This window comes from Penaeicola halotolerans, from assembly GCF_016464625.1.
Lineage (GTDB): Bacteria > Bacteroidota > Bacteroidia > Cytophagales > Cyclobacteriaceae > Penaeicola > Penaeicola halotolerans.
The window spans coordinates 633323-748665 of sequence record NZ_JAEAGO010000001.1; the positions used below are offsets into that span (position 1 = coordinate 633323).

General features: G+C 39.9%; 112 protein-coding genes and 2 tRNA genes (2 of these 114 running past the window's edge). 54 read left to right on the plus strand and 60 right to left on the minus strand.

The features are described from left to right. The 7 genes from I5349_RS02810 to I5349_RS02840 form a co-directional block, all read right to left on the minus strand. On the minus strand, positions 1-78 hold the 5' end (the start) of the coding sequence (locus I5349_RS02810) for a thioredoxin family protein (protein ID WP_226389208.1). Its footprint begins 366 nt before the window's first position; 78 of the gene's 444 nt are visible here — the first part of the coding sequence; it begins with the start codon at positions 76-78; its stop codon lies off the left edge, out of view. Then, positions 75-950, minus strand: coding sequence for a metal ABC transporter permease (locus I5349_RS02815; RefSeq protein WP_226389209.1), 876 nt, complete (start codon positions 948-950; stop codon positions 75-77). The genes I5349_RS02810 and I5349_RS02815 overlap by 4 nt, the downstream gene beginning before the upstream one ends. Beyond that, positions 950-2236, minus strand: a complete 1287-nt coding sequence (locus I5349_RS02820) for a metal ABC transporter permease (RefSeq protein WP_226389210.1) — start codon at positions 2234-2236, stop codon at positions 950-952. Before I5349_RS02820 ends, I5349_RS02815 begins: the two co-directional genes overlap by 1 nt. Positions 2237-2239: 3 nt before the next feature. Further along, positions 2240-3028, minus strand: a complete 789-nt coding sequence (locus I5349_RS02825) for a metal ABC transporter ATP-binding protein (protein WP_226389211.1) — start codon at positions 3026-3028, stop codon at positions 2240-2242. Next, a complete protein-coding gene (locus tag I5349_RS02830) occupies positions 3025-3942 on the minus strand; it encodes a metal ABC transporter solute-binding protein, Zn/Mn family (protein ID WP_226389212.1) in 918 nt (305 codons plus the stop codon). The genes I5349_RS02825 and I5349_RS02830 overlap by 4 nt, the downstream gene beginning before the upstream one ends. Continuing rightward, positions 3939-4604, minus strand: coding sequence for a metal-dependent transcriptional regulator (locus I5349_RS02835; RefSeq protein WP_226389213.1), 666 nt, complete (start codon positions 4602-4604; stop codon positions 3939-3941). The genes I5349_RS02830 and I5349_RS02835 overlap by 4 nt, the downstream gene beginning before the upstream one ends. A 148-nt stretch (positions 4605-4752) precedes the next feature. After that, on the minus strand, positions 4753-5799 hold the full coding sequence (locus tag I5349_RS02840; RefSeq protein ID WP_226389214.1) for a glycosyltransferase: 1047 nt from the start codon (positions 5797-5799) through the stop codon (positions 4753-4755). Positions 5800-5895: 96 nt separating this feature from the next. Between I5349_RS02840 and I5349_RS02845 the strand changes: the two genes are divergently transcribed. The 3 genes from I5349_RS02845 (at position 5896) to I5349_RS02855 (ending at position 7906) form a co-directional block, all read left to right on the plus strand. Continuing rightward, entirely contained in the window at positions 5896-6711 is an 816-nt protein-coding gene (locus I5349_RS02845; RefSeq protein WP_226389215.1) for a 2,3,4,5-tetrahydropyridine-2,6-dicarboxylate N-succinyltransferase, read from the plus strand. Between the two features lie 17 nt (positions 6712-6728). After that, positions 6729-7337, plus strand: a complete 609-nt coding sequence (locus tag I5349_RS02850) for a tetratricopeptide repeat protein (RefSeq protein WP_226389216.1) — start codon at positions 6729-6731, stop codon at positions 7335-7337. 101 nt (positions 7338-7438) lie between these two features. Further along, positions 7439-7906: a methylated-DNA--[protein]-cysteine S-methyltransferase gene (locus I5349_RS02855; RefSeq protein WP_226389217.1), complete on the plus strand. Its 468-nt coding sequence runs from the start codon at positions 7439-7441 to the stop codon at positions 7904-7906. Here the strand turns inward: I5349_RS02855 and I5349_RS02860 are convergent. Next, entirely contained in the window at positions 7903-8121 is a 219-nt protein-coding gene (locus tag I5349_RS02860) for a hypothetical protein (RefSeq protein WP_226389218.1), read from the minus strand. The two genes, I5349_RS02855 and I5349_RS02860, sit on opposite strands and share 4 nt — an antisense overlap. A gap of 731 nt (positions 8122-8852) precedes the next feature. Here I5349_RS02860 and I5349_RS02865 point away from each other — a divergent pair. Beyond that, the gene (locus I5349_RS02865) at positions 8853-9356 is read left to right on the plus strand and encodes a hypothetical protein (RefSeq protein ID WP_226389219.1); all 504 of its coding nucleotides are present in this window, start codon (positions 8853-8855) and stop codon (positions 9354-9356) included. A gap of 102 nt (positions 9357-9458) precedes the next feature. On the opposite strand, the gene I5349_RS02870 is transcribed toward I5349_RS02865, so the two are convergent. Both I5349_RS02870 and I5349_RS02875 read right to left on the minus strand, forming a co-directional pair. Continuing rightward, positions 9459-10433, minus strand: a complete 975-nt coding sequence (locus I5349_RS02870) for a YpdA family putative bacillithiol disulfide reductase (protein ID WP_226389220.1) — start codon at positions 10431-10433, stop codon at positions 9459-9461. Between the two features lie 32 nt (positions 10434-10465). Beyond that, a complete protein-coding gene (locus I5349_RS02875) occupies positions 10466-11005 on the minus strand; it encodes an inorganic diphosphatase (protein WP_226389221.1) in 540 nt (179 codons plus the stop codon). Positions 11006-11197: 192 nt separating this feature from the next. On the opposite strand from I5349_RS02875, the gene I5349_RS02880 reads away from it, so the two are divergent. Then, positions 11198-12973, plus strand: a complete 1776-nt coding sequence (locus tag I5349_RS02880) for an ATP-binding protein (RefSeq protein WP_226389222.1) — start codon at positions 11198-11200, stop codon at positions 12971-12973. Here the strand turns inward: I5349_RS02880 and I5349_RS02885 are convergent. The 4 genes from I5349_RS02885 to sucC form a co-directional block, all read right to left on the minus strand. Beyond that, on the minus strand, positions 12970-13986 hold the full coding sequence (locus I5349_RS02885; RefSeq protein WP_226389223.1) for a PAS domain S-box protein: 1017 nt from the start codon (positions 13984-13986) through the stop codon (positions 12970-12972). The two genes, I5349_RS02880 and I5349_RS02885, sit on opposite strands and share 4 nt — an antisense overlap. 4 nt (positions 13987-13990) lie before the next feature. Next, positions 13991-14422 carry a response regulator gene (locus I5349_RS02890; protein ID WP_226389224.1) on the minus strand — a complete coding sequence of 144 codons (432 nt, stop codon included), beginning with the start codon at positions 14420-14422 and terminating at the stop codon, positions 13991-13993. A 187-nt stretch (positions 14423-14609) separates the two neighbouring features. Continuing rightward, a tRNA-Arg gene (locus tag I5349_RS02895) sits at positions 14610-14686 on the minus strand. A gap of 56 nt (positions 14687-14742) precedes the next feature. After that, a complete protein-coding gene (gene sucC / locus I5349_RS02900) occupies positions 14743-15963 on the minus strand; it encodes an ADP-forming succinate--CoA ligase subunit beta (protein ID WP_226389225.1) in 1221 nt (406 codons plus the stop codon). Between the two features lie 158 nt (positions 15964-16121). On the opposite strand from sucC, the gene I5349_RS02905 reads away from it, so the two are divergent. Next, positions 16122-16772, plus strand: coding sequence for an ABC transporter ATP-binding protein (locus I5349_RS02905; RefSeq protein WP_226389226.1), 651 nt, complete (start codon positions 16122-16124; stop codon positions 16770-16772). Here I5349_RS02905 and I5349_RS02910 read toward each other — a convergent pair. Genes I5349_RS02910 through I5349_RS02930 form a run of 5 tightly spaced genes read right to left on the minus strand, consistent with a single transcriptional unit; the run spans position 16769 to position 21461 of the window. Then, on the minus strand, positions 16769-17659 hold the full coding sequence (locus I5349_RS02910; RefSeq protein WP_226389227.1) for a 3-hydroxyacyl-CoA dehydrogenase: 891 nt from the start codon (positions 17657-17659) through the stop codon (positions 16769-16771). The two genes, I5349_RS02905 and I5349_RS02910, sit on opposite strands and share 4 nt — an antisense overlap. Then, positions 17656-18735, minus strand: coding sequence for a phosphotransferase family protein (locus I5349_RS02915; protein ID WP_226389228.1), 1080 nt, complete (start codon positions 18733-18735; stop codon positions 17656-17658). The genes I5349_RS02910 and I5349_RS02915 overlap by 4 nt, the downstream gene beginning before the upstream one ends. Beyond that, positions 18736-19932: an acyl-CoA dehydrogenase family protein gene (locus I5349_RS02920; RefSeq protein WP_226389229.1), complete on the minus strand. Its 1197-nt coding sequence runs from the start codon at positions 19930-19932 to the stop codon at positions 18736-18738. 40 nt (positions 19933-19972) lie between these two features. After that, positions 19973-20740, minus strand: coding sequence for a glucose 1-dehydrogenase (locus I5349_RS02925; RefSeq protein WP_226389230.1), 768 nt, complete (start codon positions 20738-20740; stop codon positions 19973-19975). A gap of 16 nt (positions 20741-20756) precedes the next feature. Further along, positions 20757-21461: a TetR/AcrR family transcriptional regulator gene (locus I5349_RS02930; RefSeq protein WP_226389231.1), complete on the minus strand. Its 705-nt coding sequence runs from the start codon at positions 21459-21461 to the stop codon at positions 20757-20759. Positions 21462-21640: 179 nt separating this feature from the next. Between I5349_RS02930 and I5349_RS02935 the strand changes: the two genes are divergently transcribed. Next, complete coding sequence (locus tag I5349_RS02935) at positions 21641-22612, plus strand: zinc-dependent alcohol dehydrogenase family protein (protein ID WP_226389232.1); 972 nt, start codon at positions 21641-21643, stop codon at positions 22610-22612. Positions 22613-22667: 55 nt separating this feature from the next. Beyond that, positions 22668-23225: an outer membrane beta-barrel protein gene (locus I5349_RS02940; protein ID WP_226389233.1), complete on the plus strand. Its 558-nt coding sequence runs from the start codon at positions 22668-22670 to the stop codon at positions 23223-23225. A gap of 54 nt (positions 23226-23279) precedes the next feature. On the opposite strand, the gene tyrS is transcribed toward I5349_RS02940, so the two are convergent. The 4 genes from tyrS to I5349_RS02960 all read right to left on the minus strand — a co-directional run bounded on the left by tyrS (position 23280) and on the right by I5349_RS02960 (position 27132). Then, positions 23280-24572 (minus strand): tyrosine--tRNA ligase, encoded by a 1293-nt coding sequence (gene tyrS, locus I5349_RS02945; protein ID WP_226389234.1) that lies wholly within the window; start codon positions 24570-24572, stop codon positions 23280-23282. 83 nt (positions 24573-24655) lie between these two features. Further along, positions 24656-25147 carry a bactofilin family protein gene (locus I5349_RS02950; protein ID WP_226389235.1) on the minus strand — a complete coding sequence of 164 codons (492 nt, stop codon included), beginning with the start codon at positions 25145-25147 and terminating at the stop codon, positions 24656-24658. A gap of 27 nt (positions 25148-25174) precedes the next feature. Further along, positions 25175-26203, minus strand: a complete 1029-nt coding sequence (locus I5349_RS02955; RefSeq protein WP_226389236.1) for a ParM/StbA family protein — start codon at positions 26201-26203, stop codon at positions 25175-25177. A gap of 41 nt (positions 26204-26244) precedes the next feature. Continuing rightward, positions 26245-27132: a TolB-like translocation protein gene (locus tag I5349_RS02960; RefSeq protein WP_226389237.1), complete on the minus strand. Its 888-nt coding sequence runs from the start codon at positions 27130-27132 to the stop codon at positions 26245-26247. Between the two features lie 91 nt (positions 27133-27223). Between I5349_RS02960 and I5349_RS02965 the strand changes: the two genes are divergently transcribed. The 4 genes from I5349_RS02965 (at position 27224) to I5349_RS02980 (ending at position 30189) form a co-directional block, all read left to right on the plus strand. After that, positions 27224-28309 carry an oxygenase MpaB family protein gene (locus tag I5349_RS02965; RefSeq protein ID WP_226389238.1) on the plus strand — a complete coding sequence of 362 codons (1086 nt, stop codon included), beginning with the start codon at positions 27224-27226 and terminating at the stop codon, positions 28307-28309. Positions 28310-28558: 249 nt separating this feature from the next. Beyond that, a complete protein-coding gene (locus I5349_RS02970) occupies positions 28559-28858 on the plus strand; it encodes a DUF2752 domain-containing protein (RefSeq protein ID WP_226389239.1) in 300 nt (99 codons plus the stop codon). A gap of 4 nt (positions 28859-28862) precedes the next feature. Continuing rightward, positions 28863-29243: a TM2 domain-containing protein gene (locus tag I5349_RS02975; protein ID WP_226389240.1), complete on the plus strand. Its 381-nt coding sequence runs from the start codon at positions 28863-28865 to the stop codon at positions 29241-29243. After that, complete coding sequence (locus tag I5349_RS02980; protein WP_226389241.1) at positions 29236-30189, plus strand: DUF4097 family beta strand repeat-containing protein; 954 nt, start codon at positions 29236-29238, stop codon at positions 30187-30189. Before I5349_RS02975 ends, I5349_RS02980 begins: the two co-directional genes overlap by 8 nt. Positions 30190-30251: 62 nt before the next feature. On the opposite strand, the gene I5349_RS02985 is transcribed toward I5349_RS02980, so the two are convergent. From I5349_RS02985 to I5349_RS03045, 13 genes are all read right to left on the minus strand, one after another. Next, complete coding sequence (locus tag I5349_RS02985; RefSeq protein ID WP_226389242.1) at positions 30252-30650, minus strand: hypothetical protein; 399 nt, start codon at positions 30648-30650, stop codon at positions 30252-30254. Between the two features lie 59 nt (positions 30651-30709). After that, positions 30710-33151, minus strand: coding sequence for a ligase-associated DNA damage response DEXH box helicase (locus tag I5349_RS02990; RefSeq protein WP_226389243.1), 2442 nt, complete (start codon positions 33149-33151; stop codon positions 30710-30712). Beyond that, entirely contained in the window at positions 33144-34733 is a 1590-nt protein-coding gene (locus I5349_RS02995; protein WP_226389244.1) for an ATP-dependent DNA ligase, read from the minus strand. Before I5349_RS02995 ends, I5349_RS02990 begins: the two co-directional genes overlap by 8 nt. 133 nt (positions 34734-34866) lie before the next feature. Further along, on the minus strand, positions 34867-36153 hold the full coding sequence (locus I5349_RS03000) for a citrate synthase (RefSeq protein WP_226389245.1): 1287 nt from the start codon (positions 36151-36153) through the stop codon (positions 34867-34869). Between the two features lie 136 nt (positions 36154-36289). Further along, on the minus strand, positions 36290-36616 hold the full coding sequence (locus I5349_RS03005; protein ID WP_226389246.1) for a hypothetical protein: 327 nt from the start codon (positions 36614-36616) through the stop codon (positions 36290-36292). 117 nt (positions 36617-36733) lie between these two features. Next, a complete protein-coding gene (locus I5349_RS03010) occupies positions 36734-37153 on the minus strand; it encodes a BrxA/BrxB family bacilliredoxin (protein WP_226389247.1) in 420 nt (139 codons plus the stop codon). A gap of 12 nt (positions 37154-37165) precedes the next feature. After that, on the minus strand, positions 37166-37495 hold the full coding sequence (locus I5349_RS03015; protein ID WP_226389248.1) for an SUF system Fe-S cluster assembly protein: 330 nt from the start codon (positions 37493-37495) through the stop codon (positions 37166-37168). Positions 37496-37497: 2 nt separating this feature from the next. Beyond that, positions 37498-37932: a SufE family protein gene (locus I5349_RS03020; protein ID WP_226389249.1), complete on the minus strand. Its 435-nt coding sequence runs from the start codon at positions 37930-37932 to the stop codon at positions 37498-37500. Then, positions 37929-39179, minus strand: a complete 1251-nt coding sequence (locus I5349_RS03025) for an aminotransferase class V-fold PLP-dependent enzyme (protein WP_226389250.1) — start codon at positions 39177-39179, stop codon at positions 37929-37931. The genes I5349_RS03020 and I5349_RS03025 overlap by 4 nt, the downstream gene beginning before the upstream one ends. Beyond that, a complete protein-coding gene (gene sufD / locus I5349_RS03030) occupies positions 39179-40471 on the minus strand; it encodes a Fe-S cluster assembly protein SufD (RefSeq protein WP_226389251.1) in 1293 nt (430 codons plus the stop codon). The genes I5349_RS03025 and sufD overlap by 1 nt, the downstream gene beginning before the upstream one ends. Positions 40472-40500: 29 nt before the next feature. Then, a complete protein-coding gene (gene sufC, locus I5349_RS03035) occupies positions 40501-41262 on the minus strand; it encodes a Fe-S cluster assembly ATPase SufC (protein WP_226389252.1) in 762 nt (253 codons plus the stop codon). Between the two features lie 37 nt (positions 41263-41299). After that, entirely contained in the window at positions 41300-42745 is a 1446-nt protein-coding gene (gene sufB / locus I5349_RS03040) for a Fe-S cluster assembly protein SufB (RefSeq protein ID WP_226389253.1), read from the minus strand. Between the two features lie 282 nt (positions 42746-43027). Then, entirely contained in the window at positions 43028-43507 is a 480-nt protein-coding gene (locus I5349_RS03045) for an Lrp/AsnC ligand binding domain-containing protein (RefSeq protein ID WP_226389254.1), read from the minus strand. Positions 43508-43822: 315 nt separating this feature from the next. Between I5349_RS03045 and I5349_RS03050 the strand changes: the two genes are divergently transcribed. The 8 genes from I5349_RS03050 (at position 43823) to I5349_RS03085 (ending at position 51836) form a co-directional block, all read left to right on the plus strand. Further along, positions 43823-44215: a (deoxy)nucleoside triphosphate pyrophosphohydrolase gene (locus I5349_RS03050; protein ID WP_226389255.1), complete on the plus strand. Its 393-nt coding sequence runs from the start codon at positions 43823-43825 to the stop codon at positions 44213-44215. 44 nt (positions 44216-44259) lie between these two features. Next, positions 44260-44997: an MBL fold metallo-hydrolase gene (locus tag I5349_RS03055; RefSeq protein ID WP_226389256.1), complete on the plus strand. Its 738-nt coding sequence runs from the start codon at positions 44260-44262 to the stop codon at positions 44995-44997. Positions 44998-45176: 179 nt separating this feature from the next. Next, on the plus strand, positions 45177-46058 hold the full coding sequence (locus I5349_RS03060; protein ID WP_226389257.1) for a heme/hemin ABC transporter substrate-binding protein: 882 nt from the start codon (positions 45177-45179) through the stop codon (positions 46056-46058). Then, positions 46042-47094 (plus strand): FecCD family ABC transporter permease, encoded by a 1053-nt coding sequence (locus I5349_RS03065; protein ID WP_226389258.1) that lies wholly within the window; start codon positions 46042-46044, stop codon positions 47092-47094. Before I5349_RS03060 ends, I5349_RS03065 begins: the two co-directional genes overlap by 17 nt. After that, positions 47091-47903: a heme ABC transporter ATP-binding protein gene (locus I5349_RS03070; protein WP_226389259.1), complete on the plus strand. Its 813-nt coding sequence runs from the start codon at positions 47091-47093 to the stop codon at positions 47901-47903. Before I5349_RS03065 ends, I5349_RS03070 begins: the two co-directional genes overlap by 4 nt. Further along, positions 47866-48939: a hemin-degrading factor gene (locus tag I5349_RS03075; protein ID WP_226389260.1), complete on the plus strand. Its 1074-nt coding sequence runs from the start codon at positions 47866-47868 to the stop codon at positions 48937-48939. The genes I5349_RS03070 and I5349_RS03075 overlap by 38 nt, the downstream gene beginning before the upstream one ends. 81 nt (positions 48940-49020) lie before the next feature. Further along, the gene (locus I5349_RS03080; RefSeq protein WP_226389261.1) at positions 49021-51225 is read left to right on the plus strand and encodes a TonB-dependent receptor; all 2205 of its coding nucleotides are present in this window, start codon (positions 49021-49023) and stop codon (positions 51223-51225) included. Between the two features lie 11 nt (positions 51226-51236). After that, positions 51237-51836 (plus strand): HmuY family protein, encoded by a 600-nt coding sequence (locus I5349_RS03085; protein ID WP_226389262.1) that lies wholly within the window; start codon positions 51237-51239, stop codon positions 51834-51836. A 34-nt stretch (positions 51837-51870) separates the two neighbouring features. Here I5349_RS03085 and I5349_RS03090 read toward each other — a convergent pair whose 3' ends face one another. Next, complete coding sequence (locus I5349_RS03090; protein ID WP_226389263.1) at positions 51871-54345, minus strand: zinc-dependent metalloprotease; 2475 nt, start codon at positions 54343-54345, stop codon at positions 51871-51873. A gap of 115 nt (positions 54346-54460) precedes the next feature. Between I5349_RS03090 and I5349_RS03095 the strand changes: the two genes are divergently transcribed. Continuing rightward, a complete protein-coding gene (locus I5349_RS03095) occupies positions 54461-57265 on the plus strand; it encodes an alpha/beta hydrolase family protein (protein ID WP_226389264.1) in 2805 nt (934 codons plus the stop codon). 76 nt (positions 57266-57341) lie between these two features. Here I5349_RS03095 and smc read toward each other — a convergent pair whose 3' ends face one another. Continuing rightward, the gene (gene smc / locus I5349_RS03100; protein WP_226389265.1) at positions 57342-60890 is read right to left on the minus strand and encodes a chromosome segregation protein SMC; all 3549 of its coding nucleotides are present in this window, start codon (positions 60888-60890) and stop codon (positions 57342-57344) included. 103 nt (positions 60891-60993) lie between these two features. On the opposite strand from smc, the gene I5349_RS03105 reads away from it, so the two are divergent. From I5349_RS03105 to I5349_RS03120, 4 genes are all read left to right on the plus strand, one after another. Further along, positions 60994-61491, plus strand: coding sequence for a hypothetical protein (locus I5349_RS03105; RefSeq protein ID WP_226389266.1), 498 nt, complete (start codon positions 60994-60996; stop codon positions 61489-61491). Positions 61492-61613: 122 nt separating this feature from the next. Next, on the plus strand, positions 61614-62090 hold the full coding sequence (locus I5349_RS03110) for a QcrA and Rieske domain-containing protein (protein ID WP_226389267.1): 477 nt from the start codon (positions 61614-61616) through the stop codon (positions 62088-62090). Further along, positions 62071-62631 (plus strand): YceI family protein, encoded by a 561-nt coding sequence (locus tag I5349_RS03115; protein WP_226389268.1) that lies wholly within the window; start codon positions 62071-62073, stop codon positions 62629-62631. Before I5349_RS03110 ends, I5349_RS03115 begins: the two co-directional genes overlap by 20 nt. Then, positions 62631-63515, plus strand: coding sequence for a DUF5777 family beta-barrel protein (locus I5349_RS03120; protein ID WP_226389269.1), 885 nt, complete (start codon positions 62631-62633; stop codon positions 63513-63515). Before I5349_RS03115 ends, I5349_RS03120 begins: the two co-directional genes overlap by 1 nt. Before the next feature lie 45 nt (positions 63516-63560). On the opposite strand, the gene queA is transcribed toward I5349_RS03120, so the two are convergent. Beyond that, a complete protein-coding gene (queA, locus tag I5349_RS03125; RefSeq protein WP_226389270.1) occupies positions 63561-64607 on the minus strand; it encodes a tRNA preQ1(34) S-adenosylmethionine ribosyltransferase-isomerase QueA in 1047 nt (348 codons plus the stop codon). A gap of 113 nt (positions 64608-64720) precedes the next feature. After that, positions 64721-65194: a DUF456 domain-containing protein gene (locus I5349_RS03130; RefSeq protein ID WP_226389271.1), complete on the minus strand. Its 474-nt coding sequence runs from the start codon at positions 65192-65194 to the stop codon at positions 64721-64723. Between the two features lie 197 nt (positions 65195-65391). Here I5349_RS03130 and I5349_RS03135 point away from each other — a divergent pair, with 197 nt between their 5' ends. Beyond that, positions 65392-68205 (plus strand): outer membrane beta-barrel protein, encoded by a 2814-nt coding sequence (locus tag I5349_RS03135; protein WP_226389272.1) that lies wholly within the window; start codon positions 65392-65394, stop codon positions 68203-68205. Between the two features lie 40 nt (positions 68206-68245). Here I5349_RS03135 and I5349_RS03140 read toward each other — a convergent pair whose 3' ends face one another. Next, the gene (locus I5349_RS03140; protein WP_226389273.1) at positions 68246-68464 is read right to left on the minus strand and encodes a DUF3820 family protein; all 219 of its coding nucleotides are present in this window, start codon (positions 68462-68464) and stop codon (positions 68246-68248) included. A gap of 204 nt (positions 68465-68668) precedes the next feature. On the opposite strand from I5349_RS03140, the gene I5349_RS03145 reads away from it, so the two are divergent. The 6 genes from I5349_RS03145 (at position 68669) to I5349_RS03170 (ending at position 73178) form a co-directional block, all read left to right on the plus strand. After that, entirely contained in the window at positions 68669-69472 is an 804-nt protein-coding gene (locus I5349_RS03145) for a metallophosphoesterase family protein (protein ID WP_226389274.1), read from the plus strand. Then, complete coding sequence (locus I5349_RS03150; RefSeq protein WP_226389275.1) at positions 69472-70083, plus strand: hypothetical protein; 612 nt, start codon at positions 69472-69474, stop codon at positions 70081-70083. The genes I5349_RS03145 and I5349_RS03150 overlap by 1 nt, the downstream gene beginning before the upstream one ends. Before the next feature lie 85 nt (positions 70084-70168). Next, entirely contained in the window at positions 70169-72178 is a 2010-nt protein-coding gene (locus tag I5349_RS03155) for a site-specific recombinase (protein ID WP_226389276.1), read from the plus strand. Positions 72179-72210: 32 nt separating this feature from the next. Next, positions 72211-72282: transfer RNA gene (locus I5349_RS03160), tRNA-Arg, on the plus strand. A gap of 168 nt (positions 72283-72450) precedes the next feature. Continuing rightward, entirely contained in the window at positions 72451-72969 is a 519-nt protein-coding gene (locus I5349_RS03165; RefSeq protein ID WP_226389277.1) for a DUF2975 domain-containing protein, read from the plus strand. Between the two features lie 2 nt (positions 72970-72971). Continuing rightward, positions 72972-73178, plus strand: a complete 207-nt coding sequence (locus tag I5349_RS03170; protein WP_226389278.1) for a helix-turn-helix domain-containing protein — start codon at positions 72972-72974, stop codon at positions 73176-73178. Positions 73179-73205: 27 nt separating this feature from the next. Here I5349_RS03170 and I5349_RS03175 read toward each other — a convergent pair whose 3' ends face one another. Both I5349_RS03175 and I5349_RS03180 read right to left on the minus strand, forming a co-directional pair. After that, entirely contained in the window at positions 73206-74105 is a 900-nt protein-coding gene (locus I5349_RS03175; protein WP_226389279.1) for a Ppx/GppA phosphatase family protein, read from the minus strand. 61 nt (positions 74106-74166) lie between these two features. Continuing rightward, on the minus strand, positions 74167-74619 hold the full coding sequence (locus I5349_RS03180) for a peroxiredoxin (RefSeq protein WP_226389280.1): 453 nt from the start codon (positions 74617-74619) through the stop codon (positions 74167-74169). Positions 74620-74688: 69 nt separating this feature from the next. On the opposite strand from I5349_RS03180, the gene I5349_RS03185 reads away from it, so the two are divergent. From I5349_RS03185 to I5349_RS03210, 6 genes are all read left to right on the plus strand, one after another. After that, positions 74689-75516: a DMT family transporter gene (locus I5349_RS03185; RefSeq protein ID WP_226389281.1), complete on the plus strand. Its 828-nt coding sequence runs from the start codon at positions 74689-74691 to the stop codon at positions 75514-75516. A 3-nt stretch (positions 75517-75519) separates the two neighbouring features. Then, positions 75520-77001, plus strand: coding sequence for a nicotinate phosphoribosyltransferase (locus tag I5349_RS03190; protein ID WP_226389282.1), 1482 nt, complete (start codon positions 75520-75522; stop codon positions 76999-77001). Then, positions 76988-77923: a ribose-phosphate diphosphokinase gene (locus I5349_RS03195; protein WP_226389283.1), complete on the plus strand. Its 936-nt coding sequence runs from the start codon at positions 76988-76990 to the stop codon at positions 77921-77923. Before I5349_RS03190 ends, I5349_RS03195 begins: the two co-directional genes overlap by 14 nt. Before the next feature lies 1 nt (position 77924). Then, positions 77925-78542: a bifunctional nicotinamidase/pyrazinamidase gene (gene pncA, locus I5349_RS03200; RefSeq protein WP_226389284.1), complete on the plus strand. Its 618-nt coding sequence runs from the start codon at positions 77925-77927 to the stop codon at positions 78540-78542. 1 nt (position 78543) lies between these two features. After that, on the plus strand, positions 78544-79326 hold the full coding sequence (locus tag I5349_RS03205; RefSeq protein ID WP_226389285.1) for a PhzF family phenazine biosynthesis protein: 783 nt from the start codon (positions 78544-78546) through the stop codon (positions 79324-79326). A gap of 130 nt (positions 79327-79456) precedes the next feature. Next, positions 79457-81472: an alpha-amylase family glycosyl hydrolase gene (locus I5349_RS03210; RefSeq protein WP_226389286.1), complete on the plus strand. Its 2016-nt coding sequence runs from the start codon at positions 79457-79459 to the stop codon at positions 81470-81472. Here I5349_RS03210 and I5349_RS03215 read toward each other — a convergent pair. From I5349_RS03215 to I5349_RS03225, 3 genes are all read right to left on the minus strand, one after another. Continuing rightward, positions 81444-82463, minus strand: coding sequence for a polysaccharide deacetylase family protein (locus I5349_RS03215; protein WP_226389287.1), 1020 nt, complete (start codon positions 82461-82463; stop codon positions 81444-81446). The two genes, I5349_RS03210 and I5349_RS03215, sit on opposite strands and share 29 nt — an antisense overlap. A gap of 6 nt (positions 82464-82469) precedes the next feature. Next, complete coding sequence (locus I5349_RS03220; RefSeq protein ID WP_226389288.1) at positions 82470-83663, minus strand: glycosyltransferase family 4 protein; 1194 nt, start codon at positions 83661-83663, stop codon at positions 82470-82472. 134 nt (positions 83664-83797) lie between these two features. After that, a complete protein-coding gene (locus I5349_RS03225; protein ID WP_226389289.1) occupies positions 83798-86215 on the minus strand; it encodes a glycoside hydrolase family 31 protein in 2418 nt (805 codons plus the stop codon). A gap of 233 nt (positions 86216-86448) precedes the next feature. Between I5349_RS03225 and I5349_RS03230 the strand changes: the two genes are divergently transcribed. After that, positions 86449-88287, plus strand: a complete 1839-nt coding sequence (locus tag I5349_RS03230) for a glycosyltransferase (protein ID WP_226389290.1) — start codon at positions 86449-86451, stop codon at positions 88285-88287. A 12-nt stretch (positions 88288-88299) separates the two neighbouring features. Then, positions 88300-89823: a DUF4301 family protein gene (locus I5349_RS03235; RefSeq protein ID WP_226389291.1), complete on the plus strand. Its 1524-nt coding sequence runs from the start codon at positions 88300-88302 to the stop codon at positions 89821-89823. Between the two features lie 35 nt (positions 89824-89858). Here the strand turns inward: I5349_RS03235 and I5349_RS03240 are convergent, their stop codons facing one another. The 9 genes from I5349_RS03240 to I5349_RS03280 form a co-directional block, all read right to left on the minus strand. Next, positions 89859-90212 carry a DUF805 domain-containing protein gene (locus tag I5349_RS03240; RefSeq protein ID WP_226389292.1) on the minus strand — a complete coding sequence of 118 codons (354 nt, stop codon included), beginning with the start codon at positions 90210-90212 and terminating at the stop codon, positions 89859-89861. A 162-nt stretch (positions 90213-90374) separates the two neighbouring features. Beyond that, positions 90375-90782: a hypothetical protein gene (locus I5349_RS03245; RefSeq protein ID WP_226389293.1), complete on the minus strand. Its 408-nt coding sequence runs from the start codon at positions 90780-90782 to the stop codon at positions 90375-90377. 283 nt (positions 90783-91065) lie between these two features. After that, positions 91066-91512, minus strand: coding sequence for a PH domain-containing protein (locus tag I5349_RS03250; RefSeq protein WP_226389294.1), 447 nt, complete (start codon positions 91510-91512; stop codon positions 91066-91068). 272 nt (positions 91513-91784) lie between these two features. Next, on the minus strand, positions 91785-92360 hold the full coding sequence (locus tag I5349_RS03255) for a hypothetical protein (protein WP_226389295.1): 576 nt from the start codon (positions 92358-92360) through the stop codon (positions 91785-91787). 187 nt (positions 92361-92547) lie between these two features. Continuing rightward, entirely contained in the window at positions 92548-92754 is a 207-nt protein-coding gene (locus I5349_RS03260; RefSeq protein ID WP_226389296.1) for a GDCCVxC domain-containing (seleno)protein, read from the minus strand. Then, entirely contained in the window at positions 92751-93350 is a 600-nt protein-coding gene (gene merTP, locus I5349_RS03265) for a mercuric transport protein MerTP (RefSeq protein WP_013631655.1), read from the minus strand. Before merTP ends, I5349_RS03260 begins: the two co-directional genes overlap by 4 nt. Before the next feature lie 183 nt (positions 93351-93533). Then, a complete protein-coding gene (locus I5349_RS03270; protein WP_226389297.1) occupies positions 93534-94376 on the minus strand; it encodes a hypothetical protein in 843 nt (280 codons plus the stop codon). Between the two features lie 272 nt (positions 94377-94648). Then, positions 94649-95749 carry a hypothetical protein gene (locus tag I5349_RS03275; protein ID WP_226389298.1) on the minus strand — a complete coding sequence of 367 codons (1101 nt, stop codon included), beginning with the start codon at positions 95747-95749 and terminating at the stop codon, positions 94649-94651. 284 nt (positions 95750-96033) lie between these two features. After that, positions 96034-96303: a hypothetical protein gene (locus I5349_RS03280; protein ID WP_226389299.1), complete on the minus strand. Its 270-nt coding sequence runs from the start codon at positions 96301-96303 to the stop codon at positions 96034-96036. Between the two features lie 117 nt (positions 96304-96420). Between I5349_RS03280 and I5349_RS03285 the strand changes: the two genes are divergently transcribed. The 4 genes from I5349_RS03285 (at position 96421) to I5349_RS03300 (ending at position 99378) form a co-directional block, all read left to right on the plus strand. Next, the gene (locus I5349_RS03285; RefSeq protein WP_317194222.1) at positions 96421-96696 is read left to right on the plus strand and encodes a GIY-YIG nuclease family protein; all 276 of its coding nucleotides are present in this window, start codon (positions 96421-96423) and stop codon (positions 96694-96696) included. 350 nt (positions 96697-97046) lie between these two features. Next, on the plus strand, positions 97047-97397 hold the full coding sequence (locus I5349_RS03290) for a DUF2200 domain-containing protein (RefSeq protein WP_226389300.1): 351 nt from the start codon (positions 97047-97049) through the stop codon (positions 97395-97397). Between the two features lie 49 nt (positions 97398-97446). Beyond that, positions 97447-98013: a hypothetical protein gene (locus I5349_RS03295; RefSeq protein ID WP_226389301.1), complete on the plus strand. Its 567-nt coding sequence runs from the start codon at positions 97447-97449 to the stop codon at positions 98011-98013. Positions 98014-98109: 96 nt separating this feature from the next. Further along, positions 98110-99378 carry a chloride channel protein gene (locus I5349_RS03300; protein ID WP_226389302.1) on the plus strand — a complete coding sequence of 423 codons (1269 nt, stop codon included), beginning with the start codon at positions 98110-98112 and terminating at the stop codon, positions 99376-99378. Positions 99379-99389: 11 nt separating this feature from the next. Here I5349_RS03300 and I5349_RS03305 read toward each other — a convergent pair whose 3' ends face one another. Beyond that, the gene (locus I5349_RS03305) at positions 99390-100025 is read right to left on the minus strand and encodes an NAD(P)-dependent oxidoreductase (RefSeq protein WP_226389303.1); all 636 of its coding nucleotides are present in this window, start codon (positions 100023-100025) and stop codon (positions 99390-99392) included. Positions 100026-100112: 87 nt separating this feature from the next. On the opposite strand from I5349_RS03305, the gene I5349_RS03310 reads away from it, so the two are divergent. After that, positions 100113-100448 (plus strand): winged helix-turn-helix transcriptional regulator, encoded by a 336-nt coding sequence (locus I5349_RS03310; protein ID WP_226389304.1) that lies wholly within the window; start codon positions 100113-100115, stop codon positions 100446-100448. A gap of 69 nt (positions 100449-100517) precedes the next feature. Here the strand turns inward: I5349_RS03310 and I5349_RS03315 are convergent, their stop codons facing one another. Genes I5349_RS03315 through I5349_RS03325 form a run of 3 tightly spaced genes read right to left on the minus strand, consistent with a single transcriptional unit; the run spans position 100518 to position 104934 of the window. Beyond that, on the minus strand, positions 100518-101816 hold the full coding sequence (locus tag I5349_RS03315) for an amidohydrolase family protein (RefSeq protein WP_438865885.1): 1299 nt from the start codon (positions 101814-101816) through the stop codon (positions 100518-100520). 14 nt (positions 101817-101830) lie between these two features. Then, positions 101831-103201 carry an amidohydrolase family protein gene (locus I5349_RS03320; RefSeq protein ID WP_226389306.1) on the minus strand — a complete coding sequence of 457 codons (1371 nt, stop codon included), beginning with the start codon at positions 103199-103201 and terminating at the stop codon, positions 101831-101833. A 23-nt stretch (positions 103202-103224) separates the two neighbouring features. Continuing rightward, the gene (locus I5349_RS03325) at positions 103225-104934 is read right to left on the minus strand and encodes an amidohydrolase family protein (RefSeq protein WP_226389307.1); all 1710 of its coding nucleotides are present in this window, start codon (positions 104932-104934) and stop codon (positions 103225-103227) included. 198 nt (positions 104935-105132) lie between these two features. On the opposite strand from I5349_RS03325, the gene I5349_RS03330 reads away from it, so the two are divergent. From I5349_RS03330 to I5349_RS03350, 5 genes are read left to right on the plus strand one after another with little or no spacing between them, the layout of a single operon-like run. Further along, positions 105133-105498, plus strand: coding sequence for a response regulator transcription factor (locus tag I5349_RS03330; RefSeq protein ID WP_226389308.1), 366 nt, complete (start codon positions 105133-105135; stop codon positions 105496-105498). An 18-nt stretch (positions 105499-105516) separates the two neighbouring features. Next, positions 105517-107217, plus strand: coding sequence for a HEAT repeat domain-containing protein (locus I5349_RS03335; protein WP_226389309.1), 1701 nt, complete (start codon positions 105517-105519; stop codon positions 107215-107217). Beyond that, a complete protein-coding gene (locus I5349_RS03340) occupies positions 107214-108665 on the plus strand; it encodes a glycosyltransferase family 2 protein (protein ID WP_226389310.1) in 1452 nt (483 codons plus the stop codon). Before I5349_RS03335 ends, I5349_RS03340 begins: the two co-directional genes overlap by 4 nt. Continuing rightward, the gene (locus I5349_RS03345; RefSeq protein ID WP_226389311.1) at positions 108662-109891 is read left to right on the plus strand and encodes a YaiO family outer membrane beta-barrel protein; all 1230 of its coding nucleotides are present in this window, start codon (positions 108662-108664) and stop codon (positions 109889-109891) included. The genes I5349_RS03340 and I5349_RS03345 overlap by 4 nt, the downstream gene beginning before the upstream one ends. A gap of 4 nt (positions 109892-109895) precedes the next feature. After that, positions 109896-111038, plus strand: a complete 1143-nt coding sequence (locus I5349_RS03350; RefSeq protein ID WP_226389312.1) for a hypothetical protein — start codon at positions 109896-109898, stop codon at positions 111036-111038. Here I5349_RS03350 and I5349_RS03355 read toward each other — a convergent pair whose 3' ends face one another. Further along, positions 111039-113030, minus strand: a complete 1992-nt coding sequence (locus I5349_RS03355) for an LTA synthase family protein (protein ID WP_226389313.1) — start codon at positions 113028-113030, stop codon at positions 111039-111041. It lies immediately after the preceding gene. Positions 113031-113144: 114 nt separating this feature from the next. Here I5349_RS03355 and I5349_RS03360 point away from each other — a divergent pair, with 114 nt between their 5' ends. The 4 genes from I5349_RS03360 to msrA form a co-directional block, all read left to right on the plus strand. Continuing rightward, positions 113145-113696 carry a class I SAM-dependent methyltransferase gene (locus tag I5349_RS03360; RefSeq protein ID WP_226389314.1) on the plus strand — a complete coding sequence of 184 codons (552 nt, stop codon included), beginning with the start codon at positions 113145-113147 and terminating at the stop codon, positions 113694-113696. A 66-nt stretch (positions 113697-113762) separates the two neighbouring features. After that, complete coding sequence (locus tag I5349_RS03365; RefSeq protein WP_226389315.1) at positions 113763-114818, plus strand: PA0069 family radical SAM protein; 1056 nt, start codon at positions 113763-113765, stop codon at positions 114816-114818. A gap of 45 nt (positions 114819-114863) precedes the next feature. Beyond that, positions 114864-115088: a hypothetical protein gene (locus I5349_RS03370; RefSeq protein WP_226389316.1), complete on the plus strand. Its 225-nt coding sequence runs from the start codon at positions 114864-114866 to the stop codon at positions 115086-115088. Positions 115089-115227: 139 nt separating this feature from the next. Then, positions 115228-115343: the start of a peptide-methionine (S)-S-oxide reductase MsrA gene (gene msrA / locus I5349_RS03375; RefSeq protein ID WP_226389317.1), read on the plus strand. It continues 475 nt past the right edge of the window; only the first 116 of its 591 coding nucleotides appear in the window; the start codon lies at positions 115228-115230; its stop codon lies off the right edge, out of view.

Genomic DNA, 115343 nt, shown 5'->3' on the forward strand with positions numbered 1-115343 from the left:
GTTGACCCACTTGATCTGAGCTTGTGATACCAGAGGAGGTAGCATGCCCAAAAGAAGTATGGTAATTAGCTTTTTCATGTAAGACTTTTCTTGCTGTAAGATTTTGCGAAGATACGCTTTGTCCATTGAACGAAAAAAACAAAGGAAAAGATCACTCCAGCTACTGTGGCCATAGCTCCAGCAATAGAACCCTCTATTTGCCAAGCGAGTGCATAACCCAAAATCGCAGTTAGTAAGCCAAATAATAAACTTAGGAGAAGCATATTTTTAAGTGACTTACTTAATAAATAAGCCGTAGCTGGAGGTGCTACAAGTAGGGCTACTACCAAAATAGCACCTACTGCCTCGAAAGAACTCACTGTCGTGTAGGACACCATTCCCATCAGCAGATAGTTCCAAGTAGTGGCACTGATACCAACGATCCCAGCGAACTGTGGATCAAAAGTCGTCAGTTTTAATTCTTTGAAACCCAAAATGATAAAGATGATGACTAAAAGTAAATTGATGGCTGCAATGTAAAGTACGCGAGGGCCCATATTGATCCCCGAATCTGTAATCCAAAGATCTATAGGGACATAAGCGATTTCTCCATATAGTACGCAATCTTGGTCCAGATCAACTTGCCCTGCAAAAACAGAAATTAAGATCACCCCCAAAGCAAATAACCATGTAAAAGTCACACCAATAGAGGCATCTGCTTGAAGTCTTCCTTTCTTGTGCAAAAACTCAATCAAAAGCGTAGTCAATACACCCAATAGTCCCGCACCTAAAACCATAGAGATAGAATCTCGGCTTCCAGAAAATAGAAAAGCCAAGACAATGCCAGGGAGTACCGCATGAGATATGGCGTCTCCAACCATAGCCATTTTGCGGAGGACTAGGAATACTCCCAGTAAGCCACAAGAAGCCGCAACCAAACTAGCGGTGATGATGATCAATAGGTCATTCATTATCTAGGTATTTTAGCGTCATGAGGATCTTTGTCAGGATAGTTGAGCTTCTCTTCCAGTCTGGCTTCTAACTCTGGAGTCAAGATATGCTCTATCTTGTCCGCAGTATCATGTACATGGTCAGGCGCGAGCTTGACGATCTCTGTCAGATAGAGTTCAAATAAGCGATGTAGCTTGACGATTCTTTGTCCTTTTTCACTTCCTGCTGCTGTGAGATATACTTGCTCATTTTTACATTGGACAAAGCCCTTATTTTTAGCCTTTTGCAGGGTGTGTTGAAGCTGTTTGTCTGTAAAGAATCGTTTTCGGATGATTTCTTCAAAACTAAACCACTTATCTGTTCTAGCTTCCTTTTCGGTGAGTTGATAGAGCGTTTTGAGCAAATTGTCTAAGGCAATAGCATGTCTATATTTCCTAATCTGCCACCACCTTGAAATGATGCCTTTTTGAGGTGAAAAGAAAAAGGAGAAAAAAGCTATTAGAGAGATCACCATGACGATCCAAGGACCAGTTGGCATACGAGGCAGGGTGTATGAGATGTATGCGCCTGAGAGTCCTGAAAATGCCGCAAAACAAGCTGCTAATACTAGCATAATAGGCAGTCGATCAGTCCAATACCTCGCGGCAGCTGCGGGAGTAATCAGTATGGCAGCCATAAGCACTACTCCAACAGCTTGTATGCCGGTGACTACGGCCATTACCGACAAGCTAGTTAGCAGTAATTCTAGCAAGTTCACTTTTAAGCCAATACTTCGTGCAAAATCAGGATCAAAAGCCAAAAGCTTGAGTTCTTTGTAAAATAGAAAGACGACAACCAATAGAATGACCGCAATCGTAGCAAAGTTGTAGAGGTCACTTCCAACCAATGCGGCAGCTTTGCCAAAGAGGAATTGATCTAGACCTGATTGAGAAGCATTGCCAGATTTTTGAATGTAAGTCAACAGTAAGATGCCAAAGCCAAAGAAAGTGGATAGGGTTAAAGCAATGGCTGTATCCTCTTTGATTTTGCTTTTACGCACGACTAAATCAATGAATATAGTAGAAATAAAGCCTGTGATGAATGCTCCTATCATAATCCATAGGGGATCTTTTTCTCCTTGAAGTAAAAAAGCCAAGCAAACTCCAGGAAGTACAGCATGCGCTATGGCATCTCCAAGCAACGACTTCTTTTTCAGAAAAGTAAAGGTGCCTACAATGGATGCGCTACTCATCAGCAAGATCGTTCCCAGTACTACGAAGCGTACATTGGCATCTCTTAGGCTTAAAAATTCCAATAGATCAGTCATAGACTAGCGGATATCTTTTGGTAGATTCGTTTTACGCATTTGCTCACCGATCTCTGAAAGCAAGGTGAGTTTTCCTCCATAGGTCTTTTCGAGTAGAGATTCTGTCAGGGCATCTTTGGTAGGACCAGAAGCGACTAAGTGCATATTGAGTAAGACTACCCAGTCAAAGTAGTGTTGAGCGGATTGAAGGTCGTGGTGAACGACTATGATGGTTTTTCCCGCTGTGGACATTTCTCTTAGAAGAGAGATCACTGCACGCTCTGTAGCCGCATCTACACCTGCAAATGGCTCGTCCATGAAGTAAAGATCTGCTTCCTGCGCCAATGCCCTTGCTAAGAAGGCACGCTGCTGCTGTCCTCCAGAGAGTTGAGAGATTTGACGATGGATGTAGTCAGACATCCCTACTTGTTCGATACACTGAAGTGCTACTTCCTTATCATGTTTACTAGGCCTTTTAAATAGTCCTAGCTTACCATATCTACCCATCATCACTACATCTAGTACTGTAGTAGGGAAGTCCCAGTCTACAGATTCCTTTTGCGGTACATAGCTGATGCGCTGACGAATAGTATCAAGAGGCTGCTCAAATAACTTCACATAACCACTGCTTAGGGGGAGTAAACCCATGATCGCCTTGATCAATGTAGATTTACCTGCACCGTTTGGTCCCATGATGCCTACCAGAGCTCCTTCAGGAATGGTCAAATCTACATTCCATAAGACAGGCTTGCTGTCATAGCTGACCGTTAGGTCATGCACTTCAAGTATTGGATTTTCGACTTGCTGGATCATTTGATGCTATTGATAAATGTTCGTACATTATAATTCACCACGCCTATGTAGGTTCCTTCGGGCGTTCCTTTAGCGCCTAGCGCATCTGAGTACAGACTGCCTCCGATGACTACCTGATGACCTTTTTCTCGACATCCAGTAAGTACCGCTTCTATAGCCTTTGGTGATACAGAGCTTTCTACGAAGATAGCTTTTACGTCATTAGATATGATGTAGTCTACTAGACTAGTGATGTCTTTAAGTCCAAATTCCGATAGGGTAGAGATACCTTGTAGTCCTTTGACTTCTAATTGGTAGGACTTTCCAAAGTATGAAAAGGCATCATGAGCAGTGACAAGGATGCGCTTTTCTTTTGGAACAGTATTGATATAGATCCTAATGGCACTGTCTAGAGAGTCAAGTTTGCTTATATAGATGGTGGTATTTGCTTCAATGTAATCTTTGAGCGCTGGCTCTTGAGAGATCAAAGATTTGGCCATACCATCTACTACTTGCTTCCAAAGCTTCACGTCAAACCATACATGTGGATCCTGTGCACTCTCATAATCAGTATTGTTAATCAAGCCTTCTGCAGGAATACTCGCAGCTACTGGAATCGTGGGTTTGATACGATCATATTTTTCCAATACTTCTGTCATTTTACCTTCTAGGTGTAGACCATTGTAATAGATGACATCTGCTGATGAAAGTTTTTCTAGGTCGCTTTGAGTAGCCTTATACAAGTGAGGATCTACACCAGGACCCATCAAGCTTTGAACTTCAGCAGAGTCTCCAACTATATTGATCAGTGCGTCAGCAATCAAACCAGTAGTTGCTACGATCTTGAGTTTTCCTGATCTTTCTTGCGGTTTTGTTTGACAGGAAAAAGTTAAAGCAACACTTATTATAAATAATATTAAATGATTGTATTTCATATATTTGTAATCAATATATTTTTAGACACATCTTTAGATACGAAGAGGTTCTTTTTATTATCCACTAAGATTTCTAATGAGCCATCAAACTCCACTTTATCAATCACTCGAATCTTAGCCCCGATATAAGCCCCTACTTTGTCTAAGTATTGTAGGAATGCAGCACTAGAGTCTTTCACAGCGATGATCTGTCCGCTATCACCAACTTGCAGCTCGTTGAGCGGAGTTTTAGGCTTGAGTTTGTAAGTGCCAGTCTCATCGGGAATAGGATCTCCATGTGGATCATATTTTGGGTAGCCCAAAAACTCATCTAATCGCTGAATGAGTAGGGGTGATTGTATATGCTCTAGTTCTTCTGCGACTTCGTGGACTTCATCCCAGTTGAAGTTCAGCTTGTTGACTAGAAAGACCTCCCAAAGTCGATGCTTTCTGACTATCTGAAGGGCAGCCTCGATACCTGAAGTGGTTATACGAACACCTTGATATTTTTTATGATTGATAACACCTTTGACAGCTAGTTTTTTGATCATATCGCTAACCGAAGCAGGCTTAGTTTTAAGTTCATCTGAGATGCTATTGGTAGATACTTCCTTTTTGCCTTCTTCAGATAGGTGATAGATAGCTTTCAGATAGTTTTCCTCAGCATAAGTAAGACTTTTCATGAGTGTTTAGCTTTGTCTAAAAATATTCCATAAAGATAACTAAAAATTATAGAGATGCGTTCGAACTATATTAAAATAAATTAGAGTACTCATGTACTTAAATTTATGCATATCTAAAAATGAATACAAGTAATTGTTTATTAGGTATTTATGTCAATTTCTCTAGAAGGGTTTTTAATTTTTCTCCTTCGCTTTCCCAGAGTATTTCTGATCCAGGTTTATTCGGATAAAACTTCTTGGCTTGTAGATCTTGTATAAATGAGGCTACATTTTGTGGCGAATTGGGGACTTTTGTCCCAGCTTCATATTGTCTGATGATGCTTTCCCAGAGGCTATTTTCTCTGTATAGGATAGGGATTCCATTTGCGAGATATTCATATAATTTCGTAGGGATACAGTGAGCAGTACTCTCATTGTTTTGATAGAATAAAAGGGCGTAATCTGATGCCCGTATAGCAGAAATAATTTGTTCATGAGGGACAAATGAATCTATCCCTATCAGTTTGATAAAGCTATATTTAGCCCTTAAATCATTGATTTTCAGTTGATCATTGACATTAGGGGCATAGCCTATGATAGTTAGTTTAGTTATGGGATACTGATCATGAATACTTGAAATGAAGTCTATGGCATCATACACACCATAGCTTTCGGATAAGGTTCCTGTAAAAATAAAATGAAGCCCTTTATGCGGTTTTGATTCGCTTTGTATAGTTCCTAAGTATTTGTTCTCGATAAGCGTAGCTCTTTTAGCGAGGTAAGGCATTTCATGGAGATACGTTCGCTCAGCTACGATGAGTTCATCAAAAAAAGGGATGACTAACCTTTCTTTTAGCCGAACGGCTAGTGCTATGAGGTGTGCGATAGGTTTAGGAAAAGTCTTGCTATGATGAATGTTAAGCGCATAGTTTTCTCTCAAATCATAGACTATTCGTGTACCAAATAAAATTTTGAACCATAAGCTAACTATCAGTAATTCAAAGGTATTGACTATGATTACTTTAGGCTTTACTTTAAGTGCCTTTGAAAAAAAAGTAAAAGACGCTAGGACTCTTTTGAGGCTAAGTCTGTTAAAGTCATAGATAGGGTGAAAGTGAATACCATCTACTGCAGTGGTATTTTTTGACGAAAATCCTATGATGTTTAAATTGTATTTATTTGTTTGGCGCAGTGTTTGACCAAATTTGAGGTACATCCTCGGATCATTTACTGGCTTTAGCACCGAAGCAATTACAACAGTAATCTTTTCATTTATCATCAAAAGCAAAATACAAAAACTAATTATTTATTTATGGAATTGAAGCAATTAATAGAGAAAGCTTGGGATAACCGTGAACTTCTCAAAGAAAAAGAAACGGAAATCGCAATAAAGACAATCATAGACGACCTAGACAAAGGCACTATCCGAGTGGCAGAGCCAACTGCGGACGGACAGTGGCAGGTAAACGAATGGGTCAAAAAGGCTGTCATTCTCTATTTTCCTATACAGAAAATGCGCACGATCGAGATTGGTCCTTTTGAGTTTCATGATAAGATGATGCTCAAAAAGGGTTATGAGAAAATGGGTGTGAGAGTAGTTCCTCATGCAGTAGCGAGATATGGTGCCTTTTTAAATCAAGGTGTAATCATGATGCCTAGCTATGTTAATATCGGTGCGTATGTAGATAGTGGTACTATGGTCGATACTTGGGCTACAGTAGGTTCATGTGCGCAGATAGGCAAGAATGTTCACCTATCAGGTGGAGTAGGCATAGGGGGTGTATTAGAGCCAGTACAAGCCGCGCCAGTGATCATCGAAGACAACGCCTTTATTGGTTCACGAGCGATCATCGTTGAAGGGGTGAGAGTAGGTAAAGAAGCTGTAATCGGAGCTGGTGTGACGCTTACAGCAAGTTCTAAAATCATCGATGTCACAGGAAGTGAGCCTGTAGAGTATAAAGGATATGTGCCAGAGCGCTCTGTGGTCATTCCAGGATCGTTGACTAAAAAATTTCCAGCTGGAGAGTTTCAAGTACCATGTGCGCTTATCATCGGCAAGCGTAAGCCAAGTACAGATCTCAAGACATCTCTAAATGATGCGCTGAGAGAGAATAATGTAGCTGTCTAACCTTTAATTTGGAGATAATGAGTTTAGTTAAAAATACTTTCATTTTTGTTTTACTGAGTCTCACCATGATAGCTTGTGGGGGAGATTCGAGTGACTCGAATAATGGTGACCGCCTTTTCAATCAAGGAAAATTCGAGGAGGCAGCAACAGTGTATGAAGCCTCACTTACCAATAATCCGAGAAATGTAAAAACTATCTACAATCTCGGTAGAACATATGAGGAGCTGGGAAGAAATGAGGATGCTATAGCTACTTATGAGAGAGTATTGAAGGAGGATGATAAAAATGCCAATGCTCTTTTGAGTTTATCAAACTTGAATCAAAAACTAGGAAATAATGAACGTGCTTTGCTCTATGCAGAGCGTGCAGTGCAGCTTCCTAATCCTAGTGCGGAGGCTTACTTATTTCAGGGTAGAGCGCTGCATCAATTGGGTAACTCTGATGATGCTATGGAAGCCTATACTAATGCGATCAGCACTAATAGAGAATATGCACAGGCTTACTACTACAGAGGTGCGCTTAAAATTGCTATCAAGAAGCAAAGCAGTGCATGTACTGATTTGAAAAAAGCTGTTGCGCTAGGATATGAATCAGCGACTCCTTTAGTCGAGAAATTCTGTCAATAGACGAATTTTTATAAATCTTTAGTAAACCTCAGTAGTTAAGTCTGCTGAGGTTTTTTACTTGATTAAAACCTTATTTGATGATTTATGAGTAATTTGTCAGAATGGAGATGATTTTTGATAGTCCTATTGGTCACATAAGAATCGCACGTGAAAAAGAGGGGATAAGTCTTTTACAGTTCACTAAGCTAGATACAGTCTCTTCAGACGATCCATTGTTACTGGATTGTCAAAAGCAAGTCTTAGCTTATATGAGAGGTGACCTCCATGTGTTTGATTTACCAGTTGTACTAAAAGGAACAGATTTTCAATATCAAGTATGGAAAGAGGTCAATAAAGTATCTTATGGAGCTCGCCAGACATATCAGAAAATAGCCAATCAACTCGGTGGACCCAAAATGTCACGAGCAATAGGAACAGCAGTTGGGAAGAATCCTGTCTTACTTTTGATCCCATGCCATAGGATAGTAGGGGCAAATGGAGCATTGACTGGCTATGCTGGAGGACTTGACAAAAAGAAAGAGCTCCTAAGGATAGAAGCTCTTCATAGTGGTCAGCAATTTTTATTTTAAGATTTACTTTTAATACCTGAGAGTAAAGTGAAAAGGCCAATCACTGCGATGACGCCTCCAGCTATTGGTGGCCAGTTTAGTTCGTTTTCTTTTTCACGATTGATTTCAATAGGACCTACATCTATTACATTTTCACTCGTGGTAAACGACATTCCAGTGAAAAAAAATGCACCGACTCCAACAAGGATTAAAACAATACCAATGATCTTTTTCATAAGTTTTTCTTATTTGGTTGATTTCAAGTTAGTCAAAAATTATGCTTAATGCTACTTGTTCGAAGAGTAATAGTAAATCTACCAAAAGAGAAGTGTCTGCGAATTGTGCAGATTTCAGCAAATTATTATCCTATTTATATCTTTGAAATAAAATAATTTGTAGTTTTACGTCATTATTAAGGTTTTCATGACTTTAATGGTTTGGTTAACTAGGGGCGGCTTTTTGTCGCCTCTTTAGTTTGAGGCATTTGACATCCTTCTAAAAATATAATTCACATTCTGGTAATTTTAAATTAACAATTTAATAACTATATTCGAGTCCTGATGGCGGGAGACTGTCATTTAGGTTAAATGGTTAATTAGTTAAAAGCAGGGCTTTCGCCCTGCTTTTTCTGTTTTAAGTCTAAGAAAAATGATTTTTTGACTTACAACCATGATGGTTCGTACCATAAAAAATAATCCCTGTCACCAAAGCGGCAAAAAATGAAAGCGTCTTCAGGGGAGGCGCATTAAAAAATTGACTAGTTTGGAGAAGTGGGCCTAAAAAAATATCATGCATGAGATAGACCAAGGTCACTAATACTATGATGAGTAAGGCTATTTGATAAAAAATCTTCATCCTTTAATATCTTTGATAATCCTTTTGCCAAAAGAATGCCTGAATTAAAATCACGTTTTAGTATGATTTAAGGCATGTTTAAAGAAAATAGATGTTCGAAATGGATCAAAATATGTACGCAATCGCACAAATAGTAAGGAGGATAGTTTTTCTTTTGAGTGTATTTTCAGGGGGTATTCTATCTAGTTGTCAGTCTCAAGAAGTGTCACTGCGTTATGATCTGCTTGGAGGGATAGATTGGGAATATTCAGGGGAGATTATTTTTACTGAAAAGCCTGATGGGCTCATAGTGAATGTCAACTTAGCTGGACCAAAAGGAGATGTAATGCATCCGATTCATCTACACTACGGAGCCATATCAGAAGATGGAGAAATTGCACAGGTCTTAGGCTACCTTGAAGGGAGTAGTGGTGAAGGTGTGTTTGATTTAGATACTTTAGCAGATGGTAGGAAGGCAAGTTTAGAATTGATCAAATCTCAGAATCTTAACGTTAGGGTGCATTTCGATAATGGCCGCTATAGCAAAGAAATCATCGCTTATACTAATATCGGGCAGAGTTTTTTAAAGTTTGGTCCTGGTACTGCTGCTGATGTAGCTGTTTGCACATCTTTTTAATTAAAATTTCTAAACCTTTCAGATAACATACTGTTTTAAAACCAATAAGTTTGTTTTGGTTTAGATTTGTAGAAGAGAAGCAGGCCTATAGCCTGCTTTTCTTTATTTATAGAGGTGTATTTTTTCTTTGATATCGCTCAGTATTTTTTGGCTATGTTCTATGGAGTTTTCTATGAAGTATGATCTTGTATTAAGTCCTCCGCAAACTACTCCAGCTAAATACATTCCTTTTCTATTGGTTTCGTGATTTTGCTGATCAAAGCACGGAATTTGATTTTCATCTATTAAGTCTATTTCAAATTTTTTCAACAGGGGGTAATTTGGCTTATAACCTGTCATAGCCAATACGAAGTCATTCTCGATTTCAAAGTCTCCTGATTCATTTTCTAATAAAAGACTTTTAGGATGGATCTCCTTCACTTTAGTGTTGAAGAGAGCTTTGATAGAGCCTTCTTTGATACGATTTTCGATATCTGGCAATACCCAGTATTTGACATTTCTATCTATGGCTTCGTGTTGGATGATCATGGTGACATCTGCACCTTTTCTCCAGCATTCGAGTGCTGCATCTACTGCAGAGTTGCCAGCACCTATGACGACTACTTTCTGACCTACGTAAGGCCATGGTTCCTTGTAATAGTGTGCTACTTTGCTGAGTTCTTCTCCTGGAACATTCAGATAGTTTGGTACATCGTAAAATCCTGTAGCTACGATAACGAACTTAGTATGGTAAGTAGCCTTAGAAGTAGTGACTGTGAATTCTCCAGCTTTTCCAGTTACAGTGGTGGCTTCTTCGTAGTAGTTGATGGGTAGACCATAGGCTTGACTGACCCTTCTATAATACTCTAATGCCTCTGTTCTCCGTGGTTTATTTTCTATAGACATGAAGGGAATATCACCCATCTCGAGTTTTTGTGAAGTCGAGAAGAAGGTCATGTTCACAGGATAGTTGTAGATCGAGTTGGCGAGTGTACCTTTTTCTATGATTAAAAAATCTAAACCAGCTTTTCGTGCTTCTATGCCACATGCTAAACCAATAGGGCCTGCACCTATGATGATCAAGTCGTGTTTTTTCATATCTAAAAAACACGAAAAGCTAGCTAAGGTTCCTACAAAAATGTCTTCTTGTATAGATCGATACTTTCAAGCACAATACGCTGTGCATCTTCTTTACCTAAAAAGTCCTCTACTTTGACCTCTTTATTTTCTAGTTTCTTGTAGTCTTCAAAGAATCGTCTCATCTCAATAGTTGTATGAGGAGGGAGCTCTTCGATATTTTTGATGTGATTCACACTCATATCATTCTTAGCGACTGCGATGATCTTATCATCAGCCTCTCCCTGATCTATCATACGCATCACACCGATGACAGTAGCCTCTATCAGACACATAGGAGGCAGCTCTATCGATGAGATAACCATGATATCTAACGGATCATTATCATCACAGTAGGTCTGGGGAATAAATCCATAGTTGGCAGGGTAGTGTACGGAAGAAAATAGTACGCGATCCAACATGATCAATCCACTATCTTTGTCCAATTCAAATTTGCCTTTTGATCCTTTAGGTATTTCGATGATGGCTTTGACTACTTGAGGAGCATTATCTCCAAAGTGTACCGCATGCCAGGGGTTCGTACTTATCTTCATGATTCTTATATTAGCTCACAAAATTAGGTATAAATGACCAAAGCGCCCAGAGAATGTATCTCTGACTTATCATTACCACTCATTTAATTAATTGATAAAATTCAATCAGTATTCCTTATTTTAGTTTGTCAAAAGATTAAGTTTGTGTTTTTTGAAGGAAGATATTTTCACAAAAGCCAAATCCATATTTAGATGAAGCGTTTTTTTAGAATGTTTGATGAGATGGTCGATAGCCAAACTCAGCAAACGAATCTTCTGGAAAGTTCTCGAAAGCAAATGATATTTTTTGCTTCGATTTTAGCTTTATTGATTTGTCTGTTTCCTCTTAAGGCCATGTATGAATTGGGTCTTTTCATACATTTTTTCAGGGTAATTATCTTGTTACTGGTTTCCACATTTAGTCTTTATTGGATCATCAAGACAGGTCGATATAGGTTACAAGCTCATTTGCTTTTGAGCTATGCGACCTTGTATCTCATATCCAATATGATCGTGGTAGATTCAGATTATCTATTGGTAGGCACCCCTTTGTTGGGCTTATTGGTGATATCCTCGTTTTTTGTTTTGGGGCTAAAGTGGGGGTTATTTTACACCATCATCAATGTAATTCCAGCTATTATTAATAATTATCTGTTATGGAATGATCTCAAGCCAACATTCTCATTTGCTGAAAAACCAATATTAGAAGTCGAAATATTCATTTCTATTGCAGTGTTTGCTGTTTTGATCATCTGTTTAAATCTTTTGCAGAGGGCTTTCTTCAAAACCAATCTGCAGCTGAATGAAGCACTAGAAAATCAAAAGTTGCAAAACAAACTTCTCATTGATGCTAAGAAAAATGCTGAAGCATTGGCAGCTGCTAAGACAAATTTCTTGTCAGTAATGAGTCATGAGATCAGAACTCCACTGAATGCCGTGGTGGGGCTTTCTGGGATACTCCTTGAAAATAGTCAGTCAGAAGAGCAAAAAGAAGACTTAACGATGTTAAAGTTTTCAGCAGAGAATTTACTCTTATTGATCAATAACATTCTGGATTTTAATAAACTAGAGTCTGGAGGATACCATCAGAAACTGAGGTATTTCGACTTGGTCGAAATGGTTAAATCTTTGATTTCTACTCAGGATATCATCAATGAGAAATCTCTAAAGATTAAGCTAGAGGTAGACCCTGAGATCACATATGAGATCTACACAGATCCTATTTTACTCTTGCAAGTCATTCATAATTTGTTGAATAATGCTATTAAGTTCACTGATAATGGTCATGTCAAAGTCATCATCAAAGAAAATTTAAGGAATGAAGAGTCAACCAATCTCTTTATCATGATAGAAGACACTGGCATTGGGATACCAGCTGATAAGATTGAATTGCTTTTTAAAGATTATGCTCAAGTCTATGAAAAGGAAAAACTGCATAAATATGGAGGAACAGGTTTGGGGCTGGCCATAGTTAAAAAGATATTAGATATACTGGGAACAAATATCTATGTCAAAAGTGAAGAGGGGAAAGGCACTATGTTTTTCTTTGAAATGAGCATGCCATATAGATTCCCAGTAGAAAATAAGGAATTGATCAGTGATCAAGTAATCGAAAAGCCCTTGCACGTTTTGATCGCTGAGGATAATCAAATTAATGTTTTAGTTATTAAGAAACATTTAAAATCAATAGAGGCGACTTTTGACATAGCTGAAAATGGCCTAGAGGCACTTGAAATGTCTCAGCGCAAAATCTATGATGTAATACTCATGGATATTCAAATGCCAGAAATGGATGGAATTGAAGCATCTACAATGATCAGAAAAGATCCGCAAAACCCTAACCAAGCTACTCCGATCATCGCCCTAACAGCAGTGATTCTTGATGATCACAGAGATCAGATGTTTGCTGCTGGTATTACAGATATGATGACTAAGCCTTTTAATTTTATAGATCTAAAGAATATGATCTATAAATCACTTAGAGCTTAAGATTTGACTGAATGATGGATATGATCTGCTTTTTTTGCGATTTCATGGATGATTTCATCCATTTCTTTTCCTGATGATTTGATTAGTTGAAGGAGTTCTTTGATAGTATACTCTTCTATTTCGCCTACTTCATCGATCATGTTGATCAAGCCCATGATCCTAGCTAGTGGTGCGCGTACTTTGTGTGACTGTATCCAAGCGATTTCTTGCATTTTGGTGTTCTGAGTTTCGATAGCTCTGATATAATTACGTCTTTCAGTAATGTCATTGGCGAGCACCAGTTCTGCGGGGATGCCGTCAAAGTCTATTTGTGAAGCATGGATACTAACATAGATGATCTCTCCATTTTTCTTTTTATGACGGTAGACGTTTTTAGTTACTTCGTCTTGTATACTGAGGAAGTTTATTCCCCCCTTTGATGGTATGATGTCTTCTTTAGGTCGTATATCTAGGATGGTCATAGAGAGGAACTCTTCATAAGAGTACCCATAATGCTTGATAGCAGCATTATTTACATCTAGAAACTTAAAAGTGCCAATTTCATATACCCACTTAGGAATTGGGCTCAATTGAAAGAGATCTCTGTAGCGCTTTTCTGAATGCTTTACTTGCTTATTGATCCGGGCTCTTTCAAGGTTATAAAGAATACTTTTGGTGAGATAGGAGGGTGTAAGTTCATCTTTGAGCAAGTAGTCAGATACTCCAAGGGATAGTGATTTGATACCAAACTCTTTATCTCCAAAACCCGTCAATACGATCAGAATTGTGTTTTCATTTTTGATATTGAGTACACGAGTGATCATGCTTTCTCCCTGCCCATCTGGGAGACTCAAGTCTAGTAAAATGACATCTATCTTGTTTTTGGCTGTCAGAAATGCTTCGGCTTCTCTCAGACATCTTTGATTATATAACTCATATTGAAAAGAAGACTCCTTTAGATATTCTTCTATGATGACGAAGTCTCCTAAGTTATCTTCTATGACTAGTATAGAAAGCTTGTCTTTTGTACTCATGTTACTAAACTTGGGACGGTAATTTGACTAAAGAAACCCAGAAGTTTTCGATGGAAGTCACTACATCCATGAAGTCCTGTACTTCAATAGGTTTGCTAATATAGCAATTAGCGTAATTTTCATAAGATTTGATGATGTCACTTTCAGAAGATGAGGTGGTCAGCATGATCACAGGGATCGTCTTCAATTTGTCATCTGTTTTGATAGCTTTTAGCACTTCATGACCATTGAGTTTGGGCAGATTGACATCTAAAAGTATCAAATCTGGGAGTGAGGCGTCATTATATTCTGCTTCTTTTTTAAGAAAGCGCAAAGCCTCAGAGCCATCTCTGACGATACTTATCTGATTGGTAATCTTCCCTTCGTTGAGTGCTTCTGTAGTCAAAAGCAGGTCTCCTTCATTATCTTCTACCAGTAGTATGTGTATCGGTTTCATGTATCGACTTTAAAATCACATTAAGGTAGTATAAAATTAAATTCTTTGGAAATAGAATCGTCAACTTAATTCTTTCACATGTGAATTAAATAAATAGAAAATCTATGGGTGAAGTCCAGTATAGAAGTAGACCTTGGTATGGGAGTGAGGTAAAAAAAATAGTCTTTCATAAAGTATGAAAGACTACTGGTGCACTCGGAAGGATTCGAACCCTCAACCCTCGGAGCCGAAATCCGATATTCTATCCAGTTGAACTACGAGTGCTAACAAAAGCAGCGTTATCAAGACGCTGCTTTTTTAATATCAGAAAGAAAAGAAACTTAAGCCTGAGCAGCTAATACTTCTTGTACTTTAAGCGCTGCATCTTTAAGGACTACTGCAGAGAACACCTTGAGACCAGACTCATCGATGATTCTAGCACCTTCTTCCGCATTGGTACCTTGTAGACGAACGATGATAGGAACTTTGATATCACCGATCTTCTTATAAGCTTCTACTACACCATTGGCTATTCTATCGCATCTTACGATACCACCAAATACATTGATAAGGATCGCTTTTACGTTAGGGTCTTTTAAGATAATTCTAAATCCAGCCTCTACAGTCTGAGCATTGGCTCCTCCACCTACGTCAAGGAAGTTGGCAGGTTCACCACCAGAAAGTTTGATGATATCCATCGTAGCCATCGCAAGACCCGCACCATTGACCATGCAGCCTACGTTACCATCTAGTTTTACATAGTTGAGTCCACTTTCACCAGCTTCTACTTCCAATGGATCCTCTTCAGAAAGATCTCTCAGCGCAGCTAGGTCTTTATGTCTATAAAGCGCATTGTCATCAAGATTCACTTTAGCATCTACTGCAAGGATCTTATTATCAGATGTCTTCAATACTGGGTTGATCTCAAACATTGAAGAGTCTGTACCCAAGTATGCATTATAAAGGGCTGTGATGAATTTCACCATTTCTTTAAATGCGTCACCTTCTAGACCTAGTTTGAAAGCTACTTTTCTAGCTTGAAAACCTTGAAGACCTACTTTAGGATCGATCCACTCTTTGAAGATTTTATCTGGCGTATGCTCAGCTACTTCTTCTATATCCATACCACCTTCTGTAGAAGCCATGATGACATTGCATCCTTTAGCTCTGTCTAGTAGGATAGATACATAGTACTCTTTAGGATCTGACTCTCCAGGATAGTACACATCCTGAGCGATCAATACTTTATTCACTTTTTTGCCTTCAGCTCCTGTCTGATGTGTCACCAATGTGCCACCTAGGATGTTGCCAGCTTTAGTAGGTACTTCGTCTAGACTTTTTGCTAGTACGACACCGTTTGAGCCAGTTTCATTGATTTTACCTTTGCCTCGACCACCAGCATGGATTTGAGCTTTGATCACAAACCATGACGTGCCTGTTTCAGCATTCAATTTTTTAGCGGCAGCTGCAGCGGCCTCAGGTGTATCAGCTACGATACCCTCCTGAATCCTCACTCCATAGCCTTTCAGAATCTCTTTAGCTTGGTATTCGTGTATGTTCATCCTATTGAAATTTTTGCCCGAATCTACTGCGGAAAGCCCGAAGTTTCAAGGATTGTCTAGAGCTTTTTTGAAAATACTGATAATTACATGAAATTGAGCTCTTGGTTAGTCTGATTGTCTATATTTACTTTTTGTAAGTCTTAAAACTGAGAGTAGAAGTGCTTAAAACAGAGAATATCCATAAAAATTACGGTGAACTTCACGTATTGAAGGGAATCGATCTGATGATCAAACAAGCAGAAGTAGTTTCTATCGTGGGAGCTTCAGGTGCTGGTAAGAGTACCTTACTTCATATACTAGGAACACTCGACAAGCCTGATGAGGGAAGTGTGTGGCTCCATGATACGGATATCAGCAAGCTTAAAGGAGATAAACTGGCCAAGTATCGAAATGAGCACATGGGTTTTGTATTCCAGTTTCACAACTTACTTCCTGAGTTTACCGCTCAAGAAAATGTGATGATTCCTGGTTTGATCGGTAAGAAAAATGAGAAGGAGCTGTTGAAAAAATCAAAGGAGATGTTTGAGCTTTTGGGAATTAGTGATCGACTGACTCACAAGCCTGCTGAGCTTTCAGGAGGAGAACAACAAAGAGTAGCGGTCGCTCGAGCCTTGATCAATGATCCTGCTATAGTATTTGCCGATGAGCCATCTGGAAATTTAGATTCCAAAAATGCGCAGGAACTGCATCAGCTATTTTTCAAACTCAGAGATGAACTTAAGCAGACTTTTGTGATCGTGACGCACAATCCTGAGTTAGCCGATATGGCTGATCGTAAGCTAACGATCGTAGACGGAAGAGTGCTTTAAGGTTTTAAAAACTCAGGCTCCTTATAAGCTGGTTTTGGATATCTATAGAAGCCTTCTCCTGATTTCTCTCCTAGTTTACCTTGTTCGATGTAAGTTTGGAGCAATTCAGCGAATTTTTGAGATGCAGGATCTTTTTTGTGGCTGACTACATGCCAAGCAGTATCTAATCCTATGCTATCAAGTATGGCAAAAGGGCCCATCGGCATATGAAAGTTTCCCATCCAAGAGCGATCGATGTCTTCGACTGTAGCAATACCACTAGAGAGGAGTTTGCCAGCAGCTCCTAGAAAAGCTAAAAGCATGAAGTTGAATACATAACCTGGAGACTCTCTTTCCATCACGATAGGAATTTGTTCTAGTGTCCGCCCGAAATCAGCCAAAAGAGGGATGATCTTTGGGTCGGTCAAAGGATGCGGCATGACATCGACTACCTTGGCATAAAAGACATCATGAAAATGCAATGCACAGAACTTATCTGGCCTGCCTGTCGCTTCTGCCATCATAGAGGGAAGGAGATAGGAAGTGTTGGTAGTGAATATCGTGTGTTTTGGTGCCAAAGTGCTCATAGATTTCCAGACCTTGAGCTTAATATCCAAATCCTCGGTCACAGATTCACTAATTAGATCCACTTGAGCTACTTCATTGATGTCATTCGTAAAGTGTAATCGGTTTAGTGCCTTATCAGCCGAGTCTTGGGTAATACTTTTAGCCTTTATAAGTTGCTTTAAGATCTTCTCATGCCACTTTTTGGCAGAGTCGATAGCTGTAGGGTTGATTTCGTAGATGATCGTTTCGTATCCGCTAATAGCAGATTGTAATCCTACTCTGAGACCAAGGGTACCTGCACCGAGTATGCCTATTTTTTTGATGTCTACCAGTTGCATCATGATTTATTCAATTGAGAAATTCTGTTGAGTTTGATAGCTTTTGAGGCATTATGGCCACAAGCTTTTACCACATGAATTAAGTCAGCAAAGCGCTTATCTTGTGTTAAACCCATTTTATATCGTGCATAGATTTGTTGGGCGATCACAGCTACTTTAAATGTGCCAAAGACGTAGTAAAAGACAATATTGTCTAACTTGATATTGCTCTTGGTTTGATACCTATCTACTACTTGTTCCCTATTAAGATTGCCAGGGAGCCATGTCAGATTAAAAGGTTTCAGTGCAGGGTGGTCTTCTGTCTCTGCCCAATAGGCTAGGGAAGTACCAAGATCCATCAATGGATCACCTATTGTACACATTTCCCAGTCCAGTACTGCCATGATATCATCAATTTGCTTAGGATTAAGCACCAAATTATCATACTTGTAGTCATTGTGAATAAGTGCAATACCTGTTTCACTTACTATTTGAGATTTCATCCAGTCCATCACCATATTTAATGAATTGATATCATCCGTAGCTGCTTTTTCATATCTTCCAATCCAACCGCTTACTTGTCTAGAGACATAACCTTCAGGTTTGCCGATAGACGCTAAAGGAGTATCTATAACTTGAATTTGATGTAGAGCAGAGAGATTATCTATGCAACTGATTGATAAAGCTTTCAGATCACCTTGATTCAATGCTAATCCGTCTGGTATTTTATTTCTTAAAATAACCCCTTCTACTCTTTGCATGAGGTAAAACTCAGCACCAATGATGGAAGTATCAGCACAATAATGAATGGGTTTGGGAGCTTTTGGATAGACATCATGTAGAAGTTGTAGTATGTCAAACTCCCTCTTCATATCATGAGCAGACTTGATATTGGCTCCTATTGGAGGTCTTCTGAGCACAAAAGAGTCAGTCAGCGTGTTGACTTGATAAGTAAGGTTAGAAAAGCCACCAGGATACTGTAAGATCTCAAGTTGACGCACATCTATCTCCGTATTTTCTGTCAAATACTTTCTTAGCTTATCCTCAGAGATATGCTCACCTTCTCGCACTTTTGTAGCTTGATCGATATTTCCTTGCATTTACTTTTCTTTTGAGATGTATGACTTCAATATCTTTCTTGCCAAAACTGATTTGTGCACCTCATCTGGCCCATCATAGATCCTAGCTCCACGCTCATGTCTGTACCAAAAGGATAGGACGGTATCATCAGTGATACCAAGCGCTCCATGTACTTGTATCGCACGATCTAGTACTTTCATCAAGATATCTGCGACATAGAATTTGATGGTTGAAATTTGCTCTCTAACTGCCTTTGCGCCTTTATCTTGCATATCTTGAGCGGTGTGCAGTACCATGAAGCGAGCAGCATTGATTTCTGCGCGACTTTCTGCGATCCAGTTTTGAATAGTTTGTTGATTAGCGAGTGGCTGTCCAGGCTGCAACATTCTAGTAGCCGCTCTTTGGCACATGAGGTCAAATGCACGCTCGCATATACCTATCCATCGCATGCAGTGATGGATACGCCCAGGACCTAGTCGTTCTTGCGCCAGTGCAAAACCTTCTCCTTCTCTACCAATTAGATTATTTTTCGGAACTCTACAATTTTCATACTTTACTTCTGCATGGCTCATATAATCAGCCCCTTCTTCTCCCATGATAGAGATGTTTCTTACTAGTTTGAAGCCCGGATTATCGGTAGGTACGAGGAGCATACTGGCCTTTTCATAAGGGTTGTCTGCATCAGGGTTGGTGATAGCCATGACTATAGCAAAGGCTGAACCGTCAGCGGATGAGGTGAACCATTTATGACCATTGATGAGATAGTCATCTCCCTCTTTGACAGCTTTAGTAGCCATGAATACAGGATTTGAACCTGCAAAATCAGGCTCTGTCATAGAGAAGCAAGATCTGATGTCTCCTTGCATCAGTGGTTTTAAGTACATTGATTTGATCTCTTCAGAAGCAAATTGATGCAAAAGCTCCATATTGCCTATATCAGGTGCTTGACAGTTGAAAATATAGTGGCCAATAGGAGAGGTGCCTAGCACTTCACTTATCTGAGCGAACTCTACTAGGCTAAGTCCAAGGCCTCCATCCACTTTCTCTAGATGTGGTGCCCATAAGTTTTGAGACTTGACTTCATTTCTAAGCTTGGATAAAAGTGGTAGAGATTTCTTAAAATCCTTCAAAACTTCAAGCTCTATAGGATAGATTTTTTGAATTAAAAATCGCCTATATTGTTCTTTAAGTGACTTGATATGAGGGGTTTCAAACATTATTTTAGAATTATAGTCAAGTAATTTAACTTTTGTTTAATCAAATGGTAAATCCACCATCAGCAGTGAATACTGCACCTGTGCTATAGGCAGAAGCATCAGCTGCTAAGTAAAGACAAAGTGCTGCAACTTCCTCTGGAGTACCGATTCGTTTGATAGGAAGTGCCTTCATCATCATTTGCATTACTTTGTCGTTGGTCCAAAGTGCTTCACTAAATTTCGTTTTGATCAAACCGGGACAGATCGTATTGACGCGAATATTATCATCTCCCCATTCTTTGGCTAGCACTTTGGAAAGTGAGATCAGGGCTGCTTTACTCATGGAGTATATTCCCAAACCATGCTCTGGACTGATCCCACCTACAGAACTGATATTGATAATCGAACCTGACTTTTTAGCTTTTAGTGTAGGATAGGCGGCCTTGGCTATTTCAAATGGACCCTTGACATTGACCGCCATGATTTTATCAAATGCTTCTTCAGATGTGTCGTGGACTGGCCCAAAGACTGGATTTGTAGCGGCATTATTGATGATGATGTCTATCGTACCAAAGTGTGCAATCGTATCAGAGACTAGCTTTCTGGCATCTTCCATATCGCCTACATTACAAGCGATGGCGTATGCCTCTCCACCTGATTGGTTGATTTTTTCGGCTACGGCTTTTACAGCATCGATCTTACGGCTAGACACAACTACTTTGGCGCCAGCTTGTGCTAAAAATAAGGCAGCAGCTTCTCCTATGCCCTTTGATGCTCCTGTGATGAGTGCAACTTTTCCTTTGAGGTCAAATAGTGTCTGAAAATTCATATTGTTTGTTTTTTGATTAAAATAAAGTCGCTTGAAACGCTTGCTGCATTGATTTTTCATTCTTTAGAATAGCCTGAGCAAGTGATAGGATACTATTTTTCCAGTCTTCTATTTTTATTTTATAGAGCGTTTCATTGTTTTGAGGATCGCCAAAGGTGCTCAATTTGTCAAATCCAATAACTAATGCCCATAAAGTAAAATAGGCCATTTCCGGTTCGATACTTTTGTGTATGCTACCGTCTCTTATTCCTTGACTGATCATACTAATGCCCAGCTTAGTAGGTTCATGCTGTAGTTCAAGTACTTTTTGAAAATAGGGACTTTCAAGTATCAATGGGTCGATTCCTTCTTTAGTTTTGGGGTTATTATGTGCTTTCATCAGTCCCAGAAAATGGAATATGGCATCCCTGTAGAGATGGTTCTTCGCATTAAAATCCATGAATACTGAAAGGAAGTCTATGACTATATCAATTCCTTTTTTAGCCTTATTCTTTTGAATACTTTTTTGATAGAGAGAGATGATCTCTTCAAAGGCTTTTTGTGTAATGGCCATGTAGAGATCTTCCTTATTTTTAAAATAAAAATAGATAAGGCCCTTACTCATGTTTGCTCGTTTCGCTACATCATCCATTTTGGTGAGATAGAAGCCCTTTTTGCTAAAGAGTTCTTGAGCTGCTTCCAAGATCTCTTTTTCTTTGATTTGTCTTTCGTAAACTCCCATAACCTTGTTTCTTATTTACAATTTTACTTATATTTGACTAGAGTTCAAAATTATTGTACTGAGTTTAATAGAAATACGTTGTACTGATTACCGACTATATCTATTTGTCTCATATTGAACTTACGCATAGAGTCAATAGATTAGTTTTGAGCGAATTCCATCTAGAAAATATAATATATATGAAGAGTGTCATTTTTGAAAAAGTAGGTAAACCAGAGGAGGTTTTAGAGGTAAAAACATTGAACAAACCAACACCAGCAGCTGGAGAGGTTTGTATCAAAGTCACGGCTTGCAATATTAATCCTTCAGATATCATGTTTGTGCAGGGGATGTATGGTATCACTCCAAAGCTGCCAAGTTCTGCAGGGTTTGAAGGCGCAGGAATCATTGAGAGTTGTGGAGAGGGAGTTTCTATAGAAATAGGGACAAGGGTCATTTTTACTACCGTAGGAGCGTGGCAGGAGTATGTAATCGTGCCTGCTAAAACAGTCATTCCTACACCGCCTCAAATGACTGATGAGGTAGCTTGTCAGGCTTTTGTCAATCCATTTACTGCTTATGGGATGCTCATGCAAGCAGATGTCAAAACTGGAGAGTGGGTGATGCTCACAGCGGGTGCTTCTGCATATGGTAAGCTGGTCATCCAACTAGCCAAGCAAAGAGGCATCAAAACGCTATGTACCGTAAGAAGAGATGAGCAAGTAGAGGAATTGTTAGCACTAGGAGCTACAGCGGTCATCCAGACAGAAAAAGAGAAACTGATCAAGAGAGCCCTAGAAATTACGGATGGTGTGGGCGTCAATTACGTTTTTGATGCTGTAGGAGGTACACTTGGTGCAAAAGCGCTGAGCTGTCTAGCAGTCAATGGTAAAATGCTTGTTTTTGGATTGTTAAGTTTAGAATCAATTCCACTGAATAGCGGTTTGCTGATTTTTAAGAATCTAAAAGTTGAAGGATTTTGGTTGACCACGTGGTTGGAGAGCTTAAGCAAAGAGCAAAAGCAGGTGGTGTTCAGGGATGTGCTAGGTGGATTGGCTACTCAAAGTATGAAAGTAGATGTAGCGGATAAATTTAGATTAGATCAGATAAAAGAGGCCATACGAGCTTATGAAAAACCTGGCAGAACTGGCAAGATTATCCTTATTCCCTAATTTTTAATTTCAAAATTGCTTATTTTTAAAAAGTTGAATTAAAACCATTTTAATCATGAAAAAAATACTTTTACTATGTGCACTGAGCTTTTGCTTAGCAGGTGTGGTGCAAGCGCAGATTTCAGTCGGTGCCAAAGGTGGTCTCAATGTGGCTAAACTTGGTGGCCCTGATGTAGTTAGTGACAATACTACAGGCTGGCATGCAGGACTTTATGCTAAGTTTAAATTGCTCGGCTTAGGTTTACAACCAGAGCTACTCTACAGCCAAGTAGGTGGTGAAAACTTTAATAATAGCGGTACAGATATAGACCTTTCATATATTACGGCTCCGATTCTTTTGGTCTTTAGTCCTATACCAGGTGGATTTGTAGATTTTCAGTTAGGACCTCAATTTGGATATTTAGTTGGAGATCAAGAAAACTTAGGATTGACAAACCTAGAAGATAATTTTAGAAACGGTGAAGTATCAGGTGTAGTGGGTGTCCAAGCTAATCTGAGAGGGATCAATGCTGGTGTGCGTTATGTACACGGTTTCACAGCCGCAAATAGTGAAGCAGATTTTAAAAATAGACTCTTTCAGTTTTATGTAGGTTTTAGACTTTTTGGAAATTAAACTTAATATGCACTAAACAAAGAAAGACTGCTAATTAGGCAGTCTTTCTTTGTTTTAAACAATCTTGAGTAAGAAGTAATTCTTTTTCCCTTTTTGTACCAGTAGGTATTTGCCTTGAAGTAGAGGGTATTGAGCTGCTTCATTTACATCGGCTACCTTTTGCTTGTTGATGCTCACACCGCCACCTTGAATCATCTTGCGTGCTTCACCTTTAGAGCTAAATACTACACCCTGTGCATGCTCGCCCAGTAGGTCTACTACATTTTCTGTAGCCTCATAGACAGCTTTTGAGATTTCTACCTGTGGTACTCCATCAAATACCTCCAGCAGCGTTCTTTCATTTAGAGAAGCTAGATCTTCTGTTGTAGACTTGCCAAATAGTATCTCAGAGGCTTTGACAGCTGCTTCATAGTCTGCTTCTGAGTGTACTCTGATGGTAACCTCTTTCGCTATAGCCTTCTGTAATGCTCTCAAATGTGGTGCTTCTGCATGTTCTTTTTCTAAAGCTTCTACTTGCTCCTTTTCCATCAGTGTGAAGATTCTGATGTATTTACTAGCATCTTCATCCGCGACATTTAGCCAAAACTGATAGAAATGATAAGGAGAAGTTTTTTCTGGATCTAGCCATACACTTCCACCTTCTGTCTTACCAAATTTGGTCCCATCAGATTTAGTAATGAGGGGAACGGTAACCGCATAAGCAGTACCACCTCCCATACGTCTCACGAGTTCTGTTCCTGTGACGATATTGCCCCATTGGTCTGATCCTCCAAGCTGTATACTGCAATTGTTGTTTTTCCAAAGATGGTAAAAATCATAACCTTGGATAAGCTGATAGCTAAACTCCGTAAAAGACATACCTGTACCGCCTTCTAGTCGTTTTTTGACAGAGTCTTTAGACATCATATAGTTGACAGTGATGTGCTTCCCTACCTCACGAATGAACTCTATGAAGGAAAAGTCTTTCATCCAGTCATAGTTATTGACTAGTTCTGCGGCATTATCTGATTTTGCATCAAAATCCAAGAACTTGGCTAGCTGTTTCTGAATGCCCGCTATATTATGATTGATTGTATCTGCATCTAGGAGATTTCTTTCAGCTGATTTGAATGATGGGTCCCCGATCATTCCTGTAGCTCCACCCACGAGGGCAATAGGCTTGTGACCAGCTCTCTGAAAGTGCAAAAGTGTCATCACACCGACCAAATGTCCAATATGCAAGGAATCAGCCGTAGGGTCAAAGCCTAAATAGGCAGATGAAATCCCTTTTTTGAGTTGCTCCTCTATACCTGGCATCATGTCGTGAAGCATGCCTCTCCACTGAAGTTCTGCTATGAAATCTTTCATTGATTATGTTTTTTTGAAAGCAGCAAATATAATAGAAAAAGGGGCTTTTGAGCCCCTTCCTATATGAAATCTAATGTGGAATATTACCAGACCATGACAGCCGTCTCTGCTGAAACAACAGACTCAGCACCCTCATTGATAGGTTTCGTTTCAACTGCAGCCTTTTTAGGCTTCAGTTCCTCTTGGGTATTGATCATCGTGATGATCTCCTCTGGATCGCTGATATCCTCTGAGAATGTATTTAATCTTCCATCCAATGAAGCACCGTTTTCGACAGTGATCAACTTGGTAAAAATACTACCTTGAAACTTGCTAGTATTTTTAAGGACTAGTTCAGAAAGCGCGATTACTTGACCTTTTACATTGCCATGAATGAAGATTTCTTTGGCAGTGAGGTCTCCATTTATCTGAGCATTTTCTCCGATGACTATACGGCCAGTAGTAGTAACTTTTCCATTAATCTGGCCTTCGATTCTTATGTCATTTTCAGAAACAATATCACCAGTCAATACAAATGCATGCTGTAAAATGGTGAAATTAGTAGCAGGATCAAGTCTTTTTGCTTTCTTAAACATTCTTAGTGGTTTGGTTTACTTCTATTATTATACGTAGCTTTCTTTTTCAAAAGTAGCTAGTACAGTATTGGAGTTTCCGATATCTATACCAACTGCTTTACTTTTATCTCCACCGTTGACTAAGTAGCTATTATGACAATAGCCTCTAGCCGCTAGCGATGCAGGATCTTCAGGAACGATCACTTCTACGATTCCTTCAAACTCTTGCTTAAACAATTCAACTAACTCAGGATACATAGCACCGCCTCCAGCTAGGAATAGTTTATTTGATCTACCAAAATCAGCATCTGTGAAAGCTTTTCTCAAAGAAGGAGAGACTACATCATCATAATACTGCTTGATGACCATTTTTTTAAGTTCTGTCAAGTCAATACGCTTTCTATTAAGGAATATAAATCCTTTGCTGAAAGCAACATCTATCTGGTGTTCTGTCTTCAAATCAAGGTAGTGAGTCTTAGAAAGTTCTCTCGTGAGTAGGTTGACGGCATATCTGATGCCGTAAGTGGACACAGCAGAACGCTGAACGATACCACCTTCTGTACTTAGTATAGCCTCAAATGTACCGTAGCCTAAGCTAAGCATGAAGAAATTTCCAGTCTGCTTCTGTTCTGCATGTCTTAGACCAAGTGCACAGCCAACGACTTCTGGCATGACATATACATTATCTACTTCTACAACTACTTTTTTGCGCGATCCACCACCAAATGTACCAGCGTCAAACTCAACTTCGTGCTCACCAGTGATGAGATTTTTAGAGGCATCTCTATACAACTGGAAAGTAGAAAAAGGGAAGCCAGTAGTCACAGTGATAGGATTTCCTAACTTTTGATTAGCGATGAGCAAACTAGATTTTAACAGCAATCTATAGTCTACATCATCAGGTGCACTATTGATGTTTTTGTGTGGAGATACACCCTCAGATAGGGCTAAGTTACCTATGATATATCCTTGGCCTTCGTGGAATATCTTTAAGCCTGTAGATAAGTCCTGAGCTACATTTTTCAGGTCTACATTATTACTTTCTATTACACTCGGGAATTGTACGATTTCTTGCATAGTCAGGGCGGTTAAGTTATTTCTTGTTTTAGGTTCAGTGTTTATTTGTTTTTGGAAACAGTAAAAGCTAAGTTTTTTTTCTTTTCATCTACAGCTATTCTGGTGATGATGGCTGTATTGTCAGTAAATTCGTAACAAATCTCCCAATTACCATCATTCTCAGCGAAGTTTCTACTATAGATCACATTGCCTCTAGCCATCAAGGCTATATTTTCATCTATAAAGTAAAAATCTCTACTTCCTGGAAGTGCTTTCCCTATAGTTTTTTTTACTGGACGCTTAGGGTCAGCTATATTTACCCCACAGATAACAGATTCGTTACCAACTTGTTTACTGTAGCGAATCTCTGTTGTACTACCTTTTACTTTTTGTATTGTTCTGCCGATTTGCTCATCTAGCGTCACGACTTCATCTAAACTATACGCATATTGTAAGGTATTTGGATTGCCTAATATAAATCCAACGACCTTATTATCATACCAATCATAGTAGCCAATGGGCTCAAATCTATGCAATAAAAGATCAGGCTCTCCAAGAGAAAATGGATAGAGCCAAAGTCGCTGCTTCCCATCTTCTTCCACTGTCACTGCAGATACATATTGTTCACAGTCAGTAAGCTTAGGGGAATACTCACTAGTAGGGGTATTAGTGATATTAAAATATGACTTTTCTTTTAGATCATAAATCAAAATATCATTTTGTCCATCGATTTCAGCAGAATAAGCCAACTTATTTTTTCCTACAAAATAGGGTTGATCATTGTATCCAACCTGCTCATTAATTTTTTGCGGCTCATTATTTGGATTGACCTTAATACTATTTTTCGTGCTTTTTATAGCTATTAGATAGATATCTGAATCACTTTGCGCCCACAGAAAACTTGGGAATATGATGAATAGACAAATAAAAATTCCAATAATGTTCTTCATTTCTAGCATAACGTTCCAAAGTACAAAATTAATGTTTAGGTTTTAAAATACTATCACGAAACAGAAAATACTAACTGAGAGTTAGCATAATATGCAAGAAACCTCATTTGCTTCGCTTCAAGATACATTGGCTTTGGCTAGAAAAGTAGGAGATCCACTCGCTGATGAGGCGCTTATGGCTCTAATGGACTCATCAGATAGACAAAGCGTACTAGAATCGATTAATAAAACGGACTTTAATGAGGCTTTTCTAGCATTATCACTGCCTTCAAAGCTTTCTCAAGTCCGAAATCATATCATAAATACGATAGAAAAAGCGGATTCAGATCTCTTGTCAAAAGGTCAAACTTTTTTTTCTCAGTACAGTGGTCAGCTATTGAGTTTATTAGGGCTTTATAGTTTGCCATACTGCTATGCAGGTGCAGATGGTGCTCAGGTACTTTGGCGATCTGAAAAAATCAAGAATATGCCTGGAAAGCGTCTTTTTGAAACTGCCTCCTTTGTGCTGGACATCATGTCTCCTGATGCATTTGAACCTCAAGGAAGTGGTTATTTGGCTTTATTTAAGACGAGACTTATGCATGCTTTTGCTAGGTATTTTTGCTTAAAGTCCAACTGGGATATGAAGCTAGGATTTCCTGTAAATCAGGAGGATATGGCAGGAACAAACCTGGCTTTTAGCTATATCTGCCTGAAGGGTTTGAAAAAGTCCTCTGTAAATTACGATATATCTGATGGAGATGCCTATATGTACTTTTGGCAACAGATTGGTTTGACGTTGGGCGTATCAGAGTCCCTAGTTTGCTCTCATATCAAAGAGGCTATCTATCTAGATAAAGCTATCAGATTACGGAATTTTAGAACAAGCGAAGCAGGGGAAAAATTAACTGATTCTTTGATCACTTACTTCAAACAAACGGCACCTGATGAGACACAGTCAAGAATAGTGGTTTCACTGATGAATTATTTTTTGGGGCAGGAAATAGGGGCATATCTAGGACTAGCTCAATCTAAGCTAGACCAGCAAGTAGCCAAGGCCCTGTATATTTTTAATAATCACCCAGCAAGTCCTAGTGCTAACCGATCTGGATATGCACAAGCCAAGAAGACATTTGAGCAACAGGTTCAGATTTATTTTCCAAATCAACAGATCAGCATTCAACTTCCTGTCTATTAATAAAACTAGGCTTTGACTAAGCTTTGACTAGGAGATAAGTAGAGGATAACTAGGGGATAAGTCAATTTGAAATAGACGGTCATTTAAGATAAACCTAGTTTCAATCGTCAGTTTCATTTCATAGTTATTTTGACCGAAAACGAACACTTTTTAACCTATTTTCGCACATATCTTTTTCATAAACCCTCATTTTTGACCAATTAAAGCACATTTTGGCCACTGGCATGTTAATTGGCTTTTATCCATCAAATGGAGAAATCAGTTGACCAACTTAATCGAAAAGTGTTTCCACTAGAAGCCGTATTTTGGACGATAGCCTTGATAAGCTTGGCGCTTTTTACACCTAGTGAAGCGAGCCACTTTTCACTTTGTCCGATTGACAGACTTGGATTTGATTTTTGTCCAGGATGTGGCTTAGGAAGATCTATGGCTTGGGCATTCAAAGGCGAATTTGCCCGTTCATTTTCACAGCATTGGTTAGGGATCCCAGCTATTTTGCTATTGATTTATCGCATTTTTCAACTTATTGTAAACTATTTAAAAAAGTAAAATTATGGCAAGTGTATTAAAATATCTACCTGAGCTTGAAGGTATGGAAATGATGAATGTATCGAACATTCTCAATGATATGAATGAAGATCAAGCACAGCTTTTTGCTACAGTCTATCGTGCTAGACGAAAAGACAATCAGTTGATTCTGTTGTTGGCGCTTCTAGGTTTTGTTGGGTTTGCTGGTATACACAGGTTTATATTAGGACATATTGGGCTAGGTATCTTATACTTATTGACTGCAGGTCTATGTTTTATCGGAACGATAGTGGATCTAGTCAACTTCAAGAGCTTAGCTGCTGAGTATAACTATAAAATAGCTGTAGAAGTACGTGGCTTGGTGATATCGACTACTAACAGCACAAACGGTGGATCAAATGTATAAGTCAATAAAATTAATCATCGGGACGGTGTTTGCACTTGTCCTGATGATCCACACAGTATCTGCTCAGTCACTTTTAGAAGAGGCTTCTTTTAGAGAAAGTGGCATCAAGCGATTAGAAATCAATAGTAGCTTCATTGAGGTAGATTATCAAGGAGGCATGGGAGAGGAGTTGACCTTTGCTGGTAAGATTTTCGGAAAATCAAAAGATCAAAATCCGTACAAAATACGCTATGAGCGATTAGGGGAAACTATGAAGGTCTGGATCGAGGTATTAGAAAATAATAAATCATGGTTTATGAATAATGCATTAGAAGGAGCCTTCATCTTTACAGGTCCTTCTGATCTTGCGATTGATCTCAAGATATCTAGTGGTAATGCTTTTGTCAGAAATGTAAATCATGATTCACTGAGTTTTAGAGCATCATCAGGATCTATTTCACTTCAGGATGTCCAAGGTCACATTTATGCCGCTACTACTTCAGGAATGCTAAAGCTTCAAAATATAAAAGGAGATATTTCAGGCAAAGTAACTTCAGGAAGTCTCAAAATGAACAATATAACTGGAAATCAAATGGATATCTCTAGTAGTTCTGGAAGTATTGAACTAGTAGAGATCAATATGCAAAGTGTATCACTTTCAACAACTTCCGGTAGTATATCTATGACTGATGTAGCTGGTCTCTCACGTGCAAAAAGCTCTAGTGGTTCTATAAAAGGCAAGAATGTGCTGGCTAGTGAGACGCTCAACTTAAATACTTCGTCAGGATCTATAGCCATAGATTTTAACAATAAACTCAATGAGGGGAAAGTATCCTTAGCAGCCAGCAGTGGTTCACTTTCTATCAACGGAAATAAGTCTTCCAAAAAGCTTGAGATGGGACAGGGGAATAGCTTTCGCATCAATGGAAGAAGCTCTTCAGGAAGTCAGAAATTGACTTTTAGGTAATAAAGATAACTCTCAATTTTTTTAACTACCACCACCTTGATTCACGTCAAGGTGGTTTTTAATTACTTCACAGGCATTTCATTAGCCTCTTTGCCATCTTGGATGTCAAGTACCTCTGTTACCACATAGGTAGAAGCGCCTCTCCAAGGTACTGGAGCGAAGTATTCTTTATATCTAAGCTCTACAAAGCGACCGCTAGCTCGCTCCAATTTGGATGCGATTTCATCACTTTCTACACTAAATCTAAATTCATTGCTCTGTAATCCTCCTGGGGTAGGACTCTGAAACCCGGCTTGGACTAGTCTACCTTCATAGGTTTTAAATACAAAACCTTTCTTCTCAAAATAGTTTAGATCTCCCGCTTTGACACCTTCACTGAATACAAAAAAGTACCGCCACCAAATGATGATAGCAAGCACAACAAGTCCAATAGGTATGGCAATTTTTAAGAATTTTTTCATAGTGTTGTTAGTTGACTATACAAATTACAAAACATAGGCAAGATAAGTTAAAATCAAGATTATTTTAACAATGCTGCCTGCATCTTAGCTATGCGATCTTCTAGCTTTTCAGAGCTTAGCTTAGCACGTAGCCGATCGACCATGATAGGAAAAGCAAAAGGAGTAGGTCTAGCGCATCTTTGTAAATGTATTTTTTGTTGATTGATACGCTGCATGGCTTTGATCAATCGTTCCTTTTCAAGTTGCACGGTCAACACTTCTTCTTTGGCTTGGTATAAAAGTAAATTCTCAGGATCGTATTGTTCAAAGACGCCATAGAGAATTCCCGAAGAAGCTTGTAAGTGTTTTTGAGTGATGCCTTTCCCTGGGAATCCTTGAAAGATCAAACCCGCTATGCTGGCAATATCTCTAAACTTTCTTTTGGCCATTTCTGCTTGGTTGATACTTGCATAGATATCACTCAGTAGATTATTCATCGAAAATAAATCAGTGGATAGCGCTTCTTCTATCGGTATAGGCTCATCAGAAAGAAGTTCAAACCCGTAATCATTCATGGCTATGCTAAAGGATATTGGAGTATCTAAACTGATTCTATAAGCGATCAATGAAGAGAGTACTTCATGTACAAAACGCCCCTCAAATGGATAAATGAATAGATGATGTCCTTCTTTGGTCTCTACATATTCTATCAAAAGTGTATTCAGATCAGGAATGATAGAAAGTCTCTGTTGCGTTTCTAAGATTGGTTGGATAGTCTGTAGCTCTATACTTTCATACCGCCCTAAAGCCGCTTGATGAAGTTCTTCTCTGATCATATTGGAGAGTTGTGAAGAGAGCGGCATCCGACCGCCCATCCAGCGAGGTACGATTCCTGTTTTACGATTGGATCTACGGACGAGTACTTGCATCTCTTTAATCTGGATAAATTCGAGACTTCTTCCAGCAAAGAAAAACACATCTCCTTTTTTGATTTTACTGATAAAACTTTCTTCTACCTGTCCGATATAGCCTCCAGTCATGTACTTCACTTTCAGCATAGGATCACTCACGATCGTACCAATGGATAGTCGATGTCTCAGTGCTATTTTCTTATTTTCAACCTTATATTTCCCATCTATGAGTGATACTTTAGCATATTCATCATAGCCACTTAGACTTTCTCCTCCATCAGTGATGAATTTTAAGACCCATTGCCATTCTTCATCAGTGATCTCTTTAAAGCAAAAGGTGGTTTTGATCTGATCAAGTATTTTGTTTGGCTCAAATCCCTCCCCGACAGCTAAGGTCACCAAGTATTGTATCAGTGTATCGAAACTTTTCTCCAAGGGGATTCTGTCTTCAAAGCGCTTGTTTTTGATGGCCTTTTGTAGTGCAATGCTCTCTATGAGTTCTAGAGAGTTGGTAGGAAGGAAGTATATCATACTTTGAGCTCCTGGTTGATGTCCACTACGACCTGCTCTTTGTGCAAATCTGGCTACACCTTTAGGACCGCCTACTTGTATGACAGTCTCTACAGGTCTAAAATCGACTCCCAGATCTAGACTTGATGTGCAGACTACTAACTTCAGTTTTCCTTGATGTAGCGCTTCCTCTACCCATGCTCTGACGTCATTGTCAAGTGACCCATGGTGCATCGCTATCAGACCAGAGAGTTCTGGAGCAAACTCCAGAATCTTTTGATACCACATCTCTGTCTGAGATCTGGTATTGGTGAATAGGAGTGTGGTCTTACTTTTTTCAATGATGGGCAAGATTTCAGGAAGCATCTTGATACCCAAGTGTCCACCCCAGGGATATTGTTCTACCTTAGGTGGCAAGATTGACTTTACGACTATTTTCTTGTTGATATCAGCGATGACACTTACGCTTTCTGGATAGTTTGAGCCTAGTAAAACCTCCTTAGCTTGCTCTAAATTGCCTATGGTGGCAGATATCCCCCAAATCTTCAGAGGCTTATCAGTTAAAGACTTGATTTTAGACAGTGCTAGCTCTATCTGTACCCCTCGTTTATTGCCCAGTAACTCGTGCCATTCATCTACGACTACTGATTTGAGTGTCGAAAATAGTTTATGAGAGTCTTTTTGACTTAGTAGCAGGTGCAAACTTTCTGGTGTAGTAATGAGACACTCTGGCATATTTCGTTTTTGTTTCTGCCGCTCTGCCGATGTTGTATCTCCGCTTCTTACCGCTACCTGCCATGGGAGTTCAAGAGCCTCACAGACCTGTTCCATAGCCAATTTGATATCCTGTGCGAGCGCTCTCAACGGAGTGATCCAAATGATCTGTAGTCCATTTTTCTTTGGTTTAAGATAGTCTGGATTTTGCTGAATATACTCCATGAGTACAGGTAGCCAAAGGGAATAAGTCTTGCCACTACCAGTAGGTGCGTTGAGTAAGCCACTCTTACCCTCTAGATAAGCTCGCCATACTTCCTCTTGAAATGGAAACGGCTTCCAGCCTTTTTGAGCAAAAAATGTATGACCTATTGAAATATCAGCCATATATGGAAAGTAGCTTTTTGAGATCAGCAAGTGTATTAGCTTCTTTGGCTGTTTTATCTTTTCTCCATCTGAGTATTCTAGGAAATCTCAATGCTATGCCTGACTTGTGTCTTGGGCTTTTTTGGATACCCTCGAAAGCTATTTCAAATACTAATTCTGGAACAACCGTTCTCACGGGGCCAAACTTTTCTTTTGTGTTCTTCTTTACGAAGGCATCTATTTCCTTTAACTCAGCATCTGTCAGACCTGAGTAGGCTTTGGCAAAAGGAACTAAGAGATCTCCGTCCCATACGGCCAAAGTGTAATCTGTAAATAAATCTGCTCGCCTTCCATGACCTTTTTGAGCATAGAGCATCACACCATCTATCGTGAGTGGATCTATCTTCCACTTCCACCAAGAGCCTCGTTTTCGCCCTACTTCGTAAGCAGCATCTTTATGCTTGATCATCATACCTTCAGCGAGCATCTCTCTTGACTTTTCTCTCAGTTGAGTCAAATGATCCCAACTGTCTGCAGAGATTAGAGGAGATAATATAAAAGTTGGGATAGTCGTAAAGCACTCATGCAGTTCCTCCAAAAGTGATCTTCGAACTTCTTGTGGGCTTTCTCTGATATCGCTGCCTTTCCATTCGAGAAGGTCATACGCAATAAATGATATAGGAGCCTCTTGTAAGATCTTTTTGGACAGGACTTTTCGGCCTATTCTTGTTTGAAGCAATGCAAATGATAAAGGTTGTCCATCGGCATAGGGAATGATCTCACCATCTAATACAGTCCCATCAGGCAGTGATTTAAAAGCATGTAGCTCTGGAAATTTGTCTGTTACTAACTCTTCTCCTCTCGACCAGATATACACTTCCCCACCTCTGATGATGATTTGTCCTCTAATGCCATCCCATTTCCATTCTATCTGCCACTGCTTGATAGACCCTAATTCCTTTGGATGATCCTCTATTGGATGGGCTAGGTAAAAAGGGTAAGGTTTAGAGTGATCATCTTGATGTCTTTCCTCCAAGATGAGTTTTTGGAAGCTAATCCTATCAGGATGCCAGTCACCCATTAGTCTATGCGCTATCACAGACTTGTCTATGTCAAATGCCTCTGCAATGGCTCTAGTTACCAGATTTTGAGAAACACCAATTCTAAAACCACCAGTAATGAGCTTGGTAAAAACAAACCGCTCTTTTTGATCTAAACTCTGCCAAGCATTTATTATACGAGCCTTCTTTTCTGACTCTTCTAAATCTTTAAGGTCTTGCAAATAGTTGATCCACCAAGTCAAGCTATGTGATGTATTATTTTCAGTGATAGGAAGTAGGAGGGAGATAGTCTCTGCTAGATCACCCACAGTATGGTAGCTCTCTTCAAAAAGCCAATCTGGAATACCAGCATAGTCAGCTGTCCAGATTCGAAGTAATGTAGTGTTGATTTGCCTTTTTGGTCTTCTATGGGTAAAAAGCGCTAATGCCCAGAGCTTATCCTCATCAGGGGCATCTAAAAAGTAAGTTTTCAGAATCTGAACCTTGTCATTAGTCTTATTGGTCTGGTCCAGTTCTTCAAAGAGTCTTGCAAAGCGCTTCATATATTACTCCTATGGCATTGTGAATTTAACAGTTAACAAGAGTAATTGTTAGTTGCCTGACAGATTATGTCACTAATATTAAATAAAAAATCCTGCCTCTTTAGGAAGCAGGATTTCTCTGATTGATGTAGGATTAACGCTTATTCATTTCTACGTATGGTCTTTGCGTATATCCAGTGTATACTTGTCTTGGTCTACCAATCGGCTCACCATTTTCTCTCATTTCTTTCCACTGCGCTATCCAGCCTGGAAGTCTACCAAGGGCAAACATCACAGTGAACATATCAGTAGGAATACCTAGTGCTCTGTAGATGATACCTGAGTAGAAATCTACGTTTGGATAAAGCTTTCTTTCGATAAAGTACTCATCATTAAGCGCAGCTTCTTCAAGCTTTTTAGCAATCTCTAAGATAGGATCGTTAACTCCCAACTTGCTTAATACATCATCTGCAGCCTTTTTGATGATTCTAGCTCTTGGATCAAAGTTCTTATAAACTCTGTGACCAAAGCCCATCAGTCTGAAAGGATCATTTTTATCTTTTGCTTTGGCTAAGTACTTATCAGCATCTCCACCATCTGCTTTGATCGCTTCAAGCATCTCTATCACTGACTGATTAGCACCTCCGTGAAGTGGTCCCCAAAGGGCATTGATACCAGCAGAAATAGAAGCATATATACTTGCCTGAGAAGATCCTACGATCCTTACTGTAGAAGTAGAGCAGTTTTGCTCGTGATCTGCATGAAGAATGAGCAATTTATCAAGAGCATTAGCTACTACTGGATCTACTTCGTACTTTTCAGCAGGAAGCGCAAACATCATTTTCAAGAAGTTTGAACAGTAGTCTAAGCTATTGTCTGGATAGTTTACCGGGTGACCTACTTTATTCTTGTAAGACCAAGAAGCAAAAGTAGGAAGCTTAGCAAGTAATCTAATAATACTCAAATTGACCTCCTCAGCAGATCTATTGGGATCTAATGACTGAGGATAAAAAGCTGTCAAAGAACAAACCAAAGAAGATAATACGCCCATTGGATGCGCGTTAGAAGGGAAGCCTTCTAGGATCTTTTTGATGTCTTCGTGTACGAGTGTATGTGTAGTGATTTCATTTGAGAACTTAGCATATTGCTCAGCTGTAGGTAGCTCACCATATATGAGTAGATAAGAAACCTCTAAAAAGTTAGACTTATCAGCTAAGTCTTCGATGTTATAACCTCTGTATCTTAAAATACCATTTTCACCATCAAGATAAGTAATAGCACTCGTTGTAGCGCCTGTGTTTTTGTATCCTGGGTCTATGGTGATCAAGCCTGAAGCACCTCTAAGTTTGGCGATATCAATGGCTTTCTCTTGCTCAGTACCTTCTATGACAGGCAGCTCATATTCTTGGCCGTCATACGAAAGTTTTGCTATTTCTGACATATATGTTGGGTTTTTATATAATTGAAATATTAAAATTCACGCCCTAAGATAACTAAAAAGACTTTCATTCTTGGTATCCAATTTAAAAATGAAAAGTACTTCTATCCTTTTGTAAACAAAATGGTATTGTGACTACTCAAGCTTTCACTTTACTGCGAAAACTTAATTTGATGAGACCCGCGGCATAACTCACATAAAAGCTCATCACGGTCATAGTCGTCATCAAAAGTAGTGCTTTAGGAAAATTTGGAATGCCAATATGTATTCCAAATGGCATCATCACTAACCAAACTAGGGTAAGTACAGATCCAAAAACCATAAAAGCCATCAAAGCTGATCCTAAAGCTAAAAATAAAGTTTGAACACCCTTCACATCGACACTTCTCACCCCGTAATAAAATCCAGAAATGATGAAAAATGCTAGTCCCATCATTATTTCTAGTGTCCAATCTATTGTTATCATTTGATTCATGTTTATACATGTATATAATCGTAAACAAATAAAATTTGTTCGGTTCAGATCAAAAAAATAAGGGAAAACTTAGTGCTTTCCCTTAACTATTTTGAATGTCTGTTTCTCTTAGTCACAAAACTCTGCGAAAACATCCACTAAATGGTCACCGATCATCTGTGCGGTACGACCTTCGATATGATGTCTTTCGATGAAATGTACTAGCTCACCGTCCTTGAATAAAGCTACTGCTGGAGAAGATGGTGGATAAGGCGCTGTTAACTGTCTCAGTCTGTCTACAGCTTCTTTATCAACACCTGCAAATACCGTAGCAAGCACGTCTGGCTTTTTAGGTGATTTAGCAATACCGTATTTCACGCCTGGTCTGGCAGCACCCGCAGCACAGCCACACACAGAATTGATAACGATAAGAGAAGTCCCTTTATGATTTGTCAGATGGTTGTCCACATCCGCTTGAGTTTTGAACTCTACGAAACCTGCTTCTGTCAGGTCTGCTCTCATGGGAGCTACAAGTTGTTCTGGATACATATGCTTTACTTTTTATAAAAACCCTAATTCTAATTTAGCTGCTTCAGACATCATATCTTGCGTATAAGGTGGATCAAATGTGATTTCCACTTCTACTTCATTGATGCCTTCGATTTCACTGACTGCTTTTTTGACCTCTCCAGGTATATGCTCAGCTGCTGGGCAAGATGGAGAAGTCAGTGTCATTAAGATGAATACATTATTAACAGGATAGAGATTGATCTCATAGATTAATCCTAGCTCGTAGATATCTACAGGAATCTCAGGATCATATACCGTCTTGAGCGCAGCGACTACGCGCTCTTTCATTTCTTCCTTGTTGATTACACCTTCTTCACTCATAATTATTTCTGCATTTGCAATTTTGCTTGGCAGGCCAAAGCGTACATTTTCATTTGTTTGATCATCGCTGCTAGACCATTAGATCTTTGCGACCCTATGATTGAGCCCATTCCTATTTTTTCTATAAAATATAGGTCAGCTGATAGTATATCTTCAGGCTTTTGCTGATTGAGCACTCGGATCAAGAGACTAATGAGTCCTTTTGTGATATCTGTATTACTATCTGCATTGAAAGAAACTTTGTCAGCATCGGTATCAGCTGTCAACCAGACTTTAGATTGGCATCCTTTGATGATGTTATCTTCTGTCTTGTCACTTTCAGCCATTGCTGGAAGTTTAGCTCCTAGCTCCATGATGTAGAAGATAGTACTCTCTCTGTCATTACCTAAGATAGCAAATTCATCTATGATTTGATCTTGTATGCTATTGATGGTCATACGCTTTGCTTCATTTTGGCTAGTTTAGCTACGCCTTCTAATAGCGTATCAATTTCATTCTTGGTATTGTAAACAGCAAAGGACGCTCTCACAGTTCCTTCAATATTGAATAGCTTCATCAATGGTTGTGTACAGTGGTGCCCAGTTCTAACGGCTATTCCTCTAGCATCAAGCATCATCCCCACATCAAAGGGATGCATACCTTCTATAAGAAAGGAGAGAACACTTACTTTTTTAGCTGCTGTACCAATTAGCCTGACGCCTGGTATAGATTCCATCCCCTCAGTAGCATAGGCTAAGAGCTCATTTTCATGTGACATGATGGCATCTTTACCTAGCTCATTGATAAATTGAATCGCTTCATTGAAAGCTATCACATCGCCAATATTAGGCGTTCCTGCCTCAAATTTAAAAGGGATCGTATTGTAAGTAGTGCCAGCAAAGTCAACTTCTTTGATCATTTCACCACCACCTTGATATGGAGGCATTTCTTCGAGAAGTTCTCTTTTTCCGTAAAGAAAACCTACACCTGTAGGTCCGTACAGCTTGTGAGCAGAGCAAACATAAAAGTCACAGTCTAAGGCATGGACATCTACAAGTAGGTGAGAGGCTGACTGCGCACCGTCTAATAAGACTTTAGCGCCTATTTGATGGGCTTTTTGAATAATCTCCTCTACTGGATTGATCGTTCCTAGTGCATTTGAAGCATGGACAATAGAAACAAGTTTGACAGACTTGTCTAACAACTCATCAAATGAGTTCATATCTAGCTCGCCAGACGCTGTCACTTTGATGACTTTCAATGTAGCACCCGTAGCTTCGCAGAGCATTTGCCAAGGCACTATATTAGAATGGTGCTCCATGTGAGAGATGATGATACTATCACCCTTCTTTATGTTTGCACGACCAAAAGTTGCTGCTACTAGATTAATACCATCAGTAGTTCCTTTAGTAAAAATGATTTGGTCTTCACTAGGGGAGTTGATAAACTGACAAATACTAGCCCTTGTATGCTCAAAATAGCGAGTAGATCTATCTGCCAATGCATGTGCGCCTCTGTGGATATTGGCATTATCTACTTCATAGTACTTATTTAAAGCCTCTATTACTCGCTTTGGCTTTTGAGTGGTTGCAGCATTATCAAAGTACACCAAATCTTTTCCATTGACTTCTTGGTGAAGTATGGGGAATTGATCTCTGATAAGTTTGAGATCAAAAGATGATTTGATGTTTGCGTTTTGTATCATTAATAATGTGCTCCTAATCTTTCTTTGATATTATCGATCATATAGTTTCTGAGACTATCTATACTGACGTTGGCAATGACATCTGCTGCAAATGCTTCTAAAAGCATCGCACGTGCTGATACTTTGCCTACACCGCGCGCTTGTAAGTAAAACAAGGCTTCTTCATCTAATTGGCCAGTCGTACAACCATGTGAACACTTCACATCATCCGCCCAAATTTCCAATTGAGGCTTAGTATTGATGGTAGCATCTTCAGACAGTAGGATATTGTTGTTCTGCTGAAAAGCATTTGTCTTTTGAGCGATCCTTCTTACGTAAATCTTGCCATTGAAAACTCCTCTTGAGCTATCATCTAAGACGCCTTTATAGAGTTCATTAGAATTGCAATGTGGCTCTCTATGATCTACAGATGTATGATTATCTACATGAGATTGACCATTGAGCAAATACAGTCCATTCATATTAGCTTCTCCACCACTACCATTAAGCGTGATATTGAGATTGTTTCTCAGCATACCACCTTGGAGTGAAAGCAGATAGGAGGAAAAAGTAGATGATTTCTCTTGAAAAACTTCAAGCGTATTAACTTCTATCGCTTCTTTACTTTGCTTTTGTACTTTATGGTATTGCAAGTGGGTATTTTCAGCACAATAGATTTCAGTCAAGCCATTGATAAAATATCCGCTTCCTTCTTCTGAGATGATCTGTTCTATAAATGCACCTTCGGCAAATTCCTCTGAAGTGATCAAGACTCTAGGGTAGGAAGTTTCTTGATTGTTTGACTGATAATATCTAAATATAACAGGTTTAGTAAGGACTTCTTTCTTAGCTAGATGAATGTGAACAACCTCTTTTGCATAGACGGTATTGAGCGCTATGAAGGCATCCTTATCAGCTTTAGCGTAAGATCCAAAGTGTTTTTTAAATGATGCTGTCTCAGTAGAACCATCTTCAACATTTACGTTTAGGCTAGGAGAGTAGCTTGATAGATTAGCGTCATATACTCCATTATTAAAAGCAATGATATCAGCATCGAGGTCAGCTATCACTTCTTTTCGAGTCAAAGAAGCACTTATATCAAACTTTTCTGCAGGAAGTAAAGATACTTTTGCTTTGTCCAGCGTTTTAGTGATTGCTGTGAACTTATATTCTTCTTCTTTGAGTTTTGGCAATCCATTTTTTATCAAAGCTTCTTTCGCCTGATTAAAAATATCAAGTCTATTTTGAGCTAGCTTATTAGGATTGAGCCTCTTAAAGAATTCCGCTGTCTGCGCCTGTTGTGTTAATTCCATGATGATTAAATTAAAAGGTGAATCAAAAATCAAACGGTAGCTCCGTCTACTTCTTCCTTGATCCAGTCGTATCCTTTTTCTTCTAATTCTAATGCAAGTTCTTTAGTACCTGACTTGACGATTCGGCCTTTGTAGAGCACGTGAACGTAATCTGGCACGATATAATCTAAGAGTCTTTGATAGTGAGTCACTACAATGGTCGCATTGTCTGCTGATTTCAGTTTATTGACACCATTGGCTACGATGCGGAGTGCATCGATATCAAGACCAGAGTCAGTTTCATCAAGAATGGCAAGTTTCGGCTCTAGCATGGCCATTTGGAAAATTTCATTTCTTTTTTTCTCACCACCAGAAAAACCTTCGTTTAATGATCTGCTGAGTAATTTTTGATCTATCTCTACCAAGCCCATTTTGCTCTTCATCAATGAAAGAAATGAAACAGCATCAAGTGGTTCCTGACCTCTATATTCTCTTACTTGATTGACAGCAGTCTTTAAGAAATTAGTTGAACTAACCCCCGGGATTTCTACAGGATATTGAAAAGCTAAAAAGATACCTTCTCTCGCTCTGTCTTCTGGTGATAAGTCAAGTAAGTCTTTGCCTAGAAAAGAAACTTCTCCTTCAGAAACTTCATACTCTTCTCTACCAGCTAGAACAGAGGCTAAAGTGCTTTTTCCTGAACCATTAGGTCCCATGATCGCGTGAACTTCCCCTGGCTTTACTTCAAGATTGATTCCTCTAAGGATTTCTGTTCCCTCGATGTTAGCATGTAAATTTTTTATAGATAGCATTGTCTTTGTCGATTTTTGGCTTTGTTCTTTATTCTAATTATCCTACTGATCCTTCAAGTGTCAGAGCAAGTAGTTTCTGTGCTTCCACAGCAAACTCCATTGGAAGCTGGTTGAGGACTTCCTTAGCGTATCCATTTACAATCAGTGCCACTGCATCTTCTGTACTGATTCCTCTCTGATTACAATAGAAGATTTGATCTTCTCCGATTTTTGAAGTGGTTGCTTCATGCTCTACTTGAGCAGTGCTGTTATTAATATCTATATAAGGGAATGTATGGGCACCGCAATTGTTTCCCATAAGCAATGAATCACATTGAGAGAAATTTCGAGCATTGGTTGCTCGCTTCATCACTTGTACTTGACCTCTGTAAGAGTTTTGGGACTTTCCAGCAGAGATGCCCTTAGATACAATTCTTGATTTGGTATTTTTACCGATATGGATCATTTTAGTTCCAGTATCTGCTTGCTGATAGTTATTAGTGACAGCTACAGAGTAAAACTCACCAATAGAATAGTCGCCTTTCAATATACAAGAAGGATACTTCCAAGTGACCGCTGATCCTGTTTCTACTTGAGTCCAAGAGATTTTAGCATGGTCACCAGCACAAATTCCTCTTTTGGTTACAAAATTGTAAATACCACCTTTACCATTTTTGTCTCCCGGATACCAGTTTTGTACGGTAGAGTATTTAACTTCAGCTTTGGCGCCTGCATAGATCTCCACTACTGCTGCATGAAGTTGATTTTCATCTCTCATTGGGGCTGTGCATCCTTCTAGGTAACTCACATACGCTCCATCTTCCGCTACGATCAATGTTCTCTCAAACTGTCCTGTATTGGCTGCATTGATACGGAAATAGGTGGAAAGCTCCATAGGGCATCTCACACCTTTTGGGATGTAACAAAATGATCCATCTGAAAAAACAGCCGAGTTTAGCGCAGCATAATAGTTATCTGTAGCAGGAACTACGGATCCCATATACTTTTTGATCAGCTCAGGATGATTATGAACTGCTTCACTAAATGAACAGAAGATAATACCCAGTTCTCCTAACTTTTCTTTATAGGTAGTCGCCACTGATACGGAGTCTATGACAGCATCTACCGCCACTCCAGTCAATCTTTTTTGTTCATTGAGAGAAATACCCAATTTCTCAAAAGTTTTGAGCAATTCAGGATCTACTTCATCAAGATTTTTCGGATTGACTTTTTTCTTTGGAGCAGAATAGTATTTGAGGTCTTGAAAATCAACTTTTGGATAGTTGACATTAGCCCATTCTGGTTCTTCCATTTTAAGCCAAGCACGATAAGCCTTAAGACGCCATTCTAGCATCCACTCTGGCTCTTCTTTTTTGGCTGAGATAAATCTAATGATGTCTTCATTGAGACCTTTTGGAGCTTCATCAGCTTCAAAATCTACGGTCCAACCGTGCTCATATTCACGTGAAGTAAAGTCCTCTAATATTTGGTCGTCTTTGCTCATATTTAGTTATTTAGACTAATTATATTTAGCTACGCAAATATACAACATTTATCTGAAAAGTATTGTTTCAGGCCTTGTTTAAAATAGGGGAGTGAAATCAGAAATTGGCTAAAATGAGCTGAATAATAGCTTTTTAAGCCTCATAGTAAAATATGATTTTTTTATATAAACAATAGACAAGCTCTATAATAATGTGTTTAAAATTATTTAGATTTAATCTTAATAATTTTCATGACTCAAAAAGTGAATAAAAAAAGCCTCTAACATTGGAGAGGCTTAGCTTTATTTTTTGATTTCTTCTAGAAGCTGTATGGGTCTATTGATGCTTTCTTCAAGAGAGATAAATGTCTCTGTGCGATCTATGCCTTCCACCTTTTGAATTTTATCATGAAGTACTGTTCTTAGATGATTGGTGTCTTTACAGATGATCTTTGCAAAAATGCTATAATTACCAGTAGTATAGTATGCGCTGACTATTTCAGGGATGGCTTTGAGTTGCTGTACTACACTTTCATATAAAGAGCTTTTTTCTAGATATATTCCCAAGTATGCCGAGATATCATAACCCAGTTTGGCATAATCGATATTGAGTGATGCACCTTTTACTACACCCATTTCTTCAAGTTTGCGCATGCGCACATGGATAGTACCACTAGAAACGAAGACTTTTTTGGCTATTTCAGTGTAGGGAGTTTTCGCATCCTCATTCAAAAGTGATATTATTTTGAGGTCTATGTTGTCGATTTCGTAATTTTTATCCATGATTTTTTAGCTTTCTTAATGGAAAGATAATCAAAATATCGCTTTTATAAAAAATGTATAAAAAAATTGCTCTATAGGAAATATCCTTTTTATTCATCAAAATTGTTTTTTAGTTTTGAAACTACAATGTTATTTTACTTATTGTCAAAATGTAAGTAGAATCAACTGTTGATTGGATAAGTGATGTTGTTAAATTTCGGTTTGAGCTTTTTTCAAACGTTTGAATGAGCACTCTATATCTATGTTATATTTGGGTTTATTTTCCGGTAAAGATCCCGCCAGCGAGCGGGATTTTTCTTTTTAGTAAATTTCATCATGAAAAAGATTAGAGTTGTCTGTGCAGTTATACAAGATAGAAAGCGATTGCTGACATTTCGAAGAGGTAGTCAAAGCGCTCATGCTGGACTTTGGGAGTTTCCAGGTGGCAAAGTGAAACTTGGCGAGACTTTAGATGAAGCCTTACATCGCGAGATTTGGGAGGAACTCATGATCAAAATTAAAATCTCAAAGCAGCTTCCACCAGTCGTGCATCAATATGACACATTTAGGATTCATCTGTTTCCTTTTTTATGTAGTATAGAAAAAGGTGTTATTCATTTAACAGAACATGACGCGTATCAGTGGGTTGATCTTCAAGAGGCTCAGATGCTTGATTGGTCTGCAGCTGATGTAGCCATCTGGAAAGCATATTTCAAGTCGACTTTTTAACACTTTAGTCTTTGAGCTGGTTATGGGAGAAAACCAATCATACTATGAAAAAATATAGCTTTCTACTTTTACTTCTTCTAGCTGTCACTATATCAGTGGCACAAGATAAGATATCATCTTCTGTAGGTGAAATCACGATCAATCCAGTTACTCATGGTTCATTTGCCATGCAGTGGGATGACCAAAGTATCTTTGTAGATCCTTATGGAGGTCCTGAAGGTTTTGCGAAATTTGGTGCTCCTGCACTTGTCATGATCACAGATATTCACGGAGATCACTTGGATAAGAAAACCCTAGCAGGTATTGATCTTAGCAAAGCTACGCTGGTAGCTCCACAAGCTGTCGTAGATCAACTGGGAGACATTAAATTTTCGCAAATTATCACACTTAATAATGGAGAATCTAAGATGTGGGATAAGTTAGAAGTAGCTGCTATCCCAATGTATAATCTTCCAGAAACAGAAGATTCAAGACATCCAAAAGGTAGGGGCAATGGCTATGTGATCACTTTTGGAGACAAGAAATTCTATATCTCAGGTGACACAGAAGATATCGCTGAGATGCGTGCTTTGAGAGATATCGATGTGGCATTTGTTTGTATGAATGAGCCTTATACTATGAATGTAGATCAAGCAGCAGATGCTGTTATTGATTTTAAACCTAAGGTAGTATATCCTTATCACTACAGAGGATCTGGAGGGTTAAGTGATGTAGATAAGTTTAAATCTTTAGTAGAGGCTGGTGCTACCAATGTTGAAGTAAGATTGAGAAAGTGGTATTAATCTAGACATCAAATTGTAATTCATAAAAAGCTCTTCTTTGCGGAAGGGCTTTTTTTATGCTTTGATAGGTAGTTTCAAAGATTTTTTAAACCTGATAAATTAAATCAATTACTACTTAATTGGATTTAATCTAAATAGCGATTATGTTTGCATCATATTTATATTCAATCTAAATAAAGATGAGAGCAATATCCTATTTATTCTTACTGATACTAGTCATAGCATCCTGTAATAGCAGGCAATCTGATAAAGTTGAGAAGCTTTCGACAGTAGAAACTGATGATAGAATAGTTATCGTAGGGGGAACTACAGCCGAAATAGTATCCGCAGTAGGACTAGAATCTCAGATAGTAGGTGTAGATCGTACAAGTACATATCCAGAGAGACTTCAAGCATTACCATCTGTAGGCTATAGAAATAGCATCAAAGCAGAAGGTATACTTTCCCTTAATCCTACACTCATCTTATTAGAAAATGAGTATGTAGACCAAGTAGTACTGGAACAGCTTAAAAGTAGCGGCATAGAAACAGTCGTACTAGATAAGCCTAATACTACTAAAGAGGCAATAAGCTACATAGAGAAACTAGGCGCACTACTTGACAAGAAAGTTGAGGCCAATCAGCTCATAGAAAAGCTTCAAAGTGATTTGGCAGCAGCTCAAGAGAGCTTAGAAACCTACCAAAATGATTCACTAAGTGCAGCATTTGTGATGGCACGAGGAAAGGACATGATCTTCCTAGCGGGTCAACAGACCTTTGTAGATGAAATGTTCGCACTTGCAGGACTTCAAAAAACTGAGGTAGAATTTCAAGATTTTAAACCTTTAACGCCTGAGGCACTTATCAAGCTCAATCCCGATTATGTAGTTTTCTTCGAAAGCGGCTTACAATCTATCGGAGGAATGGAAGGAGCACTGCAAATAAAAGGCATCTCTGAAACGACTGCTGGCAAAAGAAAGCAGATCATTGCCATAGATGGTCTTAAACTTTCTGGATTTGGCCCCAGAACAGGCGAAGCTATTCTCGAACTTATCCAAGCAACCTATGCTGATTCGAAGTAGTCATAGGATGTCATTGATAGGAGCGATGCTATTGATACTTATAGCTGCCATGATGCTATCTGCTGTAGTAGGTGCCTATCAACTTTCTTTAAATGACATCTTTCATGTGATTTCTTATCAATTGGGTTTCACTAAGGATCAACCAAAACCAGAGCTATTAGCAGTGTTTTGGAACATCAGACTACCGAGGATATTGCTTGGTGCGATGGTTGGTGCTGCATTGGCTATAGCTGGTGCAGCCCTTCAGGGATTATTTAGAAATCCACTAGTAGAGTCCGGTCTCATAGGGGTGAGTAGTGGCGGGGCATTGATGGTGGTTATTTTGATCGTTTTTTCCAACATCATCTCTTTAGAGATTGCACCTATTTTTATACAGCTACTACAGCCTTTGGTGGCTTTTATTGGAGGATTACTTTTGACCATAGCGGCTTATAAATTGAGTAAAGTAGGGTCAAAAGCTGATATCAGTTTACTGATACTATCTGGGGTAGCCATCAATGCACTAGCTGGAGCTTTGATAGGCCTTACATTATATTTTGCGGATGATGCCGCGATTAGAAATTTCACATTTTGGAGTCTGGGGGATTTAGGCGGTGCTAATTGGCTCAAGATCGGCATCTCTGCACCATTGATCTTAGGCTCAATAGGTTATCTGCTGAATACTGCCAAGCCGCTCAATCTTTTATCCCTAGGAGAATCTGAAGCATTTCATATGGGGCTTTCTGTGGAGAAGGTTAAGACAGGTATCATATTAGCTGTAGCGATGGCAGTAGGTGTCAGTGTGGCATTTACGGGTATTATTGGATTTGTCGGGTTGGTGATTCCACACATCATCCGTCTCCTCATCGGTGCGGATCATAAGCTTGTTTTGCCCTTATCAGTTCTTTTAGGAGCTTCCTTTTTAGTACTAGCAGACCTAGCTTCTCGTGTGGTAGTTTCACCTTCTGAGTTACCGATTGGGATTATTACTTCTTTAGCAGGAGCACCATTTTTCATTTGGTTATTGATCAATTTCAAAAAGAAAAGTAGGGTATGATAGAAGTGAGAAATATACACCACTGTCTCAGTGGCAAAATGATCATTGATGAACTCAGCTTTGAGTTAAATACCGGGGAGCTATTGTGTGTCCTAGGTCCAAATGGCGCAGGAAAGTCCACTTTGCTTAAGTTGCTATCAGGCGAGAGCCACTGTAAAAGTGGTCAGGTATTGTACAATAAGCAAGCAATCCATGAACTGAACCCTAAGCAGCTTAGCAAAATACGTGCTGTCATGCCTCAGCACAGTACCGTGAGTTTTCCTTTTTCTGCCAAGGAAATCATCATGATAGGTTCGGATTTAAATAAAAATGAATTAGCCAAAACTTTAGCAGAAGTAACTAAACTCACCAAGGTAGATCAACTTCTGGACAGACCATATCAGCAACTATCCGGGGGAGAGAAGCAGCGTGTCCAACTAGCTCGCGTACTGATGCAGATATGGAAGGACGCTCCCTATCCTAGATTCTTGTTTTTGGATGAGCCTACATCAAGTTTGGATATCGCCCAGCAGTATCAAGTTTTTGAAATCGTCAAATCTCTTAAAAGCAAAAATATTGGCATTCTAGCGGTTGTTCACGACATCAATCTAGCCGCTCAAAGTGCGGACAAGGTACTCCTCCTAAAGTCGGGGAGAGCCATGGCTTTTGGAACCACTGATGAGATCATTACCAAGGAAAATATCTCTAGGACTTTTGACCATCAGGTATTGATACAAGCTCACCCGATCACGCAAAAGCCATTAATCATTAGCAACATTAATCAAAACTATCATGCAAAAACATATGGAAACATCTCTTATGCTAACTGAAGAATTGAAGCAACTAAAATCGACTTGGGAGCAACTGATCAAGGAAAGTCCTCAATTGAGAATACGTGATGCTGCCCAGAAGTTAGGTGTCTCAGAACTTTCTCTATTAATGACTGACATCGGAAATGGGGTCACAAGATTAGAGGGAAATTTGCAAGAGCTATTTAAGGAACTGCCTAAATTGGGTAAAGTGATGGCACTCACTAGAAGTGATGCTTGCGTACTAGAACATAAAGGTAATTTTCAGAAGATAGAAATCAATGGAGAGTTTCCAAATGGTATTGGTACTGTGATAGGCCCCATAGAACAAAGGGTGTTCTTTAGTGCATGGAGGTATGGGTTGGTGGTAGAGAAAGAGACGCCTAGAGGCCCTAGTCGCTCGTTTCAGTTTTTTGATAAGCAAGGTGATGCTATCTTAAAAGTATTTGCACAAAATGATACAGATATGGAAGCTTTTTATCAGATCAAGTCTTTATATGAAGCTGCCTACCAAGATCCATATGTCGCTCTAGAATCATTCGAAACGCCTGAATATGAGACAAATATTGATATAAAAGCTTTTGCCTCCGACTGGGCTAACATGAAAGATACGCATGAGTTTTTTGGAATGATCAGAAAGTACAAACTCCATAGACAAGAAGCACTCAGGCTAATAGGGAAGGAGTATGCCTATCAGATTGCTATTGATAATCTCGAGAAGGTACTCAATCATGCTTCTGAGACTCAAGTTCCTATCATGATATTTGCTGGCAATAGAGGCAATATTCAAATCCATCAGGGTAAGGTAAAAGTCATCAGAATGATGGGCGATTGGCTCAATGTCCTTGACCCTAGGTTTAATATGCATTTGGACCTCGCTCAAATCAAACATGCTTGGGTTGTGAAAAAACCTACTGAAGATGGTATTGTCACTTCTATAGAATTATTTGATCACAATGCACAGCTTGCTGCTCAGTTTTTTGGTTTGAGAAAGCCTGGTTTAAGGGAAAATCAAGATTGGGCTGCTCTAGTCAACTCCTTTGAAAGTATCGTTTAAAATATCAATTAAATGTAGATGATGGTTTTTTTTAAATCATTACTTAGAATTAATCTTAATAAAATAGGGTTCATTCTCTATTTGAGTTTAGTATCTCTTACTGCTCAGGCAGAAGATATCCAACTGATGATCCTCAATCAGGACTCTCTACCCGTACCATATGCACAAGTAAGGCTTGAAAATGGATCAGGTCTAGTGGCGGATATACAAGGTAGAGTGGCTTTACCCCATTCTTTCAAGGAGCAAGTGGTCACTGTTAAAGCTATTGGCTACACTATCACTCAAATCAGATTAGAAAGTAGTCCACAGCAGCGGATCATCTTAAAAGAAGATCCAAAACAACTAGATGAAGTAGTCATCTCTGCTACGAGAACTTCCCGCTTCATCGATGATATCCCTATGCCTGTGACGATCATCAACCAAGAGATGATCAGACAATCTGGAGCTTTGAGACTATCTGATGTACTAAGGGAACAAGCGAGTCTCCAATTGACAGGTGATCACGGAGTTAGTGTACAGATGCAAGGTTTATCCAGTGACTATGTGCTTATCTTGCTGGACGGTGAGCCATTAATAGGAAGGACTGCAGGTACATTTGATCTTGAGAGGATCGCAGTAGCAAATATTGAAAGAATTGAGATCATCAAAGGGCCTTCAAGTTCACTTTATGGAAGCGAGGCCATGGCTGGTGTGATCAATATCATCACTAAAGATCAAAAAGGAAAGCAAATTGGTATTCAATCAAGGTATCGCTCTTTCAATACCTTAGATTTAGGAGCTACTGTTGATCTAAACGGGGAGAAAACTGATCTAAGTGTCTTTCTCAATAGATACAGAACAGATGGTTTTGATCTAAATCCTTCTCTTCCTGGTCAAACAGCTGCTGCTTATAAAGCTTATACTCTACAGACTAAATTTGGTTATAAGTTCTCTGATAAGCTAAGGTTTACTCTAGCACTCCGAGGCTACCAAGAGCGACAGCAAAACGAATTAGCCTCTATCGTCAATGGAGAGGTGATAGGGCTCAGGACTACTGGTAGGCAGACTGATTTTAATATCAATCCTGTCGTGAGTTTCACTCCTTCTTCTGATCTGACGATTACTTACAGAAATTATCTCACCGGTTATGAAACTTTGGTGAAAACTTGGGATGAATTTGACAATGTTTCCTCGGATCCCTTCAATCAGACTTTGAATAGAAATGAAATCCAAACTGATTGGCAGTGGCAAAAAAATCACCTGTCAAGTATTGGTATAGGTTATTTATCAGAATCAGTGGATGCGCTGCGATATGAGGGATTGACTCGATTTGATGCATTTTACTTATTTGGTCAGCATCAGTGGACTCAAGATAGGTCAAGCTTGGTGCTAGGATTTAGGTGGGATCAGCATAGTCAATATGGCCAAAGATTGAGCCCTAAAGCCTCTTATCAGTACAATATCAGCAAAAATCTCAACTACAAAGTATCTATAGGTGGTGGATTTAAAGCACCAGATTTCAGGCAGCTATTGCTCAACTTTAATAATGCAGCTGTAGGATACTATGTATTTGGAAATCAAAGACTACAAGAAGGTGTAGAGATGCTTCAAGATCGAGGATTGATTAGTCAAATATTGATTGATCCGAGCACTTTTGGTCAGCTTGAAGCTGAATCATCTTTGAGTTTGAATACTGGATTTACTTGGCAAAAAGAGAGATTCAAGGTCAGTACAAACTTCTTTTATAATGACATCAATAACTTGATTGAGACACTGCCATTTGCTACGCTTAATAACAGACAGCAAGCGTTTACTTACCGCAATGTATCAAGTGTGTTTACTACAGGGTTGGAGCTTGAAAGTAGCTATCAATGGAGGGCATTTAACTTCAATCTAGGCTACATGTACTTAGAAGCGAAAGATAGAGAAGTACTAAACGCAGTGAGAGAAGGTCAATATTTTAGGGTCAATACCTCTAACTATGGAGGATTATTCAATAGGAGTCGACACAATGCCAATCTGAAAATCTCATATCTGAATAATGCTCATGACTTTGACATTAGTCTGAGAGGATTGTATAGAGGCAGGTTCGGTTTTGCAGATTTGAATGGCAACCTGATTCTAGATATGGATCAAGAGTACGCTCCTGGCTTATTTTCTCTCAATGCGAGTGCCTCAAAAACTTTCAATGATAATCTGAGACTCGAAATAGGGGCTAATAACCTACTCAATCAAGTCATCAGACAAGATCCTACCAATCCCGGTAGATTACTTTATGTTGGAATTTCTTATCAATTAACTAAATAAATCAAACCATTATGAGAAGTATTAAATCAATTTTCTTTTGCTTAGTCATTATGTCCTTTATAGCCTGTTCGGAGGATGAAGCTATCCCATCACAATTAGGAGACGAAGTATTGATCGAGGATATGCATGCGCCAAATGACGTGATCGATAGACAAACAGGAGAAGTGACGGAAGAAAGACCATTTGTTTACTTTAATTTTCAGCTAGGAGAAGTGGTATCCGAAAGTGAAACTTGGGATCTAGCCTTCAAAGGAACTACGATTATATCTAACGGTGGTGTGTCTGGTACTGCTGATGTAGCTGTAGCGATGCTAGAAAATACAGAATTTGAGTCTCTGAATAACATTCCAAGTGAAGCGACTTTTCGAGCTGATACTGAAGAGCGCTTAGCTATCGCAAGTGGTAGTGGCAACGGTTGGTATAACTATAATAGTCAGACAAATTTGATCTCGCCTATTCCAGGACGTGTTTTCATTGTAAGAACGACCTCTGGGGACTTGGTAAAAGTTGAGTTTTTAAGCTACTACCAAGGCAATCCACCGCTAAACGAGGTAAATCCATTTGCTACTCCTAGTGCATATTATACATTCCGATACGTTTCAGGCTTATAAATCAAAAAAGGGGAGTTGTTAGCTCCCCTTTTCATTACCATTCTATATCACATCCTATCCATTGATCTTCCGTCTGGCCGATAGGAGCACCTGGAGGTGTCTCCTGCGTTCTACTTGGACTGATCACTTGAAAATTCGTGTCAAGCGCTGAGTAAATCTGATCTAAAGTATTTTGATGCGCTCTTCCTAGAGCATCAGTGTATCGTAAACTACCCGAAACAATACCTTTCATAGTCTTTGCTTCATCAGCAGCCATTCCTCTTACCGTGAGAGAGGCATTAGGATTTTTAGCTAAATTGATAAGCTCAGTGAAATAAATTTTCTGAACTTGGAGTAATATTAGTCCCCTTAGATTTTCCTCATATCTACTGCTTCTGACTAATTCATCCGTCATTTTATTCAATACATCATCAAATCCAAGATAACTTTTGCCATAGATTGCCTTTTGTTGAATCAGTCTATTGGCACGCTCAGGATGGAGCATCAACTGAATAAAAGGTCTAGAGGCAGATTCTGCTATCGCCACTGGATCTATGGTGATACCGTTTTGGGTAGGAAAAGTTTCTCGTCCTCTACCATATCCTATGGGTCTAGGTGGGATGGTAGACAGGATATTTTCTGGTAAAATCAAAGTATTTGGATCAATCACACGCATCATTGCAGCTAATGAATTATTTTGAAGCTTTGGATCTAGCACGCGCATTTCTGGCTGATTGTCACCTTTGAGTTTGTATCTATAGTCCAAACCTCCGATGAGCTTTACTGCTGCTTCTGCTTGATATCTGTGCATAAGGTATAGTGGCACTAGATATTCCTCCATAGTAGCAAGTGGTTCACCTGACTTGATGACCGAAGGTGAAAATTCAGCCAATTTTTTACTTCTAATATCCATCAGACGATGAAGTTCAGCAACTGGATCTGGACCATTGTCCCACAGGTGTGCACTTGGATGTCCACCACCTGCAGCACGTGAGTCAGCATCTGAGATGAAGTATAACCCTTGCTTTTCTGCTTCTTCTAGGATCTTATTCAAAGCTGCTTTTTCATCTTCTTCTGGACCAAATTCACGGTAGCCGTAGTTGATGGCGACCTTATCCCAAGCCGCTATTTTGTCATCATAACTATTAGAAAAGTCAAGGTTTCCATCCTTATCCATGACGTATTTAGGATGAGGATAGTCCATGACCGAGGCATCATTGGCAGTACTTGCAGCATAATTATGTGCCAGCCCTAGTGTATGTCCGATCTCATGAGCAGAGAGTTGCTTAAGTCTTGCGATAGCCATTTGCTCCATGCGAGGGTCTGCTTTCTCACCTTTGGCATAAGGCATCAAAAGCCCCTGCGCGATAAGAATATCTTGTCTTACTCTCAATGAGCCAAGGGAGACATGGCCTTTGATGATCTCACCAGTTCGTGGATCTACGACTGATGCTCCATATGACCAACCCCTAGTAGAACGGTGTACCCATTGGATGAGATTATACCTGACATCCATTGGATCTGCTCCTTCAGGCAAGAGTTCTACTCTAAAAGCATTGCTAAAACCTGCCGCTTCGAAGGCATCCTTCCACCAATTGCCACCATCTAAGAGCGCAGATCGTACAGGCTCTGGAGCTCCTCTGTCTAAATAGTATACTATTGGTTCTACTGGGTCTGAGATAGCAGCATTTGGATTCTTTTTCTTGAGTCTATGTCTAACGATCATGCGCTTGACAATCGGCTCACCGATAGGTGTAGCATAATCCATGTAGCTTCTACTAAAATATCCCGCACGTGGATCAAAAGCTCTTGTCTCAAATCCAGTATCTGGTAGCTTGACAAATGAGTGGTGCATACGTACACTTACGGCATCAGGACTTGGAGTAACAGATCTAAGGTTGCCACCAGCACCGGTTCCAGTGAATGTGATCGTAGCTTCAAACTCGGTATTTTCTGGAAAATTTTTAGTTTGTGGTAGATAAATGGCAGATCGAGAGGCTTCTACACGATAAGTTCCTTGATTACTTCTTCTCAAAGTCTCCGCTACACCATGTGCATCTTGTAAGAAAAAGTTGGTAGCATCTACTGCATAGCCATCGCCTACTTTTTCAGCTACTTCAAATCCCCAAAGTACTGATTCTGCAAATGCTTCTTTGACTGCACGGATCTCATCTGGATTATCAGAGACGGCTCTGTAGTCTAAGTTAGGCTGTACCAAAAGGATTTTTGAGCCAGACTTACGAAATTCGACCACGCGTGTATCACCCAGCTGTCCACGATCTAGTCCGATATCATTAGATCCGAGACCAGCTGATAAGGAATTTACGTACAAAAATTGCTCGTCTAGTTTATCTATGATGAGCCATATCTTCCCTTTATCATCATCCCAGTAAAAGTTAAAATAACCTTCGTATCTAGTCATTTTGTCCCATTTCTGCTCATTGGATGATTTCTCATTTTGAGCGTGAGTGGTGACTATAGAAGTGATAAATAAAAGAGATAGTAATACTTTAAAACAAAATTGCTTCATGAAAATCGATTTTGGTTGATAGACGAATACAGCCATTAATATAATATTTATAGGGCTATCAATCCTAGTTTTTATATTGTAGGTCGAAATCAGGTGTAAAACTAAATTCAAATCAATGAGCAAACGAATACTAATACTCTGTGCAAGTATGCTTTTGGTAAGCTTTATGGGCTTAGCACAAAAGCGAGCATTGACACATGCAGACTATGATGGATGGAAATCCCTTGGAGGTCAGACTTTGACCAAAGATGGTAATTACCTCATGTATATGATCAGCCCTCAAGAGGGAGACAATATGGTCACCGTGATGCACACTAGCAAAGATCAAAAATGGGCTTACCCAAGACTAAGTCGTGCGAGCTTTACTTTTGATGACAAATGGCTAGTAGCTACGATCAAGCCAGAAGCAGATACTGTGAGAATGCTTAAGTTAAAGAAAACAAAAGCAGATGGTATGCCTAAGGATTCTCTTTTGATATTGAACTTGGCTAACTGGGAAGCTCAGAAAATAGCGCGTGTAAAGTCTTTCAAAACACCTGAGAAGGGTGGGGACTGGTTAGCTTATCTTTTAGAAAAACCAGTGCCTGAGAAAAAGAAAAAAGATGAGGCAGATTCTACGAAAAAGGAAGAAGCTAAACCAGTAAAAACAGATGGTTCGCAACTAGTGCTTAAAAACCTCAACACGGGTGTTGAGCATAAATTTGAAAGTGTATCAGATTACTATTTTTCTGAGAAAGGAAACATGCTTTACTATGTGAAGGCGACAGAAAATACACTTAAAAATGCGGCAATCATAGCATTTGATACAAAGGCGGGCAAAGCTACTACAGTAGATCAAGGAAAGACAGAATACAAAAGACTAGCAATGAATGAGGCTGGAAATCAATTGGCTTTCTTAGCTACGGCTGATTCTGCTAAAGCTAAAAAGAAATACTATAGCCTACATCACTTCGATGCTAAGTCTGGAAAGACGAATGAGCTGGCTGCTATGAAAACAGCGGGAATTCCTGAGGGATGGATGGTTTCAGACAATGCATCTCCAAGATTTGCCAAAAATGACAATAGAATCTTCTTTGGTACTGCTCCAGACTACAAGACTTATGCTTATGAAGATGACACGACTATTCTCAATGAAGAGCGCGTAAGCTTAGATATCTGGGGATGGAAAGACACAGACATACAACCAATGCAGTTGAGAAATAAAAATAGAGAACTCAACAAGTCTTGGATGGCTGTTTATGATATCAAGAATAAAAAAGTGATTCAAATAGCAGATGAAAAAGTAGAAAACATCAACCTGGATAGAGATGCTGCTTTTGATTTTGCGATAGGATCTGATGACTCTAAATATAGATGGGAGTATAGCTGGAATATCCAAACTGGTGCAGACTACTACATGGTAGATCTCAATACAGGCGCTAAATCTATGATCTTTGAAAATCTCAAAGGTAGACCAGCACTTTCACCTGCAGGTAAGTACCTCTATTGGTTTGATCCTATGGATAGTGCTTGGCATGCTTATGATATCGCTGCTAAGATCAAGCTAAACTTGACCAAAGGGATCGATGCCAACTTCTATCAAGAACTACACGACAGCCCATCATATCCAGGTAGCTATGGCATCACTGGCTGGACTGAAAACGATGAAGCTATCTTGATCAACGACAACTTTGATATTTGGAAAGTAGAGTTGCGCAAGAAAATGGCACCAGTCAATCTAACAAATGGCTTTGGTAGAAAAAATGACATCCGTTTCAGAAGAGTCAATCTTGATAGAGAAGAGCGATTTGTAAGCTTGAAAGACCCTATGTATCTATCTGCTTTTCATCTCTACACCAAGCAAGATGGTTTTTATACCTTAGCCAATGGTCAGCTCAATAAACTGGTCATGGATGATGCTTCTTTCAGCAGTTTGGCTAAAGCTGAAAATGCGGATAAGTGGATCGTAAGAAAGAGTACTTACCAAGACAATGAGCTTTATATGACAGATGCTAAGCTATCTTCTATGAAGAAACTCACAGAGACTAATCCACAACAAAAGGATGTCAATTGGGGTACAGTCGAGCTAGTAGAGTGGGAAGCAATGGACGGCACACCACTTCAAGGTTTACTTTTCAAACCAGAAAACTTTGATCCAAATAAGAAATATCCAATGATGGTTTACTTCTATGAAAGGCTATCTGATGGACTTCATAGCTATCGATCACCAGCACCTAGTGCCTCTACGATCAACATACCATACTTTGTGAGTAACGAATACTTGGTATTTGTACCAGATATCAAATATGAGATTGGTTTTGCTGGTAAAAGTGCCTACGACTGCATCGTGCCAGGCGTGCTGAGCTTGACGAAGCGTCCATATGTAGACAAGGAAAATATGGCTATCCAAGGACAAAGCTGGGGTGGATATCAAGTAGCTTATCTAGTAACTAAGACTAATCTATTCAAAGCAGCTGGAGCAGGCGCACCTGTAGCCAATATGACTTCTGCTTATGGTGGTATTCGTTGGGGAACAGGTATGAGCCGTATGTTCCAGTATGAGCAGACGCAGTCTAGAGTAGGTGGTACACTTTGGGAAAAACCAATGCACTACATCGAAAATTCGCCTTTGTTCTTTATAGATAATGTGACTACTCCTGTACTTATCATGCACAATGACGAAGATGGCGCTGTGCCTTGGTATCAAGGTATCGAGTTTTACATGGCGCTGAGAAGAAATGCTGTGCCTTCTTGGTTGCTAGTTTACAATGGCGAAGATCATAACCTCGTACAGCGTAAAAACAGAAAAGACCTTTCTATTCGTTTGTCACAGTTCTTTGATTACTACCTCAAAGGCGCACCAGCACCTAAGTGGATGATGGAAGGACTTCCAGCAGTAGAAAAGGGCAGAACGCTAAAATATGAATTGATGGAAGAGTAGATGCTCTTGATTTCTAATATAAAAAGCCTTGCTCAGATACATTTGAGCAAGGCTTTTTTTTAAGTCTTATATCTCATTAATCTACTTTTTCCTCTAACTCTCTCAAATCTACTGGTACTACTCTCGAAACACCCTGCTCAATCATAGTGATCCCATAAATGATGTCCGTGCTGGCCATTGTACGTTTATTGTGCGTCACGATGATGAACTGAGACTCATCAGCAAACTTCTGAATGATCTGGTTGAATTTGTCAATGTTAGCATCATCCAAAGGTGCATCTACCTCATCGAATATACAGAATGGGGCTGGTTTGAGTAGATAGATCGCAAAGAGGAGTGAAGTCGCAGTGAGTGTTTTCTCGCCTCCCGATAGTTGATTGATTGTCAAAGGTCTCTTACCCTTTGGCTTAGCGATAATCTCTATGCTCGAGTCAAGTGGCTGACTAGGATCTGTTAGTCTCAAGTCGCAATCATCTTCCTCAGTAAAGAGCGAACGAAACACACGGATGAAGTTTTGTTTGATATTATCAAAAGCTTCTAAGAAAGTAGTTTTTGCTACTTCATCGATCTCAGAGATGGTATTCATCAGAGAGTTTTTGGCTGAGATCAGGTCATCTCGCTGCTGAGAGATGAAGTCATGCCTTTCTTTGATCTCCTCATATGCTTCCATCGCCATAGGGTTGATAGGACCGATTTTTTCGATCTTATCACGCATACTGAGGACTTCCTGCTTGAGGGACTCTTCACTCTCCGTACTATCATCGGCTGCTTGTGCCGGATCATCCATGAGGGCCTCCAGATCTATATTAAACTCAACTGATAGGCGCTCTTTCACAGCACTCAGGTTGAGCTTGGCTTCATTGAGCTTATTTTGCAGTTCCATGATGATCGCATCGATGCCTTCCTTACTCTTTTGGAATTCACGGATTTGTTTTTCTAAAATGTCAATCTCTCCACGAGCGGCATAGTAGTCTTTTTCCACTTCATTTACACCGGCTTCTATGCTTTCCTTTTCATCATAAAGCGCGATCAGCTCATCGTCTTTGACTTCATTATTATCAATGAGGTGCTTAATTTCACTATCCGTCTGCTGTAGTTCAAGTTGAGATTTTTCTATGCGTTCTTTGCTACTTTCGTAAGCACTTTGTTTGTAGGAGATCTCTTGCGTTAGGCTATTGACCTTATTGAGGTGCTGGTGGTATTTGATGTTTTCTTGGTTGAAAGCATTAGACTTCACCGTGAGTTTGTCGCTTTCTTCTTGAAGTCTTTCATTTTGCTCGAACATCTGCTCTTCGAGAGCAGCATATTCCGCTTGCTCATTGGCCAGTCTAGGTTGTAATTCTTCCAACGCTGCAGTGAGCTCCTCGATACGAGTGAGCATATCTTCTCTCTTGTTGGCATTGGAAGTTAGCATATGTGCAAGCTGTTCCTTCTTGGTTTTGACTGACACATAGTCTTGGTTGATCATATTGATCTCTTCCTGAAGCGACTCTATAGCAGGGCGGAAGTTATTTTCTTTGAGCTTAGAAAGTTCAGCTTGTTTTTCCTCTAAGCTAGTTTTGATTTGAGAGATACGTTTATTCAGTTCCTTGATCTCTTTTTCAAGCTTTTCTAGATTTTTAGCGCGGCCGATTCTTTTTCCTTCAAAAAGCCCAACAGATCCACCTGATAAACTAAATTGACGTTTAGTAAACTTACCACTTTGAGTAATAAAGATGCTCTCAGAATCATTAGGGATATCCTTAAAATCCCCAGATACGATGTAAACTTTATCTAAAATAAAGCTGATAAGCTTAGTGTATTTTGATTCAAACTCTATGATCTCGGTAGCTGGGATAGCCTGTTCATACAGTTTAGATGGGCTAGGGTGGAAGCTTTCAAACTTATCTAGGATAAAGAAATTAGCTTTCCCTCTAGCAGCATCACTAAGTAAGTTGACTGCCGTGTAAGCTTGTTCCTGAGTGTCCACTACATAGTAGTTCATGTATGGCTCTAGGAAGTTTTCTACAGTGACACGATACTTCTCCTCAGTAGTGAGGATATCCGAAAGCAAAGGAGCATTCTTAGCCCAATCAGAGTTCTTTTTGAGAAATTTGATTGCCTCAGGAAAGCCTTCGAGGTTTTCCACCAATGACTTAGTGAGGCTAAACTCATTTTGCTTAGCATCAAGTTTACGACTGCTTTGCGTGAGTTCTTCCTTGATGAGATCTATGGTACGATTGACTTCTTCGGTTCTTTGAAGGAGGACAGCCTCTTTTGATTTAAGCTGTTGCAGCGCATCTTCTTTTTCAGCTAGCTGGGCACCTACTTCCTGCATTTTGTCTTCAAATCCCGCCAGGGTCGCTGTCTGCTCACTGTCATCAGAGGTAGTTTTTTCCAACTCCTGCTTGAATGTAGACAATTGAATCTGCTTGATCTCAATGTCTTTTTTGAGTTGATAGACAGTATCTTTTAATCGGTTATAATCTCTATTATTGATATTCACACGCTCTTGAAGGCTCGCATGTTGTTGCTTTTGCTCTTCATATTCAGCTTTTAGCTGGTCGACTAGTGCTTCATTTTCTAAGAGTTGTTTTTCAGCGCTTGCTTTCTCTTGCTCAAGGCTAGAAATACTAAAAGCCGCACGTTCATTACTTTTCTTATCTAGGTCTATTTGTTCTCTGAGTTTAGCAGAGCGATCTTCTAAGAAGCGAAGTCTTTCATTTTTGATCTTCTTTTCACTCTCAAAAGTTCGAATTTTATGTACATGCTCATTGAGCGTTTTCTGTCTGGAGGATAGCAGTTTTTCTTGATTGATCAGTCCAGCCTTAGCTTCTTCAAGTCGCGCCTCAGCATTATCTATTTGGGTAGAAAGCCCTATTTTCTTATCGCTTTCAGCAGTGATCTGTTCATTCAGCGTCAAAAATGAAGCTGTATGTTTTTTGACAGTTTTCTTTGCCAGCGCGATGCTGAGAACTTTATATTGCTCCTTTAGCTGAAAATACTTCTCTGTTTGCTTGGCTTGGCGCTCGAGCGTTTTGAGATTTTTCTCTATCTCAAAAAGAAGGTCTTCCACACGGTCTAAATCCGCATCAGTATCCTCTAGTTTTTTGAGTGTTTCTTTTTTACGTTTTTTAAACTTAGAAATACCTGCCGCTTCTTCGAATAGATCCCTTCTAGAGCCTTCTTTGTCATTGAGCAGCTCATCGATCATCTTGAGCTCTATGATAGCATAGCTATTTGAGGCTATACCTGTATCCATGAAGAGATTGGTGATATCTTTGAGTCTACAAGTGATGCCATTGAGCAAATACTCACTATCTCCAGAGCGGTAGTAGCGTCTAGTGATCGTCACAGTGGTGTATTCTGTAGGAAGGAGATTTTTAGTATTCTCAAAGGTTAAAGAGACCTCTGCAAGATTAGTAGGTTTACGGGTTTTAGTGCCATTGAAGATGATGTTTTCCATCTTCTCCGATCGCAGTGCTCTTGTTTTTTGCTCACCGAGTACCCAGCGGATAGCATCTACTACATTTGACTTACCGCAGCCATTGGGACCTACTATCCCAGTGATGCCCTTGTCAAAGTTGATTACTACTTTGTCTCCAAAGCTTTTAAAACCTTTTATCTCAAGTTTGGTCAGTTGCATGGTACTTCTTTCATCAAAACTATTCTAGCAAAATTAAAATTAATTATTAGATTTGCTAGAGTAGGATTTGGCATTTTGCTCAAGCGAATTTTAAGACACGACTATGGATTTTAACCCAGGAACGATCATTTACATTCTAGCTATGCTAGTGTACTTTATTGTGTCTGCTAATCGCAAAAAGAAAAAGCAACAAGCCAATCAATCTCCAAGATCCCAAGGTCAGCCACAGACCAGTTCTAGAAAGCCTACTTTTGAGGAATTATTAGAAGAAATCACAGGACAGAAATTTCAAAAAGAAGAGGAAGTTTATAAACCAGTCTCACAAAAAGAAGAACCTCCTGTTTTTTCATATGAAGATGAAGTAGATGAAGCGCCTGCTGAGAAATCTTACTTTACTTTTGAAGATCAGTCCTCAGACAAATTTAAGACCCTCGATGAACAAATAGTGATAGACGAGGTCAAAACGACTTCTGATCTATCCGTTAAAAAAACAGGCTTGGATATGGAAGAAGAAAATCACTACGGCAAGCTACTCAACAATCCAGGTTCTCTAAGAGATGCTATCATCCTAAAAGAGATTCTTGACCGCAAACACTTCTAGTCAGTAATCTATTTGATCTAGATTCCTCGTATCTGTATTCAGTTGCGATAATAGATTTTTATCAAAGTTTTAAACTCACTGATAAACAATCTGTTTACGCTTTATCTCCAAACTCAGATCCGATGGAAAATAACAAAACACGCAGGGAATTTCTTCAAAAAGCAGGCTCAACAGCCCTTTTTGCTGCACTAGGTATCAGCTTTTTATCATCTTGTGGAAGCAGCATAGATGATGATGCTACTATGCCAGGTGGCATGCCGAATAATACAACAGGCATCAGAGTAGAAGGAAATATCACCAACCTAGACCTCACTCAGGCTAATCTCTCTAACCTCAAAAATCAAGGTGGCTGGCTACTCATCAGACAATCACAACTGCTAGTTGTCAATGTAGATGGCCAGACGATTCGTGCCTTTACAAGTGTTTGTACGCACAGCGGATGTGACAATGCTTGGGCATATTCTAATAGCCAATTCATCTGCAATTGCCATGGGTCTGTTTTCAGCAATGGCGGTCAGAGACTAAGTGGCCCAGCCAATAGGGATTTACAGGAATTTTCAGTTCAAAGAAACGGAGACAATGTTGTCATTACAAAATAGAATACTCGCCACAGCTCTCTTGATCATCTCCATACTAAGTGTGGATACAGCGAGTGCGCAAAAATATCAAGGAGAAAAAGGTAGCGCGAAGTTCATCTCTGAAGCAGCCCTTAATTCATTTGAAGGGGTGTCTTCTGACCTCAATGGCTTAGTGGATTTGAAATCAAATTTCATAGACTTTTACTTAGATCTTAACACGCTAGAAACTGGTATTTCCCTGAGAGATAAACATATGCGTAAAAACTATCTGGAAACAGATAAATATCCCTTTGCAGAGTTTACAGGAAAATTTCAAACATTAAAGACACCAAGTAATACATGGCAAGAGGTGTTGGTAGTGGGGGAGTTTAAAGTCCATGGAGTGACCAAGCAGCTCAGTATCAAGGGTAGAATGAAGCAGGAGGGACAGGATTTGATTATTGAGGCTGCTTGGAAACTCAAATTGTCAGATTACAATATCGAGATTCCTAGTGTAGTCTTTTATGAACTCAATGATGAGCAAAAGATTGAATTGAAAATGACCCTTAAACCAGCCAAATAATGAGAAAATATTTATTATTGATAGCTATATTGAGTTTACCAATGCTTCTGATGGCGCAACTCGAAAGAAAGAAAGCAAATCCAGATGAAAAGGTGGAGCTCACTTTTGAAGCACCTAGACTGATCAATATTTTCACCGTAGAGCCTTTAGAGAAAAAGGGATTTCATTATTCGATCATGCATACATTTGGCGAGGTCAATGGTGGTTTTCAAACGCTCTTTGGTTTGGATAATGGTGCCAATGTGAGATTTAGTTTCGAATATGGTATCTTAGATAATTGGTCAATTTTTGCTGGTAGATCGAGTTTAGATAGAGTAGTAGACTTAGGTACTAGATACCATCTGATTAGACAAACAGTAGATGGGAGAGTGCCATTGTCAGTTTCTTTTGCAGGTAGTATTGGAGCCAATACCTCCGATTATGATTTTGTGACAGAGGGACCTTATACCTTCACTGATAGATTGAGTTATTCTGCGCAAATGATGATCGCTCGTAAGTTTTCGGATAAACTCAGCTTACAAGTCACTCCTATGTATGCGATATTCAATAGAGTAGGGGCTGAAACACGCATTGCTTCAAATGAGACATTTTACTTCTCAACTGCTGTCATGGGTAGATACAAACTGACACCACGAACGGCACTGACTACACAGTATGTACCAAGTTTCAATGAAGATATCCAATCAAACTTTGCCATAGGCGTAGATTTGGAAACAGGCGGGCACGTATTTCAGTTATACTTCACTACCTCTGAAGCGCTCAATGAACCTTATCTCTTAGCAACTCAAAATGGTGATTTTTTCGCACGTGAGTACAGATTCGGATTCAATATCAATAGGATCTTTTCCTTTGACAGGAAAGCGAAAAGAGCAGCAAAACAGTAAAGTAGAAATAACGAAAAAGGTCTCCATTTGGAGACCTTTTGTCATTTATAGGATCAGCATCGCGTCACCGTAGCAGTAGAAGCGATATTTTTCTTTGATGGCTTCTTTGTAAGCTTTCATCAGTAAATCATGTCCTGCAAATGCCGCTGCCATGACCAAAGGTGTGGAGTTTGGCAAATGGAAATTGGTAATCAATGAATTACTGATTTTAAACTGATGCGGTGGAATAAAGAACTTATCTGTCCAGCCTTCACCAGCTTTAAGCATGTTGTTAGCGGTAATAGAAGTCTCTAGCGTTTTCAAGGTAGAAAGTCCCACAGCGCATACTTTCTTTTTCTCAAGTTTAGAAGCATTGACTTGATCTACCACTTTCTGCTCAATGATGTAAGCTTCAGACTCCATTTTATGCTTACTGAGATCCTCGACTTCGATATCTTTGAAAGTAGCTAAGCCTGTATGGCAAGTCACTTCTCCGATTTGAACACCTACAAGCTCTAACCTTTTCAGCAGGATTTTAGTGAAATGAAGTCCAGCAGAAGGGGCTGCCACAGCACCGACATGTTTTGAGTATACTGTTTGATAGCGCTCTCTGTCAGTCTCAGTAGAAGCTCTGTCTAGATACTCTGGTATGGGCGCATGTCCCAAGTGCTCAAGGGTATTATACAGCTCTTCAAGTGTTCCATCATGGATAAATTTGATCGTTCTACCTCTAGTAGTGGTATTATCTTGAACCTCGGCTACAAGCTCTCCATTACCAAAGTAGAGCTTATTACTCACTCTGATTTTACGTGCTTGAGCAGTGACGATTTCCCAGATTTTATCTTCCGCACGCAACTCTCTGACCAGAAGTACCTCTACATCTTGAGAGTCACCCGTCTTTCTAGCGATCAGACGAGCAGGTCTTACTTTGGTATTGTTTAGTACCAAAGTATCCATATCTGTAAAGATGTCTGGAAGGTCTTTGAACTGCCTATGCTCAATCTCTCCAGTAGCTCTATGAAGTACCATCAGTCTAGCATCATCTCTAGAGGGAAGTGGATCTTTGGCAATTAGTTTTTGAGGAAGGTCAAACTTAAAGTCAGATAGTTTCATTTGTGTTTTTAAAACGGAGAAAAATTTATTTTGCTAAAATAGTGTTTTGAAATAGCCTTTGTCAACTACTATTATTTAATGCACTCTATATCAATCAATTAAATTAGTATTCATCACCAAATCGCTAAAATAGCCAAGGTGATAGCCGCTAAAGCATAGCCCAACTTGAGCATCGTGCCTGTCAAAAATCCTAGAAATGCCCCCAAAGCAGATGGCCAAGCTTGCTCTAAATTTTTTCCACTCATGAGCTCACCGATAAGGGCTCCTATGACTGGTCCAAATATAAATCCAATCGGACCAAAGAATAGACCGACCAATAAGCCTAAAGCACAGCCATAAGTTCCCCAACGACTACCATTCATCTTTCTACTGATTTGTATCGGTAGGGTATAGTCTAAGATTGTCAAAAGCAACATGATGATTCCCATGATCCACAGCGTGGACTCACTTAAATCGTAACGCTCTGTAAAATAAAGCAGTACAAGCGCCAAAAAACTCAAAGGAGGTCCTGGAATCAGTGGGAGCAAAGCCCCCAAAAAACCAATGACTAATAATAGCCATGCACTTACGATAAAAAAATACTCCATGCCGGATCTTTAGATTTTGAGATAAAGGTATCAGAAAATTTAAAATGGAGACAAATTTTAATGGCTTCTTTTCGCCACTTATCAGGGTTTATATGCAATCATCACAAAAGATCACATCATCTCATAAAATAGTGTCGATAGACTTAAACCTTCAGTGACATTTGCAGTCTAAGATGGAGTTTAACAAAAATAAAATCGTGAAAAGAAATCTACTCATTGCAGTTTTTTGGTTGTTTGGTTTAGGGATAGCTACAACAACCGCTCAAAGTCAAACAATCACTGGTACGATCTACGACCAGGGCTCGAAGGAATCACTAGTGGGTGCCAACGTGGCCTTTAGAAATGTCGGAGATAGCTCACTTATCGAGGCTATTTCTACAGATATTGAAGGTAAGTTCAGATTAAAAAAGCCTAGCCAAGGACGTTTCATCTTGGTAGTTACTTTTATAGGTTATACGAAGTATACCAAACTCATAGAAAATACACCTTCGCTAACTACGCTAGGAGATATCTTTATTTCAGAGGATAGCAAACTTCTAGGTGAAGTTCAAGTATCAGCTACTGCGCTTACTGCAGAAGTGAAAGGAGATACTGTAGCATTCAATGCTTCAGCTTTCAAGACAAGACCAGACGCAGATGCAGAGGATCTAGTCAAAAAACTCCCAGGTGTGACTGTAGAAAATGGTCAAGTACAAGCGCGTGGTGAACAAGTCAGACAAGTATTGGTAGATGGTAAGCGTTTCTTTGGAGATGATGCCGCTGCGGCACTTAGAAACTTACCTGCGGATGCCGTGGATCGCGTAGAGATATTTGATCAGCAAAACGATCAATCAAGACTGACTGGTGTAGATGATGGTAACTACAACAGAACCATCAATATCATCACGAGATCAGGGGTGAGCAAGGGTGTATTTGGTAAAGTAGCTGCTGGATATGGTACAGATGACAGATACCAAGCAGGAGCTAGCTTAAACTTCTTCAATGGTGATAAAAGATTGACAGTAACAGGTCTTTCTAACAATATCAACCAATCAAGCTTCTCAGCAGATGATCCACTGCAAAACCAAGGTGGTGGTAGAGGTGGTCGATTCTTCGGTCGTCCAGGTGGCGTACCGCAATCAAACGGTATCACTAGTACCAATTCGATTGGGTTTAACTTTTCTAATATCCTAAGCTCAAAAGCTGATAAAGGCGATATTTCTGGTAGCTACTTTTTTACAAATAGAGAGACAGCTTTGACTAATATCTTAAATAGAGAGACAATTCTTTCTGCCGACAGAAGTCAGCTTTATGATGAAAACTCTATCAATACGAGAGAAAACTTTGAGCATAGATTTGACTTGAGACTAGAGTATAAGATCAATGATAGAAACACATTGATCTGGAGACCAAATGTCAGCATCGGGGATAATGGCTCATTCAGTGATATCTTTAGCCAAAACTCATTGCCAAATGGAGATCTACTGAGTTCATCTGCTAATACAACTGATGCATCTGATAATGACTACAATATCAGAAACAACGTGATCTTTACGCATAGATTTGTAAAGCAAGGAAGAACGATCACAGCGAACATCAATACTACACTTTCTAATACAGAAAGCTTGAGTCAATTGGATGCGTTTAACATCAACTTTACAAACAATTCTCAAGATAGTTTGATCCAGAGAACTACACGTGTGAATGATTTCATGAATTACAATATTGGGTTGAACTACACAGAGCCATTGAGTGAAAAGTCAGTGCTTCAGTTAAACTATGAGTATGGTAATAACCTGACAGATTCAGATCAACTCGTATTTGTAAGAGAAAGTCAAGAAATCGAAGAGACGCTAAATCCAGCTTTGAGTAATACTTTTCAAAGTGCATACTTGACGCAAAGAATGGGTGCTGGCTATAGGTATAACAACGGTAAGTTAAATATCTTCACTAACCTCAACTATCAGTATGCACAGTTGGATAATGAGGCTATTTTCCCTTTTGAAACTGAAAACAACCTCACTTTCAACAACCTGCTACCTAATATCAATGCGCAGTATAAGTTGTCTCAGTTCTCAAACTTGAGATTTAACTACAGAACAAATACTAATCAGCCTTCTGTGACGCAATTACAAAATGTGATTGACAACAGCAACCCACTGAGAATATCTTCTGGTAATCCAAACTTGCAGCAGAGTTACACGCACAGAGTGTTTACAAACATCTCGAACTTCAACATGGCAGAGTCTAGAACAATGTTTGCTTTCTTGACAGGTTCGATCACGAAAAATACGATTGGTAATGCCAGCTATATCGCTCAAGCAGATACCCTGATCAATGGTGAAGTAGAGCTACCTGCTGGTGGTCAGTACACTAGAGCTGAGAATATCGGTGATAGCTACAATGTCAGTGCATTCTTCACTTATGGTAAGCCGATTAAAGGTTTGAAAACTAATATCAACTGGAACTCAAGAATAAGCTACAGTGTGACTCCAGGTCGTATCAATAATATCTTGAATAACAACAAGAATACGACTTTGAGCCAAGGGATATCTTTCACCAGTAATATCTCTGAGCGTCTAGACTTCAACATCGGTACTAATGCCAATTACAATATCGTAAGAAGTTCAGTACAGCAGACGCTCAATGGAAATTTCTACACACAGATCACTACAGGTAGAATCTTCTGGAGCTTCACAGAGAAGTGGTTTATCGGTACTACATTTAGTAATTCACTTTACACTGGTCTAGGAGAAGAGTTTAACCAGTCTATCTGGTTGGTTAATGCTGAATTTGGACGTAAACTCTTCAAAAACAACAGAGGCGAGATCAAAGTATCTGGATTCGATATCTTCAAGCAAAACAATGCGATCAGCAGAACGATCACGGATATCGCGATTGAAGACTCATTCACGACTACACTTCAGCAGTACTTCATGATGACTTTCACTTACAACTTGAGAAGCTTCACAGGCAAAGCTCCTGAGCCAAGAGGTGATGACAGAGGTGGTATGATGTGGAGAAGAGATTAATTTTTGTGTAAACTAAACTAAAGAAGCTGGTGAGAAATCATCAGCTTTTTTTCGTTTTAAGCGGGTTTAGAAGATACTCTAAGCCATTTAATCGGATCTCATACATGGTGTGAAGCCACATGCCAAGCTTACCTTCTGGGAAACCTTTTTGATGATACCAAACTAGATAATACTCAGGAATCTCACAGATTAATTTCCCTTTGTACTTACCAAAAGGCATGCGCTGAGACACTAAGTCTTGTAATATTTGTGCATTCACGGGCTTTAATTTTTATGCTTAAGATATTTTGGGAAATATATTTTTCTCCTAATCATCAACTGATTTTTTAACAAATAGCTGTCTATACATCTATTGTTTCCATTTCAATTCAAAATCTGGCTTAGTATAGTTTTAAATTATATTGAAACGAATTTAACTTTTTTAGTACTAAATCAGTTTATGGACATATAAACATATAAAAAGATGGGCAAGCTTGTCAAGCTGATCACTTTATTTAGTACTTTATTTTTGACTGCCTGTGGATTGTTCGAATACCATCCTAATGAAATTCGCTTTGATGAATCACAAAGAAACCTCAATGCAAAGGCATTTGAAGAAATCAGCGCAACAGACGGAGGCAAGGATACGGTGAGATTTATCCTCATGGGTGATACGCAGCGATTTTATGATCAGCTGGAGGATTTTGTACTTAGTGCTAATCAACAAGAGAATATTGATTTTACAGCCATTGCAGGAGACATTACAGACTTTGGATTGGGCAAAGAGTTCATTTGGATCAATGACATACTGACCAGATTAGACAAACCTTATTTTGCAGTTGTAGGAAATCATGACCTGACAGGCAACGGAAGCAGGGCTTTTAGAGAAATGTTTGGGCCATTGGATGATAGCTTTGTTTTTCGCAACAAGCAATTTGTCATGGTTAATACAAATTCTCGGGAGTACGGATTTGAAGGCATGGTGCCAGACCTTAATTGGCTAGAGGAGAGATTGTCTCTGACGGAAGTAGATCAATCAATCGTTATTTCTCATGTGGCGCCTTTCACAGGTGATTTTGACAGAGAACTAGAGATTCCATATGCCCAAACTTTGGCTGAAAGCAATAAGGTGAGACTATCTCTTCATGGACATTCTCACAATTTTCGTAGCGTAAGTCCCTATGAAGATGATGTGCAATACATCGTAACGAGTACTGTAGGAAAGCGTCAGTATTTAGTGTTTACAGTTTGGGGAGACGATTATTCATTTGAACAAGTTGAATTTTGATGAAAACGCTACTCACTATCATTTTTTCTTTGGTTACTGCTCTAGGACTACAAGCCCAACAAGAAGTCGATTCTGTAATTCGTCTGCCTAGACCTTGGATGCTTCCATCACACTTTAAGGTACAGTTTGCCGGGAGTATGGGATTGATCTCTTCAGGAATAGGCTATGAGATTTTAAAAAACAAAGCAGAGCTAGATATCTATGCGGGTTATACACCTGAGTCTGTAGGTGGAGATTACTTTTTCACATTTACGCCTAAGTTTACTTATAAGCCTTGGCATATAACGCTTAAAAATAATTGGTCAGTTACACCTTTGACTACGGGTGCATTTTTTGTCTTTACCACTGGAAGTGAGTTTAAAACCTACCGACCTGACTACTATCCAAGAGGCTACTACTGGTGGAGTGATGGCATGAGACCAAATATCTTCATAGGAGGGATGCTCCATAAAAAAAGTAAGCGTGAAACTGCCGCTTTTTCTAATATGACTTTATACTACGAATTGGGGTCTAATGACCTGAAAATGACTAGCTATATCCTCAATACACAGTATTTTTCTATCCTAGATGTGCTGCATTTAGGTATAGGCCTCAAATTCAACTTTGAGTGATTGCTTAGCATTATTAAGCTAATTTTGCTTAATTTCAATTTGATCGAAAAGCAAATACTTGCACTAGATCATCTGAATACTATCTATGAAGAATATACTTGAAAAAATAGCTTCTCAGACAGATAAGTTTTTTGTCTCCGATCTTGAGCGTTTGGTCAGTGAGATCAGACCCAAGAGATCCCAAGATATCCAACATGCTGTCAATCAATTGATCAATCTGACAGAATTGCTTAAAAGTAATCCTGATTTGAACCAGAGCTTCAAGCATTTTTTACTGGGATTGGCTCAAGGAAAAAATACCAAAAGGCTCTTCACAGATGCTGGTATTCTTTCCAACGAAGGGTTTTTCAAAGAGACGAGCAATAAAATTTCTCAAGCGATTCTGCCATCGGTCTATCATGACAATGATTTTACGATCATTTTCAATAGAGCTTTTAGCAAGCGATCAGATTATGTTTGGGCTGCGCAGGTGCCTATAGAGATTTGGTCAAATCTCCTACAAGCGATTGGACTGATAGAAACATACCAGTTACCTAGTGATAATAAGTCTTTACTTCAAATTCTCAATAGTATGTTGGTCATCTCGCAGCGCATCACAGCGATGGGACTGGAGCCAGAGATGATCGAGAAGCTACCTGAATTGGAGGAAATGGAGTCGCCTTTTCTCTCCCAAAACCGTGAGATCATAGACTATGTAGAGCATATCACCAAAAATGAGATAGATAGAACTTCGGATCATGCGGACTACAAGCATATTTTGGTCATGCTCACGCAGTGTGAAGAGTACATTCAACATATCAGGAAGAATAGAAATAAGTTTGGCGCCAGTCTCGCACTGACCTACCTGCTACAGCGACTCAATCAAAACATCGTCCGTCTAAGAAGACTGATGGAATTGGTAGTAGACACCAAAGATGAAGTGCCCTTTACCAAAGAGATTGAGTTCTTTCAGATCTTGCTTAGGGCTGAGTGTAAAAAGAATAGTCTCAAAGAACACTTCGAAAGTAACATCAGCTTATTGGCTTTTCAGATCACGGAGCATGCAGGTAAAACTGGCGAACACTACATCACTCGTACACCTAAGGAGTACTTCAGAATGCTACTCTCAGCAATGGGTGGTGGAATGATTGTGGGCTTTCTAACCATCATCAAAGTGATGATCTACTACATGAAGCTAGCGCCATTTGGTGAGGCCTTTCTGTACAGTATGAACTACTCTTTGGGCTTTATAGGGATACACGTATCGCACTCTACATTGGCCACTAAGCAACCTGCCATGACAGCTTCCAAGCTAGCAGGAGCCTTAGATGTCAAAGGGTCTAGAGATCATGATATTTCAAATTTAGCGGACTTTATTGTGAGATTATCGAGGTCTCAGTTTATCGCTTTTGTGGGGAACGTCCTAGTAGCATTCCCAGTAGCTTACTTCATGTCACTCTTGTATTTTTATTTTACAGGTGAGCCTGTAGCAGGGTCAGATAAAGCTTACAAGCTGATCGCTGAATTACATCCTACAGAAAGCTATGCGGTATTTCATGCTGGGATTGCGGGTGTTTATTTATTCTTATCAGGACTCATTTCAGGCTATTATGACAATAAGAGTGTTTACAATAAAATCCCTCAGCGTATCAATAAGCATCCCTTTCTTAGAAGAGTATTTGGAGAAAAAGCGACTAAGCGATTTGGGACTTATATAGAAAACAATCTAGGTAGCCTGGCAGGGAATTTCTTCTTGGGGATTTTCTTGGGTACAACAGGGACTATTGGATTTATTCTAGGCCTTCCGCTAGATATCAGACACATTACATTCTCGAGTGGTAACTTTGGTATTGCCATGGCTTCACTAGGCAGTGCAGTACACTTGTATGACATCATCTCTGCTGTGTTAGGGATCATTGCCATTGGCATTATGAATTTTACAGTGAGCTTTAGCTTGGCTACATTTGTGGCGATCAGGTCACGCAATGTCAACTTTAAAGAAACTAGACAACTTCTCACGCGATTATCCTTCTTGTTTTTCCTCAATCCAGCGCCTTTCTTTTTCCCTCCTAGAGAAAAAGTAGCCGTTGATGTAGAAGGTGAAGGGAAAGTGTAAACCAAAACTTATATTCGTTGTAATATAATCGCGGCCCCGTAGTTCAATGGATAGAATAGAAGTTTCCTAAACTTTTGATACAGGTTCGATTCCTGTCGGGGCTACTACCAACCCGCTAGATCATTTGATTTAGCGGGTTTTTGTTTCAAAGGGATTAATAATAAGTAGGAAATGATGGTTTGATTGAATTAATTTTTATGCTTTACGAAAAATATTTATTGTTTATCAATAAATATTTACTGTTATTTGTGTCATCACTAATCATCAAAACCATGAACAACAAGACATTACTTCAAATCATGAATGTGATCTTTTGGATCATATTTATTGGGCTTTGCATAGAAGCTGGGGCTGGACTTTTCGCCCTTATAGTACACCTTGTAAAGGACGTACAAGAGGCCTCTCAACTTAGCGGTGTTGACTTAAACAGTTCCTTTACAGCGGAGAGGTACGGATACCTTTTTATTGATAGTTTTCAGATCATCATCACAAGTATCAAAGCTTACATTGCTTACTTGGTGATAGAGATCTTTAAACAGTTTAATCTAGAAAAGCCATTTTCGGAGCGATTGACCAAGTTGATTACTAAAATCAGTAGAGAAGCTCTAGTAGCGGGTATTTTGGCCCTGATAGCAGCATCATACAGCAAATACCTCCTCAAGCTAGGAGTAGAGGCACCTTCAAATTGGGGAGCAGCAGAAATCCTTTTCTTCGCTGGGGTGATTTATATCATTGCTTTGGTATTCAAGCGTGGCTCTGAGCTTCAAGCTGAAAATGACTTAACCGTATAGCCATGGCAATCATAGTAAACTTAGATGTGATGATGGCCAAGCGAAAAATGTCCCTGAATGAATTGTCTGAAAAAGTTGATTTGACACTTTCCAATCTTTCTATTCTCAAGACGGGAAAGGCAAAAGCCATTAGATTCAGTACCTTAGAGGCACTCTGCAAAGCTTTAGACTGCCAGCCTGGAGATATATTGGCCTTTGAGGAAGAATAGTCATTGAAATCAGGATAAGTTTGGATCTTAAAGTCCAAACTTCTCCTGATTTCGCTCAAACAAGACGGTCATCAAGCCATCCTTTAAGCCTACATCTGGCACTAGCATACGCTTAGCTTTAGCTGCCTTCATCGCTGTGAGATAAATATTCGAAGCTGGGATGATCACATCAGCACGATCGGGATTGAGCTGCAGGAGATTGATGCGCTCTTCTAGTGAGTATTGAGAAATATGGTCAATGACTTTTTCGATTTTTTCGATGGAGATCACACGTTTACTTTTCTTAGTTGCTCCCATGTCAAAGATCTTATTGATATTACCACCTGTACCGATTGCAGAGATCAAGCCGAGCTTTTTCAACTTCATATTGGTCTGAATCCACTCTTGCATTTTGCCCCAGACCTGTGCATTATTATTTTGAGTAGTCTGTAGCGTCCTCACAGAACCTATTTTGAAAGATTTGCTGGCGATCTTCTCCTTATTGACATACAGGTTGAGCTCCGTACTACCACCACCCACATCGATGTGCAGATAAGTCTTATCATCAATATAGCTCCAGAGAGCCTTATTGATGATAAAAGCTTCCTTTTCCCCGTCTATGATATTGATTTTGAGACCATGCTGAGCGAGCACTTTAGCAGCGATATCACGGCCATTTTTGGATTCTCGCATGGCAGAAGTAGCACAGACCATATAGTCATCCACTTCATAGAGATCGATCATCAGTTTGAAAGCCTGCATCAGTTTGATAAACTTAGCCTCATTGGCTGGACTGATCATTTTATGGTTAAATACATCGTTTCCAAGTCGGAGGGGAAAACGTACATACTCGACACGTTTGAAGTTTATTTGTCCATTAAACTTGGTTACATTGGTGATTTGCAACCTGATAGCGTTTGATCCAATGTCTACTGCGGCTAATTTCAAATTTCTTAGAGTTGATGAATACTGGGTACTATGATCAAAAATAGCAAATTATATGGCTTGATCAAGCTTTTTGTACTTCTTCGATCATCTGCATGATGTGTTTTCTCGCCCCAAATAGATCATCATAGATCGCCTTTATCTGATGATTGGCATCTAGTAGATAAGTGACTCTTTTAGGGACTTTGAGGATCGGAATCAAAGCCTTATAAGCAGCGCAAACATCTCCTGATTTGTCAGAAAGAAGATCAAAAGGAAGTTGATTCGCAGCTTTAAATTCTTCATGAGTCTTGATCGTATCTCTGCTGATGCCCACTATCGGAATATCAAGATTTTTGAAGAAACTAAAGTTGTCTCTAAAATCGCAAGCCTCTTGTGTACAGCCAGGTGTGAAGTCTTTTGGATAAAAATAAATGATACATGCCTGTCCTTTGAAATCTTTCTCTAGTTCAAACTGTTTATTGCCCGTGGCGGGTAATTTAAAATTGGGTGCTTGGGTGCCTATTTTTAATGCCATTTTTTGTTTGTTTAGCTAATGATGAACAAGTAATACATACCTTTGTTTGAATAAATATAAGACGACCTGATGAATCGAAAGAGTATTCAATACATGCTCCTTGCTTCGGTATTTTTTGCATTGATGAACGTTTCGGTCAAATATGTCTCGCACCTGCCAGCAGTTCAGATCATCTTTTTTAGGTCGATCATTACCTTTATCCTGAGCTTGTCATATCTCAAGGCAGCGAAGATCAATCCTCTAGGCAATAATAAGAAATTACTCTTACTCAGAGGTGGAGCGGGGGCAGTTTCGCTGACTTTATATTTCATTACACTACAGGAGATTCCGTTAGCTACCGCAGTGACCATACAGTACCTTTCACCGATCTTCACGACTATCTTGGGGATCTTCATTGTCAAAGAAAAAGTCAAACCGATCCAATGGCTCTTTTTTGCCATGGCATTTGGGGGCGTACTCATCATCGAGGGTTTTGATCCAAGGATGTCGCTTTTCTACCTGTTTTTAGGGATTACCTCAGCATTATTTTCAGGTATTGCTTATAATGTCATCCGAAAGCTAAATACCACAGAAAATCCAATGGTAATTGTCTTTTACTTTCCTTTGGTCACTACACCTTTTGCTTTGATCTATTGTTTGTTTAATTGGGTGCAGCCTGTTGGTTGGGATTGGCTAGTTTTACTATTTGTTGGGGTGATGACGCAATTCGCACAGTTCTTTATGACTAAAGCCTATCAATCGGCTAACTTGTCCAAAATCTCTACAATTAACTATATTGGGATCATCTATGCCCTAGGATTTGGCTTTTTCCTTTTTGGAGAAAGCTTCAATTTCATGACTTACATCGGGATGGCACTCGTGCTCACTGGTGTAGTGCTAAATGTCATTAAAAAATAAAACATGAAAATCACAAAAGACCTCTATCAAGGTTCACTAGCACTACTGACGGACTATTATCAACTGACCATGGCATATGGCTATTGGAAGTCTGGTGCTGCCGAAAAGGAAGGTGTTTTTAACCTTTTCTTTAGAAAAAATCCATTTCAAGGAGGTTATAGTATCGCTGCAGGTCTGGAGTATGTGGTAGATTATCTCAATAATTTCAAGTTTGAGGAAGCTGATCTAGCTTATCTCAGGTCAATCAAAGACAGTTTGGGTAAGCAGCAGTTTGAGGAGGGCTTTTTAGCTTATCTAGCCCAAATGAAATTTAGCTGTGACATTGATGCCATTCCTGAAGGCTCATTGGTTTTCCCTCAGCAGCCAATCCTTCGCGTCAAAGGCTCTTTGATACAATGTCAACTCCTAGAGACACCCTTATTGAATATCATTAATTTCCAGACACTCATCGCTACCAAGGCCTCTAGGATTGCTTTAGCGGCTAAAGGTGATAAAGTTCTAGAGTTTGGGCTACGAAGAGCTCAAGGAATCGATGGTGCCTTAGCAGCGAGCCGTGCAGCTTATATCGGAGGGGTCAATTCTACGAGTAATGTCATGGCAGGCAAACTCTTTGGCATTCCTGTCTCTGGTACGCACGCACATAGTTGGATCATGTCATTCGATACTGAATTGGAAGCATTTGAAGCTTATGCCGCTGCAATGCCTGACAACTGCCTTTTCTTAGTAGATACCTATGATACGATAGAAGGAATCAAAAATGCGATCAAAGTAGGTGAACAGTTACGAGCTAAAGGCAAAGAAATGATTGGCATCCGAATCGATTCTGGGGACTTAGCTTATTTCAGTAATATAGCGAGGACAATGCTCGATCAAGCTGGCTTTACCAATGCCAAGATAGTAGCGAGTAATGACCTAGATGAGCATATCATCACTTCCCTTAAGCTACAAGAGGCCAATATCGATGTCTGGGGTGTAGGCACTAAGCTCGTTACTGCCTATGACCAACCGGCATTAGGAGCTGTGTACAAATTGGCAGCAGTGAAAAAGGCAGATGGCTCTTGGGAGCCACGTGTCAAAGTATCTCAGCAAACGATCAAAGTGAATAATCCAGGCATCCAACAAGTCAGACGCTTTGAAAAGGACGGTAAATATATCGCTGATATGATTTATCAAGAAACAGATCCATTAGCAGAAGAGGTGATGCTCATAGATCCCATGGATCCGCTAAGAAGAAAACAAGTTACGATGAGTGAAGTACAGTTTAAAGACTTGCTAAAGCCTATTTTCAGACAGGGAAAACAAGTGTATGAACTCCCTGATATACAAACGATCAAGAGTCAAACAAGTGCAGAAATAGCCAAACTTGACAAAACGATCAAAAGATTAGTCAATCCGCATATCTATCCTGTAGGTCTAGAGAAATCACTCTATGAATTAAGAACAGAACTTGTACTTAAAATGAAGAAATCAAATGGTATCAAATAAGCCAAAACTCATCTTTAGTACATCTTCCTATGAGTATTTATTGGATGAAGTCGCGCAAACCAATGAGTTCGAAAAGGGGGCACTCGAAATCAAATTCTTTCCCGATGGGGAACGATATCAGCGTATCTTAAGCGATGTTCTTAGCAGAGATGTAGTGGTGATCGGAGGGACGATCAGCGATGAGGCTACTTTAGAACTCTATGATCTAGCTTATGCACTGATCAAGTATGGAGCACAGTCTATCACCATCGTGATGCCATACTTTGGCTACTCTACCATGGAGCGAGCAGTCAAAAGTGGCGAAATCGTAACTGCCAAGTCACGCGCAGGCATGTTCTCAGCTTTGCCCCGAACGAGCTTAGGCAATCACTTTGTTTTCTTTGACCTACATTCTGAAGGATTGCCACACTATTTTGAGGGAGCTGTGCTGACAAGTCATATTTATTGCAAGCCGATCATCATAGCTGCCGCTACAGAGGTGGCTGGAGACAATTTGGTCATGGCTTGTACCGATGCAGGCAGAGCCAAATGGGTGGAGTCCCTTGCTAACGACATGGGAGTCAATGCCGCCTTTGTTTTTAAAAGAAGAATCAGCGGAGAGGAAACTGCAGTAACTTCGATCTCAGCGGATGTAGTAGGTAAGAATGTCGTGATCTATGATGATATGATCCGTACTGGAGGCTCACTCATCGGAGCAGCCAAAGCCTACAAAGAAGCTGGAGCCAAAGATATCTTTACCATTACTACGCATGGACTTTTCAGTAGTGATGGCTGGAGAAAAATCAAAGAGGCTGGTGTGATCTCAAGAATCATCACGACCAACTCTCATCCAAATGCCGCCAAGGCAGCATCAGATTCCGATGGCTTCGTCCAGGTGAGGTCAATAGCGAGTCTTATCAAAGAAAAACTTAAACAGATCTAGTATGAAAGCATTGATCATCGTAGATGTGCAGCATGATTTTCTCCCAGGAGGAGCTTTAGCTGTTCCTAAGGGAGATGAAGTGATCGCTGTTATCAATGAATTACAAGCGCATTTTGACTACATCATCGCTACGCAAGACTGGCATCCAGCTGATCATGGGAGCTTTGCAGCCAATCATGAAGGAAAAAAGCCAGGAGAAATCATTGATTTAGCTGGTACGCAACAAATTCTATGGCCCGTCCACTGTGTGCAAGGAAGCCAAGGAGCAGACTTTGCTGATACACTAGATAAATCTAAATGGCAAAAGGTATTTAGAAAAGGACAAGATCCAAAGATTGATTCCTATAGTGGCTTTTTTGACAATGGAAGAGGACATGATACTGGCTTAGGAGATTACTTAAAATCCATCGGTATCACAGATGTCTTTATCACAGGACTTGCTGCTGACTACTGTGTGAAGTTCACCGCACTAGATGCTCAGTCACTAGGTTTTGAAACCACACTCTTTAGAGACGCTACGCGAGCTGTAAATCTACAGCCTGATGACTTTGAAAAGGCTTTAGCAGATATGAAAGCTGCAGGAATAAACATTATAACCAAAGAAGATTATTTACACTGATATGAAATTTTTCCAAGTTGACGCATTTACAGACAAATCGCTTTCAGGCAATCCTGCTGCGGTTTGTTTTCCAGAAGAAGTCTTTTCTGATGAGATGTTATTAAGGATTGCTCAAGAAAATAACCTATCGGAAACGGCTTTTCTAAAGAAAATAACAGATGACAATTACGAACTCAGATGGTTTACACCTGGAGCAGAGGTTGATCTCTGTGGGCACGCTACTTTAGCTGCTGCACATGTACTCTTCACGCAGATGGACTTATCAGAAGACATCAAAAAGCTAAAGTTTCAAACCAAAAGCGGTGAGCTAACAGTAGAAGTAGAAGGGGACTATTTAAGCATGAATTTCCCCGCGTTGCCTTCGGAGAAAGTAGAAGAATCACCATTCTATTATCACTGGGAGGGAGTCAAGGAAGTACGCCACCTAGGTACAAAAAATACCTTTGTTGTGCTAGATAGTCCAGAGCGTTTACGAACGCTCAAACCTGATAGAGACTTTATCGCCAAACATACTGGTGAGGGCGTGATCGTGACAGCTCAAGACAAAAGCTATGATTTCATCTCAAGGTATTTTGCCCCAAATTTAGACATCCTAGAAGATCCAGTAACAGGCTTTGCACATTGCGCATTGACTTGGTATTGGGCACAGACTTTAGGCAAAAATGACTTCAAAGCTTATCAAGCATCCGCTAGAGGTGGTGAGGTCTTCACTAAACTGGAAGGTGATCGCGTCTGGCTCAAAGGAAAAGCCAAACTGATGATCAAAGGAGAGATGTTTATATAAATTGAAAGAGCACTTGTCACCGCAAGTGCTTTTTCTTTGAATAGCTTTAGGATGTTTTTCTCCTCAAAAAATCCAAAGCTGTTAATTTTCACTATCTTAAGCTTACGAACCTATATTAAACTGTTTCCAAATGAAAAAAGCCCTCGCCCTTATTGAAGATGATCCTTGGTTAGCTCCTTATGAAGCGGATATTAGTCAGCGACTGGTTTATTTTCAACAAGCCTTGCAAGATATCAAAGCAACCCATCAGTCACTGCTTAATTTTGCTCAAGGTGACAAATACTTAGGATTCAACTATGACAAGAAGGCCTCTGGTTGGTGGTACAGAGAATGGGCACCTGCTGCACTTGATTTAAAGCTCGTAGGCGATTTCAACCAGTGGTCTGAAAGTCATGCCATGGAACGATTAGAATCTGGTATATGGGAGATCTTTATCCCTGACTCAGATGGCCTCGCACACGAATCTAAAGTCAAGGTACGTGTCACCACTACAAAAGGTACCAGCGATCGAATCCCAGCCTATATCAAACGAGCAGTTCAAGATGAAACCACCTATGACTTCTCAGGCCAAATATGGCAGCCTACCAAAGCTTACCAATGGCAAGATCAGGATTTTGATCTGGCGGCTATACAGCAACCAATCATTTATGAATGTCATATAGGAATGGCGCAAGAAGCCGAGAAAGTGGGGACTTTTAGAGAGTTTGCAGAACACGTACTTCCTAGGATCAAGTCGCTAGGGTACAACTGTATCCAGCTCATGGCGATCAAAGAACATCCCTATTATGGCTCATTCGGCTATCATGTGGCCAATTTCTTTGCAGTATCTAGTCGATTTGGTACACCTGAAGATCTCAAGTACTTGATCGATCAAGCACACCAAATGGACATAGCCGTCATCATGGACATGGTACACTCGCACGCAGTCAAAAATCTAGCAGAAGGACTGGCAGACTTTGATGGATCTGGTCATCAGTATTTCCACGCTGGGGGTCGAGGCTATCATACGGGGTGGGATTCCATGCTTTTCGACTATGGTAAAAAGGAGGTTCAACAGTTTCTATTATCAAACATTAGATTTTGGTTAGAGGAATACCATTTTGATGGATTCAGGTTTGATGGGGTGACTTCTATGCTTTACCTACATCATGGTGATCATGTGAGTTTTGACCACTATGACAAATACTTCAAAGAGGGGGTGGATAATGAGGCAGTAAGATACCTTCAACTCGCCAATACGCTTATCCACGACATAAAGCTCCATGCCATATCCATAGCAGAAGATATGAGCGGAATGCCAGGTATTTGTAGACTTGTATCCGAAGGGGGAGTAGGGTTTGACTATCGCCTCGGCATGGGTATCCCTGACTATTGGATCAAGCTACTCAAGCATAGCCGTGATGAAGACTGGTCTATGAATGAACTATGGCAGGTAATGAGCAACAGACGCTGGAAAGAAAAGACCATCGCTTACGCAGAGTCGCATGACCAAGCTATGGTAGGAGATAAGACGCTTGCCTTTTGGCTGATGGATAAAGAAATGTACTGGCACATGCAACGAGGAGATGATAACCTGATCATCGCAAGAGGTATAGCTTTACATAAGATGATTCGACTGCTTACAGCTAGTGCTGGAGGAGAAGGTTATCTCAATTTCATAGGGAACGAATTTGGACATCCGGAGTGGTTAGATTTTCCTAGAGAAGGAAATAACTGGAGCTATCAATATGCCCGCAGACAGTGGTCATTAGTAGATAATCCTGAGCTAAAGTATCGCTACCTCAACGACTTCGATCAAGCTATGATTCAGCTACTTAAAGATCATCAAGTTATACAATCACTTCCTGGACAAGTCCTCAATATAGACGAAGTAAATAAGACCCTGATCTTTGAGCGAAATCACCTGATTTTCGTATTTAATTTTCATCCAGAGGCCTCTATTTTTGATTATAAATTTCCTGTCAAATTGGGAGGAGATTACAATTTGATTTTAAGCTCTGATGAGTCTCGGTTTGGAGGATATGATCGCGTAGATATGAAGTACAGCTATCCAGCCACTAAGCTTCAAACAGGCTTTCAATTGAGTATTTACAATACTTGTAGAACCGCCATGGTCTTTAAGCCAAAGGTAGTTTCAAAAGACTGATTTCAATATCTGTCAAGATATTCATCAAGTACAGGTACAACTCATAAGGAGCTTCATGTGATCCTTTTTGCAGCTGTACAAAATGCGAAAAAGCAGTCAAGCGAGAAAGTATCAGTTGTGTCATTTCATTTTCTGACCTAAGAAGTCTTTCTTCTAAATACTTGATCTTGAAGATGATCTCTCGCTGCATTGGATTTTCAGTATATGAAACCAAATCTTGTCCTTTATAAGGTAAACCAATAGCTTGAGGAACTCGGTAAAATTCACTAGCCGTCCTGAAACTCAAAACTTCACTCAAGAGCCATGGACTTGATATAGCAGACTGAATCTTCTCCCATGGGATCTCTTCCGATGTATGATAAAGCTGTAATTCAAAACTTGGCTCATCCACTTGATGAAACGTCTCATGAGGCAAGAGCAATAGTTTGAAATTTTTATTAATAGACAAGAATACTTGATCGGTAGTCCTCCCAGCTAAATGCCAATTCAATCCTGCAGTGATCGCTGCATCAAAACCTAGATGGCTCAAAATGCTCACATCGGTATCCTTGTACAAACCATAGGTATTCAGGAAAATAGTGGGTTTGATACCCCATAGACTGATGAGGAGATCCTTGTGACGCTTGACCTCTAACGTGAATAATGCCTCTGAAAACAAGCCAGCTAAGCTAAAATGATAGGTGCCTCCTAGAAGGAGTAACTGCTTTTTCTTCACATAAAGTCCGATCTCAGTGATGGTTTCCGGTGATATTTGAGCCAACCTCTCCAGATAATTACCTGAGATATAAAGAGCTGCTTTGAAATTATGCTGCGATAAAAGAAGGAAAAGAGACTGCCAAGTGTGTTGATCTCTATCTTGATACTGAGTCTCAAACTTCTTAGCTTGAGCAACCTCATCCCAGTAGGGTTGTTGTTTACCGATATCAAAGAATGAAAAGGCAGTGACCGATTCCTCCAAATGAAAGCAAAAAAGATAGACACTTTTCATCATTGACTTTTAGATAACGACCTTAAAGAGTGACGCAATCTCCTGCGCTACCTTGCCCCACGTGCGCTCAGCGAGAGCTGTTTTATTTTTTTCCACCATAGAAGTACATGCCTTAGGATCATCTAGTAGCTTGATGATCTTCTTAGCAAAAGCTTCAATATCCCAATGATTAGCGGTTTTAGCTGCGGTCAGGATCTCCGATGCGCCAGATTGCTTGGATAGCACTACTGGCAAATCAAAAGCTGCCGCCTCTACTGCCGTCAGACCAAATGGCTCGGATACTGAAGGCATACAGTAAAGATCTGACATTTGATATAGCTGAAATAGCTTATCTTGATCCAACTGACCTGTGAAATGAAACTTTCCTGAAAGTTGACTATTGGCACCACTTTCTATCAGTTGCTTCAGTAGTTCGCCAGATCCCGCCATCACAAATCGTGTATTTGGGCGCTCAGCTAGGATCATAGCAGCTATTTCTAAGAAGATAGCAGGACCCTTTTGACCAGTTAGTCTGCCAGCAAAGAGTACCAAATCTTCTGGAAAAACTTTCTCCTTCTTGACCTTAGGTAAGTCCCCAACTCCATGATGAATGACTACGATTTTATTAGAATCTATGCCGTAGTGCTTACGCATGACTTCCGCATGATAGTGACTTACGGCTATGACTTTTTCGGCCAGTTGCATGCCTTCTCTTTCCAACTCAAATATCCAAGAATGGGAAAGGGTAGTAGTCCGATCGAAATCTAAAGAGTGAATGTGCAAAATGTAAGGCTTGTTAAATTCTTTTTTGAGCGCTATCGCAGTCAAAATAGTAGTCCAGTCATGTGCATAGACTAAATCAAACGCTAGTGGGTGAGCTGCATGAAGCATTTGTACGGTAAAATCCTCCAAAGATTTTTTGACCGTGCTGTCTACTGCTACTACAGCCTTTTGATCACTTAGATTAGCATAAAAGTAGGCAGGGATATTGGTCTTGATATCGATGATTGTCAGGTCTTGTTGCACGCTGATCTCATCAAATACATGCTTACTTTTCTTAAATGCAATGGTACTTGATTCGGATACTGACGATTCGGTTGTAGCTGCTTGAATGATCTGTAGTTCCACAGATTTAGACAACTCTTGGCTGATTTGATCTACCGCTACTCCTAGTCCACTATTGAAAATGGAAGGCTCACCTGGGCCTAGCATTAATACTTTCATATGCTTGATAGTTTAAAAATGGAGGTAAAAGTATTCCGAAGGTGATCTCTATTAGCGTGACCAATAAACCTTCGGGAAATTATTGCGGGTTTATGTTAATTCAATCTTCGATAAGTTACCTAAATCTGTGATAATTAAAAATTTATCTCTCTAAAATACTTATCAACACGGATTGAAAGCTGTCGGTCTCGATTTTTTGAAACCGCTACTTGTTCACCATCTACTACCACATGCTGTAAAGTCAAAGGAAAGCCATGCAAGATCAGTTCATACTGCTGATAGCAAGTCTCAAAATCTCCTTGAGCCAGTTGCTTTAGTGATGCTTTGTCTTGGACAAAGGTTTTTATACACTGAGCACCCGTCTGATAGTCTAGCGTCTTTCCATCATCTTCATATAGAAATGATTTTACAGTATCTGCTCCATGATACACGTGAAGGGTCAGGGTGTCAAAGGCAAACTCATCTGTATACTGCATCACAGGCTGCATCGGGATGACCGCACCAGCACGTACAAAAAGCGGTATCTCATGCAAAGGAGTAGGAACAGTATGCTCTTGTTTGCCAGCAAATACCTTATCTGACCAGAAGTGATACCAAGTACCTTTCGTGAAGTACATCTGTCTTTCTGAGATACCTTCTGTAGAGACTGGACATACAAGCAGGTGATCTCCCATCATAAATTCCTCCTCACGATAGTAGGTTTCCTCATCACTTTGGTCTTCCATATGAAGTGATCTCAACATAGGCGTCCCGATAGTGGCATGCTGCCAGAAGCTCGTATAGATATAAGGCAGAAGCTCATATCTAAACTCTATAAATCTCTTAATATTGGCCAAATAGGTCTTTTCAAATACCCACGGCTCCTTGTCACCATGATCTCCCGAAGAGTGTGTTCTAAAGAATGGATGAAAGACAGCCATCTGTATCCATCTCGTGTAGAGTTCTCCACTTGGCGAACCGATAAAGCCTCCCACATCAGAACCTACAAATGAGACTCCCGAAGCAGCTAAGCGCTGACATTGTACATTAGCAATCTGTAGGTGTTCCCACGTGGCCATATTGTCCCCAGTCCATGCCGAACTGTAGCGCTGTATACCAGCATAGGCAGATCGGGTAATGGTAAAAGCACGTTCATTACCTTTGAAATGCTGCTGCCCTTCATGCGTAGCACGTGCCATTTGCATCCCATAGACATTGTGTCCTTTACGGTGACTACAAGGATGCCCATCATAGTTGTGGCGAATATCTCTAGGAAAAGTCCCTGTCTCGAATACCGCAGGCTCATTCATGTCATTCCATACACCAGCGACACCATCTTTCATCAAGCCTTCGAACAAACCTGCCCACCATTTTCTAGCATTAGGATTAGTGAAGTCAGGAAAGTGACATGGTCCTGGCCACACACTACCGACAAATTTCGCACCGTCCATGCGCTTGCAGAAGTAGTCATAGTGCATGCCCTGCTGATAGACTTTATAGTGCTTGTCGATCTTGATCCCTGGATCGATGATCACGATAGACTTGAAGCCGTCTGCTTTCAGATCACTAATCATTTTCTGTGGATCAGGAAATCTCGTATGATCCCAAGTAAAGCAGCGATAGCCATCCATATAGTCAATGTCCAAATGGATCACATCACAAGGGATTTTCAAGTCTCTAAAGGTCTTAGCCAGTTTGCGTACATTAGACTCAGGATAATAACTCCACTTACTCTGATGGTAGCCTAGCGACCACTTAGGAGGGAGTTGAGGCTTGCCTGTTAGCATCGCATACTGCTGCGTGACACTGAGTAACTCTGGACCATAGATGAAGTAGTAGCGCATCTCACCACCTTGAGCCCAGTAACTCACAGCCTCTGGACGCTCATGACCAAAGTCAAAAAAGGTCCTAAAACTATTGTCTAGAAAGATCCCAAAGCCTACTTGCTTCCTCAGAGAAAGAAAAAATGGAATGTTTTTATAGACTGGATCTGTGTCATTACCATAGCCATAACAGTCAGTACCCCAAAGTTCTCTGCGCGAACCTTTGAGATTAAGCCTTCCCGTTTTATCTCCAAGACCAAAATACTGTGCATCCTCATCTGATTTGATGGTCGAGATGACCACATTCCCTCCAAAGCGATTTTCATTTTTCCAATGATAGCCTTTTTCATCCTCCATGATGACCCCACCGTGCAGGTTAGTGATCTTGATACCAAAGTCTGCTTTGCTGATAAAACACTTCAAAACAGCAGTGCTGATACACACGCTATCCTCTAACTCGCTCAATTCCCAAAGTGTAGGGGCAGGATCAAAGGCGGGATCTATGGCATAGGAAAAATCATCTTCAAAATAGCCATCATTGGCATATCTGAATTTTAAGATAGTTGGCGTGATGATGCTGATTTCCAACACACTGTTGGCTGCATAGAGAATAACATGCTTAAATTTTCGCTCCCAAGAGATCAGCTGACCTGGATAAAACTCCTCTTCCTGATGCCCCTGAAACTTTTCTATATAATTACCCTCGAAAGTATTGTCTTTACCTTCTAAGTTTTCTTTTACTTCTTCCATAAGTGTTTAAAGGTTTGAATGCGTAGCCAAAAATAAGCGAATAGCCTTTTGGAACAAATGGTAAATTAAGTGGTATTTATGAGAGGAGTGCTTTTTATCCCAATTTATTTTTGTGGAGCACCTGCTGTACCAAGCATTTTATCAGCCGTTGACAAGATTTTGAATTTTTAACATAAAATTTAAAAGGATTACTTAAATTGAAACATCCCAAATAACGAAACGAACTCAAACCTATGAAGCAAGCGACCAATGAGATGACCTCACAAACGATCCTGACAGAAGTAGCTTGGGAAGTTTGTAATCAAGTAGGAGGTATCTACACTGTCATCCGATCTAAAGTGCCTGTAATGGTCAACAAATGGACTAATAACTATCTCCTCTTAGGTCCTTACTTCCAACAAGAAGCAGCTACTGATTTTGAGGAAGATGATCTGAACTCACCTGTTATACAAAAAGCCATAGAGGCCTGTCGTGCTAAAGGCTTAGACATCAAAAGTGGTTATTGGCTCGTATCTGGACGACCGCAGACAATCCTTTTCAACCACAAAGCCGCCATGCATGAGCTAGGCAATATCAAGTATTTCTACTGGCAAAATCATGGCATAGATTTCAAAAAACATGATCCACTCATGGATGAGGTCTTGTCCTTTGGCTATATGGTCTATCAGTTCATCAGTGAACTGACGCGCTATGCCCTAGAACAGGATCTACACACGCTAGCGCACTTTCATGAATGGATGGCAGGTACAGCTATCCCTGACATCCGCAAGCACCAGATACCTGTCAAGACAGTCTTTACCACTCATGCCACTTTGCTAGGTCGATACTTAGCCATGAATGACCCGAATTTCTACAATAACCTACCTTTTTACAACTGGGAAAAAGAAGCCCAAAACTTCAATATCGAAGCCAATGTCAAGCTAGAGAGAGCCTGTGTCCATGGCTCCCATGTCTTTACGACCGTCAGTGAGGTCACAGGGAGAGAATGTACACATTTGCTTGGGAGAAGCGCAGACAAAATTTTACCAAATGGCTTGAATATCGAGCGTTTTGCAGTCATCCATGAAGTCCAAAACCTACACCATAAGTACAAAAATATGGTAGAGCAGTTTGTGATGGGACACTTCTTTCACAGCTATTCTTTTGACCTGAACAACACACTTTACTTCTTCACTTCAGGACGCTTTGAATTTCTCAACAAAGGCTATGATGTCACGCTAGAAGCCCTAGCTAGACTCAACCATCGCCTCAAAGAAGCCAATTCGCCCTTGACTATCGTGATGTTTTTCATCACTAAGCAACCTACGCATTCGATCAATCCACAAGTGCTGAACTCAAGAGCTATGCTAGGTAAGATCCAAACTAATGTAGATGCGATGGTAGAGCAGATCAAAAAGCGACTCTTTAGGCATGCGGCCTCTAATGTCAACAAGCCTAAAGTCCCAGATCTCAATGAAATGATCGATGACTACTGGAGACTGCGCCACCGCAGGACAGTACAGTCATGGAAGTCTGACCAACTACCCGCTGTCGTGACACACAATCTGGTAGATGATCAAAACGATCCCGTACTCAATTTCCTCCGAAAGGCCAACCTTGTCAATCACAAAGAGGATCGTGTAAAAATTGTCTATCATCCAGACTTTATCTCTTCGACCAACCCGCTCTTTGGGATGGAGTATGATGATTTCGTGAGGGCATGTCACTTGGGCGTATTTCCGAGCTACTATGAGCCATGGGGCTATACACCGATCGAGTGCCTAGCGCGTGGGGTGGCAGCAGTGACTTCTGACCTTTCAGGCTTTGGTGCTTACATGAAAAATGTACCTATAGGAGATGAAGAACATGGTATCTACGTACTCAATCGCGCCAACAAAACATTTGATGAGGCGGCCGAGGCACTGACCAATACCATGATGAGCTTCTTACAGCGTACAAGTAGGATGCGCATAGACATGAGAAATAAATCAGAAGACCTCTCTGAGGAGTTTGATTGGAAAAATCTCTACAGCGCTTATGAAGGAGCCTATATCGCTGCCTTAGAGCCATTGGGTATATTTTCTAAAGCTTAATTGACCAAGACCATGACACTGACCCCAAAGCATCGAGATAAAATCCAAGCTGCCGGTAAAAACTTGGCGCTTATCGAGCAACAAATCCAGCATTTTATCTCGGATTTCCCTCCTATGAACATCCTCAAGCCTGCACGCATTGGGGAAGGTATCTTCAAGACGACCGAAGCAGGAGAGGAGACACTGATTAGCTATTATGACAGCCAATCAAAGAGCAAGGACATCGTCAAGTTCGTTCCAGCAAGTGGAGCCGCCAGCAGGATGTTTAAGGACCTTTTTGCCTTTTTGGAAGAAGAAAATGGCACACTAGACAAGCATCCTGCTGTGTCTAAATTCATACAGCAGATCAAAAACTTCGCTTTTTACGAAGCATTAGACCAAGTCTTGAATCAAAAAGGAATGAGCCTTCAAGCGGCCCTCGAGCAAAAGAATTACAAAGGCATCTTATCAGCGCTTCTGCTACAGGATGGTTTAAATTATGGTGCACTCCCAAAAGCACTTTTGGCCTTTCATCAACAAGGATCGGATGTTTATACGCCTATTCATGAGCATTTTAGTGAAGGAATGGCCTATGCAGTGGGTAAAGACAACCGTGTGAAAATACACTTCACTGTGACACCAGAGCATCAAGCGCTTTTCGAAAAGCTAGTAAATCAACTGATAGATACCTATAAAAAGAATAGTGTCCATCACTTTGAGGTGAGCTTTTCCCAGCAAAAGCCCGAAACAGATACCATAGCCGTCAATGCGGACAATACACCCTTTATCGAAGCTGATGGAAGTCTGCTCTTCAGACCTGCGGGACATGGCGCTTTACTAGAAAACCTCAATGACATAGAGGCAGATATCATCTTCATCAAAAACATAGACAATGTCGTCCCCGAGAGGATAAGAGCAGCTACCACACGCTACAAGAAAATCATCGGTGCAGTGCTCCTACAAGTACAAGAAAGGGTTTTTAGCTACCTACAGCAACTCACGACTGAACTGTCTGATACGGCATTCGCAGACATCACGCTGTACGCTGAGAAGGAACTCAATATCAGATTTCCTGAGCACTATGCGACTATGGACAAAAAGGCCAAGCAAGCATGGCTCTATGAGCAACTCAATAGGCCCATTCGTGTCTGTGGCATGGTGCCAAATACTGGGGAGCCGGGTGGGGGACCTTTTTGGGTGAAGGATGAGTCAGGAAATGTATCCCTACAGATCGTAGAGACTTCCCAGATGGATCTCCAAGAACCCATCACCAAACAAGCAGTAGCAGCTTGCACGCATTTCAATCCCGTGGATTTGGTCTGTGGGGTAAAGGACTATCAAGGAAATAAATTTGATTTGCGGAAGTATAGAGATCCCAATACAGGCTTTATCACCGAAAAGTCAAAAAATGGCAAGGTCCTGAAAGCACAGGAACTACCAGGACTATGGAATGGCGCCATGGCACATTGGATTACCCTTTTTGTAGAAGTGCCGCTGATAACCTTCAATCCCGTCAAAACAGTCAATGACCTACTCCGAGAAGAGCATCAAGGATAAATGAAAAAAGCCGAAATTGATTTCGGCTTTTACTTTTAGATAATATCTGTTTTTCGTGGATCTGGACCATATTCATTAGGGCCATCTTGACCTTTCTTATAGGCCAACCATATAAATCCAATAAAATTTAGGGGCGGTGGGATCAGTAAGTAAAGGGCATAGCGCCAATCCAATCCAATATCATGAAAACGCTTGATCGCTTGGATAAGCAAGATGACGATCGAAGCAATCAATATGGTGCCAAAAGAGTAAAAGATCGCCCATTCATCATGCGTGTAAGCTTGCCACATCAGCATCAAGCTCAAAACATTTGTAAAATAAAAGAACAGAAATAAGACGAGATATCTCCTTCTGGTAATTCTTCCTTCTGGTTTAAATATCTGATACATGTTTTATAAACCCACCCAAACAGCAAAATGTTTGAAATTCAAGGAATTTGAGGGCTTTTATCCACTCACCAAAGTCGTGAGAACGAGGTGATTTTAATATAAAAGACAAATGCCCAAGTGCTAGTCAAACTAGTCCTTGAGCAGATGCTGGTTTGGTTAAACTTATTTATTAAAAGTAGTCCTTGAGATCTCTACAACCGCAGGGTAGGTGAGTCCGGGCTGATTTTCAGCAGTGATGAATATTTCCCTACCATTGAAAGCAGTAGTCGTATTAAGTGATGCCCTTCTACCATTTTTGAAAGACAACTGTCCGATGTTTTTTGTTTCACCTTGCTCAGTTACGATCCACACACTGTAGTTATTCTTAGGAGGGTTCAGTCGCGAAGCCTCCGCAAGGTTATCTACCGTCACCTTGATATCATAATTATTGTTTTTAGTCAGTTTTTTCTCCGCGCTGATCTCAGCCGCTGGAGCGATGGTAGATACGGGAAATTTTGCCCGTGAAGTACAAGAAGAAAACAGAACAAATGCCCAAAAACTTAAAAAGGCGAAACTTTTGATAGTGCTCATGTCAGTTACTTTAACTTGTGAAGAAGTTTTCACCACACAAAGCTCATACATTATCCAGCCTGTCTCTTACACAAGTCTAGCGAATGCTTACACATATCACAGTTTCAATGCGCTTATGATCAGTTGGTTGAAAGTTATTGGGGATGTGGGTGAGAGGGGTAGGACGTTTTAAAGCTTAACGTTCGAGTAAATGTCTAAGCAGAAACTTTGATAGAAGCACTGCACTTGATTTAACCACGTCAGTCCCCATTGCGGCAAACGGCTGTTGGTGGCTGGTGTTTTATTATCTTATAGTGTTAAGTTCTTCATTTTGTTTCTTTTTGTACTTCACTTCAACATTTGGGTTTAGTCCTTTAATGTCATTGATAAATTCAGACTTTTGTTTTGGTGAAATTATTGCTGAGTCAAATTTTCCATAATTAATTTCAAGCCGATCAAGCGAGGTTGCAGGGGAACTAAGTGGATTGTTTGTTTCCGTAATCTTTTTTATTGATTTAATGTCAATAATTTTATTGTAAAGAAAACCACACTTTACTGTTAGTTTGTCGCCATCTATTGTATATTTTGTTGTCATAAACATATGCAAAACAAAAAAAATTACAGGCAAAAGAATTACGATTCCTATCCAACTTGGTTCTTCATTCAAAGTCAAAAATAAAACTGTCCCGAATATTAGCACAAGTGGCATTACTAATTCAATTCCGATTTTTGATTTATATATTTTCTTCATTTTCGTATGTTATTTTTTGTTTATAGGTTAGTCTTTCTTCTAGGTTATTTTATAATCAATGTCCTGTTTCTCTTCATTTGTATCTTATTACCAATACTTCCTTTGAGGGATCGTCTGTTACACTTGCCACCAACGTTTTCGGGGTTGGCGAAGGTGGCGATTTTAACCACAAATGTTGATGCGGAGAACCAAACTTTGATTAACCACAAATGTGTCTGCGGAGCACTGAACCCGCTTTTTTGCCAAACGCCTGTTATGCACCGTTTTTTGTTTCACCATATTTTCCAACAAGGTTTAGCATTTTTAATGTCGTATTTGTGATAGCTGCCACCTGTCAAAGACCGTGTGTCAAGGTCATAAGTAAATTGAACCCACTCGTCAGCATCGTGCATTGGGTCATAAGAAAGTCCTGATACCAAATTATCCTCAACTTTAATTTCAGCTAATCCGTCCCACGAAATTCTTTCTGTATCCCAATGTGTTCCGTCAGGTTCAATAATTGACAGGTCGGTTTGGTCTTGCAAAATAATTCTGTCTTTGCTCGCTTTAAAAATGCCTGAATAGCCAACTCCAAAAACTTTAATAGGCTTTGTGTCATCTGGGTTCATTATGTAACAAGTCCCGCATGCTATAACCAACAAGTTCGGAGTTTTGTCAAACTCTATTATTTTTTTTAAGTCTGTCCAACCCGGTTGAAAGTTTGCAACCCATTCAGTTCCGTCTGTTTTGTAAAAGCGAACAGGAAATCCTTCGGAATAGAAGGGTTCTCCATTCTCGGTTACAGGAACATACATCGGCCCATAAGTTGGCAAAGCGTTTAATATTTCGTGTCGTTTTTCTGTCGTCACTTTGTCTTGAATTGGGTTGTCCTAAAATGGTGCCTAACGTTTTGCGGCTTGGCGAAGGTGGCGATTTAACCACAAATGTTCATACGAAGCACACACTTCAAATTTACGAAAAACTGTCATACGAAGCACTGAACCGCCACTTTTGCCAAACCGCTGTTAGTGGCTGGGCTTCTTTGTTTTCCGTCTGTCAGCAACATTTTTTGTCCTGCTGAATTGGTGGACAAGCAACACTTCCGTAGCTACAATAAACACAGCAGTCGCCTTGTTTTGGTTTTAGAACTTGTTTGCATTTTTCACATTCGTAAAAATATTGGCAAGCGTCTGTCGGCATAGTTTCTTCTTTCTTATGTCCACATTCAGGGCAAGTGATAGTTGATTGCAGGATTATGTTCATTTTATTTCTTTTTTGTCGGTTACGGAATAGCCTGTTTTAGTTATGGCTTTTTCTATCTCTTGAATGTCGGTTTGAGTTCTATCAAATTCTATGATTGCGTTGCCGTTGTCGTAAGAAACATTCGTCTTAATTATTCCTGTCAGTTTATTTACTTCGTGATTTACGTTTTCTTCACAACCTGCACAAGTCATTCCGTTAATTGTAAATTCTGCTGTTTTAATGTTTGATTGGTCGGTTATGATTGTTTGACTTTCTGTCTTTGGAAAGAATATGTGGACATAACTTGGAAACGCAAGCATCAGTCCTGCAAAAACTGTTACGAAACCCAAAAACTTTTTTGTCTGAATAAAGGGTGTTTTTTCAGTTGTGTCGCAGCAGTCAATTTGTTTTTGAGGTTTCAGTTTTTGATACCAAGCAAACGCAAGAACCAAAACTGTCAAGCCAATTAAATATGGTCTGAATGGGTCAAGCCAAGAGAAAGTAGAAGCAAGTCCACTTGTTCCAGCCAACAGAGCCAAAACAGGTGTAATGCAGCATAGTGATGCCGAAATTGCTGTCAAAAGTCCAAGTCCTGCAAGTTTATTATCTGATTTCATTTTCTTACTGTCAATGTCGTTGGTTGTTGTCTTTTAAGCTGCCGCATAACGTTTTGCAGCTAAGAAACGTGAGGCATTTCGGAGCGATTACTTGTCTGTTAGAACAATAGTTAGTTCGAGGAACAAACCTTTCTTTTACGGCATGGCGCCCCATGTTTTCTTAGGTGCTGTTACCAGCGGGTTTTATTTTATTTCTACCTTTTGACTTGTTTTTGTGACCAATTCATTTGTAAAAATCAAATCTTCTACTCCGACTGATATTTTCATTTCTAAATCAGTACCGTAATCTTTCACAAAGTTGAACTTGGTATTATAAATGGCTTTTCCAGTTCCTTTTCCGTCTGCTGTAATTTCTGCTGATTCTTGATCCATATTTAGTTTAATTTCCTGATATAGGTTAAAATAAGCAAAATCATTATTTATTTCTTCTAAAGTATAAGTAGTCGAAATTATTACATTAACGCTTGCTAAATCTGCCACAGGAATTGTCATAGGTATAACCTGATTGAATGAGTCGCCAATTTTCATTGGCTCTTCTGGAAAAGGAATACTTTGCGTGACTGTTTCTAGAGAGGATTTAATTATGTTTTTTGTAGCATCATTTACTTTATCACTTATTATATTCAAAACTTCAACTTGGCCACCTGATTTGTATTTTCCTTCCACAACCAACCCTGTCATTGGGTTTTCTTTTTCTTCTTTTTTTCCATTTTGTATAGTTGTTGTATTTATGGACTTATAAAGCATTGTATATAAAAAGCTTTCATCATCTTGTTTCTCCCCGTTTTTCATTTCGGTTTGAATTTGAGTTTGAGTAATGCTTTCAATAGGAAAAACAAACCCATTTTCCTTCATTTTCAATATTCTTTCTTCGGGACCTGATACATTCAGGATGTTTTTTGAATCAGTCGAGCTTGATGTAAAATACTCTTTTTCAGGTAAAAACCTTGACTTAAAAATGACTTCCTGACCTTGAGTGCAGGATGTAATTGCCACTAATAGCAAAAGGGAAATAATTTTCTTCATACGTGGTTTTTTAACTCGCTGGTAACTTGTAGATACCCCTGACACTTATCAGACTTAGCCAGCTACTGTAGGAGGGATAAGCCTGATTTTCTGTCAGTGTTATTTTTTATTGATGAATCAATATAAATCAAACTAACACAATTTTCTAACAACTCAGTGAAATTTTTAGGAGTGAGGGATGCCCCACTTGGCTTTAGTCAAGCTTGCCAATCTGACTCTTCATGATGATAGGATTGCTAGCTTCTTGGATATCATCCCACAGATCCATAAACTCACTTCAACCAAAGTATAAAATAGTTTTCCTCAAACCCTTTCTCCAATTGTCTAGTGTAAGCTGATAAGGCCTTACTCGCAAATGTCTCTCCATCCATGCCAAAGACCAGTTGCCCGTCCTTGGAAGAGCTGATCTCATGCAGATCGATGCCTGTTTTCAAGTCATCCTTTAGACTGCGATAAGTAACCAATCGGTTCTTTTCAGGATTCCAAAGTCCCCAATCACGCTGTCCTGATATGCGAAGACTAAGCAAAACTTGAGTGGGACGAATAGCATGAATTTCCCCTTGTAGATATGCATAGTCAGGTTCGGAGAGAATATGCCTCATGCCAAGTGCATCTTCGATCTGTCTAAACTCCTCCTGAGGAATAGCACGACTTCCAAAATCCACCAAAGCCATCCGTTTCAGACCTTCAGTTTTATTAAATCGATACAGCGTATCATCAAATATCTTAGACACGAGCACTTGATCTTGCCAAGCAGTGATCGAAGTACGAGCCTCGTAGATAAACCTGTAAGCCTTAAGATTTAGCGGCATGCCTTGATGATAGATACCAGAGCTATGAGCTGCTACGAAATCATAAGATAAAGTATCATCAGGCAAGGTGATCATAGAAAGATAATCTTCACCATAGGGATAGTGATACATACTCTTTACAGCCAAGGATTCCTTGCCTATGGGCTGTAGCAAATCATTAAACCAAGTAATCCGATCAGACATACTGACGATGCCTAGACTATCACCTTTGACCAGGAGATGATTGATTCCACGGATGTTCAGATCATCATCAAAACCTAATTCATATTGACGCAGTACTTGACCTTTGTGATCCAACTGATAAAGCATCATGCTGACAGTAGCATCCATCAAGTAAATAAACCGATCTGATAAGACGATCTGAGGCTGAGCACCGATAGGATAGGAGGTCTTCACTTCCAATACCTCCAAATCATCTCCCAACTCAGAAAGTCTAAGAAACTTATTGGTCACCTCAGGCTTCAAAGTCACCAAACCACCAACACCCCCCGAAGACCCACAGGCACTCATGATGATAGCTAGGAATAGGTAGATGAGGGATTTTATTTTTTGAATTTTCATTCAAGTATTTCGATGGTTTAAACATTCTCTGAAAACTTAGCAATCAGTATATCCTAAAGCTTCTTCAAACAATATAAACTAAACTCTTAAGTAACCCTACAAAGTCAATAAAAATCTTTCAAATTTATGAGAGAAGATGAGTCATTTTAGATTGTTTCTGAAAAATTTATTTTAAACAAAACAGATAAATCATTGTATTTTTCTAGATATGCCTTCCCGTTATATAGGGGTTTCCTCGGGGTTATCCCCGTATTATCCCCGACCTAAAGGAGGGTTATAGTCGCTTAGAGGGTCAAAACACCCCTATATAAGGCGACATATACGCCATATGCGACAAAAGTGTCGATTTGCGACATATGCGCCAAATACGCCAAATGCGTCATTTCGCGCCATACCCTTTGCATGATCAAATCACAATTCTCATCTTGCTTCTCCATCGGCCAATTACCCGTTCTTTGATGTGTTGGACTTTTTAAAAAATTAAAGATGAATTTCAATAGATCTGCTTGCCTATTGTAGATATCATGCTTAGCAGAAAATGCCTCTTTTGTCATTCTGACGATAGGAAGGATCTCAAAGCAGAAAAGTCGCTGTACTTGTGTAACATGCTGGTCGCAGCATCAAACAGATAAAATTATTATATTAACCAGCTGAAACAGCATAATTACTACCTGTACATTACTACAAATCAATCAATGACAGTGTTATATACTGGAGTGACAAATCATTTGACTAAAAGAATTAAAGAACATAGAGAAGGGACAGGTGGTAAACAAGGGTTTGCACATAAATTCAGATGTTATCACCTGGTCTATTTTGAAAGACATCAATATATTCAACATGCTATCATGCGAGAAAAAGAAATCAAAGGTTGGAGTAAGATGATAAAAGTGAAATTGATAGAGCAATTTAATCCAAACTGGGATTTTTTAGAAGATACTATATAATACTGCGACCAGCTAGCCTTATGCGTTCCTTAATATGCTACTTCGAGATCCCTCGTCCCTCGGGCTTGTCTACCAATAGTAGGATGACAATCCTGTCGGATTATTTCCAAAGAAATACACTTCAATTAGTAGGCTTGTCCATTGTACATGTCATGCTTAGCAGAAAATGTCCCTTTTGTCATCCTGACGATAGGAAGGATCTCAAAGCAGAAAAGTCGCTGTACTTGTGTAACATGCTGGTCGCAGCATTTACTAGGAAAAAGGAATTATAAAGTTTGATGCACTCATGCCCCCATTGCAAACCACCTATCAATCCACTATTTTTATTCATCCATCAAAACCAAAACACCATGAACGCTCAAGAACGAATCGCCAAAATGACCTTTGCATCCGTCTATCCGCACTATGTCAATAAGGTAGTCCGTAAGGGTAGAACAGAGGCAGAGCTTTTAGAGGTCATTCGTTGGCTTACAGGTTTTGATCATGCCAAAGTGCAGCAACTTATCGAACAAAAAGTCACCTTTCAAGCCTTTTTTGACCAAGCCAAGCTACATCCCAATACACATCTGATCACGGGCGTCATCTGTGGCTATAGAGTAGAAGAAATAACCGATCCACTGACACAGAAAGTCCGATACCTAGACAAATTAGTTGATGAACTCGCCAAAGGACGTAAAATGGAAAAGATCCTACGGGTATGAGGTTTAATTCCCTATTTTTAGATAAGACTTTTACCTTAAACCACTCAAGATGAAGATTAAAAAACGATTGAAGGAGTTTTTCATACAGATCATACCCGTCATGGTAGGAGTGTACCTGGGTTTCTTAGTATCTGACTGGTCTAGCAATAGGCAAGTAGCACAAAAGAAAGAAGCACTACTAGAGAGCCTCAAGGCAGAAATCATGGAGAATCAAAGCATGATCGCCTCAGTGCTAGAATACCACGAGCAGTTGCGCGACACAGCAGCGCTATACGCCAATAAAGGCGTCACAAGAATGCCTTCGTTTTTTGGTGGTGTAAGGACGATACCGCTTACCAGCAGTGCCTTTGAGACGGGCATACAGACTGGACTGATCAATGAGCTTTCTATTCAAGAAATCCAAAACCTCAACAGACTCTATACCCATCAGCAATCTTACAATGACTTTAGCAATCTCCTGCTTTCTGGATTGATGAACATAGGCTATGCACCCAACGAGCAGTCCATGAGACAGATCATGCAATTCCTAGCCATATCTATGACAGACGTAGCCATCAAAGAGGAAAAACTGCTCGAGGAATATGAATTGATTTTGAGTACGCACTTTAAAGAATAATTAATCGACTAATGCTAATGGACTCTCTGATCTTTTTGCGCTTCAGATATAGTGTTTAAATTGCGCGCTTGATTGAAAGACTAAATTCTCAGACAATTGAAAATCAAGCAAAAAAGAAAGCTCCTTAGCTACATAGATGTCATAGACTATCCCATCAAGTTCAATCCTTTTGTCTTCAGTAGAAGCTTCCTAATGTGGGCATTGCTAGGACTCATAGGAGGGACTATAGCAGGCGTTTACTGGATTAGCTTAAATTTTTTAACGCATAGCTTAGCTTTTTTTAAAGGATGGCAGGTAATCCCTTTGATGAGTATTTGCGGACTTTTAGCAGGTTTAGTGATTCATTTTATAGGAGATCCAGGCGAAATCCACTTGATCGTAAACAATATCAGATTCAAGAAAGGTAAACTTGATCCCAAGAATAATCCATCCATGATCTTATCCTCACTACTTTGTGTAGCCTCTGGAGGAAGCTTGGGCCCTGAAGCACCATTGGTACAAGTCACTGGCTCTACAGGTACTTGGCTAGGAAAACTATTACGTTTAAAAGGAGAGGAGTTACGCTCTTTTAGTATCGCAGGGATGGCGTCTGGCTTCACAGCCTTATTTGGCGCTCCGCTAGGGGGTAGTCTTTTTTCCCTCGAAATACTCCATCACAAGCATGCTGTAGAATACTATAAAGCCATCATTCCAGCTTTTGTGGCGAGCTGTTTTAGCTACCTTGTTTTTGCGGTGATCATTCATTTGGGTTTAGGTCCCATTTGGGATTTATCTGCCTATGAATATGCTGGTATTTTTGATTTTGGCTATGCAGTATTGTTTGCTTTGGTGGGCGCAGCATTTGGGTGGTTATTTATTTGGTGTACCAAAACATTCAAATTACTTTTTGAAGTAAAGGACTTACCTATTTATCTCAAAACAATGATCGGAGGACTAATACTCGGCATCATTGCTTACTTCTATCCGATTACAAGGTATTTTGGACACCATGAGGTCAATGAGTTGCTCCATCAAGACTATGCGCTCAATACGCTAATCATCATTTTGATCTTAAAAATAGTAGCCATTGCTATCACAGTGACCTCTGGCTGGAGAGGCGGTTTCATCATTCCGCTTTTCTTTGTAGGAACGAGTTTGGGCTTGATTTTACACCAGCTATTTCCCTTCATCAATCTATCCTTGGCCATAGTCAGCTGTATGGCTGCGATCAACTCATGTGTCACGAGAACCCCTATGAGTACAACCATACTGCTGGCTACATTGACGGGATTTGGTCATTTCATACCGATCTTTTTCGCCAGCCTTACAGGATACTTTCTAGCGCCCAAGATTCCTTTCATCAGTTCTCAGATGGATGGTAAATAAAGATTAAACACTTAATAACTCACAAAAGGCATTTGGTATAGAAACTGATCATCTTCTACCTGCTTGAGGACAAAATCTGCTAAATCCGCTCTGGCTATTTGTGTGCTGGCATTGACACCAACCCATCCTACACGATAGCTCCCTTTGGGTGCAGCATTGCTCAGTCTAGGGCCTCTCACAATGATCCATTGTAAGCCGCTTTTGACCAATACTTGATGGTGCTCGATAGCATCATCCAGCACTTTAGGAATAGCGATGCGCATGATCGTTCGGATCAGCTTATCTGCAAACTTTGGTTCATCCTTTTCTGGAAAAGGTAAACCGCCTCCTGAAAGCGAAATGATCTTATCTACCTCGTATTTCTTCATAGCATCAACTATCAGCGAAGTGCCATTGGTCTGCAAGCGAGCAGGCGAGCCTTTGACATGGCCAAAGAGACTAACCACCACAGACGAACCTATGACGGTCTTTTCTATAGCCATCCTATCCAATACAACTCCTTGAATGATCTCCAGATGAGGATCTTTTAAAGAGAGTTTAGCGGGATTTCTGACCAAAGCTTTGATCGCATAGCCTTGTGAAAGTGCCTGTTGGATAAAATGCTGCCCTGTCCGTCCTGAGCCGCCAAATACTGCAATTGTCTTCATATTATTAGATTTATCGATTGAGATGCCACAAATAAAACTACATTTGCGGTACCCTCATAAAATGATAGTACTAACCTTTTTGTGTGTATGATAGAGAAAGTATATGTGACCAATAGATGCCCCATCAGAACCACCTTAGAACTGACAGGGGGAAAGTGGAAACTGTTGATCTTAAGCCAACTCTTTCAGAAAAGCTTAAGACTAAGCGAACTCAAAGCCTCTATCCCTGATATCAGTGAAAAGATGTTGATTCAAGAGCTCAAGACATTGGTGGAAAGTGGCATGGTCCTCAGAACTAACTATGGAGAAGTTCCACCTAGAGTAGTTTACTCTTTAACCAGAGTAGGAGAAGCTACCAAACCGTTGATAGCAGCTATGAAGGATTTTGCTGAGGCCTATGAGCAACAGCTCAAAGAGAGATGATATCAAAAAAATAGGCTACCATTTGGCAGCCTATTTTAACTTATTACAATCTATAAAATCTGGAAGGGCTTATTTCACCAATCCTGGATCACGCTTCAAGAATTCTTGATACAATCTCACCTGACGGTTAGTCATAGGGATCTTGTAGCCATCGATGAATACGTGCATGATGTTAGTTTTCGTCTCAAAAGGATCTCCATCTGCTACTAAGAGTGTAGCACTTTTGCCCTTTTCGATAGAACCTAGCTTATCAGCCACACCAAAGATCTCAGCTGGATTGATCGTCACCGCTTTCAAAGCCTCTTCTTTGCCCATGCCATATGCAGCAGCGAAGCCTGCATTGAAAGGTAGATTTCTCACATTCTCCGTATCACTTGTTCTGATAGCTACTTTCACACCTGCTTTAGCCATCAAACCTGGATTGGCATAGGCCTTATCATAGCGGTCAGATCCTCTTGTAGGCATACCTAGCATCGGACCAGTCACTACAGGGATACCAGCAGCTGCTATTTTATCCGCTACTCTCCAGCCTTCAAGTACACCAGTAAAGATGGCTTTCACTTTGCGCTCTTGTACCCACTTGATAGCTTCAAGGATATCCGCAGCAGCATTGACTTCGATGAGTAGGGTAGTATTGCCCTTCACCACTTCCGCCAAAGCAGCCATTTCTGGATAGTAGCGTACATCTGTGGCAGCATCTATGTCTGCATAGAGTTTAGCTTTATCCATCAAATCGTTGATGTTTTTCATTGCCTTGTCAGCAGCTTCTTTGATCTGTGCATCCGTTCTTCTGTCAAAATTGCTTCTACGAGCAGAAGAAGGGAAGTTCATCACGATACCTTTGAAGCCCGCATACATCTGATCAGGAGTATATCCTACGAGATTGATCAAAGCAGCAGTACCTGGGAATAGTCCACCTGCAGGATTAGCAATCACTGTAGTCACACCACTCACTCTTGTTACTGGAATAGCGACAGAGTTAGGATTGACAGCGGTCAAAGCTTGCATCTGTGGAGATACAGTACCGATTTCTACGTTATCATTGGTCTCAGGGACTGAACCTACTTCTACGAGACCGAGACTAGTACCTGAATCTATCAGACCTGGGTAAATGCTCAGACCATTGAGGTCGATCACTTGCGCACCAGATGGAGCAGTCAAGTTAGCACCTACATCAGCGATCTTTCCGTCTTGGATCAAGACACTACCTTTGGCGATAGTTCCTTTAGTCACCGTGACGATCTTGGCATTGGTCAAAAAGAAAGTGCCTGCTTGAGGCTTTGGAGTTTCTCCGTCTATTTGCCCAAAAGCCAGTAGTGGACAAAGTGCCACTAACAAACTATATAGTATTTTTTTCATCTTGTTCATGGTTTTGGGGTTTACTATTCGTGACTATGTTCCGCTAGACCAAACAACCACTCTGTATCTTGCATACACTTGTGATCATGCTCAGACAAGAAGATAGGCTCTACTTGCTCTGTTGGGCTGACAGCTAGTCTCATATCGTCACGATCATTTTTGATATCAAAATAAGTCACCCCATCGATGATGGTCATCTGAGGAATCGCATATACTGATAGTGGGTGAGCGCTGAAGATCGCAATATCTCCTTGCTTACCTACTTCGATAGAACCTACTTTATCAGCGATACCGAGTTGTTTAGCTGGATTGATGGTGATCAGCGATAAGGCCTGCTCATCTGACAATCCACCATAACGCTGCGTCTTACCAGCCTCATGGTATAAGTGTCTGATCAATTCTCCAGAGTCAGAGTTGATAGAAGTGACTACACCATTTTCCATCAAGATGGCTGCATTGTAAGCCGTAGAGTAGTACACCTCAAACTTATACGCCCACCAGTCAGCAAAAACAGAAGCACCCATTGTGTATTTCGCCAATTCAGGGGCTACTTTAAAGCCTTCATTGGTATGCTGGAATACTAACTTTTCGATTCCGAAGTCCTGACATACTTTGATCAGCATGTAGATCTCATCTGCACGGTAAGAGTGGCAGTGGATGATGATCTTACCATCCAAGATATCTACCAAAGTCTGCATTCTCAGGTCAGACTTAGGAGGAACAGGTCTTGCGCCTTTTTTGCCTTTTTCGGCATTGTACTTAGCCCAAGCATCCTTGTACTGAAGTGCCTCAGAGAATGCATTTCTGATCACAGCCTCGACACCCATACGGCTTCTTGGCTGGATATTATTACCTCTACCGTGTACACGCGTAGGGTTTTCACCTAGTGCAAACTTGATTGTACGGGGAGCATCCTGCATCTTAAGATCATCAGGATTCATCGTACCATATCTGTGCTTGAGGGTTACATTTTGTCCACCGATCGCATTGGCAGAGCCGTGCATCGCATGAGAGATCGTCACACCACCCGCTAGTGCCCGGTAGATTCCAATATCTAGTGGATCGATCACATCTCCAGTCCACACTTCTGCGGTCACTGGTGAAGTAGCCTCATTGACTGCGTCAAGGGCAATGTGTGAGTGTGCATCGATGATACCCGGCATCACAAACTGACCCGATGCATCTACGACTTTCACTCCGCTAGGAGCGGATAAGCCTTTGCCTATCTGCTTGATGATCCCATCTTGGATGAGCACATCTGTATTTTCTAAGGTTCCGTTTGTCACGGTGATCACTGTGCCTCCTTTGATGAGCATAGACCCTTTTTTGGTCTGTGCGATCATGGCAGTGAATCCGGTCAATACTAAACCTATCGTGAAGAATATCTTTTTCATAATTTTCATGTTTAGGAAATGAATTATAGCCCCGGATTTTTAGTGGCTGAGATCGGAAATGCTCCAAACTGACCTGTATCCATGTTACCTGTGAATTTGGTTCCGCTAACAGTCCCTGAAACATTAAGCGTGATGGTCATGCCTTGTACTGACTGATTGATCTGAAAAGAAAGTTTGTCCCCTTCAGCTTTGATCAAAGTCATATCTTCTGAAGAAGAGCCCTCAGGAGTATTCACAGTCATTTTACCAGTGTAGCCACTAGCTGCTTTCTCGATGACCATTTTGCCATTGATTTCACCCATAGGAGTAGGGCTAGTGAAATCCCATGTGCCAGCAGGATCAAAACTAGCATTGCTAGCATTTCCATTACCGTTTCCGTTTGTCTTCTTAGCAGGTGCTTTGATTTCATACTCATAGAGCATACCATCTGCCATCATGTATTTGATCTGTGCATCTTCTGTGAAGTAAGGCGCAGTGCTGATCATCAAATTGGCCAGCTTACCTGCTTCGACAGTACCCAGCTGATTTGACATCCCGAGGATCTCTGCAGGATTAGTAGTCAAAGCTGCCAAAGCAGCCGTCTCAGATAGACCATTATCCATCATGACTTTGAGGTTCTTTTTCAAGTCACCTGACTTAGCATCGATACCTGCGAAACCAAATTTGATTCCTGCTTTTTCAAAAGTAGCAGCTTGTGCTACGTACATTTTGTAAGCTTCTTCAATGCGTTCATTTCTAGCTTCTTTTTCAGAGGCTAGCCAAGCAGCATCACCATCAGCTTTCTTAGCTTCTTTCTTTTCAGGAAGTGCTAAAGAGAGGAAGACTTTGGTATTAGACGCTTTGATCTGGTCTATCAGTGTCCAACCTTCTTTAAGGTTACCCAAGATTAATGGGAAGCCAAGTTGCTTTTGAAGATCAAGGGCTCTTTTAGCCTCTAGCAAGCCCGTTGCATTGAATACCACACCTCTTTCTTTGTTCAAAGTAGGGTAGAAGGAAGCAAGTACTTGGTCATTGATAGGACGTTCGATACCGCTTGGATTGGCCTTATAGAGATTCTGATGCTCCCAGCTGAGCTGTGCATTCTTATAAAGATCTCTCCACATAGCCATGATGCCAAGTGAGTTGGAAGGATAAGTCCCACCAGCTCCAGTAAACTGAGCATACATAGAGTTGTTGCCTTTCAGCACCATCGCATCTACTGCCCCATGAGCCGCGAGAGATACTACTGATCCACTACCCGGAAGCATACGACCATAAGGCACGATATGCGCAGTAGTAAAGCCAGCCTTTCTCCATTCTTCTAATTGAGCAGACTTGAAATCCACTTGCTCTAATACACTTACTTGAGGAGTCACTCCAGATTCAGTGTAAGTAGGCTTTGCAGGGTTTTCAGCCCTTACTCTGCCTTGATTTTCTGGTCTTTTGACGCCCGTCTGATTGAGACCATCGATAAAGCCAGCATAAATGTATAGCGAATCCGCTGCTATCACCTGCGCATCTGGCGGGATCTGTACACTCGTACCTACAGCAGATATCACTCCGTTTTTGACAAGGACCGTGGTCTTGCTCAAGCTTTTTCCTGGGGCTTGTATGACGGTGGCATTTTTGAACGCATAGGTCTTAGTCACAGGACTTTCACCATTGCTATCACTCTGTGCATACACCGAACCATACCCCAGAAAAGCAAGTAGCATCAACCATTTGCTCCAAGATTTTTGAGTAAATCTCTTCATTCTGATATAGTTTTTTGGTTAATATTTAAAGTACTAAATTTAGTGAATTAAGATTGGGCTTAGAATCTTTTATGTGAATGGAATATCAGCAGGAAGAGTGGTTAAAGATTTTGTCCTATTTATTGATAAAAATCTCTGTTAGACAAGATTAATCCATGAAAAAAAATTATGTTTGTCTTGGGATTCAATACTTAAAGCATGAAAAAAATATTACTCATAGAGGATGAAGAATTGATCTTGAGTATGGTCAAATTCAAACTCGAAAAAGAGGGCTTTCAGGTAATTATCGCAGCAGATGGCAATGCTGGAATCAGCATGTTTGATAGTGAAAATCCCGATCTTGTGGTCACAGACCTCATGCTACCTTTTAAAAACGGCATCGAAATACTCCAAAATATCAGGGCTAAAAATCACGAGGTTCCTGTAATCATACTTTCAGCCATGGGAGAAGAAGAAAGCACCGTACTTGAAGCCTTCAATATGGGAGCAGATGATTTTGTGCCGAAGCCTTTTAATCCCAACGAATTGGTCATTCGCGTGAAAAGACTTTTAAAAATCCGTTAAGTCTCATATCTTAAGGAGATGATCAAAGGTGCCTTTATTTTTTGTTTTACTTGGGCTATTCAGATAGCTACTTTTGCACAAGAGGCTTCTTTAGTAGCAGCACCTGCTCTTCAAGATACTATTCAAGCAGGATTTATTCACCCTTCACTAAGTTACAGGATTCAGTACCTCGCTAGCCGTGATTCTACAGACATTGCTTTTAATAAGTATGACATTGAATATGAAATAGAGGAAAAAACCACAAATGGTTACTATCGCTATGTCTCTCCTAAGGTAGCTGACTGGCCTTCTGCTATGAAATACCTAGACAATGCTCAAGCTAAAGGAATACAAGATGCCTGGGTAGTATATTATTGGCAAGAAGAGAGAATAAGCTTCAAAGCCTTAGATGAAATCTATCAATCGCTCCTCGCTGCCAAAGATACTTTGACTGAGGCCTCTCTATCAAATATTGACGCAAACAATGAGATGGGCACTACAAGTATCTCATCTTCAGATCAAAAAACATCACCATTTGAAGTAGAAGAATACATAGAAGAACCAGATAGTGAGGGCTTTTTGACGAAAATATTTCTACAAACTATAGGAGGAAACTACAGCTGGTTCTACGAATCTGGCAAGGAGAACTTTCTAAAAAAGCTCATCATTAGGATCATGATCATCACGTTTGTGATCTTAGTGATTGTACTTTTTAGCATTACCCTTTTTGTCAGGTACCAAAACAAAGCGCGTAAAATGACCATCAAGCGCTTCAAGAAAAGAGTCTATGGCCCTTTGACAGAATTGCTTTTTGATGATGACATCAGTCTAGAAGACTGCCGCAATAAAGACAAACTCATTGGCATCATTGGAGAAAACAACCTCAATAAATCACTCTTCAAACAAGTGCTACTTGATGAACTAGTCACCCTAAGTCAAAATATGAAGGGTACGGTCAAAGACAAAATCAAAGCCATCTATCAGACACTTGGCCTTGATGAGGTGAGTAGAAAGAAGATCAAATCATTTCGCTGGAGTAACATAGCGGATGGTCTTGATGAGCTGTTGAAGTTGGATATTCCTGATCATTTGAAGGAAATCAAAAAACTCAAAAACAGTAAAAACTATGTGGTAAGAAGTCTGGCTCAGCAGTATATCATCAAAATGGATGAAAATAAGTCTCTAGACTTTCTACTCAATATGTCCTATCCGCTTTCTGAGTGGCAGCAGGTAAACCTTTATCGTATTTTCAAAAGCTTCAAAAAGGAAGATGTGCCCATCTTCACACCATTACTTCATGCCAATCAAGAGTCTGTCAGGATCTTTGGTTTGAAAATGATTAGATATTTCAATAAATTGATAGCTGTAGAGAAGATATTAGAGGAGATGGACAACTACAGCGATGCTATGAAAAGAGAGATGCTCAAGACTTTTCTTAGACTCAATGTAGCTGATGGCTTAAGACCTATAGAAAAGTGGATCCATGTAGAAGATGTAACACTCAAGATAGCAGTCATCCAGTATCTCGGTAAGTTAGGAGATGAGCATAGTTTTGAGATTTTGGCTCGTGAGATCGAGCGAGAGACAGACCATATGGTTCTCTTTGAACTGGCCAAAGCCATGAGACAAATCAATCAAACTGAAGCAGACCTAGCACTAGCCAATCTAGCCCTACATTCATTAAAGATAAATAGTATCTACCAACACTTAAAAGATCCTCACTTGGAGGAAACAGCATGACTTTTAGTTTGACACATTTTCTAGTTGAGGCCATCACACTGCTGTTATTCATCTATAGCTTTTTGATCATCAGCTCATATATAGTAGTAGCTATCTTAGCAGCTATAGATATGCGCAGCCATGTGCTCAAGCAGAAGTATACTGACTATCGAGCTATTTTGTCTTCACCCATAGTTCCTAAGATTTCCATCATCGCACCAGCATATAACGAAGCGATGACGATCGTAGAAAATATCAAATCACTCATGTCGCTTCACTATTCGAAGTTTGAAGTGATCATAGTCAATGACGGCTCCAAAGACAATTCCTTAGAAAAAATGATCGACTCATTTGATCTCGTCAAAGTAGACTATGCCTACAATGAAGTGATCAAAGCCAAAAAGGTCCGTGGGGTTTATAAATCTAAGGATAAATCTTACGCCAAACTCATCGTAGTAGATAAGGAAAATGGGGGCAAAGCAGACGCACTCAATGTAGGCATCAATGTCTCTTCTGGAAAACTATTCGCCTGCATAGATGTAGACTGTATCTTGTCGAGTGATGCACTCTTGCGCATGGTCAAGCCATTTTTGGAAGAAACCAATAAAAAGGTCATAGCAGTAGGAGGAGTCATTGGCATCGCTAACAACTGCGATATCAAAGATGGAAAAGTGGTCAAATACCGACTACCCAATACCCTTTTGGGTAGGGTGCAAGTGATCGAATACTTTAGAGCATTTCTAATAGGTCGAATGGCTTGGGCCAAAATAGATGGACTCATTTTGATTTCTGGAGCTTTCGGTTTTTTTGATAGAGAACTAGTGCTCAAAGTAGGTGGATACTCTACCAAGACGGTTGGTGAAGATATGGAGCTCATCGTGCGTATGCGCGCTTACATGGAGGAACGTAAGTTTCCTTATAAAGTACCCTATATCCCAGATCCTCTCTGCTGGACTGAAGTGCCAGAAACGGAGGAAATCCTGAAAAAACAAAGAAATCGATGGATGAGAGGAAGTATCGAGACGCTAAATATGCATAGAAAACTTCTATTCAATCCTAGATTTAGAACCATAGGTATGATCAGTTTCCCTTATTGGCTCATCTTTGAAAAGTACGCTCCGCTGGTCGAAGTCTTTGGTGCTTTCTTTACCATTGTACTGTTTTTGATGGGACACCTAAACTTCCTCTTTTTTGTGACACTGATGATCTTGATTTATGCATTTTCAGTATTATTCTCACTGTCAGCGATCTTTTTAGAAGAACTAGCATACAACAATTACGAGGAAAAGGGAAGTATCAAAAAGCTCATCAAAACACTATTATTAGAGCCATTTACCACACACCCTAAAGTAGTCATGTGGGGTATCAATGGCTACATAGACTACCTCAAAGGAAAAGGAGGATGGGGTGACATGACTCGAGCTGGATTTGCACCACAGACACCTACTACTAAACCAAAGCAATCATGAGAAAGTATTTACTAATCGCTTTTCTATCGATGTGGAGTGCCTTCACACTGAGTGCACAGGAAAAGTCTATTGATCCTGATAAGTTATTTCTACAAGCGCGCGACCTAGCTTTTGATGGCAAAAGGAGTGAGGCTCGAAAGATCTGTGAGCAAATACTCGCAAAATATCCTGAATATACAGATGTCATCACACTGTATGGCAGACTGTATAGCTGGGATGGTGACTATGATAAGGCGCGTATCCAACTACAAAAAGCAGTAGCACTAAGTCCTAAGTATGAAGACCCTCTACTCGGGCTCATCGATGTGGAGCTTTGGTCTGAAAACTACCAAGAAGCACTCAAATTAGCTGAAAAAGGACTTATAGATATCAATGCCAAATCTACTCCACTTAGACTGCGCAAAGCAAGAGCACTAAATAATCTTGAGCAATATGAATCTGCCTATGCACTCGTAAATGAACTAATGAGTGAAAAAGATGCAGAAGAAAATCTTTTAGCCTTTGCGGAGTCGATCAGGAGAAATATGAGAAGGCAGGCAGTGGGTGTATCCAGTGATTATGATACTTTCTTTGGAGATATCAGCCCTTGGTACTGGCAGTCGATTTATTATAGCAGACTCACTAAAGCACTTGGTACAGTTATTTTTAGATATAATAATGCCACTCGATTTGAAACAAATGGAGGCCAATTTGAAATAGATGCTTATCCAGGTATAGGGAAAAAGATGTACGCCTATCTCAATGCAGGATATTCTCCCTCTTCTATATATCCTGAATACCGATTTGGTGGGTCTCTTTATCGTTCCTTTCCAAAGGCTTTTGAGGGAGAGATAGGTTTTAGATACTTACAATTTGCAGAGACTACCGAAATATATACTGCTTCACTGGGTAAATATTGGGGTAGCTATTGGTTTAACCTTAGAGTGAATATTATTCCTTTTAGTGGCACATTTTCGCAGTCATATATCTTCACGGGTAGGTATTACTTTGATACCGCAGAGGACTTCATTTCTCTGCAGCTTAGTTCGGGGGTATCTCCAGATGACAATTCTAGAGATTTAAGAACTCAATTATTGGATAGTTATAGGGCTAGAATAGGCGTGCAGAAGCTGTTTGGACAGAAGTACTTAGGGTTTTTCTATACAGGGTATGCTTTCGAGGAGACAGGACCTGCTAACGACCGCAGAAACCTTAACTTTTCACTAGGCCTAAGCTATTTATTCTAAGATTATGAAAAAGAAATGGTGGCAAAGTAAGCTGACGATTTTCCTCATCCTTTTCATGATAAGTCCGCTTATCAGTTGGTTTATCTGGTGGCTACAGCCGTCCATGACAAAATCAGTACTCGTCATAGACAAAACTGTCGTAAACAAGAATTACAGAGAACATAATGCTTTCTTTTGGACACTTGAAGCGCTAAAAATAAGAAAAGCTGATGGTTCGCCTTATGATTACACGAAAGATTATAGAGGCTTTAAACCAGTCAATAAGCCGTATTATACCATAGATGGTTTGGAGAAGTTATCTACTCCTGAATTGCAACAATTGGCTGAGGAGACAGATATTGCCTTTTTCAGCGATACTTATGGTGTCTATGAAGGAGAATGGTTTGATTCACTAAAAGGTCAAGATCCACCTCAGCTCATCTATGGTGGCATGAGTAGTCAAGACATTAGTTTCCTGCGGGCGATTAGCCAAAAGCCAAGTACGGTGATCATGGAGTTTAATAGCTTCGCTACGCCAACACCCCGATATATAAGAAATGATTTAGAAAACTACTTGGGACTCAAATGGTCAGGCTGGGTAGGACGGTATTTTGATGAGTTGGACACCAATATGAACATAGAGATTCCTCAGTGGCTTAGAAAAAACTATGTGGAGCAAAATGGTGAGTGGTCGCTCAAAGGAGAGGGAGTTGTCTTGGTTAAAGAAAGCGGAGAAATCCTAATCCTCCAATATGGCATAGACATGCGTGAAAGCGTACCCGTGGTAGCCACTAACTCAAGCGAGAAAGATCAATACAATCTACCTAGTCAAATCAGATATCCGTTTTGGTTTGATATCATTTTAGTCAGTAGAGATTTTGAAGTGGTCTCCGTGTTTGATCTCAATCCTACGAGGCTAGGGGAGCAGAAACTCGCCAATGCAGGTCTTCCTCGATATTTCCCAGCCGTGATTAGGCGGGATTTGGGTGAAAGTGACTTTTATTACCTTTCAGGTAACTTCTCTAGCAATTTCCTTTCTCCAGCATCTGCTAGGTTCAAAGGACTCTCTAAGGTCAAAAAGGTCTATTACAATATGGATAACTACCTCGATCCTGAAACATTCTTTTGGAACTACTATCAGCCTCTGATGGAGCAGATCCTAAAGTGATCACCTCAGGATTCTATTGTTATTCGTAGCAAAGGTGTTTTTCGACTTGAAATCATCTAACAACTGTTTCAATCTATTCAATGCCTTAGGATCATTTGTTTCCTCTATGTACAAGTTTGGATAGAGTTTAAATAGCCTTCCGTTAGCATAGAAGAGTGAGTCATGTAGATAATCCACTAATTCATTTTTATTGCGCATAAGGGGATGACTAAGCTTATTGCGATAGATACTGGCGGTATCTAGCACTTCACCCATCCAGGCTACCTCCTTAGGGATAGACAATGCATATTGATTTTCTAAGTAAGCCAATAATGTGGGCACTAGTTCAAAGTGTGTCACCACTGGCTCGAAAATTTTTGGCTGACTCACTTGTGGACTGTAGATCATCAAAGGCACATGATATCGATCAATAACGGTACTCAGTGGGATCTCTGGCAATCTATGATCTCCCGAGATAATGAAAATTGTCTTTTCAAAATCTGCTCTTTTACTATATGCCTTGATGAATGACCTCAAAGCCTCATCTGCATAGATGATAGTCATGAGTTGACTTTTATATCTTTCATAGAAAGCTGGTGTTTCCACTGTCTTTCCATTTTTAGCTAGTTGCGCTTTATATAACTGCTCATATTTAGCTACATCAGGTATCAAGAAAGGATCATGAGAAGTCTGTGTCTGAAAGATATGCACGCCTGGCTGATCGTCCTTTAGCATAGAATTTAATCCCAAATCATACACCTCAAAATCCCCATAACCCCAAGAAAAGCCATTCCCCTTGGCAGGTAGGGGTTTGTATTTGCCATCAAACTGAGTAATTCCCTCGATTCGATCTATTTTCTGCCTTTCCAAAAATTGAAGGGCATTATCAAATGTCAAGTCAAACCCTCCAACATAGCTAGTCTGATATCCATTTGATCGCAAAATCGATAAGATACTATGGTGATGAGGCATATTGTCACCTGTTTCCATGAAGCCATTTTGACCAAAGGGAAGAGAGGCCATCACACCTGGAAGCATCCCAAAAGTTCGCCCAGTAGTACTAAGACAATTTTTCCAATAGAGACTATGCTGAATGAGTGAGTCCATGAAAGGAGTGAAGCTCCCTAAGTAGGCGTCTGGACCGCTGTAAGCTTTTCCTAAACCCTCTATCATTACAAAAACAATATTAGGAGGACTATCTAAAGTATCAAGATATGGGCTTAGCACATCAGGATACTTAGCGCTATGAAGAAAGGGGAAATTATTGTTAATAAAGTTTTTACGAACAAAATAGCCTTTACCCACTTCGTTTTCTAAGTAAAAATCATAATATATCTCACTAGGTATATTGAAGTGTTCTAGGGATTTTTCATAAAAATAAAGTGACTTATTCTTCATAGAATAGTAAGCCAACTCAGATTTTGCTACCGATGTACTTGGAGAAAGCACCTCAACACCTACAGCCACTACCAATGCAATACACGACCAATAAGTACTATATCTAAGGCTCAAGTTAAGCCTTCTACTTTGAGAGAGGAGCAAGTATATCAGCCCAAATGTGATAATAGCACCAATGATCACCCATAAGTTTAATTGTCCAGATGCTGCTACAGTATCCCATAGATCTTTGAAAGTGTAGGCATACACATCTGCACCCAAGGGTAAGTAACTCAAGGAGAAATAATAAACTAATCCTATATGCAAAATAAGGCTCAGCGTGAGGATAATTTGATAGAGTATGCTCGCAAGTCGGCTACTTAACAAACTCAAAAGAAAGAAAGGAATCAATGCTATACCAGATACAAACAGCACCCAGATAATATCAGTATAAACACCTAATAATAAGACTTTTATATTAATATCATTAAAGTTGTTTTGACTACCTAGCCAAGTCCACTCGATGAGCCTAGTCAATAATAAAAGTAAACCAAATCCCATGCTAGTGACCGCAAATCGCGTGATGGCATGGTATAGCTTATTTATCCTTGGTTCTTGTAAATCAGCAGCTGACATAAATATTCATCAAAAAGATGGTTTCATTAAATCACTTTTAATGAAATCTTCCTAGTTTAGGGAATTATTTAAACCACTAATTAAAGCAATTCAACTGTTATTTATTCGATTAGCATGCAAAATAATAACCTCACGAAAGAATTATTTTCCAATATCAAGACGACAGGAGCACTTACTTTTAGTTCCTCATTTTTAGTAGATAAGATGCTTTCACAAGTAGACTTTTCAAATGCAAAATTCCTCGTAGAGCTAGGAGGAGGCAATGGAGTCATCACGCATCAAATCCTAAAGCGCATGCGCCCAGATGCCAAATTAGTGGTATTTGAAGTAAATAAGACATTTTGTGATATACTAGACCGTATCAATGATCCACGGATACAGGTAGTCTGCGATAGTGCAGAGATACTACCAGATGTCCTTGCTCAAAATGCTGGCGCTGCTGATGCGATCATCTCTTCTTTACCTTTTAGCTTGATCCCTAAGCCAGTCAGAATCAATATTTATAAAGCTTGTGCAAATGGAATCGGAGAAAAAGGGACTTTTGTACAGATCGCATATTCTATATTTTTGAGAGGAGAATTCAAGCAACACTTCGGTAAAGTGAAAACGGGGTTTACCCTTTTGAATCTTCCTCCAGCATTTGTTTATACTTGTATAAATCAATAAGACAGTCATTGTCCGAAAGATGCTAATACCATTAGCTAATTGCTAATAATATTGGTATTTTTAAACATGGAAAATGACTTACTCAAAGGAAGAGGTGCTCAGATCAATCCGCACAATCCTTATCACTCACAGCGTCTAGTACAAGATCATGTAGAGGGTATAGATGAGGAAATATTACTAGATAAGCCTAGTACATCTTATTTTTTAGAAACTCCTAAGACTGTTCTGAGTAAGAATACCAGTCCAGATTTAGCGCTCACTTATTCAGTTAATCCTTATCAAGGTTGTGAACACGGTTGCACTTATTGCTATGCACGCAACTCACATCAATATTGGGGTTTTGATGCCGGACTTGATTTTGAGACTAAGATCATGGTCAAACCAAAAGTAGCCCAGCAATTGAGCATGACTTTTAGCCAGAAAGCCTACAAACCTATGCCTATCATGCTGTCAGGTAATACCGATTGTTATCAGCCAGCTGAGCGAAAGTTTAGATTGACTAGAGAGATTCTACAAGTCATGTTGGACTTCAGGCATCCAGTGAGTGTGATTACTAAAAACTCTTTGATCGCTCGTGACCAAGATATTTTAGAGGCTTTAGCAAAGGAAAACTTAGTTCACGTTTACTTTTCCATCAACTCTATGAATGAAGAATTGAGAAGAAACATGGAGCCTCGAACTGCTAGTGCGCTCAAAAAGATACAATTGATCAGAGAATTTACAGCAGCTGGAATTCCTGTAGGAATCATGATTGCACCACTTATCCCAAGTCTGAATAGTCATGAGATCCCTTCAATCATGAAAGAAGCTGCTGCAGCAGGAGCCCAAGAAGCTGGATATACTGTAGTCAGGCTCAATGGCACCATTGCAGAAGTATTTGAAAACTGGCTCAGAGAAAAGTATCCAGCACGTGCGGATAAAGTCCTCAACCAGATCAAAGAGCTGCATGATGGACAATTAAACGACTCAGAGTGGGGAAGGAGGATGAAAGGTAAAGGAGCCATCGCTACTGAGATCAACAGCTTATTTCATTTAATGAAGCATAAATTTATGGCTGGTCGAAGTATGCCAGCCTACGATATGAGTAAATTTAGAAGAGGCGGAAACTACCAACTATTCTAAACATCAAGGAGAATAAGTCGTAAAATTGGATAGTTATCAAGACAAATGACCAAGATGTTATTTCCCATATTAGAAGATACCATACTGCGAAAAGCTAAAGATTGTGCACCCAATAGATTTTCTCTCTTTTGCATCATACAGCAATTATATCCACAAGACTGGAGACACTTTAGACAAGATATTCTAGAGGCCGCCAAGTCCCTAGCTGCCTCAGGTAAGATTAAGATCTTAGATGAGGAATTTATCGTATTTGAATTTGAGAGCAAATAATTAGGAGCAAACTAAAGCGTCCTTCTATCAGTTGTAGACCTAAAGACAAATGCATCAAATGAAAAATTCATTATTAACTCTATGTGCTATTGCGCTGATAAGCTTACAAGCTTGTGGGCAAGGATCTAAACAAAAAACTATGAATGATACCCAAAAACCTCTTCCAACTACGGAAGTCAAAGTGCCAAATGGCAGAGAAGTCGCTACATTCGGTGCGGGCTGTTTCTGGTGTGTAGAAGCAGTCTTCCAAGATCT

Coding starts and splice junctions, on each gene's coding strand:
- I5349_RS02815 (WP_226389209.1), bottom strand. CDS start 950: ATGAATGACCTATTGATCATCATCACCGCTAGTTTGGTTGCGGCTTCT.
- I5349_RS02820 (WP_226389210.1), bottom strand. CDS start 2,236: ATGACTGATCTATTGGAATTTTTAAGCCTAAGAGATGCCAATGTACGC.
- I5349_RS02825 (WP_226389211.1), bottom strand. CDS start 3,028: ATGATCCAGCAAGTCGAAAATCCAATACTTGAAGTGCATGACCTAACG.
- I5349_RS02830 (WP_226389212.1), bottom strand. CDS start 3,942: ATGAAATACAATCATTTAATATTATTTATAATAAGTGTTGCTTTAACT.
- I5349_RS02835 (WP_226389213.1), bottom strand. CDS start 4,604: ATGAAAAGTCTTACTTATGCTGAGGAAAACTATCTGAAAGCTATCTAT.
- I5349_RS02840 (WP_226389214.1), bottom strand. CDS start 5,799: ATGTACCTCAAATTTGGTCAAACACTGCGCCAAACAAATAAATACAAT.
- I5349_RS02845 (WP_226389215.1), top strand. CDS start 5,896: ATGGAATTGAAGCAATTAATAGAGAAAGCTTGGGATAACCGTGAACTT.
- I5349_RS02850 (WP_226389216.1), top strand. CDS start 6,729: ATGAGTTTAGTTAAAAATACTTTCATTTTTGTTTTACTGAGTCTCACC.
- I5349_RS02855 (WP_226389217.1), top strand. CDS start 7,439: ATGGAGATGATTTTTGATAGTCCTATTGGTCACATAAGAATCGCACGT.
- I5349_RS02860 (WP_226389218.1), bottom strand. CDS start 8,121: ATGAAAAAGATCATTGGTATTGTTTTAATCCTTGTTGGAGTCGGTGCA.
- I5349_RS02865 (WP_226389219.1), top strand. CDS start 8,853: ATGTACGCAATCGCACAAATAGTAAGGAGGATAGTTTTTCTTTTGAGT.
- I5349_RS02870 (WP_226389220.1), bottom strand. CDS start 10,433: ATGAAAAAACACGACTTGATCATCATAGGTGCAGGCCCTATTGGTTTA.
- I5349_RS02875 (WP_226389221.1), bottom strand. CDS start 11,005: ATGAAGATAAGTACGAACCCCTGGCATGCGGTACACTTTGGAGATAAT.
- I5349_RS02880 (WP_226389222.1), top strand. CDS start 11,198: ATGAAGCGTTTTTTTAGAATGTTTGATGAGATGGTCGATAGCCAAACT.
- I5349_RS02885 (WP_226389223.1), bottom strand. CDS start 13,986: ATGAGTACAAAAGACAAGCTTTCTATACTAGTCATAGAAGATAACTTA.
- I5349_RS02890 (WP_226389224.1), bottom strand. CDS start 14,422: ATGAAACCGATACACATACTACTGGTAGAAGATAATGAAGGAGACCTG.
- sucC (WP_226389225.1), bottom strand. CDS start 15,963: ATGAACATACACGAATACCAAGCTAAAGAGATTCTGAAAGGCTATGGA.
- I5349_RS02910 (WP_226389227.1), bottom strand. CDS start 17,659: ATGATGCAACTGGTAGACATCAAAAAAATAGGCATACTCGGTGCAGGT.
- I5349_RS02915 (WP_226389228.1), bottom strand. CDS start 18,735: ATGCAAGGAAATATCGATCAAGCTACAAAAGTGCGAGAAGGTGAGCAT.
- I5349_RS02920 (WP_226389229.1), bottom strand. CDS start 19,932: ATGTTTGAAACCCCTCATATCAAGTCACTTAAAGAACAATATAGGCGA.
- I5349_RS02925 (WP_226389230.1), bottom strand. CDS start 20,740: ATGAATTTTCAGACACTATTTGACCTCAAAGGAAAAGTTGCACTCATC.
- I5349_RS02930 (WP_226389231.1), bottom strand. CDS start 21,461: ATGGGAGTTTACGAAAGACAAATCAAAGAAAAAGAGATCTTGGAAGCA.
- I5349_RS02935 (WP_226389232.1), top strand. CDS start 21,641: ATGAAGAGTGTCATTTTTGAAAAAGTAGGTAAACCAGAGGAGGTTTTA.
- I5349_RS02940 (WP_226389233.1), top strand. CDS start 22,668: ATGAAAAAAATACTTTTACTATGTGCACTGAGCTTTTGCTTAGCAGGT.
- tyrS (WP_226389234.1), bottom strand. CDS start 24,572: ATGAAAGATTTCATAGCAGAACTTCAGTGGAGAGGCATGCTTCACGAC.
- I5349_RS02950 (WP_226389235.1), bottom strand. CDS start 25,147: ATGTTTAAGAAAGCAAAAAGACTTGATCCTGCTACTAATTTCACCATT.
- I5349_RS02955 (WP_226389236.1), bottom strand. CDS start 26,203: ATGCAAGAAATCGTACAATTCCCGAGTGTAATAGAAAGTAATAATGTA.
- I5349_RS02960 (WP_226389237.1), bottom strand. CDS start 27,132: ATGAAGAACATTATTGGAATTTTTATTTGTCTATTCATCATATTCCCA.
- I5349_RS02965 (WP_226389238.1), top strand. CDS start 27,224: ATGCAAGAAACCTCATTTGCTTCGCTTCAAGATACATTGGCTTTGGCT.
- I5349_RS02970 (WP_226389239.1), top strand. CDS start 28,559: ATGGAGAAATCAGTTGACCAACTTAATCGAAAAGTGTTTCCACTAGAA.
- I5349_RS02975 (WP_226389240.1), top strand. CDS start 28,863: ATGGCAAGTGTATTAAAATATCTACCTGAGCTTGAAGGTATGGAAATG.
- I5349_RS02980 (WP_226389241.1), top strand. CDS start 29,236: ATGTATAAGTCAATAAAATTAATCATCGGGACGGTGTTTGCACTTGTC.
- I5349_RS02985 (WP_226389242.1), bottom strand. CDS start 30,650: ATGAAAAAATTCTTAAAAATTGCCATACCTATTGGACTTGTTGTGCTT.
- I5349_RS02990 (WP_226389243.1), bottom strand. CDS start 33,151: ATGGCTGATATTTCAATAGGTCATACATTTTTTGCTCAAAAAGGCTGG.
- I5349_RS02995 (WP_226389244.1), bottom strand. CDS start 34,733: ATGAAGCGCTTTGCAAGACTCTTTGAAGAACTGGACCAGACCAATAAG.
- I5349_RS03000 (WP_226389245.1), bottom strand. CDS start 36,153: ATGTCAGAAATAGCAAAACTTTCGTATGACGGCCAAGAATATGAGCTG.
- I5349_RS03005 (WP_226389246.1), bottom strand. CDS start 36,616: ATGATAACAATAGATTGGACACTAGAAATAATGATGGGACTAGCATTT.
- I5349_RS03010 (WP_226389247.1), bottom strand. CDS start 37,153: ATGTATCCAGAACAACTTGTAGCTCCCATGAGAGCAGACCTGACAGAA.
- I5349_RS03015 (WP_226389248.1), bottom strand. CDS start 37,495: ATGAGTGAAGAAGGTGTAATCAACAAGGAAGAAATGAAAGAGCGCGTA.
- I5349_RS03020 (WP_226389249.1), bottom strand. CDS start 37,932: ATGACCATCAATAGCATACAAGATCAAATCATAGATGAATTTGCTATC.
- I5349_RS03025 (WP_226389250.1), bottom strand. CDS start 39,179: ATGATACAAAACGCAAACATCAAATCATCTTTTGATCTCAAACTTATC.
- sufD (WP_226389251.1), bottom strand. CDS start 40,471: ATGGAATTAACACAACAGGCGCAGACAGCGGAATTCTTTAAGAGGCTC.
- sufC (WP_226389252.1), bottom strand. CDS start 41,262: ATGCTATCTATAAAAAATTTACATGCTAACATCGAGGGAACAGAAATC.
- sufB (WP_226389253.1), bottom strand. CDS start 42,745: ATGAGCAAAGACGACCAAATATTAGAGGACTTTACTTCACGTGAATAT.
- I5349_RS03045 (WP_226389254.1), bottom strand. CDS start 43,507: ATGGATAAAAATTACGAAATCGACAACATAGACCTCAAAATAATATCA.
- I5349_RS03050 (WP_226389255.1), top strand. CDS start 43,823: ATGAAAAAGATTAGAGTTGTCTGTGCAGTTATACAAGATAGAAAGCGA.
- I5349_RS03055 (WP_226389256.1), top strand. CDS start 44,260: ATGAAAAAATATAGCTTTCTACTTTTACTTCTTCTAGCTGTCACTATA.
- I5349_RS03060 (WP_226389257.1), top strand. CDS start 45,177: ATGAGAGCAATATCCTATTTATTCTTACTGATACTAGTCATAGCATCC.
- I5349_RS03065 (WP_226389258.1), top strand. CDS start 46,042: ATGCTGATTCGAAGTAGTCATAGGATGTCATTGATAGGAGCGATGCTA.
- I5349_RS03070 (WP_226389259.1), top strand. CDS start 47,091: ATGATAGAAGTGAGAAATATACACCACTGTCTCAGTGGCAAAATGATC.
- I5349_RS03075 (WP_226389260.1), top strand. CDS start 47,866: ATGCAAAAACATATGGAAACATCTCTTATGCTAACTGAAGAATTGAAG.
- I5349_RS03085 (WP_226389262.1), top strand. CDS start 51,237: ATGAGAAGTATTAAATCAATTTTCTTTTGCTTAGTCATTATGTCCTTT.
- I5349_RS03090 (WP_226389263.1), bottom strand. CDS start 54,345: ATGAAGCAATTTTGTTTTAAAGTATTACTATCTCTTTTATTTATCACT.
- I5349_RS03095 (WP_226389264.1), top strand. CDS start 54,461: ATGAGCAAACGAATACTAATACTCTGTGCAAGTATGCTTTTGGTAAGC.
- smc (WP_226389265.1), bottom strand. CDS start 60,890: ATGCAACTGACCAAACTTGAGATAAAAGGTTTTAAAAGCTTTGGAGAC.
- I5349_RS03105 (WP_226389266.1), top strand. CDS start 60,994: ATGGATTTTAACCCAGGAACGATCATTTACATTCTAGCTATGCTAGTG.
- I5349_RS03110 (WP_226389267.1), top strand. CDS start 61,614: ATGGAAAATAACAAAACACGCAGGGAATTTCTTCAAAAAGCAGGCTCA.
- I5349_RS03115 (WP_226389268.1), top strand. CDS start 62,071: ATGTTGTCATTACAAAATAGAATACTCGCCACAGCTCTCTTGATCATC.
- I5349_RS03120 (WP_226389269.1), top strand. CDS start 62,631: ATGAGAAAATATTTATTATTGATAGCTATATTGAGTTTACCAATGCTT.
- queA (WP_226389270.1), bottom strand. CDS start 64,607: ATGAAACTATCTGACTTTAAGTTTGACCTTCCTCAAAAACTAATTGCC.
- I5349_RS03130 (WP_226389271.1), bottom strand. CDS start 65,194: ATGGAGTATTTTTTTATCGTAAGTGCATGGCTATTATTAGTCATTGGT.
- I5349_RS03145 (WP_226389274.1), top strand. CDS start 68,669: ATGGGCAAGCTTGTCAAGCTGATCACTTTATTTAGTACTTTATTTTTG.
- I5349_RS03150 (WP_226389275.1), top strand. CDS start 69,472: ATGAAAACGCTACTCACTATCATTTTTTCTTTGGTTACTGCTCTAGGA.
- I5349_RS03155 (WP_226389276.1), top strand. CDS start 70,169: ATGAAGAATATACTTGAAAAAATAGCTTCTCAGACAGATAAGTTTTTT.
- I5349_RS03165 (WP_226389277.1), top strand. CDS start 72,451: ATGAACAACAAGACATTACTTCAAATCATGAATGTGATCTTTTGGATC.
- I5349_RS03170 (WP_226389278.1), top strand. CDS start 72,972: ATGGCAATCATAGTAAACTTAGATGTGATGATGGCCAAGCGAAAAATG.
- I5349_RS03180 (WP_226389280.1), bottom strand. CDS start 74,619: ATGGCATTAAAAATAGGCACCCAAGCACCCAATTTTAAATTACCCGCC.
- I5349_RS03185 (WP_226389281.1), top strand. CDS start 74,689: ATGAATCGAAAGAGTATTCAATACATGCTCCTTGCTTCGGTATTTTTT.
- I5349_RS03190 (WP_226389282.1), top strand. CDS start 75,520: ATGAAAATCACAAAAGACCTCTATCAAGGTTCACTAGCACTACTGACG.
- I5349_RS03195 (WP_226389283.1), top strand. CDS start 76,988: ATGGTATCAAATAAGCCAAAACTCATCTTTAGTACATCTTCCTATGAG.
- pncA (WP_226389284.1), top strand. CDS start 77,925: ATGAAAGCATTGATCATCGTAGATGTGCAGCATGATTTTCTCCCAGGA.
- I5349_RS03205 (WP_226389285.1), top strand. CDS start 78,544: ATGAAATTTTTCCAAGTTGACGCATTTACAGACAAATCGCTTTCAGGC.
- I5349_RS03210 (WP_226389286.1), top strand. CDS start 79,457: ATGAAAAAAGCCCTCGCCCTTATTGAAGATGATCCTTGGTTAGCTCCT.
- I5349_RS03215 (WP_226389287.1), bottom strand. CDS start 82,463: ATGATGAAAAGTGTCTATCTTTTTTGCTTTCATTTGGAGGAATCGGTC.
- I5349_RS03220 (WP_226389288.1), bottom strand. CDS start 83,663: ATGAAAGTATTAATGCTAGGCCCAGGTGAGCCTTCCATTTTCAATAGT.
- I5349_RS03225 (WP_226389289.1), bottom strand. CDS start 86,215: ATGGAAGAAGTAAAAGAAAACTTAGAAGGTAAAGACAATACTTTCGAG.
- I5349_RS03230 (WP_226389290.1), top strand. CDS start 86,449: ATGAAGCAAGCGACCAATGAGATGACCTCACAAACGATCCTGACAGAA.
- I5349_RS03235 (WP_226389291.1), top strand. CDS start 88,300: ATGACACTGACCCCAAAGCATCGAGATAAAATCCAAGCTGCCGGTAAA.
- I5349_RS03240 (WP_226389292.1), bottom strand. CDS start 90,212: ATGTATCAGATATTTAAACCAGAAGGAAGAATTACCAGAAGGAGATAT.
- I5349_RS03245 (WP_226389293.1), bottom strand. CDS start 90,782: ATGAGCACTATCAAAAGTTTCGCCTTTTTAAGTTTTTGGGCATTTGTT.
- I5349_RS03250 (WP_226389294.1), bottom strand. CDS start 91,512: ATGAAGAAAATATATAAATCAAAAATCGGAATTGAATTAGTAATGCCA.
- I5349_RS03260 (WP_226389296.1), bottom strand. CDS start 92,754: ATGAACATAATCCTGCAATCAACTATCACTTGCCCTGAATGTGGACAT.
- merTP (WP_013631655.1), bottom strand. CDS start 93,350: ATGAAATCAGATAATAAACTTGCAGGACTTGGACTTTTGACAGCAATT.
- I5349_RS03270 (WP_226389297.1), bottom strand. CDS start 94,376: ATGAAGAAAATTATTTCCCTTTTGCTATTAGTGGCAATTACATCCTGC.
- I5349_RS03275 (WP_226389298.1), bottom strand. CDS start 95,749: ATGAAAATTCAAAAAATAAAATCCCTCATCTACCTATTCCTAGCTATC.
- I5349_RS03280 (WP_226389299.1), bottom strand. CDS start 96,303: ATGACAAAAGAGGCATTTTCTGCTAAGCATGATATCTACAATAGGCAA.
- I5349_RS03290 (WP_226389300.1), top strand. CDS start 97,047: ATGAACGCTCAAGAACGAATCGCCAAAATGACCTTTGCATCCGTCTAT.
- I5349_RS03295 (WP_226389301.1), top strand. CDS start 97,447: ATGAAGATTAAAAAACGATTGAAGGAGTTTTTCATACAGATCATACCC.
- I5349_RS03305 (WP_226389303.1), bottom strand. CDS start 100,025: ATGAAGACAATTGCAGTATTTGGCGGCTCAGGACGGACAGGGCAGCAT.
- I5349_RS03310 (WP_226389304.1), top strand. CDS start 100,113: ATGATAGAGAAAGTATATGTGACCAATAGATGCCCCATCAGAACCACC.
- I5349_RS03315 (WP_438865885.1), bottom strand. CDS start 101,816: ATGAACAAGATGAAAAAAATACTATATAGTTTGTTAGTGGCACTTTGT.
- I5349_RS03320 (WP_226389306.1), bottom strand. CDS start 103,201: ATGAAAAAGATATTCTTCACGATAGGTTTAGTATTGACCGGATTCACT.
- I5349_RS03325 (WP_226389307.1), bottom strand. CDS start 104,934: ATGAAGAGATTTACTCAAAAATCTTGGAGCAAATGGTTGATGCTACTT.
- I5349_RS03330 (WP_226389308.1), top strand. CDS start 105,133: ATGAAAAAAATATTACTCATAGAGGATGAAGAATTGATCTTGAGTATG.
- I5349_RS03335 (WP_226389309.1), top strand. CDS start 105,517: ATGATCAAAGGTGCCTTTATTTTTTGTTTTACTTGGGCTATTCAGATA.
- I5349_RS03340 (WP_226389310.1), top strand. CDS start 107,214: ATGACTTTTAGTTTGACACATTTTCTAGTTGAGGCCATCACACTGCTG.
- I5349_RS03345 (WP_226389311.1), top strand. CDS start 108,662: ATGAGAAAGTATTTACTAATCGCTTTTCTATCGATGTGGAGTGCCTTC.
- I5349_RS03350 (WP_226389312.1), top strand. CDS start 109,896: ATGAAAAAGAAATGGTGGCAAAGTAAGCTGACGATTTTCCTCATCCTT.
- I5349_RS03355 (WP_226389313.1), bottom strand. CDS start 113,030: ATGTCAGCTGCTGATTTACAAGAACCAAGGATAAATAAGCTATACCAT.
- I5349_RS03360 (WP_226389314.1), top strand. CDS start 113,145: ATGCAAAATAATAACCTCACGAAAGAATTATTTTCCAATATCAAGACG.
- I5349_RS03365 (WP_226389315.1), top strand. CDS start 113,763: ATGGAAAATGACTTACTCAAAGGAAGAGGTGCTCAGATCAATCCGCAC.
- I5349_RS03370 (WP_226389316.1), top strand. CDS start 114,864: ATGACCAAGATGTTATTTCCCATATTAGAAGATACCATACTGCGAAAA.